The sequence below is a fragment of the Psychrobacillus sp. FSL H8-0510 genome (genome assembly GCF_038008345.1).
Classification (GTDB): Bacteria; Bacillota; Bacilli; order Bacillales_A; family Planococcaceae; genus Psychrobacillus; species Psychrobacillus psychrotolerans.
The window spans coordinates 221,861-337,203 of record NZ_JBBOYZ010000002.1 but is presented as its reverse complement, the minus strand read 5'-3'; the positions used below and the strand labels follow the sequence as shown (position 1 = coordinate 337,203).

Genomic DNA, 115,343 nt, shown 5'->3' with positions numbered 1-115,343 from the left:
AGAACAATAACCATCCAAAGGCTCATGGCTCCTTCTTTATTTCTTATTTTCCTCATTGGGTTTCCTCCTTACCATGAGTCGTAACGATATCTAAACTCAGAAACCGTTGAGCGATTATTTGTTAAATAGAAGTCGAATTCACCGGGCAACATCATCGAGAGCATCTCCCACTTGTAATTCACTCTCATCGTTACGTCGATGTCGTCCATATAGTCATATGCAACACCCGAAGTAATCGGTGAACCACCTACTTTAATGGAGTAATCGCCTTCTTTAATGCCTGCTTTGGATAACATATTGGTTACTTGGTTGTCTACCTGACTGCCAGTGTTATACGAAGTTGCTCCTCCTGGATAACCGGTTGGGGCACTGGAGAGCATTCCTCCTTGAACTCCCACAATCCTTGTTACATGTTGAACTGCCTGTGTTGAAGCACCAAATTTCACGCCAATTACGACGATATCAATAAAAGCTGCGAATAAAAGCATGAAAATCAAAATGCTGATTACAAACTCTAAACTCGATAAGCCCTTTTTCTTTTTAGCAATATTTCCTGCCTTTTTTCTTGCGAATAGCCACATCGCATATTCCTCCCTTATCATTCGTTTTTGTATGATATGGGGACGGATTACTTTCTAATCGAAAAATGAGTCCGACGGATTTCAATAAAAAAAAACCACCCCAGAAGGAGTGGTTCATGTCTTGTTTAGTTCATAACTGGAAATAATCTCACTAGGAGCTTGTTATATTCGTTTTCGTCAGACAACATGCTAATTGCGATTTGTGCTATTTGTTGATTGGTGCCTGCCAGAAGCATATCCAATCTCTTTTGAAGTGCTAATCTTTCTTCACTAGATGGAAGTTTATCTATTGCCTCTTGTGCACGTGTGAAGTACGGTTCTCGTTTGTAGCGTTCTGCGAAAGTAACTTGTTGCTCTGCAGCTTTTAGAAGTGCCGGATCCACTTTTACTGGCGGCCCTTCTGTTGGTGGGATTACTGCTGAGATAGCTTCCAATCTATCCTCAAGAGTGGATTTATCAGGGCCATCTTTTAATTTCTCCACAGCTAACTTTGCATTTTCTAGAAACGGTTCGCGTTTTTCTAGTTCCGCGATATATACCTTCTCCATCGCGTCTTTTAGCAATGCTGCCTGTTCTTCTTCTAAAATTACATCGAGAATAGCTTGAATACGCTTATTCAGTGCTGTTTTCACTAAACCTTCTTTTAGTTTATTTACGCTGTCGATTGCATCGGCCAAGTCCAATTCACTTCTAGAAATCTCGGCAGTCTTCACTTTGCTTTCCGCAAGGATTGAACGTTTAAGTTCTTCAATTCGCTCCGTGAGGTTAGCTTTGAGTTGCTCATCGGTTAACTGCTGAATGGCTCTTTCTGCTAGCAAGATGTTGTAATTTGTCTGCATTTTTTCTGCATGAAGAACTGCTTTGGTAGCGTTTTGTCTCAATTCAATATCTTGTATACGTTCTGATAAGGCGGTTTTGTCTTGTCCATCCGGCAATTTCGACACTAGACCTTTTGCTTCGGCTAACTTCTCGCTTGTTGGGTTTTCTCCTAGATTATCCACAGCACCTTTTGCATCTTTTAATAGCCCTTCAATGCTGATTGCTAACTCAAGAGCATCTAATCGGTCCGAAAGATTCATTTTTTCTGTACTTTCATGCAGACCATTCACTAGTTTTCGAGCTTCTTCGATATCAGCATTCGATTTAGAACCTTCCGCTTTCACTACTGCATCTATTGCTTTTGAAATAGCCATTTCCTTCTCCGTTACCTTTGCTTCTTCCACTTCTTGTTCTGTATTTTCTTTGAGTTGGGACTCTGGTAATTGTGTAACTAACTCGTCTAAACCAGCAAGTTCACCACCTTCAATTTTACCCCAAATATTTTCCAATAATTTAATAATGTCGAGGACATCTTGAACGTGGAGTACAACATCTGTTCTGTGAGATTCACTTAATAAAGCTCTAGAACTTTCCAATATCTCGTTCAAAGCATCTTTCATTGCGAGCACATCTGCACGTGTTCCTTCTCCTGTTATCAGATAATTCTTCATATCTAAAATCTCCGTTAACATTTCTTGATACTTGGTATTGGATGAGTCGATTGCACTTTGAATTTTATCCAAACGTGCAGTTAAGATTGTTCTTTCTTCACTTTTTGGTAATGCGTTGACAAGCTTGCGAGACGAGTCGACATCTGTTTGATATTTAGACGCTTCTGCCACAATTACAGAGGTTGTTGCTTTGACTATTTGTTCTGCTAATGCTTTCTCCTCGTCGATTGCTTCTTGGACCTTATCTAAACGAGTAGTTAAACTTATTTTTTCTGTTCCGTCTAGCAGTTGGTTCACTAGTGAACGAGATGAATCTACGTCAATTTGGAGTTTAGAACCCTCTGCTTTCACAACCGATGTTGTTGCAGTTGCAATCTGTTCTGCAAGTGCTTTGGCATCTTCAATTGCTTTTTGTACGACATTCAATCGATTCGTTAAGTTTGTTTTCTCCGTTCCAGTTGGAAGTGCTTCAACTAACGTGCGAGCTACTGTTACGTCGCCTTGTAACTTAGATCCTTCGGATTTGACAACAGAAGCTGTTGCTGTTTCAATTTGAGTCGCTAAATCAATTGCTGTTTGTACCTTTTCTAAGCGATTATTTAAGTTAGTCTTTTCAGTTCCATTTGGTAGTGCCGTAACCAATGACCGAGCTGCCGTTACATCCCCTTGGAGCTTAGAACCCTCCGCTTTTAAGACTGCTGTTGTTGCGGTCGCAATCTGTTCTGCAAGTGCTTTGGCATCATCAATTTCTTTCTGTACGACATTTAATCGATTCGTTAAGCTTGTTTTCTCTGTGCCAGATGGAAGATTATTCACAAGTAGACGAGATGCATCCACATCAGCTTGTTGTCTAGAACCTTCAGCTTTTACGACGGACGTTGTAGATGTCGCTATCTGTGCAGCTAAATTGATAGCAGTTTGAACCGTATCTAAGCGAGATGTCAAGTTCGTTTTTTCTGTTCCCGTTGGTAAAGCATTAACTAGCGTTCTTGCTTCTGTCACGTCGGCTTGCAACTTGGATTGTTCAGCTATTATGACTGCTGCTGTCGCACCTAGTATTCCCTCCGTGGGACTTTCATTTACTTTGAACCCTGAAAGTAATGCAGGGATAATTTTATAGGTATTTATGGTTCCTCCCCATTCGTATACACTGCCGTCCGATGTTATAGCGGCAGCTCCATTAGACCCAGAAGAAATTTCAACTATATCGGAAAGGTATGTTGATTTTACCGGTGTACGACTTTCCTTTTGTGTTCCAAGTCCTAACTGTCCCATATTATTTACTCCCCAACCAGAAAGGGTTTTGTCGGAATTTATAGCAATACTAAAGCCAGCTCCGCCTTCTGTTTCAATTGAATTGCTAATTTTAGGTAGTAAAACGGGTAGCAATCTATCTGTTGTCGAACTGTCTCCAATCTGATTCTTGTTGTTTGCACCCCATCCATAAACTTTACCATCTTCTGCGATAGCAAAAGAAGTGGCATTAGAAGACTTAATCTTTTTTATATTAGACAAACCAGCAATTTTCTTAGGGAATCCATTGGAAATTGTTGAATTGTTACCAACTCGTCCGTTTGAACCATGCCCCCACGCCCAAACACTTCCATCACTTGTTAACGCAACGCCAAAATCGCCTCCTGCAGTCGCTTCAACTACATTTGAAACATTTATTTTTACGGGCATTAGGTAGTTCTTTACCCTACTATTAAGACCTAGTTGGTCATAGGTGTTTAGGCCCCAGCCATACAAACTTCCATTCTCTGCAACAGCTAACGAGAAGTAATCTCCTGCACTTACACTTACTATTTTGGGCAAACCTTCTATTTTAGAAGGGGTATATATTATCTGTGTACTCGTGTTGAGACCCAATTGTCCTTGATTATTATACCCCCAACTATATACTTCCCCTTCAGAGGTTAATGCTAAAGAATGATAAGATCCAGTTGTTACTTCAACAATTCCCTCCAGACCATTAATTTTCCAGGGAGTGTGATTTGCGGGATTAGCAACGTCACCTAATTGCCCATAGGTATTCCCCCCCCACGCATAGACATATCCATCGTCCCTTATTGCTAAAGTGTGATTATTCCCAATTGAAATACGCTCAGTGTCTCTGTGAGAAACACTAGCCTCAGCAATTTGTAAAATACTCTTTATGTCTCCATTCCCTGCGTTTACGAGGGTGTATCCCCCCGAAAATAAAATAGCACTAGTCATGATTAGTTTAATAGCTTTTTTACTTAATACTTTTTTTACATTGTATTCTTTAAGATTTTTATTTTTCATCTTCATTACTCTCCTCTTTCTTTTTTGTGTGTAACTCTTCATCATATGTGGGTATTTATTATTGATTCAACATTTGATTTTTTTATAAAAATTCACACATAAAAAAAGACCCCGAAGGGCCTCTCGTTTCTTACTTGTCGCTTCCTGTACCACCATCAGTCCAGTTGGCAACACGACTAGTTGCTTTCTCGATGAATCCTGTGATTGCGTCACGGAACAAGAATAAAATTGTCGCGATTACAAGAACCACAGAGAACCATACGATAATCTCTAGGTTCGATGCTCCGTCTTCACCAGACACAGCGTACTTCGCACGATTGATTAGGTTCGTCATTGTCCACTTCTCCTCCTTTTCGTTTGCTCTATCATATTCGGATGCTTCCTTATTCATTCCGAGTATTTTAGGGAGGATTATAGAAATTCGTCGAACCCTTACAAGTTCATGTTCATCATGGCATCAATTGTTGGTAAACCGATTACCATAATTAGACATATCAACATTGGAGCTTGAATCATAATGCCCATCGTTGTTCGTTTTTGGATTTTCATTTCGATATTGAGTTGGCTTAACTCTTTAATACGTTCCGCTTGTGATTCGAATCCTTCTCTTGGATCTCCACCTTGTTCCAGTGTTAATTTTAAGAGAGATACAAACTCGCGAACCTCAAACAGGTCTACTTCGAACTTGAAGGCTTCTAACGCATCGTCTACCCCCATTAGTTCAATATCTACCGCTAATTTTTGAAGAATTGGCTTCCATTCGTCCCCTACATAGCGAATACTCTCTTGCACTGAGGTCGAGAACGTAAGACCTGCTGTTAGATACCCTTCCATAATACGAATGAACTCTGGAAACTCGGAAATCAAACGTTGGACTCGGTTCGATGTGGAGTTGTAGAACAAATAAGCCGGCAATAAGATTAGAGCCCCTCCCCACATACTGGCGAAAAACGGGGAAGCAGACCAGAGTATTACGGCAAAGAACACCCCTACTACACGGAGTAACCAAAGAAAAACTATAAAGGAAAGTGGTGATTTGAATACTTTATCCCACTTTGCCAATTTGATTTTTCTCCAAGTTACTTCCAGACGATCTACCGAATATCTTTGCGAGAAGAATTGCTCAAAAGGATTTGTTACCTTGCCAATAATCTCACTTATATCGGCATCGTCTTTTCGTTGGAAATTTAATTGTTTCAGTCGTTTTTTATGGATCTTATAGTTCTCTAATGAAAATACAAGAACGAGAATATTTCGAGCAAACATCCACAAAAATACCACCATGAATAGTAATACAAGCCACTTCATTTCCATTTCTTATCCTCCTTAATCGAGTGGTGCCCCGATTTTATTATTGATGAACCACAGAAGAATAACGAACACTCCTGCGATAGATGCTGTTCCTATTTGACCCATCGTTGTTTCTGTCATGAAACGGATGTAATCATCATTAGTAAATACTTGATAGATGGCAAAAATCGGAATGAACGCAAGCATGATGTAGTTCTCTCTCTTCACATTTGCAATTTCACGTTTCAACAAAGCTTTTCCTTTACGGTTTTCTTCATATTGTTCATATGCTTGACCGAGTAACTTTAATCGACTAGCTGTATTCCCTGCATCTCCTGCCATCTCATAGTAATCCGCAAGGCGTTCTACGTATCTATTCCCCATGCTTCTAGCCATGTCTCGGAGTGCTTCGTGAATCGGACGACCAAGGGTAACGGCATAAGACAAACGTTTAAGCTCGCTATACACCGGCTCTTCCCCTTTAAATTCTTCTGTTGATAAATGAATAGCTTTACCAAAATCTTGGGTTGTTTCATATCGTTTCAAAATCATGTGAATAAACGAACCCACTTGTTTCTCCATTTTCGTTACACGTACATTTCTAATCATGGCCAAAACTTGCTTCGGCATTAAAAACCCTATGACCAAGAATAAAAAGCCTAACAACGGGTTATTTGTCCCAAGATACATAATCAGTCCCAAAACAATTCCCATCACTACGGAAATAATAAATAATTCCGAATAAGAAATAGGAAAACCTGCTTGTAAGCAAAGTGTTTCGGTGTTATAGCGTCTCGAGTACTTGATTTTATCCTCAATAATCCCGTCTATTTTTCGTTTGATTACATTTTCACGCAATCCGCTTACGGCTTGTTTCTTTCGTTTGTTTAGCTTGTCCTCTTTACTAGACAGAACCGTCATGCTAAGAAGGGCGACCAGTAAGGCAACGCCAATTAATATCCAGTGCATACTCTTTCATCCTTTCTTTTCCTTTGTTTGTGTATGATAGTCATATCGCCCTTCATTCATGACGGAAATCCGTCGAATCATGCAGCAGCTACTTTTTCTACCCATTTCTCGACATCTTCCCATTGCACGCCTCGTCTCATCATGGTGTTTGCTTTTTCCATGGAGATTTTGTTATCCATTACGAAATCTTTCAATGCGAAATCATAATGACAAATCATTTTCAGTTCCATGCGTCGTGTTGAGAAATTGTAGCTAACTTCATGCATCATAGTCATTTTGCGTCCGACTCCTGGAATGTTATCTTGGATGCAAATATAATCCAGTGAGCTTCCGATTATACGCTCTACTACATCGATACCTAGGGCAGGCATGGCCATCAGATATTTCGTCACAAGTCGATTCACGATATTCCAAGGATTCCCACCGTGCATCGTAAAGATGGTTGAGTGCCCGGTTTCCATGCCTTCTACAGCTGCCTGGGCCTCTAATCCCCGAACCTCTCCAACCACAATATATTTTGGTTTCAGACGAAGAGCTGTAATGATTAATTGATCTAGCGGTACTGCTTGTTCAGGGTCCGAACTCTTCACTGATACCAGCTGAAGCGTATGCTCATTTTCTGGGAAAAGCTCTTGAGTATCTTCACATAGGAGCATACGTTTATTTGCTCTTGTTACGTAATAATCGAGGATGGCACGGATCGTTGTCGTTTTACCAGAACCCGTTATACCTGCATAAATGAGGTTAGATTCTCCAACAACCACTAACCCAAGCAAGTCAGCGATTTCTTCTGAGACTACTTTGTAATTAATAAGGTCATCTCGTTTAATGTGGTCTTCGGAATGCTTACGCAATGTTAACGAATAACCACTTGGTGAAACTCGAGGACTAGTCGCACATCCACGGTCTCCATACAATTCAAAATCGACAATCTTCTTATCTCCGTTATTGATTTCCTTCCCTGCTTCTTGTAGAAAGCGAAAGAGCGTTTCGTTGTAATGTTTTTCATTCTTGAAGATATGTTCATAACGGGCATTCTCTCCGTTTCTCTCAACGAAAATAGTGTCCCATTTTATGCAATAAATATCTGAAACTCCAGGATCTTCAAAAGCCTCTGCTAATACAGAGTACCCTTTGATTTCATGCGTACACTTATGGATAAATCTATGGATCTCATTCTGTTCATAACCTCGTATGCGGAGATCTTCTTTAAATACGATATCCGAAACCAAATTTTTATAACGGTCAAATTGTTTTCGGAAGAAAGGTTTATCTTTTTCTTTTTTTTCATTTCCAATTCCTTGCTCCGACAATTCTTTCAATCGTTCTCCTAAATGTGTGCGGACGATTTCTATTGCTTCTTCTTCGTCTAGGACTCTCTTTCCAGTATTCTTGCCGCTTCTCATTCCTGCTAGTGACTTGCGAATATTATTTAGATTTTGTTCCATCTATGCTTCCCCCTTGTTTTTCGTTTGAATGAAAAAAGCCCCCGAAGGAGCCTTTATTATCCTTTGTAGAAAAGGCCTCTCTTTTTCTTCTTTTTATACTGAAGTGCTTCTGTCTCTATCTTGTCAAAATCTTTAATAGGCCAAATTTGATTCGCCACTTTCAAAATTTCATAGCGAGTTTTGAGTGTTGCGTCATCTTCATCAAGCACTACGGGCGTTCCCTCGTATAATCGATTTAAGAAGACTGGTTTTGGCAATTGCGGTATACGTGACTCTAGTTTAAAGTCAGAGTCATCAATATGTTCCGCCGTGAAGATTAAATCCTCAACCTCTGTGTTATCTTCTGGAACATAGTCTTCGTTCAGAACATAACGGACTTTGTCCAGCACACCGATTTCTCGAAGCACCTCTTTATAACGATTATTGTTTCGAATGTTATTGAAATCTAGATTTAAGATGTAATAACAAGACTTCGCCATTTGGAGCAGCGGGTACGTCGTTACATGCGACAAACTAGAATTGGTGTCCACGATTACGATGTCAAATTTCTTTGCCACCGATTCAATTAGGTAAGCATAGTGATAAGGTTTAACCTTCTCCAACTGACCGAATGACAGCTGACTGCCGACCAAAGCTTCTAGATTTTTCACTTTCGGGTATGGATGAAAACAGCTACGAATGTATTCGTCTACTTTCTCGACATCTTCTAAATCCCCAGTCAACGTTCCATTTTCATTAACGATCGTAGAGATTTTATCGATTGCTGATTTTAGATGTTTTTTTTCATCTTCTATTTGAAGCAGTGTTCCAATAGATAAATTCTGCAAATCGGCTTCAATAATGGCAACGCGTGGTTTGCGGCCATTAACTTCTATCCCGCTACTCGCAATAGCCGTAGCTATGTTAGAGGAAAGGAAGCTTTTTCCTGTCCCTGGTTTAATGGAACTAATAACAAATACGTTCTTGTAAGTGTTTTCGTCCTCGTCCTCTATCTCTTCAGGAATAACAAACTCTACTAATTTCGCAGGTTTTGTTTTTACCTGTTTGACCAAGTACTGCATCTGTTCTAGGGTTCTAGGTTCTTTAAACAAGTTGTACAAACTATTAAATGAAAGTTTATCGTCATGTACGATGTCGTATATCCCGCTCATCACTAATATCCCAAGGGATTGAATACGAGATTCATCTTTTTTTTCAACAAATCCAGACAAATAAATGATTCGTAGTTGAGGAAACTCTTTTGATAGGTCTAGAATTAATTGCGTAGTCGATTCTTGCCCCGACAATCCTTCCCCTAGAAGTACTATGTCTGGTTCATGCTTCTGGATTTGTTCTTTCACTTCACTTTTATAATCCGCTCCGCCGACGACTTTAAAGCCATCAAACTTGTGTACGGAAGCATCTATTTCTTGTTGACCACTTGCTGTAATTACTCGTTTTTCCATGAAATCGGGCACGCCTTTCTAAAAAGACATGCCCGCACCTCCCTTTCTTATTCGCCTTGCGGACGATTAGTTTCAACTTCAACCGGTGCTACGAATTGTTTCTCATAATCGCCTAGGACAAATCCTAAAGTTTCATATGTTTCTGCTTCAGAGAATCTAGCAACCATGGAAATACTGCCTTTTGCTTGACGTGCTGAGATTTCTTCCGCTTGATCTAGTGTCACAGCTACTGTTAATACAGCAAGCTCTCCACCTACTCCATCTTCATCTTCTGATGTGTATCCCGATTCAGAACGGTCAACATATGGAATTCCTTCTTTTGTAACAACATTGTAGACAATTACATCTTGAAGGAATGCTTTAGAATAGATAAAATCAGACTCTTCCATCGCTAAGTCACCCTCTACCTTAGCCTTGCCGCCATCTTGATAGATTAGGTCTATCTTGTCTCCACGCTCCAAGTTTCCACCAATACCTGATTCAAGACTTACAGGAATACTCATTTTTCTATATCGTTCAAGGTCCATTGAGTCAAATGGATCTTGTTCTCCTTCTTTGATCACGTTATCTTTATATACATACTGTCCTTTAAATACAGGAGAGCCGATAAACATACCTTTGAGGTCTTTTTTATCTGTAACAAAGTTATCCTGAACCCCTTTTGCTGGTATTTCGATTTGTGTGATGTCTGCTTCCTTGATTTCTTGATTAGCTTCCATGTCGGCTGTATACACATACACCTTCGTCGGTTCAATTTCCTTTTGTGTGTAATTCATAAAGAAAAATATTGCCCCGCCAATTAGTGCAACTTGTATGAACAAAATGGCCATACGTTTCATTTTCATCTGTTTTCCTCCTTAGTTTTATAGGTGCGTCAGCAGCGACTTAATCGGTGCCCGCATAAATGATCTGGATTGCAATATGGATGGCATGCCGTTGTAGTTATCTACAAGACACTCTTTGTTCGCGTTTGGAAAGGAGACCACTGAATTAATCTCTAGCCACTCTTTCACACGCTTTTCATCTAATTCGAACTTTTCATATTTATTGAGTATAAAAACACCCTTCAAGCCAAGATCAATACCCACTTTTGTGAGCCCGCTAATTGCTTTGATCGTTTGACCAAGTACAGCTACGTCTTGCGTAGTAACAAAGAACACCTTGTGAGCGTAAGTCATAGCTTGAATAGTCGGCTCATACTTCGTATCAGATGGGACATCTAGCACTACATAGTCGTAACTTCCCTGGAATAACAAGTAGAGATATAAATCTTTGGCTAGATTGATAGGAGCAATAGATTCACGAGAAGTTTTTCCCTTTATCATGAAGCTCCCTGAGAAATACAGGCAGTCCAGTTGATCAGGAAACTTCTTGTGCACTTTTTGCATATCGCTTGGTTGTTTTTTCTCCTCTTTCAAACGTGTCACGGCATTCATTACTTCCGGCAATTCTTCTTCTAAAATCGCCATGAGTGCTGAGTCTATACCTTTGTCTAGGTGACCTAGCTCGTACCAATATCCCGTAGAAGCCAAAATCTCGTTCCATTCGACATACAGGACACGATGTTTTTTTGCTAATTCCACTGCTGTATTGAAAGCGATGGTCGTTGTACCAACACCTTCTTTAGCCCCTACGAAGGTTAGTATTTTTTGTTTGTTACCCAATATCATCGTTTTATCGTCTTCGAGTGTTCCTCTCAGACTCCAAATCTTATTGAGGAGTGGGTTCGTCTTTTCCCCTTCATGCTCTTTCTTTGGGGTTTCTTCTTTTACTTCCGGTATGGGTTCAGGAGATTTTTTTGCTATTTTCTCCTTTTCTTTTTTCTTCCGTATCGGAAGAGAAGCATTTTCTTCTTTTTTCGGTATTTCTTCTGGCACTTCTTCCGGTACTTCTTCTATTAATTTTTCTACCGGTTCCTCCTGTTTTTTTGTTTCATGTGCTGGGAATACAGCTGTAGCTTCTTTTTCAACTCTCTTAGGCTCCGGTCGTTCATCGGCTTGCACATAGACAGTCGTCGTGTGCTCAATGGTCTCTCCTGGTAATGCATCTGGAGCTTCATAGAGAATCTTGTTCAGCTCTTCGTCAAAAATAGGTTTCGGTTGTAAATGTCTAACCCGAGCATAATCATTCGGATAACGCATTACCCCTATCACATCTTTAGCGTTGATCTTTTCACCGTACAACACGTCATAGATTCCATAACTAACTAAGTTAGCTAGAAGCGAATCACCCGCAGCACGATCTCCTGCAAGAAATACAATACGCACTTCAGGGAATTGTGCTCGAACCGTATGAACGATTGTTAAAATATTCTCTTTACCATCTAAATTTTCTCGGATGATTAGTATATCTGGTTTTTTTTGTGATATTCCTCGAAGTATACCTTCTCGATGAACAGTAGCTCCTACGAATTGGAATTCGGGCGTGTGCGTCTTTTCAAGAAATTCTTCTAATGGACGGTACCCAATTGCCATAAATACTTTGTTTGCATTTTTCAAGGATTTGGTTCCTCCTTCTCTTTTTCTGTATTCTATGGAAGACTCATGTCTTTCATATCTGAAAACGGACGAACAAAAGCGAAAGCCCTCTGCTAAGGAGGGCTTCTTGCTTAGATAAGGTCATCGTCGTGTGAATACGGCGAATCATTTTGATGCATGTGGCGGTAGTCTTGGTCTTGCATGTCATCAAACTTGCGGTGAGAAGATTGTTTGGAAATGTCCTCCATCGTATCTTCCTCGTCAATCACGATCTCCTCGAAAACGCCATCTTCTATTCCTGGGAGTGTATTATCGCCATTGAATTCATTCATTTCCTTCTCATCCATCAGTATTACTGGTTCTACATTCAATACGTCTTCCATTACAACTTCTTTTGGAGCCTCTTCTTTGGACATGAATGTTTCATTGAACTCTTCCACCATGGCGTCGAGCTTTTTGTTCAGCTCTTTTGGAATAAATTCTATTTCTCCCACCGCTGGTGATTTCACGGAGTTGTTTTCTATTAACACATAGGTGATTTCTCCAAAGTCCTTATAAATAAGATCACTTGGTGAGAACCTAGCTTTAAGCTCCTCGACTTCTCGGATAGATTCCGAATCGTAGTTCATCGGCTTGATTCCTTTAAGTGGATTGAACTTTTGCCTAGTTGTACCAATCTGTGTCGTTTTCTCTAATATCTCGCCAAATTGCATTGAATAGTAACGGGCATCCTCTATATTTCCACCCGGATAAAGAACAATATTACGAGCATTTGTCGATACCAATTCGATAAAGCTTTTTCCGTCACGACCGGAACCCATACCGATTAAGGCTCTATTCTGTGTCGCTAAATGAGAAGCCACGCGGTAAGAACGTCCTTGTGTTAACATGTCTGCAAATCCTGGATTCGAGTAAGTTTGAAACTCATCTATATAAAGGAAATGTGCACGTCGAGTGTTCTCATTTCCGGGTCTTCTGAATACAGAGGCTTGAAACTGTAAGATAATAAAGTACCCAAGGAATTTACCAAGGTCACGAAGGGCACCCTGAGCAGTCGAGATAGTAATAACGCCACCCTCAGCCAAGTGTTTCTCGAAATCAAGGTCGTTTTCACCGTTTTCTGGGTTTAAGACTCTTCTTAAGTACTTGTTGGAAGTGATTTTAGAAACCTGTGAACGAACTCCAGAGGTGTTGTCGTATGTTTTCGATTTTTCATTGAAGTAGTCGTTTAAGAACCAAGCAGCAATATCTGCGTTCTCTTTCGCAATTTCTGCGGTTTCTGCATTCAAACGACTAAATTCTGTTACCATTTTTCGTCCCATACCTCCTGAGTTATGGATAAGGCGAGACAATTCAATGAGTGTTGCTTTGTTTCCCATTAAGCGTTTCAGTACTTTAAGAGCATTACGAATTAAGTTTTCATTTTGATCTAAGAAGAACTGAGAGGAATCAGGACTTAGCATTTTGAATGTCGTTGCAATACTCTCAATTACCTCATCTTCTTTTCCATGTAAAGGGTTGAAGATAGGACAATTCGGCAAAATAGGATTGAAATATACTGCTTTCCTACCATAATGTTCAGCCATTGCGTAGACTTTTTCAGCCAAATCACCTTTTGGCTCAATCACCGTAATTCCGGCTGATAAATTCTGCATGTCCTGATTGATTAGCGGAATTATCGTTTGACTGGTCTTACCGGAACCTGTTGGACCAAGTACGAGCATGTGAAGGAATCGATCCTTAAATTTCCAGATGACTGGCTTCTTCGTTTCTTTATTGTTGCAAAGAACAACATCTCCCAATTCTGTCTCGGTATTGTTCTCGATTAATCCAAGTCGCTCGATGAGAGATGTATCTCTTAACATACGGAATGTCTCTTGACGCTTATCATTTTTCATGACAGCAAACGATATCATCACAATCAATACATCTACTAATATATTTAAAGAGAAAATTGCCATTCCTTTACCTGGAGTTTTCTCGTCTATCCAATTGGCAAATGTTACGCCAAAATGCGTGGTAAAGGACATAGCAAGCAATCCAATACTTGCTTGGAATAAATACATACCGAAATTCTTTTCTTTATCCTCCGCTTCGTCTTTCGTCAGTAAAAATACTGCTGTCGTGACAACAAACAAGAGCACGGTCATAACCAGTGATGAAAATCGGAATAAGTGTTGGCAAAACAAGAACACGAACTGCATGCCTACTGCTGCCACCATTAAATGTAGGCAATATGGACCTACTCTCTTTTGAAACGCTGGAACATCTATTTTTTTCATAAGTTTCTCCTTTTCTTATTGATTGATTCTTCCTAGCACATCAAACCAAAATCCAACTGTTTCATATGGTGCAGATTCATCCTTTATGATGTGATAAACCTGATAACTTCCATATTCATCATTTTTCAAGATCGCCGTGTGGTTGTAGCCGTCCATTACAAATGGAATTTCGTAAACTTCCGCCTCTCCGTAGCTTCCTCGAATGTCTTTCAATATAAGTTGCTTGTCAGAGAACGAATCGTCGTTCACTTCCAAACGAGTTACTTTTCCGATTTCGATACGTTTTTCTTCCTCTTCAAAAATTGGTAAGGCACTATCTGCATTTAAGATAGCAAGCGTTTTAGCTTCCTCGTCGACGACCATTGTTGCTGCTAACGTCAACTCTGGGATAGACAATCCTTTTGCAATGTTGGACGCCCCACCTGCAGACAATGGATGATCATGTGTCCCTTCAGTTAATTCACTCATCACACTCAGTGCATAATGCCACTTTTGTCCTTCTTCACTAAGCTCAAAGGATTCTGCATGCCCTTCGATTAATGCGTAGCCATCGTGAAACTGAAAGTTTTGTACTAAATTAAACAGTTCTGTTCTGGTTACACTCCATTTTGCTTCGTCGAAAGAAGCGACCTCTCGTTTCACCTCTACGGTTTGATGCGTTCCCGTTTCCCACTTTTCTTCTTGCACTACTTCTTTTTCTTTTACCACGACTTTATCGTGTTCGGTTTCCGAATGTTCAATTACACTAACATCCGACTTTTTCTCCGTATCGTTCCCTATGGAATCTTGATTGGTAAACGTCACAACTAGGAAAACGATCAATAGCAAAAAGCCAATTGCGACAGCCCCGATAACGAATTTCTCGTCCTTGCTTCTTTTCTTTTTCACCTATCACACCTCTTATTCGTTTTTGCATTATATTCACCAAAAGACTTTTAATCACAGAAAAAGAAGTGCATAAAAAAAACACGCTACGATCCGCGTGTTTACAACTCCTATTTTATTGAGCATCTCCTATTTCTACCTCACCCAAGATAGGAATAGTCCTTACTCCGTCTCGGAACCACATAGAGATTTCACCAGGTGTTTTCGTCAAATAATATCCGTCCGCTACCAGTTCTACCACTTCCCCTTTTGGTATCTGAAGAAGTTTTTTCATTGCGTTTCGATTAGTATCCACTTGCATCACTTCCGTTGGTGATATGATATGAATGTTTTCCCCATTCTTTTTCATTTCATAAGCGGCACTTCCAATTTCCAGAAAGTCGATAATGGCACTAGAAGTCAAGTCAATAATAACTAGTAATGATTTTTCCTTAGATGCCTCCGTTAAAATAAATAATTGATCTCCTTCAATCACCATGGATTGCACTTCACGACTCAAGAGAATGCTTTTTTCCTCATTGATTTTTGAAATAACCAGCTGCTCCCCGTACGCTATAGCCGTAACATTATTCGCAAATGCATAGGCTGAAGCTGTTGGAAAAGCGGTAATTTTTCCAGCTCTGCTGACCAAATGATTAGTTCCATCCGTGTGAGTGACCATTAATCCCGCCATGGTCTTTTTAACACCGGAAACGTCATTTGTATCATAAGCGAAGCTTTGCTCTTGAATTTCACCGTCCTTGCTCATCTGGATATGCCCGACCTTACCTTCTGTTGCAAAAGCAAAGCTTCCGTCCACTTCCGAACTAGACACGATGAATGCAGTTTTTGTTTCGATTACCTCTTTTTCTACTATTTCTTCGACAACTTCTTCCTGCACTTCTTCTTTTGTTTGTGAGACAGTTAAGACTTCTTTCAGAAATTTGTAAGTCTTCCCTGGATAAATTGGGTGCATCTCCTGACCGCCATTTACTGCTTTGACTTCACGTAACATCGTCGCGACGTCCTTATTCGGCGTAAGGGATTCTTGTATTCTCCAAGAATTATCTCCTGGAAATATAGAAATCTCTACGACTTGGTATCCTTTATGAGTAGCTTTAGCAGGGTCCACTTTCACTTCATTTTTAGGGTTCGTCTCCGTTTTCACTACTACTTTTTCCATTTTCTTTCCTACTACTTCTTGCCGTACAAGAGGTTCAATCTTTTCTTCACTCAATTTCTCTCCGTTTACAGCAGAAACGACACTAAAAACTCCAGAACCGTTATGTAGGAGTAGATAATTAGGCAAGCCTTCTTCTTGAAAAAATGAACTCATGATGGTCGGCGTCTGTAAACCATTGCTCATGCCTAAAAAGGCAGTTGGTAGGGTGCCGGTTATTAATAAAACGGCAATAATCAATTCTGGTGATTTTTTCATCAATTCTCCCCCTTTTCCTGATAGCGAACTGGCCATTTTCGGTAAGGAGTTACGTACAGATTCTCTATTTCTTGTTCATTTGCATCTATTGGCACTTCATATCGTTCGATTTTTTCATCTACTTCCGCCAAAAACATTTTTTCTTGATGAAGTCCTGTCAATTCTTGTAACTGATTGAGTTGATAGGCTTTGCGTTCGTCTCTCAACCTCCCCATCTCCCGATAAGAAAGAAAAGAGACGAATAAGAAATAAGCTCCTAGATAGTAGTAATCGAACATAAATCCAATGACAGTAATCGTCATACCAACGGAGGCAAATAACAACATTCCTTGTAACCAGAGAGCTTTTAGTATCTTTTTCTCAAATTCTTCATTTGTAATGATGAGTTGTTTTTTTCTCATTGTCTTTTTCCTCCTTCTTATTAGAATCCAAATAAGGAACTTGAACTAAAGCTGTTAATACCAGAAATAATGATTGGCACAATACCTAAGAGTAGCAATGCCGCAAATGGAGGCCCCATTGAGAACTGGGAGAAAACCATTTGTTTAATATCATTTTTTCGTTTTACATCATTTGTTTCATCTGTCAGGCTACGCATATTTCCTTCAAGAATTGTGACTGTCTCATTTTTCGCATACTCCCCGATATCTTCGAGCAGATCAAACAACTCCGAAAATCGACCGGTAGTGAACTCTCCCTTCAAATAACGCATCCCTTCAATGGGATTGCGTGCATATATCCGGTAGCCTTGTTCAAAGGTCTCGCGGTGATAGGTGTTGAGTTTCGACAAAGCGAATAATACTTCACGTACCGTTTTGTTCGATTTCAACATGAGAATGACGAACATTTGAATCATCGGTAATTCTTTATTAAAACCAACCAACTCTTTCTTTGCTTTGTTCTTCAAATGAAACTTTGGATACATTGCTAACACTAAAAACAAGAGGAATACCAGCAACGATTTTCCTGTAGATACGTCTCCAGGTCCATTTGCATTTGTTTCAATATTAAAAACAACGGAGAAAATGGTGCTTGTATATGGTATCAAGTAAATCACCACAATAGACAAAAGAATAGCTCCTATTAGTAAGGAAAAATGAAACGCCATAAAGCTTCTTACAGTAAAGCGTTTGTTAAATCGACTCATATGAAGCAACATTTTCATATGTTCTCCTTTTTTCGTCAAGTCGAGATCATCTTCCACAAACCATTTGAACGGGGCTAGAAAAGATAGTTGGTACATTATGTTAAAGAATCCACTAGGAAACCGTCTAATTGTGTGAAGCTCTTTACGATGAATAAGGTGTGCATACAGGATGATGGTAGCAATGACCAGCCATACTGCAGCAAATAAAACATAGTACATAGTGTTTTCCTCCTCTATTATATTGCTCGCTTGGATAGCACGAGATTGATAATGACTGTAAATCCGACCATAGTAATTCCTGCGATCAACATTATCATGCCCTGCACCGTTTCGAAGAAGAACTCAATAGTCCCACTCGTAAAATACAAATTGGCAAAGAACGCGATAATTGCCATACCCATCAAGATATTGTTTAAAGCCACCGTACCTTTTTTCTCGGTGATGCCTTGAGACTTCACAAGAGCCTCTTTTTCAATCATGGAAGCCATGTCTGCAAGATTTTGTACGATATCTCGCTTTTTACTTGCATCTCGATAAGAAGTTAACAAGAAGGAGAATGCATATACCCATGTATTATCAATTTCTTCTGCGAAGTCCATGATTGCTTCATCTGGATTTTCGGTCACCAACTTCCTCGATAATTCGATAAATCTGGAACGAAGTGGTTCGCGGATACTCTTGCCGGCTTCATAGATAACCGTCTTTAAATCGCCTGTCTTTGTAAGTGCTTTGATGACGTGCCTAATAGCATTTGGCAATTCCTGTTCGACATACAAATCTATCGAATCTGTTGCTAGCTCAATCGATTTCTGGGCAAACTTATGAAAAATGTACGGTACAGCTAAAGCCAATATCACTTTTCCAATGATTAAGAAGAACAAAAAGATCACTGCTTCTGCCACCAGAATTAAATGGTAGAGACGTTCTTCTTTTTTCGGATTTTGTTTAAAGAAATATAGCAACTTAATCTGTTTCCGTAGCGATTTGAAATAGGTGAATTCCTGCGTTTTACTACGCTTCTTGTTTTTCTTTCCTTTTGCTTTTGTTTCTTCGAATCGAGCCATTTCGCGTTTTTTTCGCATATCTTTCGCATTTCTTGAATACAGTAAAAGCCCAATCATTACAGAAACGAACAGGAGGAACCCAAAAAACTCGGGTCCCAGTTCGGAAGTAATCTGGAAGAAACGTTCACTTATGTTTGTCATGTTTTCCCCTCCTATAGGCCTTCCATCTCTGAATATGGAATATACTCATTAAGACGTTCCTTTAATCGTTCGCTTAATCGATGATCTGTTTGTTCGTATTGACCTTTTGTAGGGTCTTCTTTGTCTTGAACCCAATGTAAAAGTGTATTCAAGCGAGTGAACTCCCGATTGTCGTCCAGGATCATCTCACTAATTGACTTAATACGAATTTCTTTTCCAACCAAACGCATTATGACAACAATATTGATCGAATTGGCTAATTTGTTTCGGATCACCATCGGATTGCCCGCACTGTCGCCCATATACATATCCACACACATGTCTAAAAATGCATAATCATCTAATGCATGGGCTGTAAACATATTCCCCTTGGTTTTCAGATTGGCTTCATGTACTTGTTTGAATTCATCCCCACGAGATTCGGGGATAATGATTCGAGAAGCTGTCGTACGTAACGCAGCTCTGACTAGTTTTTGAAAGGTAAAGCCCTTCTCCTCATCCACGTTCAAGTTGATAATGTCATGCCCTTTCAAAACACGGTCTATGTCTGTCTCTGAAACAGATGCAACAACCACTTTACGCTCGGATTTAGGAGTATTAGTTAAAAGATAGTTTATTAGGGTCGTCTTACCAGTACCCATCTCTCCACCAATTCCAATGTTCGCTTTACCGACAACCAACACTTTCAACAATCGGTCAATAAAGTCATTTACTGTCCCGCTGGCTTTCATATTTTCTAAGTCAGGTACGAAATTTCCAAATTTACGAATGTTCATAACATATGACTCGGAAGCATCAGGAATAATGATATTTACACGATCTCGATTGGAACGAGTTGCTTCTACGAGTGCATGTTCGACACTATTAAGTTCTTTATTTGAGAAAGCGATGGAGCGAGAGAACACATTGGACATTTCTTCAATAGAAGAGAATTCTTTGTTGTATCGAATTTTCTCTCCTTTTTTAATGTAATAAATATCCGTATGAAAGGTAGGGTAAATAAACCCATTAACCATTATTTCTCCAACTTCTGGATTATCATCAATCTCTTGCAAAATCCCCATTCCATACAGGTGCGAATAGATATAAGTAGTGTAAGATTCGACTTGATGCTCAGACACGCCATTTTCTTTGGAAAGAATTCCGCGTATTTTGGACTCTACATAATGACGAGCGTCGGAATCAATCGTACATCTATTTAATCGGTCGGTATGTTCCTCTACTTCTAGAGAAGTACCTGCAGGATTGTCCATTTCTTCCTTGATAATCTCAATTAATCGCTCTATTTGTGTTTTTTCTTGTCGTTCTGAGCGTTTTTCTTCTGTCGTTCTTGGATCAAGACCGAATCTTGAAGCTACATCCACTTCTTCTGTCTTAATAATTTCTTCTTTTGAATCTCTGTACACCAGTCTTACATCTCCATCAATGGAATCTAAAGATTGGAAGTTGTCTTCGCTCAGCAAATATTCAAATAGTTCTCGTTTGTCTTTCGTAAACGCCGTTACTGTAACCGGTGGATAATGTGTCTCACAAGTAACATGATGGACACCACTCACTTTACCGTTATGTTTAATGGAAATAGGATTCCCTTTTATTTTCATCATTGATACCTCCGAATCATTTTAGCGTGAACATCCGCCCAGACTTGCTTGTTCTTTGATTTCTTTTTCCACTTCGAGTTGTCTAACATATCCAAATGATCGACTGTCTTTTCGTCGTATACGATAAATCCAAGTGCTTCTACTGGGACATCCGATTTACCAATACTTTCACTAACGCCACCCTTTGTAGTTGCTTGATAACGGTTGTAAACGATGCCTATTGGCTCTTCTGATGCATAGTACTGAGAGATTCGACGAAGTGCTCTGGAAACTGTTTTCGCATTGGTAAAATTGTCTTCAGTTACAAGAACTGCTCGGTCGCACATAATGAGTGTTTGAACCATTGCAGGACATGTAGGAAGCGTACGAATTGCCAAAATAACGGTGTCATAATTTTCTTTTGCACATTCTATGATTTTCTCAATATGAACTGAATCCACATGACCAGTTATGCCTGGTTGATTTGTTCCTCTCAAAACATCTATCCCGATTTGCGTTTCGGTAACTTGGGACATTAAAACCTCTCGAGCCAGCGGTTCTAGTGGGGGTATCATGCTAAATAGACCATCAAATCCATGATCTTCATCTTCTTTGACAAAAGCTTCTGCTAGATAAGGATAATCAAAGTCAAAATCAATTAACAAAACGTCCCCGTACCCTTTCTTGCTTGCTTTCTTAGATTCACACGCTAGATGTAGAGCTGTATATTTAGCTCCTCCACCCGGAACAGCTGATGCTACTGCGTAAACTTTTCCTTCCATAAACGAATGGGTACAAGAGGTTGTCTCCTGTACCCGTCACCTCCCTCTTATTTTCCAGTCTCTTCAACTGGTAGATTTGTTATAAATTCGTTAAATGACTGCATGCCAGATTTCTCTGCATCTGCCAAGGTATTGTATTCCATGACGATAATCTCACCGGACTTCGATGCTTTATAGAAAACCGCAGCTTCCTCTTCGCTCATGAGTAAATTCACTGAATCAATCACGCCCGTTTCTTTCCCTGAACTGTTAACTTTAATCGAGTTTGAAGCGACTGCCTTCTTATCCAACACCATGAACAAATCGGTGTTGTCATACTCTGTCGGAATGACAGCAATGCGAACAGTATCTCCTTTATCGATTCCACGCATATCGCTTACCGATTGAACATTGATCATAAATTGCTTTTTGTCTCGGTCTTTTTCAGTAATACGCTCTTTCACAATAACTTCGTGTTCAAAAATAGTACTAGATGCAATGTTTCCTTCAATGTTTTTCGTATAGTCCAGTTTATAACTAGACAACATCGCGGTAACTGGTATTTGAATGGCCGCAATATTCTCTTTTCCAAGTTTTGTGCCTTCTGGTATATCTGTTCTGGCCACATAGACTATCCGCATATCCTCTTCTTTCATAGAGTCTTTATAAAAGTTTTGGTAGTAAAACATAGCCGCGGCCAATATGAATGTCACCGCGAGTACCGAGAAAAGTAATTTATTCGTTTTCATTCGTCATTCTCCTTTTTCTGTTAGTATCGTTCTGAATAGAACGAAGATTTGAATGTATAGCTTTCGATAGAACCTTCTAAACCTAAAACTTTTATCAATGGTTTAAGCATCTTATTGTTAGCAGGAGTTTCTACTCTCATCACCATTAGCTCCCCTGAATCTCTCGACACATATACCTCACCAGTTCCAATAGGATCGATGTCCATTGTTGGTAAGCCACTTTCGGTTACAAGAGATATTTCTATTTCATTGGAATGGTCAATAAATGAATAATTCTTGAGTGTATTTTCGAATATCTCAATGTCTCTATCCGTTAATCCTCCTTGCCTTTCAGCCATTACACTTAATGACCGTACATCTTGTTGTACATGTCCGTAAGAGATTAAAACCAAAAAGAAAGCTATAACTAGATAAGCCATAATCATCATAATGGATGCTATAAAAACCGCCTCGACAGACACATAACCTTCTTCTTCTCTCTTCCACTGTTTCAATAGAAACAAGAGAGCACCTCCCTTTTATGTTGCCTGTAGTATACATTATAAATAATTTATATACAGAGGTCAACGTTAATCTGAATCATTCGACACGATTCGCTTGGTCTATGATATGCAGGTCTTTTTGGTTCACTACCGAAATCAAACACTACTCTTTTGAAGGAACAAAAAAGCAGCCCTATGAAAGGACTGCCAGATAACAAGAGAGTCAACTATTAAATAGTGATTAGTATCTCGTTCAATTCATAACTGCATCGTGTCGTGCTTGAAGGTCAGCTTTTGCTTTCCCCTCAGACAATACATCGATAGCAACTTGAGCTTTTGCGAAGTACGGGGCACGTTTGTATTTCTCCGCAAGAGCGACTGCATTATTAGCAGCGACAATGAGCTTTTGCATTTCGAGTTCTTTCTGCATGTCTGTGAAGAATGTAGAAAGTTTCTCGATGACTTCGCTTTGAGTCGCCGTATATTTGCTTAGGGCTTCGATACTTTTAGAAGCCTTTGTCATATACGTTGAGGTTTGGCGTTCTTTCGCCACTCCAACTGCTGTGTAAGCTTCTTGAAGTGCTTGCTTGATTGTTACATCGGTGATGGCGTCGATTTCTGCTTTCAAGTCATAGGCAAACCGCATCGCTTCTGTCATTTCAATTGCATCAAGGCGTTCAACAAGTGCTTGTTTGGAATCGCCGTCTATTAATTCGTTCACAAGTGAACGAGTATCTTCGATAACGAATAAATCACTAGCTATTTCTGCCTTATCAACCGAATCGGTCGCTGTTTTCAGCTTAGCTGCTTCGATTTGTTCACTCGCTCCATTGGAGAGAATATCCAATCTTTCTTGCAGAGCTGTTTTTACTTCACTATTAGGAAGTTTGTCCACAGCCTCCTGTGCACGCGTGAGGTACGGGTCACGTTTATAGCGTTCTGCGTAAGAAACTTGTGTCTCTGCTGCTTTCAGAAGAGCTGGATCTACTACAGGAGCCTCTGGTTTTACTGGAGCAGCATCTTGGATTGCTTTTAGTCGATTTTCCAAAGCTGTTTTATCGGTTCCTTCTTTTAGCTTCGATACAAGATCTTTCGCACTTGTTAGATACGGATCCCTTTTATGTTGCTCTGCTAACACCACATGGGCTATTGCTTCTTCTAGAAGTGCAACTTCCACTTCAGCTGCAAGTGCATCTCGAATAACTTTCATACGATTGGCAAGTTCGGTTTTCTTTGGAGAATCTTTTAGCTTGGCTATGCTATCCATAGCCTCCGTGATGTACGGTTCACGTTTCGTCAGTTCTGCCGATTTTACTTTACTTTCAGCATCTAGAGTCAGTTTGAGTTGTTGAATTCGTTCACTCAGTTCTGTTTTGAGCGGGCCGTCTGATAGCTGATTAATGGCTTTTTCTGCTAAAGTGATGTTGTAGTTCGTCTGCATTTTTTCCGCTTGAGCTACTGCGTTTTTAGCTTTTTGATTCAACTCAATGCTAATGATTCGGTCATTTAGCTCAGTTTTAGTGGAGCTATTTGGTAATTTAACAACGAGCTCTTTCGCTATGGCAATTTGCTCTTTTGTTGACTCGTCATTCAACTTGTCGACAGCATCTTGTGCTTCTTTTACTAGTTCCGACGCTCCAGGCGTGACAACAATAGAGTCTAATCTAACTTTTAGTGCATTTTTCTCGGAAATAGATGGCAATGCTTCTACTAAGCTTCGAGCAGCTTCTATATCTGCTTGCATTTTAGACGTTTCTGCTTTATTCACGGACAAAGTAGCTTGAGCAATTTGTTCTGCTAGTAATTGACCTTCATCAATGATTGTTTGCACAAGCTCTAAACGTTCTAACAATATCGTTTTATCTGTCGAATCAGGAAGGTGGTTCACAAGAGAACGAGATGCGTCCACATCTACTTGAAGTTTGGATTGCTCTGCTTTTTCAACAGACGCTACAGCTTCTACTAGAGTATTGTCGATTTCTGGTGACTTCGCATCTTCTACTTCTTGCTGTGTATTGTCTTTTAGTTCCGATTCTGGTAGTTGTGACACCAATTCATCTAGACCTGCTAGTTCACCGCTTGCGATCTTGTCCCAGATGATTTCGAGTAATCCAATGATGTCCAACACATCCTGCACATAATGAGCGACATCTGTTCGGTGAGCTTCATTTAACAATGACGCAGAATCATCATGAATGACATTCAATGCATCTTTCATAGCAAGCACATCTTCACGAGTACCATCCCCCGTTAGCAGGTAAGTCTTCATATCGACAAGCTCCGCCATCGCCTCTTCATAGGAAACAGCAGAAGCATCAATTGCATCCTGTAGGATACTTAAGCGATTTTCTAAGTTGGTTTTCTCTGTTCCATTTGGCAGTGCATTTACTAACGCTTTCGCCGAAGTCACATCTGCTTGCAGCTTAGAACCTTCTGCTTTGACTACAGATGTAGTTGCAGTCGCAATTTGTGTTACTAAAGCAATGGCATCATCGATTGCTTTTTGGACTGCATCCAAACGAGTCGTTAAGTTCGTTTTCTCTGTGCTATCTGGAAGAGCATTTACTAACGCTTTCGCTGGAGTCACGTCTGCTTGTAGTTTAGAACCTTCTGCTTTTGCAACCGAAGTTGTTGCAGTAGTTATTTGATTCTCTAGTGCTATCGCTTCATCGATTGCTTTTTGTACTACATTTAATCGATTCGTTAAGTTTGCTTTCTCTGTTCCCGTTGGTAATGTATTTACTAGCGTTCTTGCTGCTGTTACGTCAGCTTGGAGTTTAGAACCCTCTGCTTTTACAACCGATGTTGTAGTTGTGGCAATCTGTTCTGCAAGTGCTATGGCATCGTCAATTGCTTTTTGTACGATATTCAATCGATTCGTTAAGTTTGTTTTCTCCGTTCCAGTTGGAAGTGCTTCAACTAACGTGCGAGCTACTGTTACGTCCCCTTGTAACTTAGATTCTTCGGATTTGAAAACAGAAGCTGTTGCTGTTTCAATTTGAGTCGCTAAATTAATTGCTGTTTGTACCGAATCTAAACGATTAGTTAAGTTAGTCTTTTCAGTTCCAGCAGGTAAAACAGTAACCAATGTGCGAGCTGCTGTCACGTCGACCTGGATCTTAGAGCCCTCCGCTTTTACAACTGCTGTTGTTGCTGTGGCAATCTGTTCTGCAAGTTCTTTTGCATCATCAATTGCTTTTTGTACGATATTCAAGCGATTCGTTAAGCTTGTTTTCTCCGTACCAGTAGGCAATGCATTGACGAGCGTTAATGCGGCTGTCACATCAACCTGTAGCTTAGAACCTTCGGCTTTCATTACAGATGTAGTAGCTGCCGCTATCTGAGTAGCTAAATTAATAGCAGTTTGTACCAAATCTAAGCGATTAGTTAAGTTAGTCTTTTCAGTTCCTGCAGGTAAAGCAGTAACCAATGTGCGAGCTGCTGTCACGTCGACCTGGAGTTTAGAGCCCTCCGCTTTTACCACTGCTGTTGTTACTGTGGCAATCTGTTCTACAAGTGCTATAGCATCGTCAATTGCTTTCTGTGCAATATTTAATCGATTGGTTAAGCTTGTTTTCTCTGTCCCTGTTGGCAACGCATTGACGAGCGTTAATGCAGAAGTCACATCTTCTTGTAGCTTAGATTCCTCCGCTTTCACTACAAATGTTGTCACTGTTGCTATCTGATTAGCCAAATTAATAGCAGTTTGAACCATATCTAAGCGGTTCGTCAAGTTTGTTTTATCTACTCCAGATGGCAATTCATTAACATGTGTACGTGCCGTTGTTACGTCGACTTGGAGTTTAGAACCCTCCGCTTTTACAACTGCTGTTGTTGCTGTTGCGATTTGAGTAGCCAATGCTTTTGCATCATCAATTGCTTTTTGTACGGCATTCAAGCGATTCGTTAAGCTTGTTTTCTCCGTACCAGTAGGCAATGCATTGACGAGCGTTAATGCGGCTGTCACATCAACCTGTAGCTTAGAACCTTCGGCTTTCACAACAGATGTAGTTGCTGTTGCAATCTGTGTCGCTAAATTAATAGCAGTTTGAACTGTGTCTAAGCGGGAAGTTAAGTTTGTTTTCTCTGTTCCCGTTGGTAATGCATTTACTAGCGTTCTTGCTGCTATTACGTCAGCTTGTAATGTAGAACCTTCTGCTTTCATTACAGATGTAGTAGCTGTCGCTATCTGAGTAGCTAAGTTGATAGCAGTTTGCACTGTATCTAAGCGACTTGTTAAGTTTGTCTTATCGGTTCCATTTGGAAGTGCCGTAACTAATGTGCGTGCAGCTGTCACATCAACTTGGAGTTTAGAACCCTCTGCTTTCACAACCGATGTTGTAGCTGTTGCAATTTGAGTAACCAATGCTTTTGCATCATCAATTGCTTTCTGCACGACATTTAAGCGATTCGTTAAATTCGTCTTCTCGGTTCCAATTGGAAGATTGTTCACAAGTAAACGAGATGTATCTACATCAACTTGTAGTCCTGAACCTTCGGCTTTTACTACGGATGTGGTAGCTGTCGCTATCTGAGTAGCTAAGTTGATAGCAGTTTGCACTGTATCTAAGCGACTTGTTAAATTTGTCTTATCGGTTCCATTTGGAAGTGCCGTAACTAATGTGCGAGCGGCTGTCACATCAACTTGGAGTTTAGAACCCTCTGCTTTTACAACCGATGTTGTAGTTGTGGCAATCTGTTCTGCAAGTGCTATAGCATCGTCAATTGCTTTCTGTACAATATTTAATCGATTCGTTAAGCTTGTTTTCTCTGTCCCTGTTGGCAACGCATTGACGAGCATTAATGCAGAAGTCACATCTGCTTGCAGCTTAGATCCTTCGGCCTTGACTACAGATGTAGTTGCAGTCGCAATTTGTGTTACTAAAGCAATGGCATCATCGATTGCTTTTTGGACTGTATCCAAACGAGTCGTTAAGTTCGTTTTCTCTGTGCTATCTGGAAGAGCATTTACTAACGCTTTCGCTGTAGTCACGTCTGCTTGTAGTTTAGAACCTTCTGCTTTTGCAACCGAAGCGGTTGCTGTGGCTATTTGCTCTTCAAGTGCAGGGTCACCAGCGATACCCGCTTTGATATCAACCAATAAGGTTGGCGTGTTTTTTTGTGTTGTCGTTCCATTCCCCAGTTGTCCATTTCCATTTTGTCCCCACGAATAGATGCTACCATCTGAAGTAATGGCAAGTGATTGTAAACCTCCCCCTTCTACCTCCACCACATTCGACAGACTATTTATTTTCGTTGGCTTCGTCTTGTCCTTAGTCGTCCCATCGCCTAGCTGTCCATATGAATTATATCCCCACGCATAGAGACTGCCATCCGAGGTGATTGCTAGGGAGTGATAAAACCCAGCCTCTATAGATACCACATTCGACAGGCCACTTATTTTAACTGGCGTCTTTTTAGCCGAAATCGTTCCATCACCTATCTGTCCATAAATATTATTTCCCCACGCATAGACACTGCCATCTGAGGTGAGAGCTAGGGAGTGTTCATATCCACCATCCACTGCCACTACGTCCGACAAACCGTTTATTTTTGTTGGTGTTAGCTTTTGTGTAGTCGTTCCATCACCTAGCTGTCCTTGATAATTATATCCCCACGCATAGACACTGCCATCCGAGGTGATTGCAAAGGAGAATGTAGCTCCAACCTCCACTGTAGCAACATTCGACAAGCTACTTAATCTCAATGGAGTAGACTGATTCGTTCTCGAACCATCTCCTAGCTGTCCATTTCCATTATTTCCCCACGCATAGACGCTGCCATCTGAGGTAATTGCTAAAGATTGTTGTTCTCCAGCCACCACCTTCACCACATTCGACAAACCATTTACTTTAGAAGGAGTGTTTTTGTTTTCAGTCGACCCGATACCCAGCTGTCCATATTTATTATCTCCCCACGCATAAACACTGCCATCTGAGGTGATGGCGAGAGAGTGATTTGAACCAGCTTCGACCGCCACCGCGTTCGACATTCCGTTTATTTTCGTGGGCATGGTTCTGCTTGTAGTAGTTCCATCGCCCAGTTGTCCCTTATCATTTAGTCCCCACGCATAGACGCTGCCATCTGAGGTGATTGCTAGGGCGTGTTTCATCCCCCCCCCTATAACATTTGAAAGCTGTTGATTACTCGCAGCCTCCGCAATCTGCATAACCGAGAAGTTCGAAATCGACCCAGTCGCACCCAATGCTCCTGCAAATCCGGATAATAATAAAGATGCAGCTAATGTAGATTTCAATATAGAATTAGATAATACATTTCTTGCTTTATACTGCTTGTTTGCATCATTTTTCATTTTATTTCTCCTTATCATTTTATTTGTGGTTTTTCTATACTTGCATAGTTAATAGTTCACTATGAATTAATAGTAATTGAAATAAAAAAAGACCCAATTAAGGGTCTTCTTCAATTAGATTCCTGGAGTGATCAGTAACGCATCTGTAACTGCATCAACTGCAGCATTTGAAGCATCAGTACCAACTGTTACGAATTGACCGATAGCGAATACGCCTAAGCCGATAAGCAATGCTGCTACAATTACTGTTTCAACTGAGATGAACCCAGCTTTTTCACGTAATTTTGACATCATGTTTTTCATGTGTGTTTTCCTCCTATTTTTATTTTTTTTGGAACTTGCTGTTAGCGTGCCGTCACAATGACACCTGCTAGATTAGCATTAGATTCCTGGAGTGATCAGTAACGCATCTGTAACTGCATCAACTGCAGCATTTGAAGCATCTGTACCAACTGTTACGAATTGACCGATAGCGAATACGCCTAAGCCGATAAGCAATGCTGCTACGATAACCGTTTCAACTGAGATGAACCCAGCTTTTTCGCGTAGTTTAGACATCATGTTTTTCATGTGTGTTTTCCTCCTGATTTTATTTTTTTGCGAACTAGCAGTTGGTGTGTCGCCAAAAAAGGCGACTGCCAAACTAGTATTAGATTCCTGGAGTGATTAGCAACGCATCTGTAACTGCATCAACTGCAGCATTTGAAGCGTCTGTACCAACTGTTACGAATTGACCGATAGCGAATACGCCTAAACCGATCAGTAACGCTGCCACGATTACTGTTTCCACTGAGATAAACCCAGCCTTTTCACGCATTTTCTTCATGATTTGTTTCATTCGTTTGTTTCCTCCGATTTCTATTATTTTTGTTTTATTTGTGTCAAGGTGTTGACTGGAATACTCGTAAGCAACCAGTCTAGTGGAATAATTAAATTCCTGGAGTGATCAATAACGCGTCAGTTACGGCATCTACTGCTGCATTAGAAGCATCTGTACCAACTGTTACGAACTGGCTGATAGCGAATACGCCTAAACCAATTAGTAATGCTGCCACGATTACTGTTTCCACCGAAATGAAACCAGCTTTCGCTTTGAGCGATTGGATGATTTTCTTCACGTTTTTTCCCCCTTTAAATTGATAAGCCTTGCGATTCTAGCTTTCGCTGTCTCCGCCAACGCTTTTACGTAACTATCATATGCGGGTCCAAAAAATGTATTCCATTGTATCTAGTTCGCGACTCCAAAAATATGCCGAACTCCCTAGAACATCCATAAAATAAGGAATCCTACTACCATGAATGGGCCAAATGCAATCTTGTCTTTTCTGTTTTTTAATTTACAAGCGATTAAAATAAGCGATAGGAATGCTGCACAAATCATGGTAAACATCATGAATTCCCCAACACTCGAAAGCCCAATCATCAAACCGATAGATGGTGACAGTTTGACATCTCCCATTCCAAAGGCCCCTTTGGCAAAGACATATAATAGTACAAAGATGCCTAATAAGACTATCCCACCAAGGATTAACTCTTTTCCGAAAGCTGACCACAAAGATAAACAGTAGATTCCAGAAAGAACAAATGCGAAAGCTGACAATCTATTCGGGATTAGTTGGTGTTTCCAGTCGATAATGCCAATCATCAATAAATTCGCAACGAAGGGAATAAAAACTAAAACTGCCGGTCGTTGAAATAGCATGTCATAATTTACTTTTAATAGAGGGAACAGCAAAACAGTAAAAATCATAACTCCCACTAGCCACTTCCATGACACCGGATATTCCTTTCTGGTGTTCAGCCATATTCCGAACTCCAGCAGTAAGGTGATTACAATTGCAATTATTAAATACATTGTTTCCATATAGACGGGGACATGCCCCTTCCCTCCTTTTATTTTGGATGTATGCGTTCCGTGATTAGTAATTTTTTCAGTTCGTGTGTAACCTGTCCGATAACTGCAGACTCTTCACGGGTCGAGCCGTCTTCTAATGAAGTGAAAATAGCTTCTACAACAAGCATAGAACCGATTGGTGCGTCCTCTGGGACTGTGAAACTTGCAGAGTTACCAAAGCTCAACGAATGATCCCCTCCGACAAATAGCATTTTTACTTCTGCTGTTTCTTTCTCAGGATTGCTTGGTGAAACGGAAACAGAAACAGAGACATTTCCTCCACTTGCCATATGCAAGTCTGGAGAAGTAACTGGCCAGTCTTGTCTATCATAAATTGCGGGATTCACGACTTTGGATGCAGATAAACTTCCAAATGATAACGAACCAGTATATGTTTTATCCACTTTATCTCTCCACCTAAGACCGAGTCCCTGAGCTGCTCGAACCTCTATGACAGGCGGTAAAAAAATTGGCTTTGTATATGCATGTAGTCCAATAAACACCGATGGGCCTGAAGTTTGGAACTGAACACCTTCTGTTCGCACGGTTCGGCTTGTCTCGGTGGCTCTCTCATTAATAGCAACATCCTGAATAGGCATGCTGTCTAGTTGACCGGTACCCTCACCAAACTCGCTAGCAAGCAAGTTGTTTACTGAAGCTTGAGATTTATTTATATCAAGGACAATTTCTCCGTCTTTCAATTCTTCTTCATCAATTTGCCAGACCCCAGCTTTCGCCATGTTGTCCGCAACCATTTCGATCTTCGACTTAGCTGAATATGATTGTGTTATTTCAATTACTAGAAAAAGAATAATAGGCGTTAATATTGCTGCAAACAACAAAAACGGGACAGTGACATAGCCACCCTCGTTCCGTACTTTCTTAAATTTCATCATTCCACCCCTTTTTTCGTATTTCTCTGGCTATTATAGTGACAAGGCCATTAATCTATGAAAGAAAGTATGTTTAATCAATTGGAATAAAAAAAAGCCGCTCCCATTGTAGGAGCGACCGTTTATCTTATTATTTATTTTTGTTCGTTTTTTTGTTGTTCTCTCTTAAATTTTTCTGCCATTTCCATTAATTCAATCATTTCCGCATATTTTTTTTCACCAAAGTCACAATTTAATAGGTGAATTACAGTTTTTATAAATAAAGACTTCTCTTCCTCATCAATATCACGACCTTTGATGGCTAATGGAGTATTAAATAAAAGAGTTTCTACATTTATCGCAGAGTTTCCTGTTGAACCAGTTTGCTTAATGGATGAATTCCCTTCTGCTAAAGTAACAAAAGCAACTGGATCCTGGTCAAGTGCCATCGCAATCTTCTCCAACATCTCTTTTGAAGGAGTTTTTCGGTCTCCTTTTTCAATTCGATGTATGTATGAAGAGCTAATACCAGATACTTCTTGCATTTGGCGAAGGGAAAGCCCCTTACTTAATCTTAAGTTCTTAATAAGTTCTCCAATTTCTGAGTACTTTGGTTTTTCAATTCGCTTTCGTAACATTCTTGTGATTCTGTAGAATTTAGCTACGTCTTCTTCTGTTAATCCTGTTTTTTTAGAACTACGAGCTTTTTCTATCTCTTCTTCGATCATTTCAATCTTCTCTACAGTTTCAAATCCCATAGTCTCTCGTATTAAATTATCGATTCGAGAAATAGCTACGCGATTGTCTCTTTTAGACGATTCTTCTATAAATTCTAAGTACCAATCTCCAAGTCTTTTTCTTTCTTCTAATAAAATATCCATATATGCCGCAGCCTAAGCTGCTTCACCCCTTTTCTCTAATATTATTTGTTGTTTCTAAAGTTGTGTAACTATTATTTAACTATTATTTAACTCTTATCCTTACTATACCACAAAGATAGTACAAAAGAAACATTTTTGTTCAATATAGTATATATTTTTTATTTTCGTTGACTGTGGTGTACAATGGTGATATACTTAAGTTATAAATATAAGCAGAACGAAAGGGGAAAAATAATATGATTAACAAAGCTGATTCTTACCACTTAACAAGAGGAACTAAATTAATGATTGAGGAAATTGTAAAAGCAGAAACAAGAATAAATCGCTATGAAATTTGCGATCGTCTTGTTCAGAGCGTGATGGAGAAGTATCCCGGTTCAGCTTTAGACTACCAAGTTAAACGCATGAATATCGAAACTACTGGTAAAGTATTACAAGCTATCGATACTTACTTCTTCAAACACCACCGTATCGCATCTTAATCCAATTAAAAATCGGAACACTGTATAGTGTTCCTTACATATTACGATAACAAATATACTATAGTCAACAAATAAATATATAGGTATACATCATGCGACCGTTTATGAGCGTACCTTCCTTCCATTCCGCATATAATACAGCGGAATTTTTTTATGGAGGGAAAGCTATGGCAAAACCATTGAATGAATTACTGCAAACACTAAAACAACAAGATGTGGATATTCTGTATATGATTTATCAATACCGGTGTCTATCACTCTTGCAAATAAAAGAACTGAAACAACAAAGACAAACATTAGATGATGCCAAAGCAACAAGGATTACAAAAACATCTTTACGATTGTTGAAAAAAGAAGAGCTTTTAAAAGAAGAAGAGTACCTTGGAGACCGCATTTGTTATTTCCTCACTCCACTCGGAATTGAAATCATACGACACTTTTTCGAGTTGCCCACGAATATCTACGACTCTAAAAGAAAAGTGGTCCGTCGTGGCTACTACTTGGCATCTGAACTCAGCATGTATCCCAAACTCATCAACCATCAAATACATCTGAATCAGTTTGTTATTGAGTATATGGCTACACAACCATCTATTCCATGGAGATATTATGACGAAAAGTATGTCTCGCAATACACAAGTATTCGACCAGATGGAATGATTTCCTTTGCCGACATTGATCTCTTTTTAGAGATGGATATGGGAACGGAATCCCGAAAACAACTGTGCGATAAGTGGGAAAACTATCGTAACTTCTTAAATTCGCAAGAATATGCATTTAGAGAAAAGCGAATCGTGGTATTTTTCATCTGCGAAAATGTGGTTCGTACAAAAGAACGTGTTGCTCTGGTTAAGCACACGATTTATGAACGGCTTTTAGATAAGATGGAAGCGGATTTTGACATAATGGTTGGTTCCAAAGAAGACTTATTGGCATACTTAACCAATGTTCTCATTCCATCCTTCACTAGAAACGACCTGAACGCTCGAAAAATAGAGCATTTCCTTTCCGTAAAACACAAATTTGTAACCTCGGATGGAGACAGATTGTCCAGACTCTTTCCCGATGCGGATTATAGATGGTATATCCGTAAATTAGATGAAGAGCAGAAAATTTTAGTTAAAGAAGGTAGAATACAAGAGTTCTTAGTAGACGATTATGAGGGTGCTCCTGTCAGTATAGTGGCAAAAGTCTCCTATTGGGAAAAGAATACTCTTTACTTCCAGAACCGATTCAAACGGAAGATAGGCTATATTATAGTTGCTGAATCTGAACAGCAAATTAGAGACGATCTACGCATGATTGATATGCACACGCAAGAAAACATATTCTTCACCACAATTCACAGAATGGAACATCTCTCTTTCCACAGAGCTCTTTTTCAGTTTGACTTACTCGGAAATTTGTACTCTTTCGAAAATGCTGGATTAGAACGACGGGTGTTTGAGCCACACACCTTTGAATAACCGAGCCCATTTTGGGCTCTTTTTTGTATTGCATCTAAAAAACAACTTCGACAATGACGAGCACCTTGCTACCTTAAGGACTACTATCCGTAATAATTTATTCATTGCTTTTCATAAAAGGTGTCTTTTCAGTACCTTTATTTTTTTAGGAAGATTATTTTACTTTCGTGCTGTTGGAGGAAATACTATGTAACATTACGGTATATAGGTTATTGGCTCACTATGTCGGAATATTCCGTTTTTATATTATGTTGTTTAGTTATATATAAATTCTAAGTTTTTTTTAATTTTCTATTGTTCAGCAAGACTCTTTGCGATTGCGGGAATAAACTGTGACGTGATTGTATATAGGTTATTGGTTCATTATGTCGGAATATTCAGTCAACAAGTACTCCGTTCGGGATACTTTGTGTTTTTTCTTAAGTATCCCGAATATATATAATGTCATCGTTCTGGTTGCGAGGTATCCAGAGAAGCTAACGTCTAAAATACGAGAGGATATAAAAAGCACTCCGCTATACAGCAGAATGCTCATTACCAGGATTACCTATTCTTTTTTCTCTAATTCCAATAGGAGTGTGCCGTTTTTCCGAAGGGTAATCTGGTAATCTACTAATAGGTTTACTTCGATTCCTTCCTCCATGTACTGCTCAATATATTCCGTCACTTCAAACCAACTGCGAATTTCCTTTTTATTGTTAAGTAAACTTGCCCCTTGACCTTCCTTATTGAAACCTATTACTAATTTGGTCTGTCCTTTATCCGTATCGTAACCAAATCGAATTCCTGTGACCTTTTCTTCTTGAATGTATTCTTTCAAGCTCTTGGAAAGTATTACGGTATAGGCAATTCCTTCGGTTTTCTTGCGTCTGCTCTTAAATCTTATTGTCATATTACTCGTATCTGCTTTGTCTACTAACCATTTCATCTACTAATCACCTCTCCATGATAGATATTTTAGCATAAATATATCCAAAATCGAGAATATTCCTCTATATTTCGACAATTTAGCAATAGATATAAAAAAAAAGAGGCTTTTGGCCTCTCTCATGCTGATTCTTTTTCTTCGTATTCCATTTCATATATCTCTAGCAACTCTTCATACGTAAGCGAGCTATTAGTAGTCGAAATTTTCGTTCCGATAGATAGTTCCTCTGCATATCCAATGATTTGCGATGCAATCGACTCTGCTCTTTCTGCAATTTCATCTTGGTCTGATATTCTGGATGTCTTATCCATCTGAGCAGCAATGCCATTTACTCGGTCATTCGATAGAATATTCTTTTGCTTGATCCGTTTAGCCGCATCCTGAAGAGCTGTTTTCGATTTTTGTGTAACCGAATTTCCTCTTTCAATAGTCGACAACACAGCAGATACCTGTTGGAAACCATCATTCAAACAAGAAGCAATAATTTCGTACATCGTGGTAACCGATTCTCCTTGCATGCCTTGGGCAATTGTTTCTTTGATATCATCCTCAAACATATCCAAATTCTCCATTACTGGAAAAGGTTTAACTTCTAAGTCCATGTAGAAGGATTCTTTGTATTCTTCTCGTGATGGGATTTTCGCAAGAATAGATGTGACGACTATCTCTTGGTCAACCGCGTTCAAGTCGTCTAAACTGGCACGAAGCGACTTTTCAAATTGCTTCATTAAGCTTTCCCATTGAACAACTATTCTGTCTCTCGTTTCAAAATACCGCTTTTTATGTTCCTCAAATTTTCTCAAGAAGGTTTTGTACGTTTCAATCGGCATATATTTATCATCAAATCCAATACATGCACGACGTCTAGCTGTACGAACACTGGATTCTGCATTTCCAAGCTCTTTATCTAGCGTGTCTGGAATAAAATTGATCTTCCCTAGCTTTACATGGTCTGCAAAGAATTTTTGTGTTTCCTCATTTTTATCTGTTAGATTAACCCCGTAAACTTTAGGATTTACTTCGATATGTGAGCGACGGCGTCCCACCGTTTCACTCACTACTAGTCCCGTTTTTTGTATGAATTTAGAAAGGTCTTCCATGCTGCTGATGTGACCTTTCCCCTTCAATTCATCAATCAATTCTTTTGTTTTATCTTTTGAATAGTGCATGCTCATATGGCATCCTCCTTTTTATAGGCGTGTTTCCACGCCTCGAACCCTTTAATTATCAAATGTTTTTAGATAGACTTTCTTTTGGAAGAGTTTCGCAAACTCTTGCCCTTCAGAAGACTTACTGCTCAAATGTTCGAAATGCCCCAGTTGCAAATTGAGGTTCCAGATGATGCCAAACATCACAGCTTCTTTAGATCTTGCTGTATGGAGGTCTCCCCAGTCACTTCTTCCATGAGCAGAACCAATACAATGCTCAAGCAACAACTTTTTCTCAGGTGGCATATCAACTTTTATAAGTTCTTCCAAGACCACTTTCATCGTAAGATAAAGTTCTTCGAAAAATTCGCCTGTTTTAGTCCGTGAAACACGACTGTTTTTAATCTCATACGCAAATGCTTTGCCCACAGGCTCTAGGATGGCAACAGTCTTTAGCAAGTCTCTACTAACTCCATGACCATCTTCGTTTATCACTTCGGATACACTATCGATTAAGCGAAGCAACCGTACAACAGATACAATAATTCCCCCTGTGTACGAAAATCCGCTCATGAGAGTTGCTGGTGAACTGAAATAAAGATTGTTCACATCCGAACGAGATAGCACATTTAACACCAACTGTTTCAGCGAATCATCGGTGATTGCTTGTACATGTTCATTAAGTTGATGTTTCAACTTAATTAATGTATCTTTCTCCAGACCCACCTCTGGCAATTTCTCTATGCGAAACTTTACAATGTCAATATTCTGATGTTCTACTCCAAGAGAAATTTTCCCTTCTATAGATACAAACATACCTTCCTCTAACTGCTCCACATCTTTATAAACTGGATGGTTGTTCCATACAAAAGAAGCAAGCGTTCCGGTAGAATCAGTAAACTGTAAAAACCAGTATTTTTCACTCTTCCGGTTCTCTTTTTCTTCCTTCTTAGTTACATAAGCCTGAATAACACCCAGTTCGTTGTCCGTAGATTCATTAATCTTTTTAACAGCGTTCATAAAAACTCCTCCTTTTTAATTCGGTTACCTTCCTAACTAGACGCAAAGATTGACGTCCCTCCTTTTGATTTAAACTGTTCTATTCTAGTTGTTTTCTTCCTAATTCATTCCGTTTAAATATCGTTCCCCCATTTATTATGATTCGTTCGACCAAAACGAGTAATAATACATAGCCCAAGTGTGTAAAATAAAATTGACAACAGTCAACCAGAATAAAATAAAGTGAGGAAAGAGGTGAAGTAATGCGGATACTGGTAATTGACGATGCTTATGCGATGCGTAACCTCATACAAAGGTGTGTAAAGCAGGCAGGTTACAATATACCGCTAGAGGCCAAGTCTTCGCACGAAGGAATTCAAATTCTGGAAGCAAAGAAACCGGACCTCGTTCTCCTTGATCTGAAGCTAGAAGGAAATGACAGTTTTGAATTTCTAGAGTACATCAGGACACTGAGTAACCCACCGGTTATCTTCGGATTAAATGGTTCTAATCAACCAGAAATATCCGAGCGTGCCATGGAACATGGCGTGAAGTTAGTCGTCCGCAAACCGTTTCAACCTAGATTCTTGACCGATCGGATCGATGAGCTTGCTGAAGAGCTTGCAGAGAAGCAAACAGAGATAGTCTCAACAGAAACAATTGACTCAACTGAAAAAATAAAGGAGCCACAGCTATTCGCTGCGGAGGTACCCCTTGTACAAGATGATGCTGAAGATGACTTTTTTAATCAGAAAGTAACAGTTATGGCTTCTCCAAAAGAAGAGCCCGACAGTATCATTCGAGTGAAATCTGACCGGGATCAATTAGTTTTTGAAAGAGACTACGAACAAATGCCTATTTCGAAAGAACTTGAGCTTCTGCCAGTAAATGAATTGGTACCTGAATCAGAAGTCGATGTTGCACAAGTAGTAAATTTTTTTCATGAAGAGGCAGTAGAAATACTGGAGGATCCTGTTCTAAAGCCAGAAGTCTGGAGACCGCGTATACGCCCTCCCAACAACTCTAGTTTGGAAGAGTCTCCAACATTAACACCATCATCACTAAACCCGGAGTACACAGAGGAAGTGTATTTCATCAATAAAGAGGAAGATGCACAAGAGACCAAAGAGTCCTTCTTCTCCCTCATCAAAAAATTTTTCAATAGAAAACAGGAGGAAATAAAATGAAAAACCAAAAAGCATTCGAAAAAGCGATGGAAGAAAAGAAAGTTATGAAAGGAACTATCAAGTTAGTTCAGTTCGACAAAGAGTTAAACACAGATATCCTAGGTATGGATTTAGACGGTGTGAAAGCTGTTATCGTTCGTGAAGAAGTAGATGTGGATCTTAATTGGCGTTCGCTTGTTAACTTCCTTGGTCGCGAAGTTCACTACACAATTAAGAGCATCGACCTAGAAAACGGTATCGTTTATTGCTCTCGTAAAGAAGCACAACAATTGACGAAAGACGGTGTTGTAAAACGCTTAGAAGAAGGCGAAGTAGCAAACGGTCAAATCATTAATATTCTGAAATACGGAGCGTATGTGGAAATTGATGGCGTAACTGGATTACTGAAAAACCAAGATTTCGCAGATGACTACACAGCTATTGGGGATGTGAAGAAAATTGGTGAAAAAATCAACATTCGCCTTCGCAAAGTTTCTGAAAGCGGACGTTTACTGTTCGAAGCAGTGGAAAAGCATAGCAGCCCGACGATCATGGGTATCGATATGTTCGAACGTGACCAAATCGTATTTGGAATGATTCGAAACGTGAAGCCTTGGGGAGTATTCGTGCGTATTGCACCAAATTTAGATGCTCTTTGCTCCATTCCTCCAACTGGTGAAATCGAAGAAGGTATGAAAGTATCTTTCCGAATCACTCAAGTAGATGAAGAACAAGGTCGCGTACGCGGAAAAATCTTACGTGTCTTGTCTTAATCCTAAAGAGGGGAGCTTTGCTCTCCTTTTTCTTATACCTAAAATCAGAGAGGAGTCAAACAAGTGAGTTTCTTATTAAAAACAGACAAACACGAAACTATACCAGCAGATCTGCGACAAACATTTGAAAACAAATTTACCTTAAGTGTGGGTCGTAACGAAATTGTCAAAATGAAAAACACAGATGTCATTAAAGACCGTGATCTAGATGTTGCCAAGTTCTTATTTCAAATGACTTTCGCAACGGCTCGACAAATTCATATGGCTTTAGCTGACAAATCATCGAGTGGAAACATTCAAGCTCGTTTAGAAAAACTGGTGAGGTATCGCATTCTAAACAAATTCATGCTTTCTTCTTTTGAAGAGGAAAAGGTTCATCCAGAAGCACAGGAGTTTTATTGCCTTGACTTAGGCGGACGATATCTACTTGCTCATTATTCCAATCAAGATACAACAGATTGGGTATCTACGGTCAATATGAAATCCTCTGAGCTAATTTCCAAGACCTTAGCCGTTACAGAGTTTTACGTCCAGCTAAAACGAAGCATTCCAGAAAAAATCATATCTTTTAAAGCTGAACCCGAATTGCGTATGGGGAAAAAGAATATCGTCCCTTCCTTTGAATTAACACTTGATGTGGGCGGATTACCTAAATGCTTTTTAGGAGAAGTCGTAAGAGAATATGATTTCCCTTCCCAGTTTAGAGATAAAGCTGCGAAACTAGAATCAATATTGGTAACCCGAGCGTGGAAAAAGTATTATTACCAATCGGATACTCCACCAGTATTGTTTGTACTATGTGATGGAGACAGAACCGCATTCGATGCAGGGAAATTGATACAAGAGACAACAGAGATGCGTTCGTATCGACTTACGACAGATGAACGCATGTCTACCATTCCTCTGTATGAATTGGGAGCATTCCTTCGCTATGAGGCTGAAGAACCTGATGAAAAAAAATTGAGAGAAATCAAAGCAGTTACCTTCCGACCATGAAGAATGATTCGTTTGGTGAAATGTTGCGAACGACTCGTGTGGCAGAGCAGATGACTTTAAAAGAGTTGTCTGTAGCCACAGGACTATCCTCTTCTTACATCTCTCGCATGGAAAGGGACCAACGCACCCCTTCTGTCGAAAGTCTAAGACTAATAGCAGGCTCCCTGCCATTGTCCTTATCTCAACTTTTACAAGCAACGGGCCATGAAATCCCTGATGTACCATTTATAGAGCTTTCGGACATGTTAAAAAAAGAGATGGTGCTTCATGGGAAAAAGGCACCTAAAGATTTAACGGATGCCTTAAAAAAACAATTGAATCGCTATACAAAAAAGGACCTGACATAATGCCGGGTCCTTTTGCTATTGGTAGAAGTTTAGGATCACTAGCGTTACAAACAATCCGAAACCTCCGAGTATTGCCGTAGTGACAAAGAGCACCAGAATATCTTTTAAAACAGCTTGTCTTTCATAAGGATTATCTCCAGTGTTAGACAGCTTCATCATTAACATGATGAATATCAATATGGAAGTTAATAGACCAAAAGCAAGGACGAATGCCAAGAACTTTTGCCAATCCTCATACAAATTAAACCAAGCTTCATCTACATTCTTCGGATCATCATACTGAATCCTGTCTGCTCCTCCTCCTAGACCTATGTCTTCTTGTTGGGCATGAGTCACAGTTGGAGAGACAAACAACAACAACAAACACATGAAAAGGAAAACGCCAACCGCATTCCATTTATTTTTCATTTTTTTACTCCTTTCTACTTATTCGCTGCTCTATCATATGTATTTTGTATGGCTTCGATTCTTCAATATTCGACGCATTGTTTTATTTCTACTGCATAAGATGGTGTAGACGTAAAAAATAGGAAAGTCAAAACTTTGATAAAAAAGGAGCGTTTCATATGAAAGGGAAATTAATCGTTTTAGAATCTGGTGTAGATGGTGCAGGAAAAGAGACGCAAGCGAAATTACTGGAGAAATCACTCATAAATGCGGGCGTTAAAACAAGGAGAATCAGCTTTCCAGCATACGAATCCCCTTCTTCAGCATTAGTACGCATGTATTTGAATGGTTCGTTCGGTCTTGATCCAGAAGCTATCAACCCTTATGCTGCTTCTACGTTTTATTCGGTAGACAGATTGGGAAGCTACTTGTCAGATTGGAAAAAGGATTTGGAAGATGGTGTAGTCATTATTCTTGATCGTTATACATCGAGCAATATGATTTACCAAGGTGCTAAGTTGTCGGGAGAGGAACGTCGTACCTATTTATCTTGGTTGGACCACCATGAACATGAGATATGTGGGCTACCAAGACCCGACCTTATGTTGTTTCTTGATGTAGAACCTGAGGTGTCTAAAAAACTTAGAGAAGGACGTACATTAAAAGTTGGAGGAGAACGAGATATTCATGAAGAAAACGATAGTTACATGCGGACTACCTGTTTAGCAGGACGAGAAGCAGCGTCAACGTTCGATTGGAAAGTAATCGCATGCGATAACGGAAGCACTATGTACGATATAGATGTTATTCATCAAAAGATTTATCAAGAAGCGTTGACTTTGTTGCATACCTAACAGAAGGACCTTGCCTAACGGCCGGGTCCTTTGTCAATTTTATTTGACAATATAGGGTCTACCAGTTATGATAAGAACAATAGATAAGATTTATGGGAGGTTTTTGGATGACTAATGAAAAGTCCCCGTTAGTGGAAGGTCAAATATTAGAAGGCATTTGGGAAATAGAAAAACTGGGTTTAGTTTTAGATAAAGAAGAAGATGTAATCGATAATAAAATCATGGATATCCTCGACGACAAACGAATGATATTGTCAACTTTGGCCAAGAAAACAGGGTTGTCCCGACAACTAGTAAATACAATTGTAACTGGCAAGTCGAAACCTGGTATAGACGCTGCACTCAAGATATCGTATGTTTTAGGTGAGCCAGTGGAGAAACTCTTTTCCTTGACTGATTCAGCATGGCTAACTCCTTTGAAATCAGACTCAGACACATCCTTATACTTATCAATGGTCGATAATGAAGTGCTTCCATATCATGAAAGAACTTTACGAATCAAAGCGGACAAAATGGAGTATTTCAATCCAGGGACTAGAAAAAAGTTTACAAAAAAAGAAATAGAACGCTCCATGAAATCTTATGTGGAAGAGCGAATAGAATCACGACATGAGCAAATTCTTAAAGAACATCCCGGTATGGGGTGGAATCAAGCGAAAAGCGTAGCTGGTAAGCAGCTGAAGCAAGAATTCATGGAAGACTACGAGTTATTATTTAGACAAATTATGATACCAGTAGAAAAGGATTGACGAGGAGTTGAGAAGAAATGGAGAGATTATTGACAGCTATCAAAGATACTCGCTGTATAAAACGAATTCAGAAAAGGACGAAATCTTCTAAAAGTTTTTTTTCTGTATTAGTTCATAATCTCTTGTTCTCTCCTTTAGCATCTAACCGATTAATCCGTCGAATTATCGCCTGGCAACTTGCTTTTTTATTGCTAATCCCCTTCGCTTTCCTAGTTCGGAAGGGAATTGAATGCATCATTCGCCTACTTTTTTAATAGAGTAGGCTTTAATTTTGCCTCTAATTGCGTATGATAGAACGATTTCATACAAAAGGAGGCTGCAATAATGAGATACAACACACATTTAATGGGTGGAGTGGCTACGGCTGCCGCTTTATATGCCATTGCTCCAGAAGCTACAGTGGAAGTGGGACTTGCAATGACTGCAGGTACTTTAATTGGTTCCCTGTTTCCTGATATTGATCATAAAGGAAGCTTTATTGGGAAAAGACTCAAACTTCTGAGCTTTCTTGTTCGGATGACAACTGGACATCGCGGAGCAACCCATGCACCTATTCTACTAGCTGCATTGTCCATTGCCCTACTCTTTGTTGGCAATTTATTTGGATTTGGACAAATGTGGCTATTCGGTATCATCGGGTTCTTCTGTGGAGCGATCAGTCATGTGCTCCTAGATGCCCTCACACCTGCTGGAGTTCCACTGATGTATCCATTTTCAAAAGAATCGACGAATTTTGCGAAAATTAAGACTGGTAGTTTCGGAGAGACATTGTTCGGATTCGCTCTCATGCTCTGTATCGTGGTCGCACTCGGTTCTTATTGGTTGCCAATTTAAAAGGTTCGGAGTCCTTCGGGGCTCTTTTTTTTATGAAAACCCTTGTCCTGCATAGGATAGAACAAGAAAAAAATAATTGGAGAGCTTTTTGGCTCAATATTAGAAAAGGAGTGTTCACATGACTGCTATTTGGAAAAGAAAAAGGACCGAGGATTTATCGAAATTAAAAGCGGATAAAGAATTGGCTCGATTGTCGGACAATGTACTACAGGTGCTTGCATCCCGAGGATTCAGAGATGCACAATCAGCTAAAGCTGTTCTGTACGGAGAATTGTCGGATCTGCACGACCCATCATTATTAAAAGATGCGGATAAAGCTGTGAAGTATTTAATGCAATGGATCAAGGAAGGTCGTGTATTTTTAGTTTATGGTGATTATGACGCTGATGGTGTTACTTCAGCAACTATCATGACTTCTCTATTACGTGGGGCAGGAGCTCGAGTTGATTATTGGGCAAACGATCGTTTTGCTCATGGATACACGATAACCCCTGACAGTATTGATGCGATGCTACTAAAACATCCAGAGACGGAAGTTATAGTGACTGTTGATAATGGAATATCTGGCCATGCAGGAATTGCTCACGCGATGAAACTTGGATTAGAGGTAATTATTACGGATCACCATGATGTAGGAGAGACGATTCCAGAATGTGTTGCGGTCGTAAACCCACATCAAAAAGATTGTCCATACCCATTCAAAGGATTGTGTGGGGCATCCGTAGCTTTTAAGCTCATGCATTTATTGTACTTCCGTATGGGGCTTCCTATTGAGCACGTGTACGACACCTTGGACTTAGTTGCTTTAGGAACTGTGGCGGATGTTATGCCGCAGCTCGATGAGAACCGTATTATGATTCGAAAAGGATTTGAAAAGGCGATGAGAGGAGACCGAAAAGCATTCTCCATACTTCGTGAAGTCTTAGCTCCAAAAACTATTGATGCTCGTAGTGTGTTTGGATTTAGTTATGGGCCGGCCATTAACTCCATTGGTCGTTTGGACGGTGATCCATCCATTGCTATCGAACTGTTTCTAACCGATGACGAGACTCGTATGAAAGAGATTGCCACGTACTTGAAGACGCGTAACGAAGACCGCTCCGCACTCACTCGAGAGCTATGTGAAGTAGCTATCGAAATGGTCGAAAAAGTTGGCGTAAAACATATGAATGTGGTGTATTCACCAGATTTTCACGAAGGTCTTACCGGCCTTATTGCTAGTCGTTTAAAAGAACGATATAATCGACCATTCTTTGTTTTTACGGATGCAAAAGGTAATACATTAAAAGGTTCAGGACGAGGAATTGAAGGATTTCATCTGAAGAGAGCGATGGATAAATGCCCAGAAACACTAGTCGGATACGGCGGACATGCAAAAGCTGCTGGTGCATCCACCACGCTTGCTCTCATAGATTCATTCGCGGAGAAAATGAACAAATTCGCTGAAGAGGAATTGACTGAAGAAGATTTTCAGAAAGTCATTACAGTAGAAATACCGTTAACTCCTGAAGGTTTGACGCTAGACTTTATCGAGGATTTACGTGTTTTAGAGCCATTTGGCGAAGCGTTTCCCCCACCCGTCATCGGACTTATGGCTTTTCAAGTAAGAAGTGAATTCCGAATGGGTAGCGAGAAGCAACATGCGAAGCTAAAAGGAGACAGTCTGGACGTAATCATTTGGAATGATGGCAACTTGTATGATGAACTGGGAAGACCTGCCGTCATAAAAGCAATCGGAAATCCGGATATCAATGATTACATGGGAAAACGATCAGTACAATTTAAAGCAGATGCCGAAAATGTACGGTCTGCAGGTTGATAACAGGAGCAGAAATGCTCCTTTTTTATTTGCTTAATAATTGCGATAAAAAAAATAGACCATTCATAAATGATGGTCTGTCAAACTCTATTCCTCTATTTATTCAATTGCCGAAATATTAATGGTTTTGCCAGATTCTAACATAATTTGGAATGTTTTTTGAGTCAACCATCCATAAGATTCGTTTGTCGTGTTTCTCGTGAATTTCATAGGAACTTCATTGAGCAGATAAATTACGTCTAATCCTAATTCTAAGTAATTGTTTTGTTCTTTTTCATCAAAATGGAGCTCAATGCCATTACCAATCATTAGCTCTACTACTACAGTTCCTTTGTATAAAGTTTTCATATGGTCCATCACAGTTAAATCCGCTTTAAAACCAGCAGTGTTGACTTCATTAAACATTTTTATTAGTTCCTCATTGTTGTCCTTCTCAAATTGATTTAGTTTTCTTTGTTTTTTCATTTCCTACACTCCTTTTTCTTTTGTTTGTCATCTAAATCAATTATAAATAGTTTCCTTCTGTTAAACGAGTTGCGTTTTGGAATTTCGTGTAATAGTAAACACCTTTTATTAAATATTCTTTGTTAACGTCAAATCGCATTTCTTAACTATGTTAAATGCAACATGTTGATTCTTTGGTTCAGAACCTTGGAAGCCCGGCCAATATGCAACATAACCATTACGGTAAAGCCATTCAATCACTTCAGTTGCTTCTTGATTTGTTGACTTTATGATTCCTATAACTTGATGAAAGCCTAACTGTTTAGCAATGCCTTCTAATTCCCCCAAAATGAAAGAACCTGCCCCATTGCCTTGATGTTCTTTGTCGACAGCCACGGATATTTCGAAGTCATCTTCTTCTTTGTGTACCCAGCCAAAACCTATGATTCTTTTATGTTCATCTATAAGTTTCCACCATTCCTGAAAAAGAGTTTCACCGTACTTCAAATCGCCCATATCAAATGTTCCTTCCTTTGCCTCCCCTACTATCCTTTCCTTTTCATGGTCCCATAGGGCGTTTTTTTCATTTATCAATTCCATAAAACCTCTCCGTTCTGTATGGGGTAATTTTATTCACTATTCGCTATCCATATTCATGGCAAACCATAAAAACGACCCACCCTTTTAGGCAGATCGTTTGTTGTTTAATTGTAATACATGTTTGTATCGTCTGTTACGTAGTTAGGTGTTTTGCTGTCGTTTACATACACCTTCACATAAACGTGTTTAAGCGATGGGTTCATATCGGATACTGTTTTCTTTAAAGATTGTACGAATTCATGATAATTTTCCACGGAAATATTCTTTCCATCGGTGTAAGCTTTCACGCTAAGTGTTATGCCTCCATCTTTCGCAGAGTTTTCGTATACATCGTAACGGAAGCGATCTAACTCAAAACCGTGAAGCCCAAGAGCTTTCTTGTTTTTGAAGCCGCTGACCCCGTCTTCCGCTGGTGTAGATGGCTTAACCGGAACAACTGCTCCTGGTTTGCCTCCCTGTGCACGATGCATGAATACAGCGAAATGCTGACGTTCTAGTTTTTCTTGTGGGAGGTACTTTCCACCGTTTCCAGTGGTAATTCCGTTAGTGTACATAGCCAATACATACTCCTCAGACCAATGGCCCTCAACATCCGAAAGATTCTTTGTTCCTTTTGCTTCTAATTCATAAGCGTTTGTAAGTACTTTAGCCATCTGTCCACGAGTTAATGAATCAGATACTCCGAAAGTGCCATCTCCTTTACCATCTACAATTCCTGCTTGATAAACAGCTTGTATTTCATCATGATATTGGTGATTTGTTGGAACATCTTTAAATGCAACAGCTGCTCTTTCTAACTCAAAGTTTTCTGAACGAGAAAGCATTGCCGCCATTTGGCCACGCGTGATCGAGTCGTTTGGTTTAAATGTGCCATCTGGATATCCGTTAATTACACCTGCGTCTGCCATTTCAACAACAATATCATGCGTCCAAAGTGTACTTGGTACATCTTTAAAGCTTTTTGCTTGTGCACTTGCTGCATTAGGTACGGCTAATGCTAATATGGTTAAGATTCCTACACCTATTTTAGTAGTTCTGTTCTTCATATCTCCAACCTCCAATGTTTGAATTAAATATTTTACACGTTATCTTACTTCTTATTATACACATAGATTCCCATTTTGTCAATTATATTTTACTTATTTCAACTGACTATTTGCTTCTTGATGACATGTTTCGATATAATCATAAATAACTAGTTAGTTTTGGAGGTGTTTGATATGCAAGAAGTTCCAATGATTGTTCGAAAAGATATAGAAGATTATCTGCATGCTAATGTTCCAGCCATGAAGCGTCGTATATATACCCAAGTCATGCGAAACGAATTTCCTGATGAACAAGTGTTGATAGACTTTTTATTAGAAGAACGAATAGGTATACACGATGGCAATGGTTTGGATATGGTTGGGATGAGAAAAACTCATTTTAATAAGCGTCAAATAATGAAACGCGACTGGTATAAGAAATTATTAGCAGAAATAGAGAAGGGTAATAACCCCGTTGCTATGGAGTTTAATACAATGGATGCATTAATTACAGCAAACGATCTAGACTCAGGTTACGTAGGCGTAGAAGATGAAGATGAGTACATAGCAAAGCGAATGGATGCTGTCGAAAAATGGATCGCGGATAAAACGCAACATATTACGGATTATCCATTTTTATTCTATAAGCCTACTCGTTCAGTTAAAAATGCTTTTCTTAATGATTTATCTTTTCTTATTAGCAAATACATATTGGATAAATACGGGCCAACGGGAAACATATATCAGGAAATTGAGCACAATCCAAGTCTTGTAAGTACACCTGCATTCAGTGAGCGTAGCTCCAGTGAAGTTATGATACCTTCAGAAAATCCCGGTCTATTAACAGGCGAATACACCTCATGGAATAAAAATGTTACGATACGCACGCTTGTGGATTTAAAAGATGGCGATGAATTAATGGTGCCTTCTTGGAATCCAGATACGGTTGACATGAAAATTATCCGCCACATTTTAAGACAAAAAACGTCTTCATTCTATTTAGATAGAAAAATTTCCTTCCCAATAGGACCGCTAGTTAAAGACGTTTACGGATCTAGGGCCGGAAGGCATTATGAAGAAGCCCAAAAACGTCTATTTAAAATTAAAATGATGAGTTTTATGATGAAAGTTAGAAGACGTGAGCCAGGTTCTAAAGGGACCGACTTATCTTGGTCGTTCCTCGATTCCGTTTCTATTGATAAAGATGCTCTCATCGCTCAAGTGGTAGTGAATGAAGCAGCATTTGAACAATTGATAAATGAGGATACTATTCGTATTTACCATCGAGAGATTGATAGCTTACGAATTGAGTTTTCGCAATTGTTGGTGCATTTGATGCAAAAAGAAAGACTTCGTATTTATGTAGAAGGAGATAACTCAGAGGGCTATTATGGATTAGTCGATTTCTTCTCCACTCAAATTAGGATTGATGAAAAATCACCCAAAGATGCAATGAACAAAATAGAAGACAGCTTAAAAGAATTTTGTAAGCTAGAAATAATTATTAGTAGTTACACTAGACAAAAAGATGGCTTCTTGGTGAAATTTAAAGAATTCTCCGATGCTGAAGTCGTCGATTATAAGCTCTCTACCTCCAATTCTACTGGAATAGATAATACAGGGACAAAGAATCTTGAGCAGGCATAACATAATTTGACAATATACAACAATAAAACAAACACTTTTGTTCTCTTCCGAACCTAGGTGTTTGTTTTTTTAACTCTTAATGGATTAAAGAAAGAATACAAAGAAACTTTCTTTACCTTTTTGCGTCACCTAAGCTCTTACTTTAACATTTATTATTATACAAGATAATTTCTTTACTTTTTTGCGTCATTTACTCTGTTTTCTTTGCCTTTTTGCGTCACACAAGACTATTTCTTTGTTTTATTGCGTCACTCCACCTCTTATCTTCACCTTTTTTGCTTCATCCAAGACAGTTTCTTTACTTTTTTGCGTCACTCACTCTGTTTTCTTTACCTTTTTGCGTCACACAAGATATTTTCTTTACTTTTTTGCGTCATTCTAACTGTTTTCTTTACCTTTCTGCGTCAGTCAAAGCGGTTTCTTTACTTTTTTGCGTCACTTTCTTAATTTTCTTTACCTTTCTGCGTCACACAAGATAATTTCTTTACTTTTTTGCGTCACTTCCGGTGTTTTCTTTACCTTTCTGCGTCAGTCAAAGCAGTTTCTTTACTTTTTTGCGTCTCCAAGCTAGTTATCTTTACTTTTTTGCGTCTTAAAATGATTTTTCTTTACCTTTTTGCGTCTCAAAGTTAGTTATCTTTACTTTTCTTCGTCACTAAATCCATTTTCTTTACCTTTTTGCGTCACACCTTCTACTTTCTTTACTTTTTTGCGTCAGAGAATAAAAAATATAATTGTTTGAATTCGACAAAAATTGCTAACAAAACTTCTATTTCTTTACTTTTTTGCGTCAGTAAAGACCGTTTCTTTACTTATCTGCGTATAAATGAACTATTTCTTTACCTTTTTGCGTCGGAAATAACTTTTTCTTTACTTTTCTGCGTCAAAAAAAAACTAAAAAAAATTTTCGCACTATGTTATTGTTGACTTTCTATCATTTCTTTACTTTTTTGCGTCACCATAGAAACGTTGATTTATTAAGGTTCCTATGAAAATCTTTACTTTTTTGCGTACGAAATTAAAGCTTTTCTGTATACAAAATTTGTGATATGATGACATCAATCGACAAAAACACAAAAAAAAACCAACCGTGTATCGAGCACGATTGGTCGTCTGGTTGGGAATCTAATCTGAATGTGTTATCGAAAAGAAAAACGGAAGTATCGATAGTTGTTGTGTTGACTTGGACATCAACGCAAACACGCTTCACAAAAAGAAAGATTTACCTATCAAATTCTTCTTTTATTATACCGTTTATCCTTTCCTGACGCAATAGAGAGATTCCCTTCCAAAGCTAGAATTGGAAAGGGGTTTTTAGTCATGAAAATCGTTGAAGTTTCATTACCTACTAATCACATTAAAGCAAAAGAGTTTGCAAGAATCGATCGTTCCTTCTTGCAACGTATCATACATGGTTTTGAAAGACGTGTCCTTTCGGGCGTATCAAAAGAGTGCCGATTTAGCGAAGACAATATACCTGGGATGTCCTTAGAACAACGGACATCTTTTTGCCGTGCTTATAATTGCTCTGAAAATGATCAACATGCATTTTATCGTACGGAAAAAGTATCCTTGACACAGTCCCAAATATTAATGATGGTTGGTTTTCACTTCTTAGATGTGAAGCCAGTACAATTAAGCAGATTTGTTGATCCCGAAATAACGACAAAACCTGCAGCTATTGCAAAAATGAAAGAAGCTAATCCCAACATGTCTGAATCCGAAGCACAAGCTAAAGCTACCTACCTAGAACATTTTTCCGTAGGTTTGATTCGTAATATTCGTACAGTAGAGCTTGCGGACTTTTTCAGCATGGATGTAAGAACGATTACGCGTAATCTGTTAAGATTACAAGATATTGGCTTTATCGAACTTACAAAAGTAGATCGTGGAGTGTGGCAAATTGTTTTGACTACATACTATAGCAAGGAGCAAGGTTATTTAAAAATGAGCAGCGAACATCTAAGCAAATTAAGTTCAATGAAAGATGTTAACGCTCTTCGTTTGTCTTTACGCTTATATGAAACATATGACCGCTATGAACTTGTGAGAAAAAGCAGAAATGAATCACATATCAATGTGCCTTTAGCCGATCTTGTAGCAGATTTGCCAAAATATATACGTAAAAGTAATCGTCTGGTAAACAAGTTGTTTGATAAATCGGATGAGATTTTTACTTTAAGCCGTATATCAAATCATATAGAAGTAGATATCAATGAACGTTTCCATGCAAAAGCTCAAGAGGCTATTGTCTATCAAGAAAACGATTTAGCGATTCAAGCAGTGGTAGAAGAATTATCTTTGCCAGTCTACAAGCAAAGAGACTTCAGCAGCTTGGCTTCTTTATCTATGGAATTTGGTCTAGACTTAACAGAGGGTGCACTTCGTATGTGGTCTTATCGCATGAGAAGAGAAGCTGAGCTAAATGAAGATGAAATTGCTAAACCTATCTCTAATATTGGTGGGTATATCCGTTCGATTATTGTCACCATGTCTATTCATTCCAACTCAGAGCGAGTTGCTTAAGTAATTATTTTTTTTAAAAAATGAATATTTATCCCTGCCTGCATCAACCCTATCGGTGACGGGCTATTTGTCATGGAATTTTTTTTTGGTTTGATTGAATGTACCATTCTTCCTCCCCTATTCATTCTTGTATCACTAAATGAATAACTGAGTATGACCTCCATATACCTATTCCATCTCCTGCTCCAGTTATCTTTATAACCATAGTTATCCACATTCCTAATGTATTCCTTACTCTTAAATGTTATCAAACTCAGTAATTTCAAACAAAAAACCTCATTTTTATATTAATTTCCCACCACTTATCCACATGTGGACAAGTTTCCATGTTTTAGGTGCATAAAACTTTCTTTTTCTTCCCTTTAATTTACCACTTAATACCGGAATCTTACCTCAACCGCCATTAATTTATCCGATAGCTACTCCTCTTTATCCAAAGTGTTGCTGTTTTTTTACCAAGTGAGCAGTCTGTTTTACCAAAATACATACTATCGACAATCAAATTTTGTCAATCCCTTTCGTATCAAGGCTTTCAATTGTATTTCAGTCTCTCTAATATCTGTTTTAATTTTTAATTTAATCTTTAAATTAATACTTGAATAATATATGTCTTTAAATGCTCTCGAGAAAAAGACAATAATATTATTATTTTCATTAGTAGTGTCAATCTAAGCGAATAGATTCTCTCAACTGCAATATAATACAAAAACGCAAAAAAGGGAGAGGTCGCATTTGAACAAGAAGATATTCGTATTAGACACAAGTATTCCTGTTTATGATTTCGAGTGTTTAAGCCAATTTGGAGAGAACACGGTCATCCTACCTGCTATTCTTATTGAAGAAATTAATAAACTCAAAGATGAACATTCTGACCGGGGTTACGCAGCGTCTCAATTTACGAAAATTCTAGAAAATCTTTCGAAATCTGGCTCATTAGAAGAAGGTGTTCAATATGGGAAAACCCTCGTAAAAGTGAGTAATCACCAAAACATAGAACGTCTAAAAAGCTGGTTCTCTTACAATGAAAATGACTATAAAATCATTTCCTGTGCGATGCATCATGAAGGAACACTCGTAAGTCGAGACAGAATGCTTCGTGTCATGGCGAGTATGTTCGTAACCGCAGAGGACTACCATGCCGACATTATTAAAACGAAAGAGTTGTACAAAGGCTACCGATACATTGCGGTCCCTGAGCCTATGATTGGGCATCTTTTCACAAGTGGTCTAGCGAATGCCTATGAATTGTATCCAAATGAGTTTGCTATTTTAGTAAACGAATCAAATCCTGCACATACAGCTATTGGAGTGATGAAAGGAAACAGAATCCTTCCTTTAGATAGAATGCTACAAGCACTCTTAAAAGAGTCTGGACTTAAACTCCGAATTGAACCACTGAATTTGGAACAGAAAATGTATCTTTATTTACTTCTGGATCCTGACATATTGGCAGTAAGTGCCATGGGCCCAAGCGGCAAAGGGAAAACACTACAAGCGGTAGATGTCGGTTTAGCGAGTGTAGAAGGTGGTAAAAAACATCAATTACTTTACACTAAGTCCATTATTCCTACTGACAAAAAAGAAGATTTAGGCTTCTTCCCAGGTGATATGAATGAGAAAATTGCTAACCATATCAAACCTCTTTATAACTCAATTGAGCATCTCTATAAAAAAGAGTTGCGTAGCAAAGGGTTGATGCTTGCCGATAAAATATTATCTATGCGAGAAAAAGAAATTATAGATGCACTTCCTCTCGCTTTATTGAGAGGCACGAGTATAGATGAAAGGATCATTATATTAGATGAGGGTCAAAACACTTCTAATCGAATGATGAAAACTTTCTTAACAAGACCCACGGATGCCTCAAAGTCTATTGTAATGGGTGATATTGAACAAATTGACGACCCACATTTAACCAAGCACAATAATGGGTTATCCAATATGATTGAACGAGGAAAAACCGAAGATTACATCGGGCATATTACGATGGATATTTCTCCGGACTCACGTAGAGGAAAAGTGGCAACCTTTGGTTCGACGAAGATGTAACAATCTACAAGATTACTAACAGAAAGGAGGAAAACAAATGCGACACAAAGATTTAAAAAGCCTATGGAGAAGATGGATGATTGCTGGGTTCGCAGTAATGATGGTTATTTCCCCCGTCACGGCATCTGCAAATACAGGAGATGCAGTTTCTTCAGAAAAAACTTCCCTATCGGCTGAGAACAACCTAGAGGGCATTGAGGACATCTTAGATAAACTTGAAGAAGCTACCGATACGTTCGAAGGGGAAATCCCGAAAAAAGACGATTCATCAAATGTCCTAGTTCCTGAAGAAGAAGAAGAAGAAGAGTTACCGTCTCCAGAAATCATAGCTCCTATTGTAGATGACGAAAACAATGACAAAGAGAATGTAGAGGAGGAAGAAATAGAACCAAAACCAGATCCTTCTGCAGATTTTGTACCCATCGTTTTCTCAAAGTATGATGAGTACATTAAACACATTCAATTAATGAAGGAAGCATTTCTTGCAAACCCTAATCAAGAAACAGGTCTAGCATATGTGGAAGCTGTACATTCCCTTCCGACTGTAAAAGGAAATGATCCAAAAGTTATCAATCAAATAGACTTACCGAAAGACATGATGGTTCAGTTTAAACAATTGAGTGGAGAAGCATATGATGTTGTAATCGAAAGATACGCTATGTTAATCCTTGCTCGCTTCGAGAATAAAGAGGATTTAAATGATGCAACTCTCGTCAAAGAAGCCATCTCAATGATTAAAGACAAAGCTGTTCAGGCAGCACTAATGAAACGATATACAAACTTAATCGGAGAATTCGAAATCATTGGTCCTGGTCATGGTAATCATGGAGACAAGCCTGTAGATGCTGTACCAGACGACTACGATGTCATTGACAACGGAAAGGACCCAAATGTTGGAGAAACGATTGGAGGCGGTTCAGGAGGCTCTAATGGGGGTAAATTGCCACCTGGTGCTATTAAGAATCCAGATGGTACTGTAACCTTCCCTTCTCTTGGAGGCGGAAGCACGCGTGTGGAAAGTAAGTACAAAATGGAAGGTAACCGTTGTGTGAAGATTGATAAGCATTACAAAGGTAAGAAGTTGATTAAGACAATCACTTCTAAACCGAAAGACGGCGAGAAAGGCTTATGTTGGAGCGGTGAAGGAACTGAGAGATTCTCTGGTTCTAAATCCAAACCTGCAAATGTGTATAACCCTTACGATGCAAAAGAGCGTTTGGAACAGTACAAAAAAGAACGTGCGTTGATTGAGAAAGAAAGAGAAAAGCTCGCTCTCGAAAACAACGAAATTTTATATACGTTCAACCGCTTTGCAGAAATCCCTTATTATAACGCAACCGGCGTGAAGGTGAAGGATCTCAATGCAATTACGTATGATGAAGCACATGACATATTTAAAGCAATGAGCGTAGATGGAAACGGTCAGTTTGTGGAAGAAGAAGCAAGAGGACTAGCCTTAGTACAAGGTCAAGTCATCTCCATTGAACAAGCTAAATTCCCAATGAGTTTTGTGCAGTTAGAAGAACAGTTCTTGAACACGACATTTGACCTTCGAACAGGAATAGAGGAAAAAGAAAGTGGTCATGGAATGCTTGTTATACATGCTAGTGAGGTAGAAACGGATAGCATCAATATCAAAGGTAAACTCGTCCAGTTCGACCAGCCAATTGTAGTGAAGCGTGAAATTGCCCTAATGCCAGCTGAGCAAGTTGCAACATCTCTAGGTGGAACATTTGTGGAAGTAGACAATGGTTTCTATGTCGATATTGATGGCATGAGAATTGAGTATCAAGACGGTCAAGCGTTTGCATTATATAGAGGACAAAAGATCGAGTTGTACTCTGGGCCATATCAAGATGAAAATGGCGTGTGGATGGCACCAATCAACGCTTTAATAAAAGCCGGTGATCACCTGATGAGATTTGAAAATGGAAAGGCAACAATCGAACGCAGATAAATAGTAACCGGAAGAGCAAGCAATTGTATATGGTGATCTATCTAACCTTTACTTGCTTATCTTGTTACATTATGAAAATGTACACTACTAATTAATTTAGTAACGTACATTTTTTTATTTTGTTGGCTGTGTTATAGATTTTTTTGATTAATATCGTTTTTTTAAATTTGGAAATTTATTATTGTAAATTTTGTTCCAAATTTTCAAGGCACTTGGGTAACAATTATTAATCGAAGGTACTCTACAACTCGAAAACATTTCGCCAAAGACTTCATGTATCACTACCGCTAATTTTTCAACAGATATAGTTGGTAAAAGTGATACAATGCGACGTATTTCTGGTTCATATTCATCCTCAGATGTGTAAGGTAAAAGGTACATAGGGTCCCAATCATTAATTACTTCTTTTACAATTTGGTAGTAGTTCATATTATCACTCTTTCAAAATGTATTTTTAGTGATTTATGTTACGCCCTTTATTAACTAAACCTGTCTCTAACTCAGCATAATAGACACCAATTAGTACCTCTATTTTTTTTCCAGAAAACAGCAACTTATAGTTCAAACAGAAAAAGGCTCAACTCCTTCTTGAAGTAAAGCACCAGTTTGTATATAAGGAATCTAATGTAGAATGTTACTTTCGTTTTATGTTAGTTGGAACAAGAACAGATACCGCTTATTAAGCAAGTCCGTCCGTTTGTTGAACTCATTAAAATAGCTTTTACAATAACTGCATAAGATTAGAAATCACAAAATAAGTTAAGAGACCTGCTATAAAGTACAAAATATTTTTCTTCATAAGTTCGATTCTCCTTTCTCAACTTAGCTCACTTGTTGAACACAAGTTAAGCAAACCCATAAACTAAGCACCCGATAGTACAAGAAGACTTTTTGATAAATCCACTACTCAAGTTTAAAATTCATTATGCTTCTTCCCTCAACCAATTTTCCATCTTTCCATATGAATTCGAAAGCATATTGATTTCCAATCATTTCTTCATCAACTGCAATTGTTAAAGGTGTATTTTCAGGAGACTTTTGTTTTCTACTCACTTCTTTTGAATCATATTCATCGCTATTATCTACGTGTATTAAATGAATTTCTGTTGGTTGCGGTTTTAATGTACTCCAATCAATTTGAATTTTATCACCAACTTCAACATCTCCGCTATGGATGCTAGGGTAGTTGTAATGAATGAATTCATCACAGTTATTCCAACATACTTCTCCATACGAGAAATCAAACAGATATTTCATTTTCCCCTCAGAAGACAAAAGGGAAATTTCAGGTGTAACAAGATCCTTAAAAGCTGGAAGGAATTTTTCTTCATTTCCAACAGTACTTTTTTCAGTCTGTATTCTTTTAGTATTCTCTTTAGATACTCGAGTTGGATCTTCCTTCTTTTGAGACTCTTGGATATCATTGTTACACGCGATTAAAACTACTGATAATAACAGAAAAATTAATAGTAATGCTAGTTTTTTCATTTCGCACCCCTTCATGAAGTAAAGCACCCGTTAGTTGAAGAAGAAACTCAGTACTGGCGGTAAGAATAACAGACTAATTGCAGTGAAAATAAGTATTTTAGAAATCAATTTCGGTAGTTTTTCTCTATCTTTTCCTTTATTCATTCCGCTAAATTGCAATTTGTTTTTATATAGCACCAAAAACAGAATAAGAATAGAGACATAAGGCATTCCACCATATCTTTCATCAATATCAATGCCAATCTCTAAATATATACTTCCCCAAAGAATTACCCATATGATACTAACAAATACGAATATAACTAAAATTAGTGTTGACTCTAGAAAGATTTTCATTGTACTCTCCTAATTTATATCTAATTAGTTTTACCCTTTATTTCACTAACCTACCCTTTTAGTTCAATAAGAAAAAAGGCTTACCCGTAAAGCCCCGTTAGCTGAATATGAAAAACTATATATTTATTTTAGCTATGCACTTTATTTTGATTTCTATCAATCAATCGTTGTATCACTAAAAAGACTAGCGTAATGTAAAGGGGAATCGAAATAAGATAAATCATCACATTCAATATAGTCAAATCCCTAATCATTGAATACTCTCCCCATTCTAAAAGAACACGCCATAACAGACCAATGGAGTTAAATAAAAATGCATAGAAAATCATCACTAGAGGACGTTTTTCATATAGACCAAATAACATGTAAGCAATATAAAAATAGACAACGAGCATTCCTATATATATTGGGATAAATTGGACAAATTTTATTGGAAATAATAGCCCGCCAAGCAATACCATCCAAATTAAAGTAAACGTAAATATCTTTTTTCTATTTCTATTTATCCGTTCAAAATCTATTGTATTCACTTTCTCCACCCCATTTTAAGTATGAATATTTCATTTATTGAACTAAACTGTTACGTTTGGGCAAGAAAAAAGTGCCACCCCCAGACTTGAAGTAAAGCACCCCTATTGTTCTATAATTTACATATATTAACTTATTCAACACAATCTCAAAAAAACCTTCTTCTTCAACTAAACTGCTACTTTAGTTTAATAAGAATAAAGTTTCTATACCAATTACTACTGAATGAATAAATAAGATAGCCATAACAACCCATAAAGTATATTTAGAAAAATACTTAAGTCTATTATTTTCAAATGTTTTATTTAGCAAGTAAAAAAAGCCGATTACCCAAATACCATTTTGAAAAAAAGTAGAAATTATGATTTCTGACGTCGTAAAGAACCTTAAAATATAAAATGAGTCCAATGAAATCCCTCCCATATCTGATAATATATTACCACAATTAACCAATGTGTTTCTTAAACTAACTTGCTTCGTTAGTTCAATAAAAAAATGGCTTTACTCCTTCTTGAAGTAAAGCACCCGTTAGTTCAATACGTACCACAAAGGAAAAGCTATTAAAACCAGTATAATCACACTTTTGATTTTATTCTTATTCCACAGATTTATTGCTGATAAGAATCCTCCTAAAGCAAAAAAACCAATCCCAATTAACTCCATGATCCTAATGGCGAATAAAGACCCTAAATGTGCAAAGAAAGTACCCATTACAATAAACCCAATTGTTAAAATAAAACGGCATGACCTAAAATCATTGATTGCTGATTTTTTATCATCAGTATTCATTTTAAAATAACGTCTAACAACCATAAAAGCTGGTAATCCCCAAATAATTATAAACGGAATCAGAGAATCAGTATCCATATTAAATATCCATGCCTCCTTTCCACAGTTAGGTAAATTACTCTTCAACGAAACTGCGGCATTAGGTTCAATAAGAAAAAAGGCTTTACTCCTTCTTGAAGTAAAGCACCCGTTAGTTTAGTAAGAAAACAGATAGATATAAGCAATTAGTACGGAAATCCCTATTAATATCATAGTAAAACACTTAAAGGTATTTTCCTCTCCTTTTATCAGACCTACTACCCAAATTACAAACCAACCAAATAGTGCCAAAGCGATTCCCAAATCACGTAAGACTTTTATGTCAGATGCTGCAACAGAGCCTGTAAGATATACAAGCACACCAATAAAACTAGGTGTAATACCTAAAATAGATAAAGGATTTCTCCACTCTTTTATAAGCTCTATCTGTTTCTCTTTCTCCATTTTTCTGAAGGAATTCCAAGAACCCAGACTAGGTATTGTCCATATAAGCACTATATATATAACTTGAATTAGACTCAATCCATCACCTTTCCTGTCGCCTCGAATTTCATACACAAAATGCCAGATTGTTGAACACGTGTTAAACAACACTTTTCAACTAATCTACTCCTTTACTTTAATACGTTTGAAGTAAATAGAAGTTCCAATATTAAACAAATTTAACATTATGATTTTTCGAAAATGCATTTTGCTTATTCATCTAAACTGCGACTTTAGTTTAAGTGAATACTTTCACAAACTATGAAATTCAAACATCCTCTATATCCTCCCATAAATAGATTTCGATTACCTCGATTGCTTTGTCTGATTGGCATTCTTTATTGAGTTAGAGTATACCTCTTTATCTCTATCTGCTTTTCTTCTGTTGCGTACATGTACCGATGCTGTTTGGGAATTAACCTTTCGGAGTTCCATATGTTCTTTGACTTCGTAATAATAATCACCTATCTTCATAAATCGGTCTTGATAATATTGGAAGAAAAGATAGGTTATATAAAGGAAGAGAGCTATTAGGAATCCTAAGGGGTTATTCAGTTTTTCTGCCCAAATCATGTCTATTTCTTTAGGAGTAGCAGGAGTAGCTGATTCGATTGATAAAAGTAAAAAGGCGTATCCTCCTATTCGAAGAAAAGCACCTAGTACTAATATGTCTCGAAAAAGATAGATATTCTTTAAGAAATTAAGATTGTAACTTTCCCTGAAAAAGGCTGTTGTGATAGAAAACTTTGCCAATGGAATAAATAGGACTCGATGGACGATAGCGAAAATCATGAATCCTATGTCCAAGCTGACAAAAATCGGCAAGTATTCAAAACCTAATACTCCGAAGGCAAACCAAAATATATGTGTAACAAGAATAAGCATTACTATTGAAAAACTAGTTTTTGTCTGTTTCCACGTTGGATAATTATTTCTCAACGTACTTTTCATTGTATTTCGTGTCATTTTTTATCGCGGGAGAAACGTATATGCTTCACTCGCTTTCCACCTCACTATATTATGTTTTTGTATAAACAAAACAGGCGACAGAATACTCTGACGCCCTCTTCTACTAATTATACTATTTGATTTGCTTCCAGTTTGCATCGTACTTCACGCCTGCTTTACCAATCATTACAGTGGTTTGTCCACCTGTATCCCAAACTTCTACGGACCGATTTCCTATTTTAAATGGTTTGTCCCATTTGGTTTTGTCGCCTTTAATTTTCCCCGCTTCCACCACATTGTATAGTTCAGGCACACCATAGAATGTTAAAGTTTCTTTTAAAATGTACGGAATCTTATTTTCGTTAGATGCTTTTGTGTTGTATTTAAATGATGGAATCGTAATTGAAACTTCAAAATCTTGAGATGATTTCTTTGTTAGGAAAATTCCGAAATTATAATTACCATCTATATCAAACGATGCAGAAGAAGAAGATACTTCTGAATAACCAAGTTTCTTTTCAAGAGTTAGAGCATCTTTTTCTATGTTTTTACTTGTACGAGTATCTCCGATGCTTGGGGCTACCCAATTGCTAGGGTATGGGAATCGACTGTCTTGCTTAACTCCTGCTAATGCGGGCTTAGGAGCTTCTGTCTTTGGAGGAGTCACATTGGTTGCTTGTCCTGTTTTCACTGGCTTAGACCCTACATAGACATCCCAACCTCCGTCAGATCGTTTAGTAGCCTCTACTGCAATATCTAATACATCTGTAAAAGACTTATGAGGAACTAAGAAATGATTATTGGATAAGTAAGGTCCTTTTTGAACCGGTACTTTGATACTAGAAATAACTTTTGTCTCATAAGGAAGAATCGTATTCATCGAAGAACCCTTTAAGATAACTGAACTTCCAATACGGTACAGATATTGTTCATTGGCTTTGTCAAAAACCATTACATTGTTTGAGTCTATTTTTTCCACTTTCAATCCAAGAGCTTTTGCTGTACTCACAAGTGGAATGTAAACCGATTTGTATTCTGCATTGTAATTCATTAAAGAGACATCTGCTCCACTAAGCTGCTTGCCGTTTACGAATAAGCGATTAGCTTCGCTAGCTTTATCCTCCGGTGTTATTTGTGCAATTGTTACGATCAATAATAGAGCCATTATTCCTATAAGCCATTTCTTCATGTTCATATTCCCCTCTCTTATCTTTATCTGTTACTAATAGTATAGCATAAAAATGGTTATTTGTCAAATATTATTTACAGAAAACAAAAAGCCTCCGGAGAGGCTCTTGTTATTAATGCGTGATATGTGTGTTCATATCGTCAACATTATCTGCTGTCACTTCAATGGTTACTGTCGCGTAATCACACAGCATTAAGGACGTTGCAGGTTTCTGTGTCGACCCATACCATTCAGGTGTATCGAAACGCATCTGATAAGTGCCAGTCTTCACATTTTTATCTATCAACATCTCATGAACATTCACACCCGCCGTTTTCACAAGCGGCATATAGAATGTTTTAGTATTGTTATCCAGTCCACCAGTAGATTCTGAAACACCTAGTATTACGGTTGCTTTTCCTCCTGCCACTTTACTAAACGGATGCTCCATGAACATCTGAGAAGGACTAGCTTGAAGGCCATGATCCGGATTAACAGTTCTCAAGTCATACACGTAGCTATGGCTTACACCATTTGATAACGTGAAGCTTGTAGAATAAGACCATGATTCTGGTCTGTTTGATAACAAATTGGAGCGATACTCAGCAAACACTTTCATTTCAAAGCCATATCCTGCTTGTACTTTCGCAGTCCCGTTTTTAACATCTTTCCAACCACCAGCAGTTTCTTTGCTTCTGATTAGAATCTTCGAGAGATTATAGCTTTCAAAGTGATCACGAATGTCCAAAAATGTGTTTGTGTAGGTAGTTTTTATGCCCATGTCTGGGTAGTACTCATAAACTGGACGTTCACAATCGTAAGGAGAAGGGATGTAGGTCCCGCTTTTTGAATCGTATTCGTACTCGTAGCAAGTAGCTGCTTCGTATCCGACGATTCGGCTATTCTGGAATTCGTATGCTTCACCTTTCCAGTCATAGATTGTATATTTAGTCGTCCATTCATTTAACGTGTGTCTCATATCGCAACGCTTGATAGCGTCGTTCTTAGTGACTTTCAGATATCCTTCAGCAATGTTGTCATTGTATGGATTTGTTAATCCTGGAACATACTCAACCGGATTTCTCGGTGCCGGGTTCGCTTCTACACTAAAGGTATGTGTACCTTGCGTATATGTTCTGGAAGGAACGCTGAAACTCAACTGCACTTTTTGATTTGGTGGTAAAGTTGCATTGAATTGACCAATCACACTATTACCAAGCTTCACTGTATACAAGACATTGTACGATTTAGTGGAGTTTGTTTCTAATTGTGATTTGAACGAAAGCTGAACAGATTCGCTTGCAGAAGTATTTCCATCTACAGGCATCCGAATCGCATTTGGACTGACTTCTAGGTCGTAAGCGGAGATGTTGAGTAATCCTCTCCATTCCTTCGAATATGGTCCATCGTTCGTATAGTCTGTCGATTGTTTGAGTACTCTGTGTTTATTAGCAATCTGCCATGTTACCTTCATGTATGGCTGAGTTGGTGTGTAATCCATCTCGACAATGGCTATATCCCCTTGTTTTTTCAATACAGTCTTGGTAGCAATTTGCTCGAGGTTTAACGTGCGTACCCCGTCTGTTAAGCTGAGGTCTAGAGATGCAAATGGATTTAGTGGGTTGTTCGAGCCAACCTCTTTTTCTCCGAATGCTTTGTTTATATAGAAGCGTAACTTATACGTTTCTCCAGCTACTACATCGTCCACTTTCTTCCCGCCTTGTAGCAAGTCTACATTGACGCTGACCCCAATATCGTCTGTTTGAACAGGCATGATAAATTCTACTTCATCATCACTTGTATCAAAGTTGTCTCCGATAATATAGTGAGCAAGTGGAATCGTCGCCCGAAACTTCATAAACTCTCCAGCTGTTTCTGGGACTTTGACAATCCAAGAAGAAGCCTCTCCTCCGTCTGATACCATTTTGTCATACTTCGCTGCATGACCATAACCGATCTTATCGCTATCCGATCTCGCTGCACCCTTTTGAGCCATTGCAGAGTTCGCTTGCATGTCGAACACGTTAGGAATCGCAACCTTGTTATCATAAGAATAATAGGTGTTTAGTCCAAGTGGTGTGAACATAGTAGACTTGCCTACTAGTCCTGTTTCCGTCATGTTCTTCACGGATGCTTCAATACGGTATTCACTTCCTGCTTTCACTGCTTTTTTATGCTTCGTAAATTTACTTGTAAGATTTTTGTTGTCTGTTGCGTTTCTAGTGAATGAAGCAACTAGTTCTCCAGTTTCATTATCAAACACCTTATAGCTTGTCAGACGTAAGTTTGCCATTTTAGGGCTTGAAAACTCTAAATTGATGTAATAAATCTTTTTACCATACTGATGGAAACCAACTACAATTCCTGTAGACCAGTCTGGATTATTTTGTAGGTTGAAAATTTCAGACCAGTATTTCGCATCTTCATCTAATGTTTTTCCAGTTCTACGGAAATTAGGGTTGTTCGTGAAGAAATACTTTTTAAACCATGCAATTTTTTGGCTTTCATTCGAATCGTAATGAGAAGCTTTAGCCATTTCATGACTCTTCGTTGCGTCATTGGTGCTTGGATCTACAATCCAATTTCTATCACTATAATCGCTATCAGCCGGGGGTGGATAATCGGCAGGGAAATAAGGATTATGAACAGAATTTCCTTCTGCCGAATACCCAAGATATCTCCATTCATAGTTCTTTCCTACATAGTTGTAGGTTGTTCCACCTTTGTTGTAAGCAACCCCTATTTGTGTTGTACCAGTGTTATCTCCTTGATACACTCCTGGTTTTCCAAGTTTGGGTTCTTGTCTTCCTTTTTTCAAATTCCAACTGAAATTCTTATTTACGAAATAGGCATTGGAATCATCGCCATATTCATTTGTTCGGTTTTCTACTATTTGCCATCTATCTTTATCCTGATTGCTAGGGCTCATTGCCTCTGGTGGCACAGGTGAATACCAACTAAATATACTACGATGTATTTCCAGATAGAATAGTTTGCTACTTGGATAGGATGAATGCCCATTAAAGGAAATTGCAAAAGGTGGCAAATTCGATGGCCTTGTAACAGTGACTGTGCCGTCTTTTCCTGTCCAGTGTTTGGTGGTTCCCGCTGCTGCTGCTGGTGTTACTTGGAAAAACGCTGTAATGACCATTAGTGCCATGAATAACCATAGAACTCTACCCGCGAGCTTTTTCATATACATTTTAATCTTCCTCCTTTACTTATAACTGTTTACTTCTGTTATATGCAGAGGAGGAGTGTTTAATAGAAAAAACTGCGTCGAATGGAAAAAAGACCTTGGATAGTAAAACTAGTCCAGGTCTTCAGGTAAATTATTATCGATAATATCGAATGCGGCTCGTATAGCGTAATTGATAAAGTCACTGCGTTGCCTAGATAATCCAAGCCAATCATCTAGTCGATGCTTGAGGTCCGCATCTAATTTTAAGCTTGTAGAAATACGCCTTTTAGGTACTTTCGGTTCGAAATTCCTAAGTTTATCAAAGGTGTGTATACCCTCTTGGGTTATAGTAGCAAAATTTTCAGGGTTGAAGAAAGATTCTGATGCAAATTGCGTTGCTCTACCTTTTGTTGATTCTTTTGCTTCTATTTCATTAATAACCTTATGTTTTTCCATGGTTATGCTCAAACCCCCACCGTCTCCTTCTGTACGACCCGTGTTTTTAATTCTTCATAGAAGTCTTCAAAAGGCTTCACCGCTTCATTAAGTTCTTTATTCTCCATAAAACCATAGATCGGGATACGACCAACTTTTGCTTTACGGGTAATAATGGTTTTGAATACAGCGTTGGGATATTCTTCTCTGATTTTCTCATTGAAGTATTTAGAGTCCCCGCGTCTTACGTCATTCAGTGTCCGCAGAATTCCCACCATTTCTACATTCCAAGGACTTGTCTGTCTCGCCATGTCTATCGTTAGAAAGAAATTCTCAATAGCGGAGTGACAAAATTTGGAGCTCTCGTACATCGTGATAACGTAATCGCTTGCATAGAGTGCATTCGTTGTCTGCTCAGACAGTGCTGGGGGTGTATCTATCAATATATAGTCGTAGTGATCACGCACCTTGGATAATACCGTGTCTAAGTGTGCAAAGGGAGAACCTGTTGGTCTTTTTGTTTGAACCACGCGTTTTTCATGGGAGAAGTCGGTGTATTTCCCTGTGTATAACCATCTCGATAATAAAGAAAGGAAGTTGTTCGCTGGTAACAAATGCAATTTCTCATCTATAATCCGTATTTTGTTTCCTAGATCCTTATGGACAATAGCTTCGTATACGGAGCTGCCAATAAACTCATTAGCTTCAACTCCACTTAACATCTCACTGACATTTCCCTGCATATCCATATCTACAACCAGTACCTTTTTTCCTTCTCTAGCCATCAAGTATGCCAAAATACCAGTGGTGGTAGTTTTGGATACTCCGCCTTTTTGAAGACCAAGCGTAATAACAATACCCATTGCGAAATTCACTCCTTCTTTCGAATTTCACCAAATATATCACGCCTAATTACTGTAATTCAATATAATTCCTTCCTCAAATACCGACAGACCATGTCGCACCATGCCACTAGTTGACTGGTTGTGACAGATGCCAACGAAAATAGACCGGAATCTATTAAGATGCCGGTCGGGTTATACAATATTTCCCAAATACTCGGAAAGGATATGGTTGATTGTGCAGAATGATTAGGGATACTCTCTATCAGACACTTCTATATTTATTTTGAGATGCTGAGATATTATCTAGTATCCCCTGCTTGGTGACTGAAAAATCCGCTTTGCTCGTATCTATGAGCGGCCCGATTAAGTATATGTTCTATATATAATCTTAAAAGATGTTATTAGGCATCACTGGATGATTATTCCATACTCGGAGATCATTCTAATCTAGACTCGAAAGTATAGAGATATAGGTGCGTATGGCATCTCCTATAGAAATTATAAGGTTAAACAATATTTACTAAATGGTATTTCAAAATACGATTAGATTTCTGCAGGAGACTGTTCTATACTCTTTAGTCGTTCACTTCTGAACTTAAGGATATAGTTAGAACGCTTCACAGCATCTTCTACGCGTTTCCCGAATAATCCGACCTTGGTTGTTTTCTCTGACTCATCTAGTGCATTCCATGACTCAATTGCTTCTATCTCAATTTCATGAATACGGCTCATTGCTTCGTTGACGGCATTTTCTTTTGTTTGGAGTTCTTGTTCTTTTTTTGCCTTTTCATCCTCAACAGAGGTGTCTGGTTTTTTGTTTTCTAGAAGGAGCTGTTCTGCTGTTTCCAATTTCTCTTTGTAGGCATCTTCAATAACACCGACATGATTTCGAATCTGTTCCTCAATATATTCAGGCTTTACTTCGGGATAATAGTAACCAGCCTCTTCATCAAGGACCATATTTATTGAATCACTATTAAAGAATCCCTTTAAGATTTTATCGAATATTTCATTTTGATTATTGGTTTGTAAGCCAGATTTACTTGATGAACCTTGTTCATCCTTGACTGGAATAGCTTCTAGGCCAAGTTGTCTTTTTAGGCCTCGTACACCGTATTTATCTTTCAATAAGAGAATCATCCACAATTTAAAAACAGCAAGTAAATCAAAACGATAAGCAACTGCAGAGGCAACATCATTGTCTTTAAATATGTAATCTTGTAAAGGTTTCACATAATATCGTAAAGAGCTTTCATTCTTGTCAAATACTTTACAAACTTGCGATGTAGTATAAAAGATCTTGTCTTCAATAGTGGCAAAACCATCTTCTATGAGTGTTGAACCAAATAGATCATCTTCTAAGCTAGTATTTTTTATAATGTGGTATAACGGATCAGCAGCCAGTAGTTCTTTTATTTCTTCTACGCTAACCTTTAACTTAATATCTTGGTCTGCTCCATGTAAATTTTCGAATGAATAGTTATTGCTCATTTATAGTCCTCCTGTCCTTCTGAATATTGATTCCTTGTTGTTTACAAGGTTCAACAACCATCGACTCTATTCTTAATTATATCCTATTATACTTGAGAATTCATCATGTTTCAATCTAATCATACTTCATGTTGTATTCTGCTCAGTCCTATTCTGTCGTGCTTTTGACAGTAATTGCTTTAGTTTTGTTTCAATCCTATCCAATTAAGGGGTGAACTATAACATCTCTAAATTCCAATAAGAAAAATACACTAGTATTGACAAGGAACGACCGTCTTAATGTTAATTTAGATTCATAATAACTTCTATGCCGTTCTGTTATGAACCAAACAGAAGTATAAACAAATCAGTTTGTGACTGGTTGTGTTATATATAGCATAATTATAAATTAATCTCGGTCCAGTTATATTCAGTCATCATTCGATTCTATCAACTTTAGTTTATTTATAATGCAATTCAATCCCGATATATTTGTAATATTAAGTAGAATAGAATCTAATTTAAATCATTTATCGCTAAACCTGTCTTATAATAAACCATATTTGTTTCTATTCAATCCCATGTTAACCTCAAATGAATTCAATTAGCATCAAAATAAGTCCAATCCTGTTTAATGCTGTTTTAATATAAATTGTTTTAAATCCTTTTCAATTCAGTTGGATCACAAAATGGTTTACTTATAATGCAATCCCGTCCGGTTTTGTAATACTTTGGTTTAATAATGCTTCATTCCTGTCCTATTTTGTAGAATCATGATTCAATCCTATTTCAATCCATTCCGGTTTTATGAAAATGAGGTTTAAAATTATTAAATAGGCTGTTTTAAGCATTTTTAAATATTACTAAGTTGACATCCGAGAGGTTGGGAAGGCGTCAATTTGGGCGTTTATTTGTTAACGCTTTTTTTAGATGACTTATGACATTTACTTTAACGGTGGATAAATGAGTTTGCAGAACAGGAAGGTTTATTAGAAAACTGGTTTAAATAAGGAAGGAAAGGAAGGAGAGGTAAATTAAAGCTATCAAGTTGATTTTCACCCAGATGTGTATTGGGGAGTTCACGTTACACGGATTGTATTTAGAAAGAAGAGTATGAATTGTCGTCATTATAGTTAAGAAAAACAAGTGTTATGCTTTTCTGCAATGCAACAAAGGGGAGAAACCGTGGTGTTTTTAACAAGGGCATCATAGATACCATTTGTGAATTTTATATAAAAGAGACTACTAACTCTAGCGAATTAGTAGTCTCTTAACACTTAAATTCTTCCGCAACAACCAGAACTAGGTTATCACGGAAACTCGATAGTGTCGGTTCAGGAATATTTATTTGTCAAACAAGTTTTTTATTAAGCCTTTACCAGTTGATTTTTCAGTGTTTTCTTCGGTTTTTCGTTTTCTACCAAACAAGTCTTGACCAGGTTGCGGTATTTTCTTTTGGCGAGTAATAGATTCGCTGCTTCCAAACAGATTTGGTTTGTTTGCTCTACGTTCTTCTTCGAGCTTTATCTTTTCAGCTACTAACTGATCTTTCAATAAGGCAATTTCTTGAATACGAGTAGGGAGGTCAAGCCCAGCGTACATTGCATAAAGATAAACAGGTGATTTAGATTGTGTTTCATTCGGCTTTACGGAATTTTTGTAACCGTATTGGGCGATTGGTTTTTCAGAGGCAGTAGCAGAAACCTTTTGAATTACTGCTTCGATTCGTTCGATGAAGCTTAGCTTGAACACTCGATTAGCCATACTGTTCTCAGCAAAGATGCTTACTGCAAGCTTATCTGCGTATTTCAGCTCGTAGCCCCCTGACAGGACACCTTCGACGAGCATGTTCTCTACATGCTGTTCATAATTATAAGACTTTGCATCGACGATTTCAGTGGCATCCATCGTAGCTTTTGCAATATGCAATACGCCTGGCGTGCTTATGAGATTTATAAATTCAGAAGAGTCGAAATTAAACTCAGCAACTGGCTTATAGCTTGCTGTAACTACATTCATTTCATGTAGCGTTTCGGCTATAAATCTATTAGCGTGTCGAATATAGTCACCAACAGGTGCATTCTTGTGTGATTTCTCAAATTCTTGATATAGTTTCTGATTGTCGACAAATATAATAGAGCCAAAGCTATCCATGAATTCTTCAATTGTTTTCAATCTCTTCATTGCATTTTCGAATACGTTCAGACCCTCTGAGTCACGTGGAAGAGTTAGTATTAAACCGAATCTCCCGCCGTAACCTTTTTCAATGACCATTTCCAAAGCATTAATAACAGTCCCAGTGCCTGTTCCTCCGCCTAGTCCAGCGACTACCCAGATGAAATCATGACCATTAAATATCTTGTCGAATTCCTCGCCGATCACTTCAGTAGAAGCATCAAACATCTCTTCACCGATTTCTATATCTCTTCCTGCTCCTTGGCCATTGCCGATTAATAATTTTTTGGTTTTAGGATTTGTCGTCTTGATAGTCGCCATGTCAATTCGGCTCGTATTTACAAAAAGACCGGAATATGGATAGATAGGGTGACCATCTCCAAGTTTAATGTTGGCACAGGCTGCAGCTATTGAACCGCCAGCCATTCCCAATCCAAAAAATCCAAATCTTGAGCTCACAGAAAGTGCCTCACCTTTAGTTAGTCTGCTTTTTTCCATTTGCATGTTTATCTCTCCTTTAGTCTTTGTTAATAAAGTCGGCGAGGCGATGCCCCAGTTCCGATACCGAATAGATTCTTACACGGCCTACTTCTTTCACATGTACCAAGCCTGCTCCCTCTAATCGTGCTGTATTCATATCAAGTGAATGACGAGAATGAATTAATGGCCCAGTTTCCATAAATCTCTCAGGGAAATTAAGCTCATATAGTTCATTTGCTGCTTTTTTTAGTTCTTCTTTCGACATTGTTTCTTCTCTGTCAACAAGTGAGGCCAATAAGATTCGACTCTCTTTCGACAAATTACTCGCGAGTATATGGAGCAAGTCCTCTTCCTCTAGTTTCGACACGATTCACCAACTTCCTTCTTTTTTCATTGCGAAATACACTTCGCAATGAATGCGGATTTACTAATATTATTAATCATATCGAATAATGCATATTGTTGTCAACCCTTCGTGTGTCTTACGATTTTCTATTGCAACAATACTCCACGCAATAACAGACGCAATGATTGCGAAATAAAGATTTGCAAAAAAACCTAAATATATGTATACTATAGTATATAATATGACAAAGTGTTTACAGGAGGCGAAAAAATGGCGACATTTACAATAAAAAGGATTATGAAGCGAGATCCATTATCATTATTCACCGTTGCTAGCATTGAGTTTATCGAACAACCCGATGGGTCAGCACCAACGAAGGACCATAAGGTAGTTGGGGAGTTTATGTCGATTTTTGAAGGTGATGACTTTTCAGCGGATGGCGAATGGGTTGATTCTGGCAAGTATGGACACCGCTTTCAAGTAAAACAGCCGAAAAAGCTAATGCCACAGACGAACAAAGGAATGAAGAAGTTTTTGAAAAAGCATGTGCAAGGGCTAGGTGTCACGATAGCAAGTCGAATTGTGGACCAATTTGGCATCAATTGTATGGAGGTCATTGAGAAACAACCGGAAAAGCTGTTGGAAATTCAAGGCATGACTAAAGCAAAGGCAGAACAAATTCACACAGATATGGTCAAGCATAAAAATTTTGAAGAAGTTGCTCTATATATGTTGTCAGTTCGCGGAAACTTAGAGATTGCGAACCATTTATATACAAAATTCGGGGATGAAGCTGTTCGAAAGGTCCGTTCGAATCCGTATATTCTTGTTGGTTCGTGTGATGTCGATTTTCATAAGGCAGATGCAATTGCTGATGCAATGGGAATCGACACGCAGAATGCCAATAGAATTAGAGCAGGTATTCTTTCTATGCTTGAATCCTACGCGAAACGTAGGGGAGACTTGTTCCTGCATAGTCGAGAATTGGAGCACTCGCTAGCAAAATGGATCAATTCAACATCGTTTCGACACAAGCTTTCGGAAACAGAGTCACTTCGACTAGCAAAAGTCGGTGTCGAGTTTTTATTGAACACAGGTGAGATCCTTAGAGATTTTGATGAAGAAGAAAACGAATGTATTTATTTGAAAATATATCATCGGATGGAGTCAGGTATTGTCAGCCGAATGAAACATTTGGTCTCTCAAGAGAGAGGGTGGTTAGTTTCTCCGCAAGATGTGACAGCATGGGTAGAGAAACAAACGAAGAAAACTGGTGTCGGTTTCGCAGAGGGTCAAAAGAATGCTGTCGTTATGGCGTTGACGAAAGGTGTCAGCGTTCTGACGGGGGGACCAGGAACAGGGAAGACGCATACTGTTCGAGCCGTTATTGACTGCTTAAAACAGTACAGACCTAGTGCAGTTGTTCATTTGCTGGCACCGACAGGTAAAGCGTCCAAAAGAATGGAAGAAATGGCTAAGCGTCCAGCATCTACAATACACCGTGCCTTAAAGTATGGCAGTGAACAAGAAGGAAACGTGTTAATCGAGGGAGATTTAGTAGTTGTAGACGAAACATCAATGATGGATGTCTTTATTTGTCATTCACTGTTAACCGCTATTGACGAAGGGGTGTCAATTTTATTTGTTGGCGACGTAGATCAGCTTCCTTCTGTTGGTCCAGGGCTAGTATTAAAAGATTTCATCGAATCGGGTCGTATTCCCACCACTGAATTAACAGAGGTGTTCCGTCAGGCACTCGATAGTCAAATAATCACAAATGCGTACGCCATGAAACGTGGCTTGACGACAGAAGATGTTGGTGGTATTTCATGGAACAACGAGAAAGGTGATTTTTTCTTTATAGAAACAGACAATAATCACAAGAAAATTCAGGACTTTCTAATTAAATCCATACAAAAGCTTTTAAAACAAGGGAAGCGTTTAGACGACATTCAAGTATTAACTCCAATGAAGCGAGGAGAGTTAGGGGTATGGTACTTGAATCAAACACTGCAAAAGGTATTTAATCCAGATGGAAAAGGTGTTGAAAACCCATTCGACAAAGGCTCTTACTTTAGAGAGGGCGATAAAGTAATTCATATGGCCAATAATACTGATCTTGATGTAATGAATGGTGAAGTAGGTAAAATACTTGAGATAATCCGACATAGAGATCATGGGACATTGGTTGCGGTCGAATATGATGATGAAAAGGTAGTCGAATATACATTAGAAGATTTGGAAGAGTTAGAGCTTGCTTATGCTATGACTGTTCACAAGAGTCAAGGCAGTGAGTACCCAGTAGTCATTATGCCATTTCATGAGATGGGCGAGAATATGCTGAACCGAAATCTGGTGTATACGGGATGGACACGAGCAAAAGAGTTGATTATTAATATAGGATCCGTGGAGATTATGAACAAAGCTGCATTAAAAGTAGAACAAACCAATCGAAATTCGCTAATTGGTCGCAAGTTGCGTCTGGCGATTAATAATTTCGATAGATTCAGCAAGTCTAGTTAGGAAGTAAACCGACCAACTTCTCCTTCATTAGGAGAGGAGGTTGTTCTAAGGAGGGAATTCGTATGAAAAAAAGACAAACCAAGAAAAATGAAAAGAAATACCTTCCTTTTATGGTGGACGAAGCAGCGTTCTTTTGGATGACGCAGGATGAGATTGCAAAGGTTATCGCAGATGCAGATGTATTCCGAAAAAAATATTTCTTTAGGAAAAAATATAGTGATTTAAAAGAAAAACGAAAAATGATTATCTATTGTCCAAGGCCTGTAAAGTCAGAGATGAAACATATCGAAAACATTGCTAAAAGAGTTAGGAAAACAGAAAAGGTAACGAGAGGAAACAGTAACACAGGTGGTATATTATGGTGACTATTGAGACTATTATCATATTAGCAATAATATTTACTGGATTTTTTGCTGTAGCCTTATCATACTTTAGCCTAAGTACTATTCTCATTACAATTTTCGGTATTACGGTGTCTATACTTTTGTCTTATTTGGCCTACAAACTATATTCAATAAATAGAGGAAATATCGAGGATCAAACTCAGCAGACAGAAAAACATGAGGTTTTACCGTTACTTGTTAAAGTCTGGGATAAATTAGATGATGGAAAACTATATGTTTCCAGAGAAGATATTGAGCATTTAGAAATTAGAAAGAAAACACGAGAGTTTGTATTTGGATACCAGAAAGAAAAAAAACTATCAGAGGAAAAATCAACTCTTTTCATGCTCGGTGGTCATCCGTATAAAGCAACAGAAAAGTCAAAGGAAGAATTAGAAGGAGACAATTTCGAAATGACTGCAAAGTTGCTTTCAATCAGTCATCAATCCTCTATAGAATGGTTATTAACTAAAGAAAAGATTGATTTGTCTGTTTCATTAGTATTATTTAAGTTCCAACCCGCTCTAATGAAAATTCACATTATTTTAGAGGACAGTGAAGAAAATGAGATAACACTTGGGTTAGATGCTAGGAAGAAGATAGAGGATCTATTGAGCCCTCTTTTAGATGAACTCTATAAAATGAAAGTAAAAGAAGAAAAAACAGCAGCCGAACTACTGAAATCTTTTCAAAATAAAGTAAATGAGAGTTATTCGAATGATTTAGAGGTCGAGTTGGTATTGTCAGGTCTAAAAGACGTAAAGATGCCAACGAAGTAGTTTTGGTGAAATGTGAAAAGGGGCAGATATGATGAAAACATTGGAACAGGAAGCCATCAGTAAACAAGCAGATGAAAACTTTAAAAATTGGAAAGTCGCATACGATTCGCTGAAGAAAATGATCCTAGAAGCATCGGAGGAACAGCTGGAAGAGTATATTCAGATTTCATTAGAGATGTCTTCCGATTCTAATGAGACAGAGTTGCGGAAATTCTATCAAGATATACGAGATGGGAAAAGATGAAATCATAAGAGGAGGGGGAAATATGAAAAAGCTTAAGATGTGGGGCATCCTTGTAGCTTCAATTGCTTTTGTAATAGGGACTTTGTTCTTAGTATTGGTTTCACTAAATCATCTAGGAACGACTACGAAAAATATAACAGCGGACAGAATAGAGGCGTTTGAGGCTTCTATTGTTGAAAATTTTGAATACAACCATGAAGAGAAATATGAAATTACAGATAAGTATACAGGAAGAGTCAATGCAGGCATGCTAGCTACCTCAAGTGCATACTATTTGGTTGGTTTGAAAGGTGAGGAAGTCTTTAAATTAAGAGTTCCCTCCGAATTGTACTATCGGACGATAGTTGGAGAGGAATTGACTATTCAAGAAGGAGATATTGAAGTTGAAAAAACTATAGGTCATTTCGTAGACCTGGATCATTACGAAGCTGCATTAACATCAGATGGAACAGGCGTAATTTACAGTTCCTTAATAGAAGAATAGGTAATAAAAGCAAAACGTCAAATGTGCTGAAAATAGCCAAGCAAAACACCTGAAATAGTCATATAGGAGAGAGCAACGATGGAAAAGTATGGACTATCGGGTTACTTAGCCCAAGATGGAGTGTGGTACCCATGTGGATATCAAGAGCATTGTGACAAAGCAGTCGAGTTAGTGAAAATCTATCAGCTAAATGACCATGATTATAACAACATTGCCATGTCTGTTGAGTTTATTAAGTTTGGCACTGCTCCCTGGGCAGATAAAGAAGGTTCAAGCATATGTCATGTATTTATTGATTGTTCTAGGAACCCGACAGAAGCACAAATAGAGTGGTTGCGTAAAAATATTGTTCGTGCGACAGATAAGCAAAGAAGAGAGGTAGAACTGACTTTTTCGGCCTTTTATCAGTTATCACTTTAAGGAGGAACCCTATGTATTACGACGATGAAAAGTTTAATACACTTATTGAAGCCTATCCAGACGATCCTGTCGTGATGCCGAGAAAATTAGATGGAACTATTGATTATGAAGCAGTACAGAGTCTACCAAAGACCACAAGGGAGGAAAAGATTGTTTACTGTGCTTTATGTAATAAGATATTCGGGACCCATATCTTCGCGACCTATGCGAAATATTCCGATGACAAGCTTCAAAACGAAGTAGAAATATTTGAGATGTTATGGCCATAACTATTAGGAAAGGTTGAGTGTGAATAAGATGCAAAACCAAATAGCAATGAAATTAGACGGCGTGCTCCTTAAGTCTGATGGCACAGATATAACTTGGCAGGAATTCGTCACTGTATTGGAATCAAATGGGCTCGAATATACAGGGCAAAGCCTATTAATAGATGAGAGTGGGAACATTAGTGTGGAGAAACCGCGGAGATAATATATGAGAGGGAGCTTTGCATGCTGACTTGGGGAGTAATTTACTTGTTGGTCTCAATAGTGATATTAATTAATTTGTTAATAGAATATAAGATAGGATATCTTAGCTATGAGGCAATGGATATAGCTATGTTTTCTTCAATGACAGTATGTCTTATAGTAGGTACAAGTATATTGTTGACATAACTTTAAGATTAAGGAGCAGATATTGCTCCTCTTTTTCATGCTTAGAAGAACATCTCATTAGATATTAAATTTCGCCCCCACAATAAAGACGAAAATGGTCACCTTCCAGTTTTAGGCTCGCTTTTCCGTATGAGAAGTCACATCCAAACTTAAAGAATTCGTCAAGTTGCCAAATTGCTTGAGAGAGCGAAAGTTCGATTGGTTCACCCATATGTCTATCGCTGTTTGGAACTACTAATGAATGAACAACACCATTTTTATAGATCATGAACCCCTCTAAACCACTTCCATCTTCGTGTTCTTTACAATGAGGGTCATCAAACCACACAATGTTTCCTTCTAATAAATGTTTCTTGATTTTATAGTGTTTGTCTAAAGGTTTGGTTCTGCATCCACATGGTTGATTGGTAATCATTATACCTGCTCCTTTTTGTTTAACTTTTACAAAGTATTTCTAAAATGAAAGGATTCTATTCAATGAGAAAACGTAGTGGAAGAACAACACTTTATCGAGTTGATTAGGACTAACCTATTGCGTAGTTGCTTTTGTTTTATTGTTCGGAATAGAACTGCATATACTAGGGAGTATTCATTCAAAAGGAGCAGTGCGAGGCTGCTAAATAAAAGGGAGGCAATAAGATGGTAAACAAAGCAATTGTTTCGGCACATATTTGGAAAGGTGAAGATGGGGAGAACGAGGTAGAGATACTTGATATAATACATGATGATCATAATCATACAGGGATATTTGATGATATCGACCACGCTTTATTAGAGCAAATCACACCTAATTATGTTCCAGAAGTAAAATATGACCTAGAGTCGGAATTAAGCATAGTAATAAAAGACAATCTACAAGCATCAGATTACTACTTTATGGCGATAGTAGAAGCAGAATTTGTTACTAGTGGTGGGTTTGAATATGTCGAGCACGACATCGAATATGAGGTTACAGAAATTAAATCAATAGAGGATGTTAGTTCGAACTTTACTAAATGAAGAGAAAAGAGAAGAGTTGTCAAGGGAAGCAAAACATTGCTTCTTTTTTTGTGCATTAAATATCTTCCTATTAGTGGAGCTTCATTATTAATTAAGAACAGGAGTCCTTTAAGGCATCTTTTTCTTATGGTCTGGAAGGTACCTGCATAGAATACAAGGATTATAAAAACATGGTGCAGCTATATGGTTGCTTCACAAAAGGAGTGGTCTAGGATAATCTACTTGATTATGCCATTAAGAGAATTACTGGTCAATGTACCTGGCCAATTAGAGCCATCAGATGTAAAGGGGAGAAATTAGCGATGGATGTACGAATTTTCGAAACAGTAAACGGTGGAAATTTGGTTGTCATCAGTAGGAAGTCAGCGGTTATTTTTGAAGCTGAAGAAACGATCGGTAATCAAGGCTTGAAATTCATCTTTGAATTTGGAGAAGAAACATTCTTAGAGTTGGTTGATTATCTCCAGACAGTGTCAAACAAGTCGTGGAGCAACTTCGTCCCTACCGAATGCAATAGCTGCGGTTCGGATTACTCGGAGTATTATGATAGAGCACTGGATAACAATGGATATTTAGATTTCCGTGAAAACACCTTACGTATAGAAAGACCAACGCTCGAGAGTACGAAATTATATCAGTTTAATAAAAAGAAAATGGAATCATTTGTGTACGATTTGAAGAAGGTTTTAGGGAATGGAGTGTAAACGATGAAAAGCGAATATTTCTCCACGTTGAAAAAGGGAAAAAGCATAAAAGTGAAGATACCTAAACGGAATCTGACACCGCCAAAGAAGAAACGTTTACGAAAAAAGAAGTTTTGGCTATATTGTGGAGATTGCAAAAGGTGGTTCACAAAATATGAACATAATGGATTTGCTTATTTTTCAGTAGGAAAGGTAATAACTAAATACCTTTGTCACAGCTGCGATGTTCAAAGATTTAGAAGTGATAAAAGAAAAAAGCAGTAGGAGAGAAGTATAAAAGTCAAAACTCTCAATAAAGACTGCTAGGAAAAGAAAGAAAAGGAAAGGAATTGATTATTAGATGGCTCATATAGAGGGATTAATAAGTGTTAGTCAGTCTAAATGCAGATTTTAATACGGGGGGAATTGTTCAATTGAAAAGGAAAAAAGGTATTTTGATGTTTATATGCTTGCTGCAGATAGGATGCTTGTTTATATATCTTGGAGTTAGAACCGAATTGTCTAAAGATGCACAATTGCTAAGCAAGGAAAATCAAGAACAACTAAAGAGTGTAAACGAACAAATAAATGTGTTATTCCCTTAAGAAGTGAAAACTCACATTCCAGAAATAGAAAGGGGTATGAAAATGCCGGTGCCATTTACGAATATGGAGGATATTGTTTATTGTCACAATGAGGAGATAGCGAAGGAAATCTTTGAGTTTTTATTAAGTAAAGGCTATCCATTAGGCATGTCCGGCTCTCAGATTGAAACAGGGACACATGGAATGCAAGTTGTGAAACGTATTGATGTGTATAAAAGTAAGAAAAAGGAAAATTCTCTAAAATAGAATTACACATTTTACAGAGGCGTCCTTATGGGCGTCTTTTCTTATGGTTAGGAAAGTAACTGCATAGAATAGAGGGCATCAAATTAAACAGGAGCAGCTTATCTGCAGATTCGGAGGTAATTGAATTATAAGTGCAATTATGCAGAAATAAGAAATGGAGGAATAAATACGTATGGTTACTATAAATACAAATTTAAAAGATATAACAGGAACAACAATTAAATTAAATGACATATTAGAAGACAATGTACCCTCTAAAGGGATTGTAATGTTTCATGAAGGTGAATTACTCCTTACTACCAATTTTGAAGGAAGAGACATACAATCAACGGACACCGCCGACAAGCTGGACCAGGCATTAGTAGACGATAATCACATGAGAATCATTGGGAATGTTGTCGACAATCTATTAAACGTATTTAATTGAGGTGAGGAGGAATAGATTATGGCTTCATCGAGAGAAGAAATTAAAGGATGGCTAGAAAGAGGTCTGGAGCAGAGGTCTACGCATGTAATCATTGCTGTGGATACGTGGGATCATGAAGATTATCCTGTCTATGTTCATGCTTCTGAAAGTGTTCGTGAAAAAGCGGATAGTTATGATGGCAGCGAAGTTCAAATTATGGAAGTTTATGATTTATCCAAGGATATTAATGAACAATTAAACGAAACAAGATCGTGGAATTTTGGCATTTAATCGTAATGGTAAGGAGTTTCTGGCTATGTATGACGGAATAAATTGACCAAAAGGAGGGAAGCAGAACGTTGCTTCTCTTTTTTTGCAGGAAATATCTCTCTATTAGCGGAATCTCAATATTAATTTGAAGGAGTCCTTTGAGGGATTTTTTAATTATAGTTCGGAAGGCAACTGCATAGAATGCAAGGATTATAAAAACATGGTGCAGCTATATTGCTGTTTCGCAAAAAGGAGAAGTTTATATATGAATTTTGTATTGGTAAAAGAATTAGAAAAGAATGAATTTATTACGGTTATCGTAGAAGACCAAATGAGTAAGGATCAATTATTTGATGACGCGGAGAAAAATGGCTGGATATTAGTAAAAGAAGCTGAGCAAATCGTTGTCTATGACCTAGTTAGAAGGTTTTCGATGAATGGAGAAGAATTTGATGAACCTGCTTATCTTCCCGATGAACAGAAAACGGTTGAATCTATTCTAGAAGCATTGCTTACCGAAGCATCTTTCACATCGCAACAAGAAGAAGTAGAAGCGTTTCTTAAAGGAGATTCATCACTAGAAAAAGTGTTGCTAGAAAGAAAGGTTAAAGACTTGGAATCAAAAGTAGCAGTTTTGCAGGATTACAAAGATCAAACGGTATGGAGGCTTACGACTGAGGACTTTATTAGCATAGCGGTCGATGATAAAGGACTAGACCTAGATGAAGCAGAAGTTTTAGTTCTAGATCATTTCAATATTGAAAATTGGGCTGATTATGTTTCCTTATTTCTCGATGGAAAAATTGAAGAAACAAAAATGAAAAAAGAAAATGTGGATAATGAACCAGGTTTTAATTGCCCCAAATGTTCTAGCGAGGATACAGAAACATGGCTTTTCGAACGAAAGCAAAACTGTCTTGATTGCAAACATGAGTTTACATTAAGTGAGAAATTGGCACAAGAACTTAAAAAAACTCGTGGTGTTGAAACGTATATAATGGTGTGGCAAGGGGAAGAGGAAAAGTGGTATTACTTTATTGATGAATTTGACAAGGATCAGTTTACAGATGGATACGTTGATTACTACGTAGAGGTGGAAGAAGGATTAATTATTGTGGATACTTATTCGCCAGCAAACGAGGGTAAAGTATTCACACTGGCTTATGATTCAGCTTTATGGGAGCTTAGTTCGAAATGAATATTCCAAAAAAAGGAACAGGGGAAATAACCATATAAGATGAGTTGCACGAACACTAAGACGTCCTTCAAGGCGTCTTTTTCTTATGGTTAGGTATGCATCTGCATACTATATAACGTATTAATTAAACAGGAGCAGTAATGCTGCAAGGAGGAGGAATTAGTAATGAAGAAAATGGCGAATAGAATTTGCAATAATAAGGATTGTAAGGATGTGAAATTGTCAGTTTTAAATGAAAATGAAGACCCAATGTCTCTTGTTTGTGAAAACTGCGGGAGAAAACACAAGGCATTAACAAGGTACGTATTATGTGCTTGATTATACGACACAACAAACCCTAACTACCTTTGTCGAATGTGGTGGGTATTCAACAGTACCCCTCATAGATAATACTGACGGGTGCTTTTGATAGACATGGAAGTAAAAGCAGAGCATTTATATTTGAAATTTAGGATAACGAAAATTTAGCTCGTTTTAATAAAGCTATATGTGAACTAATTCATAAATTATCTTCATGAATGCAGAGGAATTAGCTTCAATAAAAGTTCCAAGTATAAGAATTGGAGGCATTATTTTGAAAGTAGAGAGAAATAAAGATGATATGAGTGTTTGTAATGACTGTTTAGACAGGCATGTATGGGCAGAAACAATAATTGTAATCGGAGGTATGAGCCTGAAGCTTTGCCAACGTTGCAGAAAAGAGTTAATGACACAGCTAATTGATAAATTGTAGCACGTTGCTGTAGACACAAAAAGTGAGATAAGGAGTTGAAAATAAAATGGCATTAGAAATAGCTAAAATATGTGAACTTTGTGATAAACACTACTTTGCGAGCGAATCTTCGGCAGAGCATGACAAAAACACATACTGCTCTAAAGAATGTGAAGAAGATTATTCTAACGCAAGAGACTAAAGCACAATTCGGTTATGCGTAGTGGCAGTGTACACCTAATGTGCAGCAACTAATAGGAGGAAATAGTATGAATGCATTACAAGGTATGATGAAATTAGAAAAGTTGCGAGATGAAGTATCGGCTTTGGAAGAAGCAATCCGTGTAATGGAGTCTAACAAGTCAGACTCTCACTTTATCCGAATTGTTTCTGAAATTAAAACATACAAATCTGGTTATCAAAAAGAATTAGAAGATACACTCAAGAAAATAGAATTACCAAAACAATTCTACTAAACAGTTCGACCATACGTAGTAACAGTAGACACATTATGCGAAGGAGGAGAAAGCGTGGATAAAGAAAAAATCATTGCTCTTTTAGAAAAAGAGATTGAATTTGCAAAAAGTATTAACGCTCACTATCAGCTAATTTTCGGGTTACAACAGGCAATAATAGTTATTAAAAGAGAAGAAGCTAACTAAACCGTTCGACCATACGTAAACGTAGACACATAAAGAGAAGTAGGAGGAATCCACATGAAGCTAATAGACCACTTAAATATATATTTTGGAACTGAATATAAGAATGTAGCGGAGTTCATAAAAGACATTAAAAAAGGGGATTTAAGTGACGATTATGAGAATGCAGAAGAAAAACTAAATCACGTGCTAATATTTCTAAATTCAGTTAGCAAAAATATCTGATACGCAGTTCGACCATACGATGTGGCAGACACGCATACAGTAAAGGAGTGATTTTGAATGGACATTAGAGAAGAAATAAGAAAACAACTGGAAGGATTAAGCCAAGATGAGATAATCAAGGTCTTCCGTGAAGCGGGGTTTAATGTATCAAAAGGAACAGGTGAAGTAAACATACAAGATGACTTGCACGAATACTAAGACGTCCTTCCGGGCGTCTTTTTCTTATGATTCGGAAAGCAAATGCATAGAATGTCATGTATTAAATAAACAGGAGCAGTTTACCTGCATGTTAAGCAATTGAGTAGTTTTTGCTGAACAAGAAAAGGGTGAAGACACATTGAAAATGTATAGTTGGATAGCGATTTTATGTTTTGCATTGGTCATATTTGGCGGCATAGTTAAAGTAAGCATTTTAGCTGTAATCGGTATGGGCTTGGTAATGTTCTATGTACCTTTCAACATGAACGACAAATTAAAAAGAGAATGAAAACTACTATCATTGTAAAAAGTTGGAAGTTTAATGAACTAAAAAGGGAAAGAAAGGTGGATTCGTATGTTGGAATTAGAAGTCTATCACGGTTGTAAAAATCACGAAGATAAAAATGACAATGTTGTATTCTTCTCTTCGGAAAAATCGTTTTCCGAAGACTATGGAGAAGTCGAGGTGTATGTATTAACGCTAAGTCTACCGTTTGATACTTCTTCCAGAGTCCATATTAATGAGCTATTGGAATCCGTTCCAGTACTAGAAGATTTTTATACTGGCGAAACCTTTTACAATTTTGAAGAATTACAGACAACGGGGGTGTTATATCAAGATACTTGGGAGATTTTCGAACACCTTATACCTCAGGTCCAGTTTTTAGGCTATGACGGGATGATTATTTATGAAGGTGGCGTGGAAAACTTTATTAGTTTTTATTCTAGACAATACAAGAGACTTATAGCCTCGTAAGCTTAGAATGCTAGGCCGCGGTTCACACATAAAGCGAGGTAAAGGAGCAATAAAAATGGGACTATCGATTGCGATGTCAGAACTTAGAACAACACGATTAACATTGGTAAATGACGTTAAATGGTGCATTGAAATGGTACAGGAGTTAGAAAGCGGTAAAATGGAGACTTTCCATACGAAAGAACAATTGATAAGTGAGTTAAAAAGTGTGTTAGAAAGTGTATATGGCAATATTAATTAACTTTCGTAACACACAGTTCGACCATACGAAGTAGCAGTAATCACAAACTATGAATTAGAGAGGAAGATTTATTATGAAGCAAATAGACGATTTAATGGCTAAGTTACGTGGGGAGTTTTCTACGAGAATGGATGATGACGACATTGTTACTATCTTAGAGACCCTTCAAGAAGTAGATGAAAAGGTCTCAAAATTAAGATATGTATTAGAGTCTTGTAAATACCATGCAGAAAACATAATTGGAAAAGAGTACGGTGAATCAATGGATGCAGATGATATTGTTGAGGAAGTAAATGAAGTCTTGGAAGAAAGTTGACTATCGCACAGTTCGACCATACGAAGTAGCAGTAGACAACAAAATGCGAAGTAAGGAGTGTTAGAAATTGAATTTTAAATTTAAAGTTAAAGGTAACAAAATGAAAGAACCTGTTGTTATTGAAACTACTGGTAATACTAGTTTACAAGCCATATTCAAAGCAAAAGAAGAAGCAAATAAACTGAATTTAGAATGGGATGAAATCGAATATATTTAAGTCGTCTTTCGACCATAAAGCGTCGCACTAGACACATTGACTAAGAGGTTACTGGAAAATTGAGTAACCTTGCATAGTTACTGGCAAATCGAGTAACAAACGAGAAATAGAAAAGAAGAGAGAGTTGCAGCTATTAGCCGACTCTCTTTTTTTTGTCCAGAAATCTCTTTTTGTAAGTTCAGCCGAACTGCATAGAATGTATAGAACCATCAAAATTGGAGCAGTTCAACTGCATATTAAAAGGAGAGATGACTTAATGTTCATCAAATCGAGAAAAGCTAAGAATTCAAAACGTGGTATCTACCTACAGGACAAACAATTGAGAAATACTTCCTTCCAACCTGGAACTTCTTATAAATATATCATCGACGTGCAAGCGAAAAAGGTGGTTATTGTTCCATCAGAAGATGGTAAGAATGTTGTATCTAAAAGGATTATGAATGATGGAGTTAAACCAGTCATTGATATTCGCAGTAAAGAAGCACTAGCGGTATTTGACGGTGCAGAGTTCTTACAAGTAGAGATCAATGATGACGAAATCGTGGTTAGTGGCTATGTGCAAGATGATTCGATTAATGACTCGCTAGTTTCGACGGTTAAGAAGAAAGCGAAGAAGTTATTCTCTTCTGCCTCGAAGATTATCGATATTCAAGATATCCTTCGCGTTAAAAAATTAGTCGAAGTCAGAATGTCCAAGCAAGAACTAGACCAAGTAGTCGGAGCTGTAGGTTCATTTGAACAGCTATCCATCTTTGACTATGCAGATGGTGGTGCATTTTCTAGCTCTTCCGTTCAGAATACAAGGCAGTCCCTAAAAGATTTAAAAATACCACTACAACTGATAAGTTTGTTCAGTGGAGCAGGGATATTGGATGTAGGGTTTCAAGAGGCAGGTTTTGATGTAGCGTTCGCATTAGAATTGAACGAATCAGCCGCTGAAACTTATCGTCAGAACATTGGTGATCATATTCATACAGGAGACATTACAGAGTTTGACAAAAGTCGCTTTAATCAAATAGGTTCTCCAGTTGTTATTGGCGGTAGTCCTTGCCAAGGATTTTCTGCTGCAAATAGGAAAACGAATTTTTTAGACAATCCTAACAATATGCTGGTTCGCCATTATATTGATTCCATCAAAGCCAACAAAAATTGTCAGGTGTTTGTCTTAGAGAATGTTCCTCGTATCCTCACAGCAGGAGATGGGAGATTTAAAGAAGAGATCTATGAAGCTTTGTCAGAGTTCGAAATCACTTCTGGTGTTCTTTCAGCCGCTGAATTTGGAGCAGCTCAGGATAGAAAAAGAGCATTCTTTATCGGTTCTAAAATTGGCAAGATAGACTTGCCGAAACCTTTGTACACAAAGGACAACTATATTACAGTTCGAGAAGCATTTGAAGGGATCACAACCGACCTTCTGAATCAAGGAGATTATAGTAAAGGAAAAGCAGATACCATCGCTCGTATGAAGCATGTACCTCAAGGCGGAAATTGGAGGGATATTCCAGACGAATTAAAGACAGGGAAGATGAAGTCAGACAAGACACATAGTTCTGTTTATCGACGTCTAGCATGGGATGAGCCTGCTATTACTATTGCAAATCCAAGGAAGTCCAATATTACGCACCCAGAAGAAAATAGAATTTTATCCGTTCGGGAATGTGCAAGACTCTTTGGACTATCAGATAGCTTTGAATTTAAAGGAACCTTAGCCTCAATGCAGCAGCAGATTGCAAATTCTGTTCCTGTGCAATTAGGAAAGGCTATTGCAATGGAAGTGAAGAAAGCTATACAGCAATTTAACATACGGAACAAAACTGAAAGTTTCAGTCTGATCTAAAAGAGGAGGGGATTTCCCCTCTTTTTTTGTTGGAAAAGATTTGATTGAGTACGAAGAGAAGTTAATTATTTTGGCGATTATATTCGAGTTTTGAATCAGTTTTGAATCAGTTCTGTAAATTATATTTGACAAAATAATGCCGAAGTGCTATAATTATAGTAACGAAAAGGGGTGAAGTGTATGAAGGGTAAAGAAAAAAGTCGATTTCACTGGAGTAAACATTATAGTGGGTGGATTTGGATACCAAGGATAATTGTTGTCTTCTTGATCCTTCATCTCTTCATTGGCATGGGAAGAGTTCCGTCTGCTTCGATGGAACCTACTTTAAATGTGGGAGATTTAGTACTATATCAGAAAAAAACGGATTCCTACGAGATTGGAGAGGTTATTCGTTTCCAAGTAAACGGTGAACAAATGGTCAAACGCATAGCTGCTGCTCCTGGAGATGTCATAGAGACAGATGGTATTAGTATCTGGATAAATGGGATTGATTATACAGGGGTTTCCATACAGGAAGACTTGTCAAACCCATTAAGCGAAATAAAACTACAGAAAAATGAATACTATGTGATAGGCGATAATCACGGTAACTCGATTGACTCAAGAATTTATGGGCCAGTAAAAGTGGAAAACATAATGGGAAAAGCTTTCTGGAAGCTCATGCCTTTTGGCAATATCGAAGATAGAGAGATACCGCAAGAGTGAACCTTTCACGAAACATATGGACGGAACCAATTGGGAACCGTTCTTTTTTTGTGGGAGACTGACTACTAGTTACAAAAGTCGCAAAAAAACAGAGGGGTGGATATATATGGGTAAGGTAGCAATTTTAGCTGAAAAGCCAAGCCAAGCAAAAGCGTACGCTGAGGCCTTTACTTTGAAGCATCGAGATACAGTCATGATAGAGTTGGAAAAATGTTCAACATTCCCTGATGGGGCTATTATTACATGGGGAATTGGACATTTAGTTGAGCTTCAACAACCGGAGGAATATGACCCAAAATGGAAAACATGGAGAATGGACACATTGCCTATATTGCCTGCAAAATACAAGCATAAAGTGGCAAAAGGAAAAGTAGCTCAGTTTGAGTATATTAAACGTTTATTTAATGATCCGTCTATTGAGACACTTATAAATGCGGCAGATATTGATAGAGAAGGGTCGAATATTTTCTACAGTATCTTACAGATGACAGGCGTAAAGAATAAGACGGTTAAGCGTTTATGGATAAACTCACTCGAAGCTGATGAAGTTCGTAAAGGATTTAATAATCTTCATGACAACAAGAAGGATTTGATGCTATACGATGAAGCAAAAGCTCGTCAAATTAGTGATTGGTTAGTCGGCATGAATTTCTCGCGTCTTTACACCATTCTAATGAAACAGAAAGGTTTTGACGGCGTCTTACCAATCGGACGTGTCCAAAGTCCGACTATTTATCTGATATATGAGAGACAAAAAGAGATTGCTAATTTTGTAGCAAAACCATTCTATGAACTTGAAGGACAGTTCAAAGCAAAGAATGGCGAATACAAAGGGAAAGCGAAGATTAAAAGCGAGGATAAGAAAGAAGTAGAATCGCTGATGAATAAGCATGGTATTACAGGAGAAGAAGATGGTTCTGTTCACTCTGTTACTAAAAAAGAAAAACGAGTAAAATCGCCAAAGCTCCATGCCTTATCTACTTTGCAAGCGGTGGCCAACAAGCGATGGAAGTATAGTCCTGCGAGTGTATTATTAACAGTGCAGAATTTATATGAGAAAAAGTTGCTATCATATCCGCGAACAGACACGCAGTTCATCACAGAAAATGAATTTGCGTATCTTGTGAAAAATCTTAAGGGATATATGGACATTGCTGACGCTAGATTCACGCCTGTTTCTACTAAGCCTAATAAACGGTATGTAGACGGAGCAAAAGTATCGGAGCATTATGCTATTATTCCGACGAAGATGTTGCCTAAAGCAAACGAGCTTGCCAAATTAAGTACAGAAGAAAATAATATCTATTTTGAAGTGCTGAACACTACACTCGCTATGTTCCATGAAGATTATGTATATGAGGAAACAAAGATAATCACAGAGGTGAAAGGATTACAGTTCGACACGACCGGTAACACTGAAGTTAGTAAAGGGTGGAAGGCTTTGTTCCCTGTAGAGAAGAAAGGAAACGGAGACCAAGCTCTGCCGATATTAGTCAAAGGAGAGTCAGTTGATGCTAAAGTAGGTATTCGTAAAGGCATGACCTCTCCTCCTAAGCCCTATACCGAAGGGGAACTGATTAACATGATGAAAACATGTGGTAAAAACCTCGAAGATAGTGAAGAGGGCGAAATAATGAAAGAGGTTGAAGGATTAGGGACAGAAGCTACGAGGTCGAATATTATTGAGACGATCAAGAAGCATGAGTATATCGCTGTGCAAAAAAACATAGTTTCCGTAACAGATAAGGGAATTGTCCTTTGCGAAGCAATAGAAGGAACGTTACTTTCTAGTCCATCCATGACAGCTAAATGGGAAACCTATCTGAAAAAGATTGGAAATGGCAATGGCTCCAAAGACTTGTTCTTGGGTAACATCGGCAAGTTTATTCAAACAATGATTGAAGAGGTTCCAACGAAGATACAAGGGGCTACTTTCACTAATACAAGCACTGGCAAAACATCTGCTGGAAAATCAGGTGGAGCAGAGGGAATCGCCTTATGCCCGGCATGTAAAAAAGGAAAGCTGTTTTCCCATAAGACATTTTATGGTTGTACGGAATATAAGGGTGGCTGTAAATTTACCCTACCGACAGTCATGTTAGGAAAGAAGCTAACTCAAAAGAATATTAAGGACTTATGCGAAAAGGGGAAAACGGGACTTGTTAAAGGAATGACATCAAAAGCCAAAAAACCGTTCGATGCCATACTCAAATTAGAAGCTGGTTCTATTAAGTTTGAGTTTCCTGAAAAGAAAATTAGTTAATGAGAGACGTCCGAAAGGGCGTCTTTTTGTGTGTGCTGAATCGAAGAAGGATTCTCTGCATAGAATGGACTGGTTAATTAAATGGAGTGACGAGGTCACAGGTAAAAAGGAAAGTAGCTCAAAACATCCTTAATTGCATAGAATGTATGGAAAGGGAGGTTATCAGGAATGACAGAAATAATCCTAACACTGATCGTGGTATTTGTTATACTATCGATAATGGTATTTTTGCTCAAATTGTCCATTAAGTTGGCACTTGGCATTGCAGTAGCAGTTATTCTCTTCAATGTGGCATTCATTTGGGGTCCACAGGAAACGATGGAAAAACTCCATTTGTCTGAAATCTTAAATGACGAAGCTAGTCACAAGGTAGAGGGAGCCTTGGCATCGTTTACTTCCAAACGAGATAGTACGGGAGTGATAGATTCTGAGAGCTTGAGAAGAGTGATGGAGACAAGCAAAGAGAAAGCTGTCGAAAAAAGCGGTGATTTGTGGAAAAAACAGTTGAAAAAAGACTGGTCCACCTATTTTGAAGGCTTAACAAAAGAAGAAATTGATATAGCCATCGAAGACACACGCGATATTTGGTCAAATGTGTTCACTCAGAAAGAAATGGAAGAGATTGCAAATGGTGCAATCCAGTAATCAAAAAGGATAAAAATTAAACAGGAGGGATTTACATGAAAAGAAAAAGAGAAAATCATTCAACTTATTTCCCTCCTCCACACGATGCTATGGAGGGGGATGTATCAAAACTAGTTGGTCAAGTAAACTTGATCGGACTCTTTGCAGTCGGACTTGGAGGGGTGTCATACACAGGCATCATCATGAGTTTCGACATTGCCTTTATTGTGTTATATATGGCGTACCAATCCATCTTTATGAAGATGGGAAATTTGGGCCGTTGGAATGCTCATCATCGGAAGCTTTATAAACCAGTCGAAAAGCTCATTAAAACTAAACAGTTCTTATACGTAGGGGCTAAGTTTCGCCTTGGACTATATGTAGCAGTATCACTAGCCATTTTCTTGTTCTTAGGACCGGAAAGATTGAAAGAAGTATTGTTGGATGTCAATATTGTTTATGGTTACTTTAACCCAGGAGGAATTTTTATTGCTGCAGTCTTCATGGGGGTCTACGTGCATACAATGCACTATAGAGATCGTATGATTACGATGCGGGAGTTCTATGACACCGTGCAATATGTCAAAGCTCGCCACGGAATGAAAACAGAGGAAGCCAAGAACTTTTCGTATGAACAATGGTATGACATTCAAGCAGAAAGAAGAGGACAGACTCAGAACGTTCAGGCTCAACCTTTACAAGAGAGAGAACTTGTTACTCCGCAAACAACTAAGCAGCGTGGAGACGGGCGTAAACCAGCTCCACCCCCTGCACAACCAGGATCAGTAGAGATAATGAGTAGGAGACAAAACAGGGTATGACCTTTCCACTGAGGAGAGGTCATTTTTTATTCTCATTTTATCATGTTCGCAAATGCAAAGGTAAGCCTTTGTTAGGATCAAATTTGTCTAAAGGTTTAAAGTTCATTTCTACCTCTAAATCTCCAGTTTTAAAGGGGTCCGAAGTTGGTTTTCCTTTGGAGCCTTTTCCCCAACTGGCAAACTTAGTGTCTAAATCAACGTTAATACCACTTCTAATTTCAAATTGAATGTATTTGAAACTCTTCTCCATGTCATAAGTGGAATAGCCTTTGGCAACATTATCGCTAGGGTTAAAAATATCACAGAACATAATGATAGACAGCGTAAATTGTTTCGTTTCAATTATTAACTCGTTGCTATAAGTCCCTTCTTTGTATTTAATGCTGTTTACTGGCATATTTAATTCACCGTATTTTATATTTCCGTATTTTATTATAATTACCTTCCTTCTGTTGGTAGAAAGCTACCATTTTTTTAATTGTGTACGTAAAAGTGAAATGTTGATAATATTAATCGTAGCACAGATAGGTATAAAAGACCTTAACAAAAATGGATTTGCTAGTCTAAATTACATTAATTTGTTCCATTAAAAATTCACGACATATTAGACAACGAAATGTAAATAGTGTATACTATAAAGAACGAGAAATTAAGGGGGAATGAAAATGAATGTCATTCAATATCTATTGAAATGCAGAGGATTAATGAACCTGAAACGGTATCAAAACTTATTCTTATTTAAGCAACGCAGTGTAGCAGAGCATTCATGGTCGGTAGCCAAAATTGCTCAAGGACTAGCACTAATAGAGCGAGAAAAATACGGCAAGGAAATTGATATGGGAAAACTGCTTGAAAAAGCAATTTCTCATGATGAGATAGAAATATTGACAGGTGATATACTCTCTTTAACCAAAAAACGTACAAAAGCTATGACGCGTGCTGTAGAAGGTCTTGAACGACAAGTCTTTGAGGAAGAATACGCTCAGCAGTTTTTGCCGAGTGGATGGAAAGAGCATTTTCGTTCCTTAACGCTAACGGCCAAAGACGATTCTATTGAAGGGGAAATACTTGCCGTTGCTGACGTAATAGATACAATGTTTGAGGCTATTGAAGAAATCCAGCTAGGCAACACTGAATATTTCAGTGGAGTCGTGACGAGTTCGTACGACAAGATTGCAGACTCCCAGTTAGGAAGCGTACAAGATATACTGGATGAGTTTAGGACTCAATACGAAAGCTTGATTCAGAAGGCATGCTAACGCATGTCTTTTTGTTATTGCTCGACATGATACGACGATTAAAAAGCGGCTATTAACATATTATACAAAAACAATAGAAAGAGAGGAATTACATGCTGTTTTCAGAGGTAAAACCGAATAACAGATTACAAATAAAGTGCGAACATCCCGACCCTTCAAAACGGTTAGTGCGAGGGATTGTTCTTGCGGTAGGCGACGAATCGTTAATCATGGTGACTGAAGGTGGAGATATTCAGGAAATAGAAAAAGACCAAATGCTCCATATCCTGATTATTTCGTTACCTAAAGTACTTTCCGATGCACTACAAGTGTTAAAAAACCAGCATGAACGTATTTATCAAAATGAAGAAGCTCGGATCAAACTGCGTGCAGATTTAGAAAAGTTGAAAAATGGAGTTCATGACGCATCCTTCTTGTCCGATTTTAACGGAGTCGGGGCCACCACGAGACTCACAGCTTCAATTGAACCCGACGAATTGAAATTCATTTCGAAGGGACTAACTTACATCTTCGGTTTTACGCCTTATTCCAACGATGAAATTATACTGGAAATTGATGTAAGAGATACCTTAGAGTATCCACAATTTGTTCAAGAGAGAGACGTAGATCGCATTCTGGATACACACGCACCAGATGTCATACAAATTATCAAAAAGCAATTCTCTTATTCCACCAATACTAAGCTGATAGAATCAAAGGTGATGCATGAGAATGGAGACTTCTATATTGTCCAGTCCTCTTATCAAGTACGTATTCCTATCTCCGCAGAGCTGTTCGTTGAGATGAGAGAAAAAATACGACAATCAATCAGGAGGATGAAGTGATGGAACAAAGAGTGCCCAAAAGAAAGAACTTACGATTTATTCTGCTGATGATCATTGCCTTTGTTTTAGGTGCAGCATTCAACGTTTCAATGAAGCCCACTGTCGTATCAGGGACATCCATGTATCCCACGCTGGATGATGGTGATTACATGTTGCTAAACCGATTGACGGAAATTCAGAAGGGGGATATTGTTGTTTTTCGTTCTGGAATTGAAACTGCTCCTATCATGGTAAAACGAGTAATAGCAACAAGTGGAGATGTTATAACAATTTCAGATTCAAAAGTAACTATTAATGGCCAAGATTTGGTCGAGCCTTATATACAAGACAAGGATTTTATGGGTGCTGTGTCATTGACAGTGCCAGATGGTGAAATGTTTGTGATGGGAGACAATAGAAATAACAGCTTGGACAGTCGCAACCTTGGTACAGTAAAAGTGGAAAACGTTATCGGAAAGACGCTTGTTCGCTTGTGGCCACTAGAGACCATTCAAAATGATACTAATTATAACAATAAAAGATTAGGGGAGGAATGAACGGATGAATAGATTGAATAAAACCGGGATGACGCTCATAGATTATAAAACAGAGCTAATGAAAGAATACCCGCAGATAGTTCGAGATGCACTTATCACAACGATTGCACAAATGAAGGAACAGAAGATCGTTACAATAGATGCCTTCACCTACATGCAAGATAAAACCATTCCAATGGAAGACTTTAATCGGTATCTTCTGACGCAAACAACCTATGCGAAGAGTGACGAAGAGATGTTCGAAGAATTTGAGGTAATACGCAAGGACTTGATGCGAAGCTTGGCAAATACACTTGGGTTAACATCTAAATCCATGCTGACAAAAGAGCAGATCGTGGTCCATAAGAAGTTTTATATGGATGCAACATTTGCCAAAAACTACTTCCAAGTAGAGGAAAAAGATATAATGAATCTCATGAAAAGAAAAGGTATTGTCGAGAAATTTGCGGTATTAAGGTTACCCAAAATAATAGGGGACTACTGCAACAAACACAAGATGGAAAATAGGATGATTCGTATGGATTACTCGATGGTGTACTATGAGTCTGAAGGAGATCGTTATGCAATTGATTTAACCTTTGAAATAGGAATCGAGAAGCTTGAACATATGGTGGATTACTCAGAGGTTAGCGATAGTATCACGCAATCTGTTGAAGAAGCAAATCTTTTCTATGCAACAAAAATGCAAGCATAAGACATCCTTCGGGGTGTCTTTTTATTTGGACGTATCATATTTGCATATAATGAAATATATTTATTTGAGACAGATAAGCATCAGGGAGGAACATGAAATGGAAAATGAATACCAAATTGAAGTTTCTTATCAGGTAAAAAAGGTTGTAACAGTAATGGGTGAAGATGTAAGAAAAGCTCGAATAAAGGCAGCAGAGCTTGTTTATTTTTCAGAAGAGAATGTCGTTCCGCAGAGCGTCAACGTGAATGAAGACATTACTCGTCATTCAGAGTTGAACAAAGTGAGAACACTGGTTGTTACAAAAGATATGATAGTGAAAAATGGCATGCTTCGTTCCGGAGAAATCAATGAGGTGATAAGTCAAACAAATACTTCTTATATCATAGTGGCGAATAATGAGGAAATTCAAATTCCTTTTGAATATGCTTACCCTGTGAGATGACTAGAAATACAGTACTGCTTTGCAGTGCTTTTTTTTATGACATATTCTGATTTCTGATTAAAAAAAAGAATATCGACTTATAAATTATAATCTACAAGAATCTTAATAAGATTAATATAAAGTACACAAAAAGAGCCCAAATTAGAACTGAGCTCTTTTTGTATTAACCATTTAAACTGTAGTGTTTTTTGGCTGAATGCTCCAAGGTGATGGTGGAATATCCATTGCCACTTGATCACTGCTTGGTTTAATGCTCCAAGGTGATGGCGGAATATCCATTGCCACTTGATCACTGCTTGGTTTAATGCTCCAAGGTGCTGGTGGGATGTGCTTAGCTACTTGTTCACCGCTTGGTTTAATGCTCCAAGGTGCTGGTGGGATGTGCTTAGCTACTTGTTCACCGCTTGGTTTAATGCTCCAAGGTGCTGGTGGGATGTGCTTAGCTACTTGTTCACCACTTGGTTTAATGCTCCAAGGTGCAGGTGGTATGGCTTTTGATGTTGCCTCACCGATAGTTTTAACGTTCCATGGTTGAGGTGTTATTGGTCCTGCTACAGTACTTGATTGTTCTCCAGACTGGGCTAAACCAGTTCCTGTAGAAGAAGTAAAGCCAACAACTCCTATACTTAGAGCCATTGCTGCACACAGCAACTTTTTCTTCATGTTTCTCATTTTTTTTCCTCCTGTTATTGTCATGATACTCCGAAAGAATCATGTCGCTACATTAGAATCACTTCGCAAGAGCAATTCGTTCACCTTGAGTAGAATACTCATGATGCCCTCGATATCATTTCTCTCGATAAAAAATTCATTTAGCTGTTTATAATAATACCGTATATCGTAGTCATTTCCTATCTTTTCTATTCTTGGTAAGAACTCGGCTTTCATAAACTTCACATATTCTTCGGTGTAACCTAGTATATGGAGTTTCGCCACTTTATATTCCATCAAGAAATCTTCAAAATGCAACATCGGTTTCTCATGTTCTTCCATGGATTCTAATACATAGCCAGCTTTTAATATTGTTTCATTTGCGGCACTCAGATTTTTTTGATCCCTAAAAGCTTTTGCTTGCATAAGAAAAAGTACGAATCGCTCAAACTTCATGGATTCTGGCATCGCTTGAATGCCGATTTCGCAATTTTGGATACATTTATCGTAATTTTTAAACTTCATACATGCTAAAGCGTAGTTGTATAAAGCTGGGAAACGAACTTTCCAACAATTTGTAGAACGGGCATAGTACAAAGCTTTCTCTAGACATTTAAGAGAACGTTGAAAATTCATTAATTTAGATTCTACAATCGACATGTTTGTATAGAGTTCAGACACTCTTTTCAAATTATCATTGTTTTCATAGATTTCCAGTGCGATAGGGCTGTGCTCTTCCACTAAATCTAAATGTGAAGTCCATTGAGCAGCTAGACAGATAGAATAATGCAAATCTGCAATTTCTAATCCTTGCAAGGAGTTTCTTGTAGTTTCAGGAATAACTTCATAAGCTTGAAGGTACAACAGGAGAGAAAGCTCGAAATGCTTTCTAGCGTAAGCTATGTTTCCGTTGTATTTGTGATAAAAGTAAATTATCTCAACAGTCATTTCATGTGTTCTTTCACGTAATTCAGCAGAAATCACTTCTGCTTCATCGATTTCCCAAAGTAAGATATGTGCCCGCATTAATCGAACCTTATTTAACAATCTATCTTCGTTCGTAAGTTTGCTGTGATTATTTTCAACACCTAAAATGTGCTGCTTTAAACCAATTATTTCTTCTTTCGTTTTCGAATGAAGCAGTAGCTCATTTATATTTTCCAAGCTTTATTCCCCCTCCTAAAGTTCTTTAATCACGAAGACCACTTATTAACATTGTTGGTTCTTCGAATATGTATATCTCTATCTAAAATTTATAGTCATTTAATTGTATTTTGAAAAATCAAGCAACCCTCAGAAGAAGGTGAGTAAATATTATTTTCCAATGGCAAAAGCAGGATAATTAAATAATAAATATGAGAACAACAGAGGGATATAGCTTTGCAAAGAAATTGTTGCTATGTTTATACAGCTTCTTATATGTCTCTAATTATACGTCAAATTACACTGTTTGTCAACAATTGCTTATTTCTGTTGTCTGTAGGAAACAAGGAGGGGAGACATTATTTGTGGTTTGGGTCTATTGGTAATACTGTTCTTATGTCGAATATACTATGTATTTGTCTAAATGTCATTAGCATATGCATAAAAGGATATTTTTCTGGTGTATTTATGAGAATATTTCATTAATTAATACGGTAATTGTACCCAAGAGGATTTATGTTTCTACATTATTCGACATGATTCTCTATTTTTTATCTCTTTCTCTTGTCATTATCAAAATATTTCTTCCGCATACAATAAACAGAACTTAAAAACATGGAGAGGAATTGTCCTCATTTAAAAAGGAGATGTTTGTTGTATGAAGAATGGTGTGTATAAAAGATTTTATCGCAATATTAGAAATGAAAAAGGAATGTCAAGAAGAGAGTTAGCTTATTTCTTTGCTTGTCCATGTGGGCACACTGATTCCAGTAATGAGGAGCCTTCTCATTACGTTTGTGTTTGTGATAATAAAGGCTTTTACGACGGAGAAAGGTTTCATGTTTTTTCAGTCACAGTCTTGGAGGATGACAAACGAATCAAGCTATCCATAAGCGGACAAAACTATAGAATGCTCTTCGAAAATGATTATGGGGAGGATGATATAAGAACGTTTAAAAATGTTAAGCTTCAGGCATACAGAAACTCCTTTACGCTCAGTTTGTCCAAAGAAACCGGACGGACCTATAAAATTAAGTTTCCGCAGCGAACAGTCCAGGATGTTTCACGTTATGGTGTTACTGGAAGAGATGTAAGAGAGGCTTTTTATGCAGCTCTCAAAACTCCTGCTTATGCAAAAAAGGTGGATGAATTTATTGAAAGATTATCCAGTAGAATTCCAGATAAGATATTAGCTGAGTGGAATGTAGACTCGCAAGGAAAGAATAGCGAAGAAAAGATTGGAATGCTTACGCTACTAAATGCTTATCCCCACCTTCATCATATGGGAAAAGCAATTCCGTTGTTTAGTAAAGAACCAAAGAAAAACAAATTAGTACGCCAAGCAGCGGGGGGTACAGAGGCGTTCAAAGCAATTTGTCCAGCTCTGACCAAACGTTCCATTAAGATGCTTAGAAAGCTCCCGAATTATACAATTGGAGAAGTTCTGTCTATTGTTCAAGTCATGAAAAATAAAGACCATATTCATACGCTAATTGAAAGAAAAGTGAATAAAACTAATTCGAATTATCAACTTCATGATGAAGACCCTAGGGCTATAATAGAAGTCTCGTATATTAGAAAAAGGCTACTTAAGAAGTTCATAAGGCATTTTTATGGAGATGTTGAACGATTTGAAAGAGCGATGGTCCAAGATATGCATGTAGATTTCCATTTCCAAGATTCTATAAGGATGTATGCAGACTTACTGAAAGAGATGGATTCTCTTGAACCATCTGATTTAACCCGATTTAAAAAAGAATTTTTTGATGTCATAACAGGCAATCTAAAGAGTGTACATGACGGATTATCGCAAGCAAGAAACATGATAAACAGAGCAAACAAAATCATTCCTTATCGCAAAGAGGAAATCAATCAGTTGTCTTACAGTGGTCAAACGATTCAATTCCGCCCAGCCATAGACACTCATGAATTACTTCACGTGGGAAAAGCAATGCACATTTGTGTAGGAAGCTATGACCGAATGGCTTTAGAAAAGTCTCTAGCTATCGTTATTGGCTTTAAGGATGAAGAACCAGTACTTTGCATAGAGCTACAAGGAAACGAACTCAGACAGGTCAAGAAGTCGAGAAATCAACGATTATTCAAGAATGATATTGCTACAGAGGATTTTCAAGCTTGGATGAAACAAGTAAGTCCTAAGGTATTCACTAATGATTTATGCGAAATAGATGTGGAAAAAGAATTAGTAACAGTGGAATCGGAATTGATCGAGGAGAATCCATTTGCACATAGGGTTTACCATAATGCTCCAATAATAGAGGTAGGAGAATTTGAATTGCCTTTCTAGAACCCTATTACGGGTTCTTTTTTTTGGCATAGAGTCACTGATAATCCCATAGGATAGTTTGTTAAAACAATAAAGGAGCAGAATTATCCTGCTTTGAAAAGGAGCGTCTATTATGAGGTTTTATCATATTTCCACGGAACTGTTGCATACCGGTTTGTTTCAACCCGCTATACCAAAAAATCGACACAAAGATGCAGAAAACGATAAGATTCCTCGTATATGTGTATCTAATTCGGTAGAAGGGTGTCTATCCGCAATTCCAAACGGTGGTTCTAGACTAGACGAAATGAATTACAGCAGGCGTGGGTACTACTTGTTATTTACGATCGACACGGAAAAGTTAGGAATATCTTCAGAGAATATCATGACAAACGAACAAATCTATGAACTAGACTATGTTAGGGATGCTGACTTTACTGGAGAACATTGGATACTTCAAGAATTCCAAGTAGATGCTTCTGACATACAGTTGATTTGCTTACATGATTGGGCAGAAGAACCAGTGGATGTACTTCCCTTTAGTATTTTCGCAATTGCAGAAGAGAAGTATGAAGGCGATTACCTGACCGCATACATGGAAATGTACGATGATTTAGTGCCATGTAGCGTGCGTATTTCTGAGGCTAATTATCATTCATCGGTTATTGAATCTGGGCAAATAATTTCCCTACAAACCGATAGCATGGAGGAGGCAGAAGAAGTTGCCATTTTACTTGCTGCTTGTCAAAATGTAGAAGTCATTAAAGTAGACACATATGATGTCGCCTTTCAAACGACAGGAGAAGCACATCTGGGTATTGTCTTTGAACAACATTTTGAGTTAGCATCGCAATTCAACTAGGAAATTGAAATTAAATAGGAAAGAGGATGAATAATATGAGATTAGTAATTGCAGGAGGAAGAGAGTTTTCAGATTATGAGTTTTTAAAACGTGAAGTGGATCAATTTGTGCTTGGAGCGGAAGAAGTGATTGTTATTTCTGGTAAAGCGAGGGGAGCAGATTCCCTTGGAGAGAAATACGCGAAAGAACGAGGGTATGGTTTAGAAGATTACCCTGCTAATTGGAAGCTGTTTGGAAAGCGAGCGGGATTTGTACGCAATCGACAAATGGGCGAGTCTGCGGATGCAGTTATCTGTTTTTGGGATGGATATTCAAAAGGGACAAAGCATATGATCGATTTGGCGAAGGAGCTAGATCGTAAATTACTTGTCGTTCGGTACTAAACAAGAAGGGCGGAATAATTTATGGTAAAGAAATTAATGGGTATGGTTATTTTACTAGTATTGTTCACAGCATTCCTGATAGCTAATGGTACAGGTATAGCAAGTGGTGCAGAAAATTTAAACGGCGAGTCACTTTCTATTGGGGACAAGTTGGCAGAATGGGCTGGCAATCTTACAAAAAAAGTCATCGATAAAGTCTTCGAAAACTTTATCGGGTAAGGCTTTGCTTAATCATACGACTCTCCTCTCGGAGAGTTTTTTTATATTTATAGGCCATGGTGCATAAGATGAGTGAAAACACTATAAGCATGTCGATTGGTTGGTTGCCAACAAATAACTATTGACGATTTTAGAGGTTGAGTTTGGAAAACATACAATCAACAAAAAAGGAGAGAACTTAAATGTTAGTTTTGTCGAGAAAAAAGGGCCAGTCCCTTTGGTTTAATGGAAAAGAAATGATGATTGAGGGGATAAAAGAGGGCGGACGGCATGATGGAAAACTAAAAGTGAATTTTACAGGAGAGAATGATCCGACGCGACATTTGACGGAAGAGGTAAAAGAAGTAATCCCTGGTCTGTGCATTGGTTTTGTCAAAGGGAAGGGAAAGCAATATCGTCTCCTTATTGAAGCAGGGGACATGCGTGTTGCTAGAACATACGAATACGTCAGAATGTCAGCATAAGAACAGGAGGAATTATGAGCACTGTTGAAGTCGAATTCAGAATTGATTCGCTGTTAGTTATTGAAGAACAGGGGGGTAAGCTAACACAGATTCAAGAGTGTGAACTGCACAGCCTGTTCTGCATGCTTCTCCATAAAATGGCTAACATTGCCTAACAAAGCGAGGTTCAATGTCTCGTTTTTTTGTTGTTCAAATTTAATGAAGTAAACAAGTGTCAATTGCATATGCTAAGAAAAAGGAGTGAAGCCTATGGGGGAAACACACTTGATCCTCACGGGACTACTAATCCTCAGCCTGATCTCCACTTTTCTCCTAACGAGCACAAGAAAAACGTCGTATATTGCTCGAGGAGGAATAATCGTTGCGTTATTGGTTGTATGTATTCATGCCAATCACCTGACCTCCATTAACAAGCAAATCGTGGAAGAAAAGGCTAAAGTTCTGTATGAGGAGAAAGGGCCCGACATTCGTGTGGTTCAAGAAAGTCGTCATCGCTTTAGAGTCCGGGCAGAAGATAATAAATATATTCTGCTGGTCACATACGACGGATTTTATATAGATGAGATAAAAGAGAAAGAGAACAAATAAGGGCCCAGTTGGGTTCTTTTTTCTGTGTAGTAAAAAAAGATATTCCAAATGAGGGTGCCGTTCACTTCTGAACATTATTCTGCTTAAACGAATATCTTCATTTATTGTAAATTTAAATTGACTAAGTAGTCGTTTGAGTATATTTCTTGTATGAATAAATCGATATTATGAAATGACAAGTAATTGCGTATGATAGGGTGAAACAAGATAATAGGAGCGGACAAGTCGTCTGCATTTAAGGAGGAAATTATTCATGGAAAAACTAGAAATCTCAAGTATGTTAACCATTTCAACAGCACATATCTCAGAGGAGACCGCTAAACTCATTGAAAGTAATGCTATTCAAGGGCTGATACATTATCAAAAGAATGAATACGGTTGGTTTATCTATACGGGTGTTGAAGAAGATGAGGTTGAACTGAAAGAAGATTTACCAGAAGACTTGAAAAGTGTCATGGATGTAGCAATTAGACACAATTGTATATGGTTATGTTTAGATCGAGACGCAGAATTAGCGAAGGATTTGCCTATTTATCACTGGTGAACTAACTCCTGAAAAATAAAATAATGAAAATGCAAAATAGTTCGTAACAGGGGATTCTATCCCTTGTTTTTTTATTTCCAAAGAAAAAGAGCCTAAAAGCTAGGCTCTATATTTTATAGTTTGCGAATCATTAAGGTAGCGATTACTTCATTCCGCGGAATAAGCACATCAAACCCTTGGGTAGTTAACCACTCTTCCAGTTCTTCAGCGGAAATAGGCTCGTTGCTTAGTGAACTTGGTGCAGCGTAGATCATTAAATACTTTACTTTACGCTCTTCACAAGCTTCTGCGAACAATTGAAGCATTTCAGCTCCGTATCCGCCCGACATTATTGATTTATCCGATGACATATCCTCGATATAACCGTAAAGTTGCCTGTCAGTCTCTGTTTCAAGCAGTGCATTAAAGACTTTCATGTCTTCTTGAATGTCATCTTCTACCATTCCTTTGGCAATCAACGACATCATCATGAGGTTTTCTGGTTGTAATTCCATTACAGAGCCGACTATTGCTGCATCTATATTTGGGTTTGACGGGGCGAGTATAATCGTTTCCCCATTTTTCAAGTAGCTTTGTACCATATCTAGATTTTGTTGTTTCATTTCCATATCAAACATCTCCTCTTTCTTTGATAATCTATCATACGAAAAGGAAGGAGGAATTAGTCATGTTTTTCTTCTCTTTCTTTTCAAAGACATATAGAAAGCCAATAGCATCAACGATTTTTATTCGGCATCATTAAGCATTTTCTTTTCAGTCGAAAATGAGTTTCTCAGAGTAATACATGTAGTTCCTGCACCATCAAACATTATCAAATTATGAAAAGGATAAGGTAAGAATATAATACACAAGAATTATAAAAATGGAGATCCTATAGGATCAATGAAATGGAGACGAATAATGAGAAAACCGATTATTTTATTAGATATGGATGATGTAATGGCAAACTTTTCAGCAGAATGGATACGGCTATACAATGAGGAATACTCCGATAGTCTGACTCAAAACGATTTGACAGAGTGGGACGCCTCTTTATTTACAAAGCCTGAGTGCGGGATGAAAATTTATGATTATCTTCGTAATCCGGGGCTATTTCGCAACCTGATAGTTGCGGATGGGTGTAAGGATGTCCTGAAAGATTTAACTGAATTAGGAGCAGAGCTAATTATAGTGACGGATTCACCTCAAGGATGCAGCTTTGGACAAAGTGACTGGAGGGGAAGTAATCCAACTGATGATAAAAGAGCATGGTTGCAGGAACATTTCCCCTTCATTCCAAAAGAAAATTTTATAGTTACTTCTAAAAAATGGCTCGTTCAAGGTGACATACTAATAGACGATAAGCCATCTACTATTTTGAAGTTTCAAGAGCTTGGGAGAAAGGTTGTAGCAATGAGCAGACCTTGTAACCAAAAGATAGATGCTCAACTTCGTGCGGACAACTGGTTTGTACTCCATGATATTTTGATTCGAGAATGTTTTGGAGGTATTGTTCGGAACTAAACATAGTCCAATAAATTTAGTTAAGAGATGAACAGGAGGAATAACACTTGCAAAATCATTGGTTAATGCAAATTGAAAAAAATAAAGCTAAGAATATGAAGTTCTATACGGAAATCATTCGTGAAAAATACGGTAAGGAACTTTCGTGGATAGAAGTTCAGGCACTTGATAGACAAGAGCATTTAGCTATCTTATGTAAGCTTGAGGAAGCCATTAAACTGGACCGATCTCAGTACGACATCGAAAAGCTTTCAAGAGCTATTCAATATTCAAGAAGTGGAATGGGTGGTTCTGCAATGACGCCCTATACATGTCACTTTTGTGGAAAGCAAGATATATGGACGAACACTGCGATTCCTAATATCTGCAAGGATTGCACGGATGAAATGGCAAAGGCAATAATATTGTCAGGTTTCGATCTTTCGAAATCACAAAAGGGGATAACTAATGAAACCACATTTACTTCATAAAGGCGACATGATAAAAAGCAGGATAACTTCTCGACTTTGGATAGATGAAGGGGAAATATTTGAAACGTTAGGAATAACGACCTCTGTATATACCGATAGTCAAGGTGTACTTTTTATTGATCGCAACGGAGGCATTCGGGCATTCTGGTCTCTATCAGATTATGAAGTAATCCACCAAATTATAGACAAGGAGAATGGAGATGAGTGACGAACTAATAATTCAAATAGAACATTTATTGGAGTCCATAGAAAAAGTGCAAGTCAAAACCTATCAACTCTGTCAAAAGATGAACCTTCCCAAAGAGAAGTACGATACTCGAGTGTTCTGCAAAGGCTCACTGGTACAGAAAGCTCAACAGGAAGACATAGCTCAAATTAGAGAGGTTTATTCGTTATTGGTGAACGAAGAGATAGTACCACTTCTTCTGCAAAATCGTTTGGTATTGGTGCAAACATTAGACAAAAGAGTTGCTCCAGAATTTATTGGGACAACCTTGAACATTCTTAGGGAAATCTATCATGATCTACTTATTGATTTACAACGAAATCGAATCATAGGCATATAGAAAGAGCAGTATCCTATCTAGGGATGCTGTTTTTTTTGATAGCTCAGTAGCTCACGACAGGGATACCATAAAGTGTTATTAACAAACTAGTATTTTTTTGTACTATTCGACTTTATTAACGGAAAGGAAAAGGTAAAACATTTATTCCTTATAAATAACAGATACAATTCTTGCATAACATCCTATATATTATAAATATAAATTGATATATATTGGAATAGAAGTCAGGATATAGGGAGGAATTCATGAAAATAATAGGGGGAATTGTCGGACAGAACAATTAGTATAATGTTGCACAAGAGCTATCTGAATTAATTTATCTTATTAAGTGCTATTGTTCTAGTAGTATTGAAACAACAAGGAAGAATACGAAAAACATTATTAATTAAATTAGAAAAGAGGGAAAAGTAATGAACATTAAAAAAATAATACCAGTTATTGCTTTATCTATTTTTGCCGCTAGTGCTGTGCCAGCATCAGCTGACGTTCTTGGTGGTTGGAGTGAAGAAGGTGGCTATTTCACAAATCCTGCAACAGAATTAAATAACAGTTTTGTTGTTGGTGAAAAAGGAACAGTTTCAGCACTAGCTGCTGCAGCTTCACACTCTTCTTTTTATGATTATAAAAAACCTGGATCACAAATTTATGAACGTATTAATGGGGAAACTACTTGGAAAGGTATAGAACATTATTCGAGAGCTAGATATGAGACTTGGGTTACTGGTACTGCAGAAGCCGATAGTGGCCGAGTATGGGGAGTAGGTTATACACTGGCAACTAGTGGTTGGCATCCTGGAGATTTCGCAACTGCTAAAACTTATTATGGAAATTAATATGACAAGAAGAGGTAATCCTAGGATTATCTCTTTGCTTTTAAAATTATGAGAAGCATTCTGCATAAACAAGACATAGCGTTTTCTCTCTATCTTCTTGTTATTAATATACTCTTCATTCTTGTTTTTTGGACAATTTCATACTTAGACTACATCAATATGATCAACAATGGATTTGTGGATAAGAGTGCAATCAGCTTCACGATGGAAGAAGCAAATTCACCATTTTCAAAAGTTAATGATGAATTTATTCTATTTCAATACGACGTTAATTTTCCTGAAGTTAAATATGTTTGGTTAAATGGGGATGTAGTTCTTCCTCCGTACAACGAAGCAGAAGATATTATTGATATTGATAAATATCAAGGGAATGTCGCTATAATGGGAAATCAAGCTAATAGTAGTGTGCCTGTCGATTACACGCTAATAGGACAATTCAACACGCCTAACTCATACATATTGAACTCTGAAACATGGCTTATATCAAATGAAGTAGAACTAGTGCTAAAAAATGGTACATATTTTAAAATCGTCGCTCCAAACGATGCAGAAGAATCTATATTAAACAAACTTATAAATGATAATACAATAAGCATCATTGATAATGAGGTGTTTGGTTCCTATGCTTTAAACTCTAATACTTATGTAAATAAGGTAGGTTTAGTAAGTCTAGTTTTCCTGACTCTTATATTCATCTTGATATGTTATATTCTAATAAGCAGAGAGAAAGCACTAATGGGCATACTCTATTTATCCGGATATCCTTTTCATTCCGTATTCAATATGGTATTCAAATACAAAATAATCCCTTATTTATTACAATCCACATTGTTAATAACTACCTGCCTAGTAATTGAAAAAGGATTCCCACTTTGGTCTAATAGTTGGATCTTCAACTCACTTTATATGTTTGTTGGATTTAGTTTATTTTTGCTTATGTTTTTTTATAAAGAAGTCTTTTCTTATACAGTGAAAAGAGGAGGTAAGAAATTTTGAAAATTATATTGACTCTATTTAAACAAAACAAATACTTTAATCTCCTTAATATCTTAATCGCAACAGTATTTTCATGTCTGTTAATGGTGTTGGTTATTAATATGGATTATACGGTGATCGAAAGTAATACCGTGGAGAATTTTAAAGATAAAAACTTATACCAAATATCAGATGAATTGTACGATGAGAAAGAAACCTCCTTCTTTTCAGTTCCGTCTAATTATGACAAATTATACAATTTTTCAAAAGAGCTAGAAGAGAAACTGAAATATATATATTACAATCCTGTTTGGCAACCGATAGGCGTGGCAGATTTCAAAGGTGATATAAAATATGATGCTTATTATGAATCTGGCAACAATCAACCGCCTTTTAATATTGGTGATACCTCTTATCGAACGGTCAAGTCTATGAGGTTTAATAAAACGGTGTTTGATTTGAATAATCTTCAATTAAAAACCGGAAAAATGTTTAAAGAAGAAGATTATGTACTACATGATAATATCATTCCAATTATTTTAGGCTCTGATTTATCAAATATATATAAATTAGGAGATACAATTAATATCTTGTTTTACCAAAAGGAGTTTAAGGCTGAAGTTATCGGGTTTTTGAATGCAAATCAAAAAGTATTGGCAGCTAATGAACCCGAGGTATTATTAGATAGATACATAGTGCTTCCAGCAATAAATTTTAGTGAAGCTCCTTCTGCTATAAAGAGTTTCAACTCACAAAATGAACTCTTCTTTAAAGCTATACTGCTTAGCAATTCAAATGGGAAAATCGTAACTGATTCTTCTCCATTAGAAATAAAGAAAACTATTAACGAAATCTCAACAAAAACTGGTTTCTCTGACTTCACTATTATTGGTGCTAATACTATTTCAACCGATATATTAGTAAAAATGACAGAGCAACACACGGGCGTATTGATTTCTGTTTTAGTAGTTTTATTCTTAATCATTTTGATTATCTCTGTTTTTGTTATGTATCTTAAAGTTAAACGAAGCATTTCCACTTACCTAGCACTATTAATAAGCGGAGCAAGTTTAAAAGACATCTATAAAATAGTAATAGGGGAATTTATATTTGCAAATGTGATTGGATGTTTCATCCCTGTTTTGTTCTTATTATTTATAACTAAGGGATCCATACTATTACTTACAAATTACTTGTTTTTGGTCATTGTTTTCTTATTAGTTTCCACACTACTAATAAACATAATGGTTAAAAAAACTTTCCATACTATAGATATAGTTCAAAGTTTGAAAGGATGATACTATGACCAGACTTTTATTAGAGAATATAAAAAAAGAGTTTAAGGGCGTCCCGGTCTTTGAAAATGTAAATTTACATGCTGAGGGAGGTAGACTTATAGCAATTAAAGGTAAAAGTGGAGTTGGAAAAAGTACACTATTAAATATAATTGCTGGGTTAGAGCGTCCAACATCAGGTGAATTATTCTTGAATAACGTAGATATGAATGAGTGTAGTTTTAGTGAGTTGACCAAACTCAGAGGTAGTTCAGTTGGATATATCTCACAGCATAGTCCAATGATACCTAAATTAACGGCCTTAGAAAATATTTGTGTTCCGTTATGGTTCAAGAATGAAAAAGAAGAAAATTTCGATATGGATAGAATCAATCAATTAGGTGAATTACTTGAAATCAAACACTTATTTCCGAAAAAGATTCAATTGTTATCTGGAGGCGAAGTTCAAAGAGTGGGGATTATTCGTTCTCTTATCAATAACCCCGAACTAATTGTTGCTGATGAACCGACAGGATCGCTTGATGATGAAACGACTTTAAAAATTTTAAGCTACTTTGACAAACTAAAAGAGCAAGGCCTCACAATCATTATCGCCACTCATAGTAGTCTAGTCGCAGACCGTTGTGATCTAGTATATGAATTAAGAAACGATGGATTATTATTAATATAGGATTTCTACCTATTCTTTGTACATAAAGAGAGTGCACTAGTCCTTCTGGGACTAATGCACTCTCTAACTTTTTGTTTACTTAATTTTTCTTTCATAGACATGGAAGTAATAATCATATGGGTTTTGGTGATTTCGAATGCCTTTTTCCACTGATATCTCGGTCCATTCGTTCAAATCTATTTCTGGAAAGAATGTATCACCTTCGAACACATGGTGAATCTTTGTCATATATATTTTCTCTACATCCATCATGAACATGTCGTATATTTGTTCTCCCCCAAAGATAAAAATCTCTTTTTCATCCTTACATAATTCAAGTACTTCTTCTCGTGAGTGTGCTATTTCACATCCAGGAAAGGAAAACATGCAATTCTTCGTTAAAATAATATTCCTTCTATCTGGCAAAACTCGGCCAATCGATTCGAAGTTTTTTCTACCTAAAATGATGGGGTGTCTCTTTGTGGTTCGTTTTACGAATTCCCAATCTTTTGGAATTCTCCAAGGGATGTCGTTGTTTTTACCAATCACTCGATTTTGATCCATTGCAACAATAATGGACACCTTCACATATAACACTCCTATTCGTGGTTTATCTATATTTTTTTAGGTAGGTATTTGTTTCGTTTTTCGTATTAAAAAAATGCCCCTGAGGGCACTTTCTTATATATCACATTTAAGTTGCGAGCCACAGTTAGAGCAAGTAGAACATCCCCCGGAATCGATTACTTTTCCTTCACGGCACATTGGACAAGTATTACCAACCTGTGTTCCATACACTACTGTTTCAGCTGTTTCAGCTATCTCTGCGATATCATCTTCAATCAAGGACAGAACTTGCATCGAACGACTGCCATCGACATAGACCGTACCGCCTTTTGCTCCGCCTTTATGAAGCATTTCGTATACTTTTTGTACTTGTTCTACGGTATATCCTTTTGGAGCATTTACCGTTTTCGACAGAGAAGAATCAATCCATCTTTGTATTGCACACTGTGTGTTTACATGCTCTTCAGGAGATAACTCCATCGCTGACACAAAGTAATCCGGAAGTTCCCCTTCGTGTTCTGGGTTATACTTCAGGTAGTCTTCTACGATTTTCGCATCGACTTTGATATTTGCTCCTAAACGTCCAGAACGATAATAACTGAATGAGTAGTACGGCTCTAGACCCGTAGAGCACCCAATCATTGTTCCAGTTGAGCCTGTTGGTGCAACAGTCAGTAAATGTGAGTTCCGAATACCAAACTCCAGGACATCCATACGAATATCTTCTGGCATTTCTTTCATAAATCCTGTATTGATAAATTTATGACGCAACTCCATCGTTTTTTCTTCTGTCTCCCCAATCAAGAAGGAGAAAGAACCTTTTTCTTTAGCTAGTTCGATAGACTCTCTGTAGGCTGCTGTAGCGATTGTTTCAAAGACCTCATTTGTCAAAGTTAAGCCATCTTCTGATCCGTACCTAGCTGCAAGTTTGATTAGTAAATCTGATAGACCCATAACTCCAAGTCCAATCCGACGTTCTCCAAGAGCTTGAACCTCATTTTCTTTCAAGAAATATGGACTTTTGTCTATTACGTTGTCCTGCAATCTGACCGATTCAGCAACTGTCTTAATCAAACCTTCTTTATCAAATGTTTTATCTCCAAAGTTAGCGAAGACACTTAAGTTAATTGCGGCTAAATTACAAACAGAATAAGGTGCCAGTGGCTGCTCCCCACAAGGGTTTGTAGCGACTACTTTTTGCCCGTATGCTGCTGCGTTTGTTTTATCGTTTGCATTATCAATGAAGAACACACCAGGTTCTGCTGCATATGTTGCACAGATATTGATTAAATTCCAAACATCTTTTGCTCGAACTTCACGGTAGACTTTCACCGCATAGCCCCTTTTCTCCCATTCTCTAACGTCTCCAACATTATGCCAATTTTCGTTGTAGAATTTCATTTCGCGTTTCGTGTAATTTTCTACATCGGGGAAACGAAGGCTATACATCTCATCGTTTTCCACCGCAGCCATAAATTCTTTTGTGAGAGCGATAGAGATATTTGCACCTGATAAGAATTCTGGGTCATTCACACTGTAAGTTCCGCCATCTTTAAGTGATTTCTCAGCAGTATTACGAGATTCATCAGATACATTATGACGAATAGTCAATTCATAGATTTCTTTTTCAGAATCAGTTAAAGGCGTGAAGCTTAATTTTTCTTTCGCCATTTCCTGAATGAAAGGATTGTCAATCTCTTTCATGATGTAGCGTAGAATATCTGGATTTTGCATCTTAGACAGAATGAATTCGATGACGTCTGGGTGCCAATCTGATAATAAAATCATTTGTGCCCCTCTTCGCGAACCGCCCTGTGAAACAAGGTGTGTTAATTTCGCAATGTCATCTAGCCAAGAAACAGAACCGCTAGATTTTCCGTTTACTCCTCTTGCAAGTGTATTGCGAGGTCTAAGAGTCGAACCATTTGTTCCAACGCCACCACCACGACTCATGATTTCCATTGCTTTTTTGCGATGATTATTAATTCCACCACGGGAATCCTTGACCATTGGTAGTACATAACAATTGAAGTAAGTTACATCTGTACCAGAACCAGCACCGTAAAGAACACGACCTGCAGGTACTAGCTTTTCCATTGCAATCAAATTAGTGAACTTTTTAAACCATACTTCTTGTTCAACCTCATCTTCTGATAGTTCACGTGCATTTCGAAGTGCGATTTGCTCATAGTATAACTCCAAAGGTTTTTCGATTTTGTTAATCGGACGAATAATCGTAGATTCTTTACCTTCTTCTACATATTCGCTTTCTAATTCAATAACTGCCTCTTTATTTTTTTTGTCGAGGGAACGAACATACCCAAATCCACGCCCTGGAAATTTCGGGTCTTCCTTTACGGTTAATACAACTAAGTCTCCGGACTTCAGCGTTTTTAAAGCTGTATCCTTTTGACTGTAACGATCTAACATGACCATACGATTCACACCAGAACGGTGTAATTTCATGTCAGGTGTAATCGGATGAATCATATCGAATTTCTCGATATCCTTGTTTAGTTGTTCGATGTGTTGTTGTGTGTACATAATGTTTTTCCTCCTCGTGTGTTGAGTAGACGATTTTGCGTCTAGGTTCTGTTCTATTCAAAAACAGACCTACTTATGACACTAAATCCACTAACTCAATCTCCTTTTTAATTTAATGCTACCCGTGTCTAGTTTTACAGCCAGTCGAATGATTGCCTATTGGGCAATTCTCCTTTCTTTTCATGCTCGCACTATTCTATGCAGGGGAGTAAGGTTTGATTTCCCGACATTAATGACTCTTTCAAAAAAAAAGAGATAATATTGGTGTCAGTTATGTATGAACAAACAAAAAAGACCTGCAACAGCTATGCTGTATACAAGTCTTTGGAGGTTATCGTGCTGCTTCTGTACCTCTTGCTTTTTCCATTTCGCGAGCTGCTTCCATGTGTGTCACCTCCATATCTAATGATTAATACATTGTATTCTTATACAACATAAAATATTCTGTTAACATGAGTGGTTCGACATGTTTTTGACTCTTATAATGAAAATCCTATATATTGACGTCTTTTTTAAGTCGTACATCTTCCATCATTTTGCCTAACTTTTGCATGAATAAATAGGTGAGCAATGCAATCACAACGAAGAAGAAAGTCATGGTTGATTTTGAGAAATAATCCATGAGCACAATACAGAAAGAGGCAAGAATAAGACCGATATCTGCTGTAGTGTTATAAGCAGCCAAGTATGAACTTTTCAGATTTTCATCTGCAATATCTCCTACATATGAATCGAGTAAAGGCCATGTTAATACTTCTCCTATTGTCAATATCATCATGCTTAGAATAAGAGGTAGTAACGAGTCAAAATGAACAATTCCAATAACCCCAATTAAAAATATCCCTAGACCATATCGCAGGATCTGTTTTTCTGTAGCATGCTTTAATACATAGGTGGAGACTCCAATTAAACACAATACAAGTAGAGTGTTAACTAATAACAGTAGCCCTGAGACATTTCCTCCCGTAATCTCATAAGAATGAAAGTTGATGCTTGGGAAGGTTTCTACTAGTCGAACATTGACATAATTTGTCGTTTGGCTTTCCATGAAAATGAAAAAAATCATTCCAATCATATAAAAACGGAACAACTTGTCTTTCATAATAATCTTATAGCCTGTTCCTAGCTCCTTAAAAGATTCTAAGGCAGTTTGTGGCTTCTCTTCTGATGAAAGACGCGTCTCTGGGATGAAAAAGAAAACAATCAGAATAGACACAATCGACATAGAGAGTAAAGTCAACGAAACGATAGCGAAATGGTCCTTGTAAAGACTAGCTCCTAGTAAACTTCCAATACCGACTGCAAGATTGCTAACCCAATAAAGGTACATTAAAGCAAACTTTCGAGAATGTTGATCGGTGAGGTCTAGTATCATTCCGGATGCAGCAGGTCGATAAGCGGCAATGGCAACCATGTTTAAGGCCATCATTAAACTGGTAACCCCAGGTGAGAACCAAATCACGGAATTGGCCAGAACAATCACAAGAAATGAACTTATTTGAACAGATTCAACAATCAGCATGACTCGTTTCCTTCCGAACTTGTCTGCTGCGTATCCACTATAGATACTAGCGAGAAATCCTAATGCAATCCCAATCATTGGGATAAACCCAGCCGCCTTTAATCCGAAGTGAAGATTAATATAGAGAGGCGTCATCATAATCATTGCATAGGTAAGGAACTGTGTAAAAAAACTTTGAACAATACGTAAACGGACCCCTTTGTGTAATTCCTTGAACTTCATATCTTTTACCCTCCATAAGAAAGAATTGAGAGCATAGAACTCTCAAACTTTTCAGTTTTTCCTATCTTATGTATAGGTAGAATGTGATATGCCATTTGTCAAACATCGTTCAACATACTACTAAAACAGTTTTAACAATGGGGTTGCCCTCTTATTATTTCTATAATATTCCAAACAACTTTTCTAAAAGCTTTATAAAACGACGAGAGATGCATAAGATACACTAATCAAAAAACAAATGGAGGTGACCTTATGGTTGCAAATGTGAATAAGGTAGATAAAAAGGAAGTAATGCTGGGAATAATGTTGAGTATGGAGGATTTTATCATTGCTGATTTTGAAACGACGGGCTTGTCACCAGATAAAGGGGCTAGAATAATAGAGATTGGTGCCGTGAAAATTAAAAAAGGGAAAATAGTAGATAGATATCAACAATTCATCTATCCAGAGCAGAAGATTTATGCAAAGATTATCGAACTTACGGGGATTACAAATGAAATGTTGGTAGGCAAACCGTTAGAATCTGAAGTATTGCCAGGGTTTTATGAATGGATGGAAGGCCTTCCGTTCGTTGCACACAATGCTATGTTCGACTGGGATCGCTTTTTGAAGCCAAGTCTTCAAAAATTAGGGATTGCTTCAAGTCAATTAGTTGTTTGCACAAAAGTAGTGGCTAATGCTTATTTAGAATTGGCAAACGGCAAGTTGTCCACTCTTTGTGGATATTACGACGTAGAAATCGAAAATCATCACAGAGCAATTGACGATGCCGTAGCATTAGCGAAAGCATTTCTTCTTATGAAAGAAGAGTTGTCGAGCGAAAAAGAAGAATTACATTCGGTTTATAGCCAAATGGACTTGTTTGGAAACGAACCTAGTAAAGAAATGCAATCCTTTAAAGTGAGTCGCGTTTCCTATTGGGAGAAAAAGGTTGGAAAGAATACGATGAATCGTATTTACGTACAGTTAGATATTGGAACTGTGTTCTTAGATTTACAGAAAGATCATTGGTTTTCAAAAGATGTCGAAGGTAATATTGATTTTCAAGAGGTAGAAACTCGCACCATTGATTTCATACGAAAAAAATCTCGAGACGAATTGTTAACTTTCCGAGGTCAGCGATCTGTGGCAAGTTAATATATTTCCAGAAGGACGCCATTAGTGGCGTTCTTTTTTTGTCATGAATCGAGGACGTGCTCTCTTTAACTGGGATTAAAGTAACTACTTCTTACGTAGAATACCTTATCAAATGAAAGGAGAAGAAAATGCAAACACCAACCATGAAAGCATTTGAAAGGTTGGAGAAGAAATTCTTCGATCAAATTCAATACAAACAAACATCAATAAGACCTGAGTTTCCAGGAGAAATTGTATACCAAAGAATACTAGACTCAGAGGAGTTTGTCCAAAAGTTTCATGATTGTTTAATTGAAATGGTCATTGAAAAAAACCCAGCAACTATTCAGAAGTTGAACGATTTCTTCCATAACCTGCAAATCAAAACCTCACCGTATAATTGGGAACAAGAACATTACAACTTCTTGTTAAGAGAGTTGTTTTTGCATGCTGCAGCTATTCTGCTCCGAGCAAGGCAGTATCATTTATTGGATGGAATCTTATCTGAGAAAAGGAGTTATAACAAAGGCTCGAGAAAAAGGATAGACGTCAGTTTTGTCCATTTTGGACTTCCTTGCTATAGCTTGGAAAATAAACAGGAAGAATCGAGAAGAGTCACAGCGGCTCAACTGATTTTGGAACGATCCTTGAATGTTTGGAAATCGCAGATTGTTGAAACAGACCTCGTGTTGTTTTATTTGTCTTGCTTGCGTGGAGAAAGAAGGCACCCTTGGACACCAACGTTGGCTGGATATCATGAAGAGGGAGAACTGTGTTTCCTAAGCCTGTTAAAGCTGAAGGATGTATACCTTAACGCTCAAACGCTCTTAGGAGGATATTCACCCGAAGATCTATCGTTAAAAGCGAAGGAGTTTGTCTTGCCAACTGGCCATCATCCTTTTGCCAAGGGTGACTATGCACCAAAACTCTGGGAAGTGATGAATATTGAAAACATAGCCACCCTTTAATTGGGTGGTTTTTCTTGTTCTTTATAGCCGCAAGAAGATTCGACCAAGAGGATACATCTGGATTCTGCAAAATAGTCCAATTCTATCTGTTTTTTATGTTTTAAAGAGGGTCTTTAACGGTAAGCCAAATAAAGCACGTCGTCGTTAAGGCATTTAGTAGTTAACCGGGAATAATCTACAGCGTGTCGGGATATAGGTTATTGGTTCACTATGTCAGAATATTCGGTTTGTTATATGTCTAACTACTTATTGATTTCTGTTTGTGTGAAGACTTTTACAAATGCAGTTGATAAGACAATAAATGTCGCAATAGTATATGTTCCCATGATATAACTATTTACTCCACAGTAATAAAGTACTAGTAGACATAGCTGAGATAAGCTGTAAAAACTAAAGAACAAAATGATTTTTTTTCTGTTGTTTTTCATCTCAAGACCTCCTTTTTTGTCATATTGCACTATTCTACTATACATATATATGTACATTTTTTTATGTTACAAAAAAACAATTCGCATTTCTGTAAATACTCGTTATTTTATTGCAGAAAACCCTTACCTATAAAAAAAGAGGACGCATTTTTAGCATCCTCTCTTTTTTAACTTATTTTGCAGCGTTTTGCATTTCCATCATGAGTTTAGCTGTAATATAACCTTCAATGTACTTTTCCGTAATTAAGAATAACTGTTTGAAATGTTCATCGGATAAAGGAATACGAATAATCTTCTCCGGTCTTCCATTTACATATTTTGGTGCAATCAAACCTTTGTCAGTTTCTTCCCCAGGTCCAATCTCTGCAGATAACATCCAAGGTGATTTGCTACCTGGAGTAATTTTAAACTGGCGAGAGAGAGCTTTTCCATCTGGACGCGTTTTACCTTGCTGTGCGAGTTTCTTCACACCAACCCCCCCTAAAAGTGTAAAGATAGGTTTAGCATAAGAATACCCACCCTTTTCCATATCGGCAAGTGCTGTTTTTGCTAAGTGAGAAAGACGGCCAGACTTCATATCTTGTGCTAACTGCAAGAATTCTGGAAGAGAAATGAACACAGTGATTTCATCTTTCTTTTTATTGCCGGCAGCTGCTTTGTTGTCATATGTGACAAAACCTAGTGCTACTTTATCAATACTAAATGTCCCTTTTAAAATTTCTACGAATGAGTCTTTACCGTCAAATCTGATGATTTGATGATCTACATAATTTTTTTCTGCTACTTGATTCGCCATGGAATCTCCTCCTTATATTTGAAATCGCTTATTATATGCAGTTGCCTTGCTTTTGAATCATTCGATGTAGTTCAACAAATAGATACAATTATTTCTCCTTTGAACTGCATACAACAGGCATAAAGAAGGGGGATATTAAGATGAGTCTAGAGTCTTTTTAT

General features: G+C 37.9%; 129 protein-coding genes (2 of these 129 running past the window's edge). 69 read left to right on the top strand and 60 right to left on the bottom strand.

Features of this window, described 5'->3' with window-relative positions:
- The 28 genes from MHI40_RS21600 to MHI40_RS21465 form a co-directional block, all read right to left on the bottom strand.
- On the bottom strand, positions 1-56 hold the beginning of the coding sequence (locus MHI40_RS21600; protein ID WP_340765430.1) for a hypothetical protein. Its footprint begins 553 nt before the window's first position; the window shows 56 of its 609 coding nt (coding positions 1-56); it begins with the start codon at positions 54-56; its stop codon lies off the left edge, out of view.
- Between the two features lie 12 nt (positions 57-68).
- On the bottom strand, positions 69-581 hold the full coding sequence (locus tag MHI40_RS21595) for a hypothetical protein (RefSeq protein WP_340765428.1): 513 nt from the start codon (positions 579-581) through the stop codon (positions 69-71).
- Between the two features lie 125 nt (positions 582-706).
- Positions 707-4,357, bottom strand: coding sequence for an RCC1 domain-containing protein (locus MHI40_RS21590; protein ID WP_340765425.1), 3,651 nt, complete (start codon positions 4,355-4,357; stop codon positions 707-709).
- Between the two features lie 130 nt (positions 4,358-4,487).
- Positions 4,488-4,691: a hypothetical protein gene (locus tag MHI40_RS21585; RefSeq protein WP_340765423.1), complete on the bottom strand. Its 204-nt coding sequence runs from the start codon at positions 4,689-4,691 to the stop codon at positions 4,488-4,490.
- A gap of 98 nt (positions 4,692-4,789) precedes the next feature.
- Entirely contained in the window at positions 4,790-5,671 is an 882-nt protein-coding gene (locus tag MHI40_RS21580; RefSeq protein ID WP_340765421.1) for a type II secretion system F family protein, read from the bottom strand.
- A 12-nt stretch (positions 5,672-5,683) separates the two neighbouring features.
- Complete coding sequence (locus tag MHI40_RS21575; RefSeq protein WP_340765419.1) at positions 5,684-6,616, bottom strand: type II secretion system F family protein; 933 nt, start codon at positions 6,614-6,616, stop codon at positions 5,684-5,686.
- 77 nt (positions 6,617-6,693) lie between these two features.
- Positions 6,694-8,064, bottom strand: coding sequence for an ATPase, T2SS/T4P/T4SS family (locus MHI40_RS21570; protein ID WP_340765416.1), 1,371 nt, complete (start codon positions 8,062-8,064; stop codon positions 6,694-6,696).
- A gap of 56 nt (positions 8,065-8,120) precedes the next feature.
- Positions 8,121-9,509, bottom strand: a complete 1,389-nt coding sequence (locus MHI40_RS21565; RefSeq protein WP_340765414.1) for an ATPase — start codon at positions 9,507-9,509, stop codon at positions 8,121-8,123.
- Between the two features lie 47 nt (positions 9,510-9,556).
- Positions 9,557-10,354: a Flp pilus assembly protein CpaB gene (gene cpaB, locus MHI40_RS21560; protein ID WP_340765411.1), complete on the bottom strand. Its 798-nt coding sequence runs from the start codon at positions 10,352-10,354 to the stop codon at positions 9,557-9,559.
- Between the two features lie 18 nt (positions 10,355-10,372).
- On the bottom strand, positions 10,373-12,007 hold the full coding sequence (locus MHI40_RS21555; RefSeq protein WP_340765409.1) for a hypothetical protein: 1,635 nt from the start codon (positions 12,005-12,007) through the stop codon (positions 10,373-10,375).
- Positions 12,008-12,117: 110 nt separating this feature from the next.
- Complete coding sequence (locus MHI40_RS21550; protein ID WP_340765408.1) at positions 12,118-14,268, bottom strand: type IV secretory system conjugative DNA transfer family protein; 2,151 nt, start codon at positions 14,266-14,268, stop codon at positions 12,118-12,120.
- A 15-nt stretch (positions 14,269-14,283) separates the two neighbouring features.
- The gene (locus MHI40_RS21545; protein ID WP_340765406.1) at positions 14,284-15,156 is read right to left on the bottom strand and encodes a hypothetical protein; all 873 of its coding nucleotides are present in this window, start codon (positions 15,154-15,156) and stop codon (positions 14,284-14,286) included.
- Positions 15,157-15,268: 112 nt separating this feature from the next.
- Positions 15,269-16,570 (bottom strand): hypothetical protein, encoded by a 1,302-nt coding sequence (locus MHI40_RS21540; RefSeq protein WP_340765404.1) that lies wholly within the window; start codon positions 16,568-16,570, stop codon positions 15,269-15,271.
- Positions 16,570-16,971, bottom strand: coding sequence for a hypothetical protein (locus MHI40_RS21535; RefSeq protein ID WP_340765402.1), 402 nt, complete (start codon positions 16,969-16,971; stop codon positions 16,570-16,572). Before MHI40_RS21535 ends, MHI40_RS21540 begins: the two co-directional genes overlap by 1 nt.
- A gap of 20 nt (positions 16,972-16,991) precedes the next feature.
- Positions 16,992-17,936 (bottom strand): hypothetical protein, encoded by a 945-nt coding sequence (locus MHI40_RS21530; RefSeq protein WP_340765400.1) that lies wholly within the window; start codon positions 17,934-17,936, stop codon positions 16,992-16,994.
- A gap of 17 nt (positions 17,937-17,953) precedes the next feature.
- Entirely contained in the window at positions 17,954-18,922 is a 969-nt protein-coding gene (locus tag MHI40_RS21525) for a type II secretion system F family protein (protein WP_340765398.1), read from the bottom strand.
- Between the two features lie 11 nt (positions 18,923-18,933).
- Positions 18,934-20,526, bottom strand: coding sequence for an ATPase, T2SS/T4P/T4SS family (locus tag MHI40_RS21520; RefSeq protein WP_340765396.1), 1,593 nt, complete (start codon positions 20,524-20,526; stop codon positions 18,934-18,936).
- Positions 20,523-21,284: a hypothetical protein gene (locus MHI40_RS21515; protein ID WP_340765394.1), complete on the bottom strand. Its 762-nt coding sequence runs from the start codon at positions 21,282-21,284 to the stop codon at positions 20,523-20,525. The genes MHI40_RS21520 and MHI40_RS21515 overlap by 4 nt, the downstream gene beginning before the upstream one ends.
- A 47-nt stretch (positions 21,285-21,331) precedes the next feature.
- Positions 21,332-22,012, bottom strand: a complete 681-nt coding sequence (locus MHI40_RS21510) for an SAF domain-containing protein (protein WP_340765392.1) — start codon at positions 22,010-22,012, stop codon at positions 21,332-21,334.
- 20 nt (positions 22,013-22,032) lie between these two features.
- Complete coding sequence (locus tag MHI40_RS21505; protein ID WP_340765390.1) at positions 22,033-22,515, bottom strand: hypothetical protein; 483 nt, start codon at positions 22,513-22,515, stop codon at positions 22,033-22,035.
- A 232-nt stretch (positions 22,516-22,747) separates the two neighbouring features.
- Positions 22,748-28,807, bottom strand: a complete 6,060-nt coding sequence (locus MHI40_RS21500; RefSeq protein WP_340765388.1) for an RCC1 domain-containing protein — start codon at positions 28,805-28,807, stop codon at positions 22,748-22,750.
- A gap of 114 nt (positions 28,808-28,921) precedes the next feature.
- Positions 28,922-29,110: a hypothetical protein gene (locus MHI40_RS21495; RefSeq protein WP_340765387.1), complete on the bottom strand. Its 189-nt coding sequence runs from the start codon at positions 29,108-29,110 to the stop codon at positions 28,922-28,924.
- Positions 29,111-29,188: 78 nt separating this feature from the next.
- Entirely contained in the window at positions 29,189-29,377 is a 189-nt protein-coding gene (locus MHI40_RS21490) for a hypothetical protein (RefSeq protein WP_340765387.1), read from the bottom strand.
- 79 nt (positions 29,378-29,456) lie between these two features.
- The gene (locus MHI40_RS21485) at positions 29,457-29,645 is read right to left on the bottom strand and encodes a hypothetical protein (protein ID WP_340765384.1); all 189 of its coding nucleotides are present in this window, start codon (positions 29,643-29,645) and stop codon (positions 29,457-29,459) included.
- Positions 29,646-29,736: 91 nt separating this feature from the next.
- The gene (locus tag MHI40_RS21480; protein WP_340765382.1) at positions 29,737-29,925 is read right to left on the bottom strand and encodes a hypothetical protein; all 189 of its coding nucleotides are present in this window, start codon (positions 29,923-29,925) and stop codon (positions 29,737-29,739) included.
- A 143-nt stretch (positions 29,926-30,068) separates the two neighbouring features.
- Positions 30,069-30,671: an A24 family peptidase gene (locus tag MHI40_RS21475; RefSeq protein ID WP_340765379.1), complete on the bottom strand. Its 603-nt coding sequence runs from the start codon at positions 30,669-30,671 to the stop codon at positions 30,069-30,071.
- A 29-nt stretch (positions 30,672-30,700) separates the two neighbouring features.
- Complete coding sequence (locus MHI40_RS21470) at positions 30,701-31,597, bottom strand: hypothetical protein (RefSeq protein WP_340765377.1); 897 nt, start codon at positions 31,595-31,597, stop codon at positions 30,701-30,703.
- A gap of 131 nt (positions 31,598-31,728) precedes the next feature.
- Positions 31,729-32,454, bottom strand: a complete 726-nt coding sequence (locus tag MHI40_RS21465) for a helix-turn-helix domain-containing protein (RefSeq protein ID WP_340765376.1) — start codon at positions 32,452-32,454, stop codon at positions 31,729-31,731.
- Between the two features lie 236 nt (positions 32,455-32,690).
- Between MHI40_RS21465 and MHI40_RS21460 the strand changes: the two genes are divergently transcribed.
- Entirely contained in the window at positions 32,691-32,936 is a 246-nt protein-coding gene (locus MHI40_RS21460) for a hypothetical protein (protein ID WP_340765374.1), read from the top strand.
- Positions 32,937-33,103: 167 nt separating this feature from the next.
- The gene (locus MHI40_RS21455; protein ID WP_340765371.1) at positions 33,104-34,402 is read left to right on the top strand and encodes a replication-relaxation family protein; all 1,299 of its coding nucleotides are present in this window, start codon (positions 33,104-33,106) and stop codon (positions 34,400-34,402) included.
- A gap of 547 nt (positions 34,403-34,949) precedes the next feature.
- On the opposite strand, the gene MHI40_RS21450 is transcribed toward MHI40_RS21455, so the two are convergent.
- From MHI40_RS21450 to MHI40_RS21440, 3 genes are all read right to left on the bottom strand, one after another.
- Complete coding sequence (locus tag MHI40_RS21450) at positions 34,950-35,330, bottom strand: hypothetical protein (protein ID WP_340765369.1); 381 nt, start codon at positions 35,328-35,330, stop codon at positions 34,950-34,952.
- Positions 35,331-35,449: 119 nt separating this feature from the next.
- Positions 35,450-36,505, bottom strand: a complete 1,056-nt coding sequence (locus tag MHI40_RS21445) for a hypothetical protein (protein WP_340765367.1) — start codon at positions 36,503-36,505, stop codon at positions 35,450-35,452.
- A gap of 45 nt (positions 36,506-36,550) precedes the next feature.
- Positions 36,551-37,498, bottom strand: coding sequence for an OB-fold nucleic acid binding domain-containing protein (locus MHI40_RS21440; protein ID WP_340765366.1), 948 nt, complete (start codon positions 37,496-37,498; stop codon positions 36,551-36,553).
- A gap of 242 nt (positions 37,499-37,740) precedes the next feature.
- Here MHI40_RS21440 and MHI40_RS21435 point away from each other — a divergent pair, with 242 nt between their 5' ends.
- The 4 genes from MHI40_RS21435 to MHI40_RS21420 all read left to right on the top strand — a co-directional run bounded on the left by MHI40_RS21435 (position 37,741) and on the right by MHI40_RS21420 (position 40,759).
- Positions 37,741-38,664, top strand: coding sequence for a response regulator (locus MHI40_RS21435; RefSeq protein ID WP_340765365.1), 924 nt, complete (start codon positions 37,741-37,743; stop codon positions 38,662-38,664).
- A complete protein-coding gene (locus MHI40_RS21430) occupies positions 38,661-39,416 on the top strand; it encodes a S1 RNA-binding domain-containing protein (RefSeq protein ID WP_340765363.1) in 756 nt (251 codons plus the stop codon). Before MHI40_RS21435 ends, MHI40_RS21430 begins: the two co-directional genes overlap by 4 nt.
- A gap of 63 nt (positions 39,417-39,479) precedes the next feature.
- A complete protein-coding gene (locus tag MHI40_RS21425) occupies positions 39,480-40,412 on the top strand; it encodes a replication-relaxation family protein (RefSeq protein WP_340765361.1) in 933 nt (310 codons plus the stop codon).
- Entirely contained in the window at positions 40,409-40,759 is a 351-nt protein-coding gene (locus MHI40_RS21420) for a helix-turn-helix domain-containing protein (RefSeq protein ID WP_340765359.1), read from the top strand. The genes MHI40_RS21425 and MHI40_RS21420 overlap by 4 nt, the downstream gene beginning before the upstream one ends.
- A 15-nt stretch (positions 40,760-40,774) precedes the next feature.
- On the opposite strand, the gene MHI40_RS21415 is transcribed toward MHI40_RS21420, so the two are convergent.
- Positions 40,775-41,167, bottom strand: coding sequence for a hypothetical protein (locus MHI40_RS21415; protein WP_340765357.1), 393 nt, complete (start codon positions 41,165-41,167; stop codon positions 40,775-40,777).
- Positions 41,168-41,325: 158 nt separating this feature from the next.
- Between MHI40_RS21415 and MHI40_RS21410 the strand changes: the two genes are divergently transcribed.
- From MHI40_RS21410 to recJ, 4 genes are all read left to right on the top strand, one after another.
- A complete protein-coding gene (locus MHI40_RS21410) occupies positions 41,326-42,000 on the top strand; it encodes a dTMP kinase (RefSeq protein ID WP_340765355.1) in 675 nt (224 codons plus the stop codon).
- Between the two features lie 107 nt (positions 42,001-42,107).
- A complete protein-coding gene (locus MHI40_RS21405) occupies positions 42,108-42,749 on the top strand; it encodes a helix-turn-helix transcriptional regulator (RefSeq protein ID WP_340765354.1) in 642 nt (213 codons plus the stop codon).
- Between the two features lie 324 nt (positions 42,750-43,073).
- The gene (locus MHI40_RS21400; RefSeq protein ID WP_340765353.1) at positions 43,074-43,583 is read left to right on the top strand and encodes a metal-dependent hydrolase; all 510 of its coding nucleotides are present in this window, start codon (positions 43,074-43,076) and stop codon (positions 43,581-43,583) included.
- A gap of 118 nt (positions 43,584-43,701) precedes the next feature.
- Positions 43,702-45,402, top strand: coding sequence for a single-stranded-DNA-specific exonuclease RecJ (gene recJ / locus MHI40_RS21395; RefSeq protein ID WP_340765350.1), 1,701 nt, complete (start codon positions 43,702-43,704; stop codon positions 45,400-45,402).
- Between the two features lie 99 nt (positions 45,403-45,501).
- Here recJ and MHI40_RS21390 read toward each other — a convergent pair whose 3' ends face one another.
- The 3 genes from MHI40_RS21390 to MHI40_RS21380 form a co-directional block, all read right to left on the bottom strand.
- Positions 45,502-45,867 carry a hypothetical protein gene (locus tag MHI40_RS21390; protein WP_340765347.1) on the bottom strand — a complete coding sequence of 122 codons (366 nt, stop codon included), beginning with the start codon at positions 45,865-45,867 and terminating at the stop codon, positions 45,502-45,504.
- A gap of 108 nt (positions 45,868-45,975) precedes the next feature.
- Positions 45,976-46,446, bottom strand: a complete 471-nt coding sequence (locus MHI40_RS21385) for a GNAT family N-acetyltransferase (RefSeq protein ID WP_340765346.1) — start codon at positions 46,444-46,446, stop codon at positions 45,976-45,978.
- Positions 46,447-46,550: 104 nt separating this feature from the next.
- Positions 46,551-47,492: an S-layer homology domain-containing protein gene (locus MHI40_RS21380; protein WP_340765344.1), complete on the bottom strand. Its 942-nt coding sequence runs from the start codon at positions 47,490-47,492 to the stop codon at positions 46,551-46,553.
- A gap of 174 nt (positions 47,493-47,666) precedes the next feature.
- On the opposite strand from MHI40_RS21380, the gene MHI40_RS21375 reads away from it, so the two are divergent.
- The 4 genes from MHI40_RS21375 (at position 47,667) to MHI40_RS21360 (ending at position 55,650) form a co-directional block, all read left to right on the top strand.
- Positions 47,667-49,118, top strand: coding sequence for a hypothetical protein (locus MHI40_RS21375; RefSeq protein WP_340765342.1), 1,452 nt, complete (start codon positions 47,667-47,669; stop codon positions 49,116-49,118).
- A 1,320-nt stretch (positions 49,119-50,438) separates the two neighbouring features.
- The gene (locus tag MHI40_RS21370; protein WP_340765340.1) at positions 50,439-51,644 is read left to right on the top strand and encodes a hypothetical protein; all 1,206 of its coding nucleotides are present in this window, start codon (positions 50,439-50,441) and stop codon (positions 51,642-51,644) included.
- A gap of 732 nt (positions 51,645-52,376) precedes the next feature.
- Entirely contained in the window at positions 52,377-53,693 is a 1,317-nt protein-coding gene (locus MHI40_RS21365) for a PhoH family protein (RefSeq protein WP_340765338.1), read from the top strand.
- 37 nt (positions 53,694-53,730) lie between these two features.
- Positions 53,731-55,650, top strand: a complete 1,920-nt coding sequence (locus tag MHI40_RS21360; RefSeq protein ID WP_340765337.1) for a hypothetical protein — start codon at positions 53,731-53,733, stop codon at positions 55,648-55,650.
- 147 nt (positions 55,651-55,797) lie between these two features.
- On the opposite strand, the gene MHI40_RS21355 is transcribed toward MHI40_RS21360, so the two are convergent.
- The 15 genes from MHI40_RS21355 to MHI40_RS21285 all read right to left on the bottom strand — a co-directional run bounded on the left by MHI40_RS21355 (position 55,798) and on the right by MHI40_RS21285 (position 70,382).
- Entirely contained in the window at positions 55,798-56,079 is a 282-nt protein-coding gene (locus MHI40_RS21355) for a hypothetical protein (protein WP_340765335.1), read from the bottom strand.
- A gap of 474 nt (positions 56,080-56,553) precedes the next feature.
- On the bottom strand, positions 56,554-57,138 hold the full coding sequence (locus MHI40_RS21350; RefSeq protein ID WP_340765333.1) for a hypothetical protein: 585 nt from the start codon (positions 57,136-57,138) through the stop codon (positions 56,554-56,556).
- 30 nt (positions 57,139-57,168) lie between these two features.
- On the bottom strand, positions 57,169-57,474 hold the full coding sequence (locus MHI40_RS21345) for a hypothetical protein (protein ID WP_340765331.1): 306 nt from the start codon (positions 57,472-57,474) through the stop codon (positions 57,169-57,171).
- 128 nt (positions 57,475-57,602) lie between these two features.
- Positions 57,603-58,004, bottom strand: a complete 402-nt coding sequence (locus tag MHI40_RS21340) for a hypothetical protein (protein WP_340765329.1) — start codon at positions 58,002-58,004, stop codon at positions 57,603-57,605.
- Positions 58,005-58,185: 181 nt separating this feature from the next.
- Entirely contained in the window at positions 58,186-58,410 is a 225-nt protein-coding gene (locus MHI40_RS21335) for a hypothetical protein (protein ID WP_340765327.1), read from the bottom strand.
- A gap of 120 nt (positions 58,411-58,530) precedes the next feature.
- A complete protein-coding gene (locus tag MHI40_RS21330) occupies positions 58,531-58,869 on the bottom strand; it encodes a hypothetical protein (protein WP_340765325.1) in 339 nt (112 codons plus the stop codon).
- A 117-nt stretch (positions 58,870-58,986) separates the two neighbouring features.
- Positions 58,987-59,274: a hypothetical protein gene (locus tag MHI40_RS21325; RefSeq protein WP_340765323.1), complete on the bottom strand. Its 288-nt coding sequence runs from the start codon at positions 59,272-59,274 to the stop codon at positions 58,987-58,989.
- 345 nt (positions 59,275-59,619) lie between these two features.
- Positions 59,620-60,279, bottom strand: a complete 660-nt coding sequence (locus tag MHI40_RS21320) for a hypothetical protein (RefSeq protein WP_340765322.1) — start codon at positions 60,277-60,279, stop codon at positions 59,620-59,622.
- Positions 60,280-60,394: 115 nt separating this feature from the next.
- Positions 60,395-61,450: a hypothetical protein gene (locus MHI40_RS21315; protein ID WP_340765320.1), complete on the bottom strand. Its 1,056-nt coding sequence runs from the start codon at positions 61,448-61,450 to the stop codon at positions 60,395-60,397.
- A 112-nt stretch (positions 61,451-61,562) separates the two neighbouring features.
- Entirely contained in the window at positions 61,563-64,631 is a 3,069-nt protein-coding gene (locus tag MHI40_RS21310) for an Athe_2463 domain-containing protein (RefSeq protein ID WP_340765318.1), read from the bottom strand.
- Between the two features lie 108 nt (positions 64,632-64,739).
- Positions 64,740-65,078 (bottom strand): hypothetical protein, encoded by a 339-nt coding sequence (locus MHI40_RS21305; RefSeq protein ID WP_340765316.1) that lies wholly within the window; start codon positions 65,076-65,078, stop codon positions 64,740-64,742.
- The gene (locus MHI40_RS21300; protein WP_340765314.1) at positions 65,075-65,908 is read right to left on the bottom strand and encodes a ParA family protein; all 834 of its coding nucleotides are present in this window, start codon (positions 65,906-65,908) and stop codon (positions 65,075-65,077) included. The genes MHI40_RS21305 and MHI40_RS21300 overlap by 4 nt, the downstream gene beginning before the upstream one ends.
- A 525-nt stretch (positions 65,909-66,433) precedes the next feature.
- Positions 66,434-67,381: a hypothetical protein gene (locus MHI40_RS21295; protein ID WP_340765312.1), complete on the bottom strand. Its 948-nt coding sequence runs from the start codon at positions 67,379-67,381 to the stop codon at positions 66,434-66,436.
- Between the two features lie 1,323 nt (positions 67,382-68,704).
- Complete coding sequence (locus tag MHI40_RS21290; protein WP_340765311.1) at positions 68,705-70,039, bottom strand: plasmid replication protein; 1,335 nt, start codon at positions 70,037-70,039, stop codon at positions 68,705-68,707.
- A gap of 13 nt (positions 70,040-70,052) precedes the next feature.
- Positions 70,053-70,382 carry a hypothetical protein gene (locus MHI40_RS21285; RefSeq protein ID WP_340765309.1) on the bottom strand — a complete coding sequence of 110 codons (330 nt, stop codon included), beginning with the start codon at positions 70,380-70,382 and terminating at the stop codon, positions 70,053-70,055.
- A gap of 249 nt (positions 70,383-70,631) precedes the next feature.
- Here MHI40_RS21285 and recD2 point away from each other — a divergent pair, with 249 nt between their 5' ends.
- The 8 genes from recD2 to MHI40_RS21245 all read left to right on the top strand — a co-directional run bounded on the left by recD2 (position 70,632) and on the right by MHI40_RS21245 (position 75,665).
- On the top strand, positions 70,632-72,884 hold the full coding sequence (gene recD2, locus MHI40_RS21280; RefSeq protein ID WP_340765307.1) for an SF1B family DNA helicase RecD2: 2,253 nt from the start codon (positions 70,632-70,634) through the stop codon (positions 72,882-72,884).
- A 62-nt stretch (positions 72,885-72,946) separates the two neighbouring features.
- Entirely contained in the window at positions 72,947-73,249 is a 303-nt protein-coding gene (locus MHI40_RS21275) for a hypothetical protein (protein ID WP_340765305.1), read from the top strand.
- Positions 73,243-74,046, top strand: coding sequence for a hypothetical protein (locus tag MHI40_RS21270; protein WP_340765303.1), 804 nt, complete (start codon positions 73,243-73,245; stop codon positions 74,044-74,046). Before MHI40_RS21275 ends, MHI40_RS21270 begins: the two co-directional genes overlap by 7 nt.
- A 28-nt stretch (positions 74,047-74,074) precedes the next feature.
- Entirely contained in the window at positions 74,075-74,290 is a 216-nt protein-coding gene (locus MHI40_RS21265) for a hypothetical protein (protein WP_340765301.1), read from the top strand.
- A 22-nt stretch (positions 74,291-74,312) separates the two neighbouring features.
- The gene (locus MHI40_RS21260; protein WP_340765299.1) at positions 74,313-74,774 is read left to right on the top strand and encodes a hypothetical protein; all 462 of its coding nucleotides are present in this window, start codon (positions 74,313-74,315) and stop codon (positions 74,772-74,774) included.
- Positions 74,775-74,852: 78 nt separating this feature from the next.
- Positions 74,853-75,194 (top strand): hypothetical protein, encoded by a 342-nt coding sequence (locus MHI40_RS21255; RefSeq protein ID WP_340765298.1) that lies wholly within the window; start codon positions 74,853-74,855, stop codon positions 75,192-75,194.
- Positions 75,195-75,205: 11 nt separating this feature from the next.
- Positions 75,206-75,463 carry a hypothetical protein gene (locus MHI40_RS21250; RefSeq protein ID WP_340765296.1) on the top strand — a complete coding sequence of 86 codons (258 nt, stop codon included), beginning with the start codon at positions 75,206-75,208 and terminating at the stop codon, positions 75,461-75,463.
- Positions 75,464-75,482: 19 nt separating this feature from the next.
- The gene (locus MHI40_RS21245) at positions 75,483-75,665 is read left to right on the top strand and encodes a hypothetical protein (RefSeq protein WP_340765295.1); all 183 of its coding nucleotides are present in this window, start codon (positions 75,483-75,485) and stop codon (positions 75,663-75,665) included.
- 249 nt (positions 75,666-75,914) lie between these two features.
- Here the strand turns inward: MHI40_RS21245 and MHI40_RS21240 are convergent, their stop codons facing one another.
- Entirely contained in the window at positions 75,915-76,265 is a 351-nt protein-coding gene (locus MHI40_RS21240) for a hypothetical protein (protein ID WP_340765293.1), read from the bottom strand.
- Positions 76,266-76,489: 224 nt separating this feature from the next.
- On the opposite strand from MHI40_RS21240, the gene MHI40_RS21235 reads away from it, so the two are divergent.
- The 23 genes from MHI40_RS21235 to MHI40_RS21125 all read left to right on the top strand — a co-directional run bounded on the left by MHI40_RS21235 (position 76,490) and on the right by MHI40_RS21125 (position 89,832).
- Positions 76,490-76,849, top strand: coding sequence for a hypothetical protein (locus MHI40_RS21235; protein WP_340765291.1), 360 nt, complete (start codon positions 76,490-76,492; stop codon positions 76,847-76,849).
- A 302-nt stretch (positions 76,850-77,151) separates the two neighbouring features.
- Entirely contained in the window at positions 77,152-77,553 is a 402-nt protein-coding gene (locus tag MHI40_RS21230; protein WP_340765289.1) for a hypothetical protein, read from the top strand.
- A 365-nt stretch (positions 77,554-77,918) separates the two neighbouring features.
- On the top strand, positions 77,919-78,137 hold the full coding sequence (locus MHI40_RS21225; protein ID WP_340765287.1) for a hypothetical protein: 219 nt from the start codon (positions 77,919-77,921) through the stop codon (positions 78,135-78,137).
- A 42-nt stretch (positions 78,138-78,179) separates the two neighbouring features.
- Complete coding sequence (locus tag MHI40_RS21220) at positions 78,180-78,383, top strand: hypothetical protein (RefSeq protein ID WP_340765285.1); 204 nt, start codon at positions 78,180-78,182, stop codon at positions 78,381-78,383.
- A gap of 172 nt (positions 78,384-78,555) precedes the next feature.
- Entirely contained in the window at positions 78,556-78,810 is a 255-nt protein-coding gene (locus MHI40_RS21215; RefSeq protein WP_340765283.1) for a hypothetical protein, read from the top strand.
- Between the two features lie 18 nt (positions 78,811-78,828).
- Entirely contained in the window at positions 78,829-79,080 is a 252-nt protein-coding gene (locus MHI40_RS21210; RefSeq protein ID WP_340765281.1) for a hypothetical protein, read from the top strand.
- A 244-nt stretch (positions 79,081-79,324) separates the two neighbouring features.
- Positions 79,325-80,257: a hypothetical protein gene (locus MHI40_RS21205; protein ID WP_340765279.1), complete on the top strand. Its 933-nt coding sequence runs from the start codon at positions 79,325-79,327 to the stop codon at positions 80,255-80,257.
- A gap of 574 nt (positions 80,258-80,831) precedes the next feature.
- The gene (locus MHI40_RS21200) at positions 80,832-80,990 is read left to right on the top strand and encodes a hypothetical protein (protein WP_340765277.1); all 159 of its coding nucleotides are present in this window, start codon (positions 80,832-80,834) and stop codon (positions 80,988-80,990) included.
- A gap of 46 nt (positions 80,991-81,036) precedes the next feature.
- Positions 81,037-81,171, top strand: a complete 135-nt coding sequence (locus tag MHI40_RS21195) for a hypothetical protein (RefSeq protein ID WP_340765275.1) — start codon at positions 81,037-81,039, stop codon at positions 81,169-81,171.
- Between the two features lie 67 nt (positions 81,172-81,238).
- Entirely contained in the window at positions 81,239-81,445 is a 207-nt protein-coding gene (locus tag MHI40_RS21190) for a hypothetical protein (RefSeq protein ID WP_340765273.1), read from the top strand.
- Positions 81,446-81,499: 54 nt separating this feature from the next.
- Positions 81,500-81,631 (top strand): hypothetical protein, encoded by a 132-nt coding sequence (locus MHI40_RS21185; protein WP_340765271.1) that lies wholly within the window; start codon positions 81,500-81,502, stop codon positions 81,629-81,631.
- Positions 81,632-81,685: 54 nt separating this feature from the next.
- Entirely contained in the window at positions 81,686-81,853 is a 168-nt protein-coding gene (locus MHI40_RS21180; protein WP_340765268.1) for a hypothetical protein, read from the top strand.
- 57 nt (positions 81,854-81,910) lie between these two features.
- Complete coding sequence (locus MHI40_RS21175; protein WP_340765267.1) at positions 81,911-82,051, top strand: hypothetical protein; 141 nt, start codon at positions 81,911-81,913, stop codon at positions 82,049-82,051.
- A 145-nt stretch (positions 82,052-82,196) separates the two neighbouring features.
- Complete coding sequence (locus MHI40_RS21170; protein WP_340765265.1) at positions 82,197-82,340, top strand: hypothetical protein; 144 nt, start codon at positions 82,197-82,199, stop codon at positions 82,338-82,340.
- A 66-nt stretch (positions 82,341-82,406) separates the two neighbouring features.
- Positions 82,407-82,808 carry a hypothetical protein gene (locus MHI40_RS21165; protein WP_340765263.1) on the top strand — a complete coding sequence of 134 codons (402 nt, stop codon included), beginning with the start codon at positions 82,407-82,409 and terminating at the stop codon, positions 82,806-82,808.
- Between the two features lie 55 nt (positions 82,809-82,863).
- The gene (locus tag MHI40_RS21160; RefSeq protein WP_340765261.1) at positions 82,864-83,049 is read left to right on the top strand and encodes a hypothetical protein; all 186 of its coding nucleotides are present in this window, start codon (positions 82,864-82,866) and stop codon (positions 83,047-83,049) included.
- A gap of 73 nt (positions 83,050-83,122) precedes the next feature.
- Positions 83,123-83,365, top strand: a complete 243-nt coding sequence (locus MHI40_RS21155; protein ID WP_340765259.1) for a hypothetical protein — start codon at positions 83,123-83,125, stop codon at positions 83,363-83,365.
- 67 nt (positions 83,366-83,432) lie between these two features.
- Positions 83,433-83,582, top strand: a complete 150-nt coding sequence (locus MHI40_RS21150) for a hypothetical protein (RefSeq protein WP_340765257.1) — start codon at positions 83,433-83,435, stop codon at positions 83,580-83,582.
- A gap of 196 nt (positions 83,583-83,778) precedes the next feature.
- Complete coding sequence (locus MHI40_RS21145) at positions 83,779-85,419, top strand: DNA cytosine methyltransferase (RefSeq protein WP_340765255.1); 1,641 nt, start codon at positions 83,779-83,781, stop codon at positions 85,417-85,419.
- Positions 85,420-85,599: 180 nt separating this feature from the next.
- Positions 85,600-86,124, top strand: coding sequence for a signal peptidase I (gene lepB / locus MHI40_RS21140; protein ID WP_340765253.1), 525 nt, complete (start codon positions 85,600-85,602; stop codon positions 86,122-86,124).
- Positions 86,125-86,230: 106 nt separating this feature from the next.
- Entirely contained in the window at positions 86,231-88,387 is a 2,157-nt protein-coding gene (topB, locus tag MHI40_RS21135) for a type IA DNA topoisomerase (RefSeq protein ID WP_340765251.1), read from the top strand.
- Between the two features lie 168 nt (positions 88,388-88,555).
- Positions 88,556-89,032, top strand: coding sequence for a hypothetical protein (locus tag MHI40_RS21130; RefSeq protein ID WP_340765249.1), 477 nt, complete (start codon positions 88,556-88,558; stop codon positions 89,030-89,032).
- 35 nt (positions 89,033-89,067) lie between these two features.
- Positions 89,068-89,832 carry a hypothetical protein gene (locus tag MHI40_RS21125; RefSeq protein WP_340765248.1) on the top strand — a complete coding sequence of 255 codons (765 nt, stop codon included), beginning with the start codon at positions 89,068-89,070 and terminating at the stop codon, positions 89,830-89,832.
- A gap of 40 nt (positions 89,833-89,872) precedes the next feature.
- Here the strand turns inward: MHI40_RS21125 and MHI40_RS21120 are convergent, their stop codons facing one another.
- Positions 89,873-90,229 (bottom strand): hypothetical protein, encoded by a 357-nt coding sequence (locus MHI40_RS21120; RefSeq protein WP_340765246.1) that lies wholly within the window; start codon positions 90,227-90,229, stop codon positions 89,873-89,875.
- Positions 90,230-90,497: 268 nt separating this feature from the next.
- On the opposite strand from MHI40_RS21120, the gene MHI40_RS21115 reads away from it, so the two are divergent.
- The 5 genes from MHI40_RS21115 to MHI40_RS21095 all read left to right on the top strand — a co-directional run bounded on the left by MHI40_RS21115 (position 90,498) and on the right by MHI40_RS21095 (position 93,587).
- Entirely contained in the window at positions 90,498-91,091 is a 594-nt protein-coding gene (locus tag MHI40_RS21115; RefSeq protein ID WP_340765243.1) for a YfbR-like 5'-deoxynucleotidase, read from the top strand.
- Positions 91,092-91,183: 92 nt separating this feature from the next.
- On the top strand, positions 91,184-91,915 hold the full coding sequence (locus MHI40_RS21110; protein ID WP_340765242.1) for a hypothetical protein: 732 nt from the start codon (positions 91,184-91,186) through the stop codon (positions 91,913-91,915).
- Positions 91,915-92,451, top strand: coding sequence for a signal peptidase I (gene lepB, locus MHI40_RS21105; protein ID WP_340765240.1), 537 nt, complete (start codon positions 91,915-91,917; stop codon positions 92,449-92,451). The genes MHI40_RS21110 and lepB (MHI40_RS21105) overlap by 1 nt, the downstream gene beginning before the upstream one ends.
- Positions 92,452-92,455: 4 nt before the next feature.
- Entirely contained in the window at positions 92,456-93,145 is a 690-nt protein-coding gene (locus tag MHI40_RS21100) for a hypothetical protein (protein WP_340765238.1), read from the top strand.
- A 97-nt stretch (positions 93,146-93,242) separates the two neighbouring features.
- On the top strand, positions 93,243-93,587 hold the full coding sequence (locus MHI40_RS21095; RefSeq protein ID WP_340765237.1) for a hypothetical protein: 345 nt from the start codon (positions 93,243-93,245) through the stop codon (positions 93,585-93,587).
- Positions 93,588-93,758: 171 nt separating this feature from the next.
- On the opposite strand, the gene MHI40_RS21090 is transcribed toward MHI40_RS21095, so the two are convergent.
- Together MHI40_RS21090 and MHI40_RS21085 are read right to left on the bottom strand one after the other, a co-directional pair.
- On the bottom strand, positions 93,759-94,259 hold the full coding sequence (locus MHI40_RS21090) for a hypothetical protein (protein ID WP_340765236.1): 501 nt from the start codon (positions 94,257-94,259) through the stop codon (positions 93,759-93,761).
- Between the two features lie 39 nt (positions 94,260-94,298).
- Positions 94,299-95,402, bottom strand: a complete 1,104-nt coding sequence (locus MHI40_RS21085) for a hypothetical protein (protein WP_340765234.1) — start codon at positions 95,400-95,402, stop codon at positions 94,299-94,301.
- Positions 95,403-96,039: 637 nt separating this feature from the next.
- Here MHI40_RS21085 and MHI40_RS21080 point away from each other — a divergent pair.
- The 8 genes from MHI40_RS21080 (at position 96,040) to MHI40_RS21045 (ending at position 100,728) form a co-directional block, all read left to right on the top strand.
- Positions 96,040-97,689, top strand: coding sequence for a PcfJ domain-containing protein (locus tag MHI40_RS21080; protein WP_340765233.1), 1,650 nt, complete (start codon positions 96,040-96,042; stop codon positions 97,687-97,689).
- 112 nt (positions 97,690-97,801) lie between these two features.
- A complete protein-coding gene (locus MHI40_RS21075) occupies positions 97,802-98,530 on the top strand; it encodes a hypothetical protein (RefSeq protein ID WP_340765231.1) in 729 nt (242 codons plus the stop codon).
- A 35-nt stretch (positions 98,531-98,565) separates the two neighbouring features.
- Complete coding sequence (locus MHI40_RS21070; protein WP_340765229.1) at positions 98,566-98,913, top strand: DUF2493 domain-containing protein; 348 nt, start codon at positions 98,566-98,568, stop codon at positions 98,911-98,913.
- Between the two features lie 21 nt (positions 98,914-98,934).
- Positions 98,935-99,132: a hypothetical protein gene (locus MHI40_RS21065; protein ID WP_340765227.1), complete on the top strand. Its 198-nt coding sequence runs from the start codon at positions 98,935-98,937 to the stop codon at positions 99,130-99,132.
- Positions 99,133-99,314: 182 nt separating this feature from the next.
- The gene (locus MHI40_RS21060) at positions 99,315-99,596 is read left to right on the top strand and encodes a hypothetical protein (RefSeq protein WP_340765226.1); all 282 of its coding nucleotides are present in this window, start codon (positions 99,315-99,317) and stop codon (positions 99,594-99,596) included.
- A 14-nt stretch (positions 99,597-99,610) separates the two neighbouring features.
- The gene (locus MHI40_RS21055; protein WP_340765221.1) at positions 99,611-99,751 is read left to right on the top strand and encodes a hypothetical protein; all 141 of its coding nucleotides are present in this window, start codon (positions 99,611-99,613) and stop codon (positions 99,749-99,751) included.
- Positions 99,752-99,845: 94 nt separating this feature from the next.
- Positions 99,846-100,184: a hypothetical protein gene (locus tag MHI40_RS21050; RefSeq protein WP_340765219.1), complete on the top strand. Its 339-nt coding sequence runs from the start codon at positions 99,846-99,848 to the stop codon at positions 100,182-100,184.
- 253 nt (positions 100,185-100,437) lie between these two features.
- Positions 100,438-100,728, top strand: a complete 291-nt coding sequence (locus MHI40_RS21045; RefSeq protein ID WP_340765218.1) for a DUF5983 family protein — start codon at positions 100,438-100,440, stop codon at positions 100,726-100,728.
- Positions 100,729-100,841: 113 nt separating this feature from the next.
- Here MHI40_RS21045 and MHI40_RS21040 read toward each other — a convergent pair whose 3' ends face one another.
- A complete protein-coding gene (locus MHI40_RS21040) occupies positions 100,842-101,336 on the bottom strand; it encodes a hypothetical protein (protein ID WP_340765217.1) in 495 nt (164 codons plus the stop codon).
- A 292-nt stretch (positions 101,337-101,628) separates the two neighbouring features.
- Here MHI40_RS21040 and MHI40_RS21035 point away from each other — a divergent pair, with 292 nt between their 5' ends.
- The 8 genes from MHI40_RS21035 to MHI40_RS21000 all read left to right on the top strand — a co-directional run bounded on the left by MHI40_RS21035 (position 101,629) and on the right by MHI40_RS21000 (position 107,040).
- A complete protein-coding gene (locus MHI40_RS21035; RefSeq protein ID WP_340765215.1) occupies positions 101,629-102,231 on the top strand; it encodes a 5' nucleotidase, NT5C type in 603 nt (200 codons plus the stop codon).
- Positions 102,232-102,278: 47 nt separating this feature from the next.
- Positions 102,279-102,701, top strand: coding sequence for a hypothetical protein (locus MHI40_RS21030; RefSeq protein WP_340765213.1), 423 nt, complete (start codon positions 102,279-102,281; stop codon positions 102,699-102,701).
- Positions 102,679-102,909 (top strand): hypothetical protein, encoded by a 231-nt coding sequence (locus MHI40_RS21025; RefSeq protein WP_340765211.1) that lies wholly within the window; start codon positions 102,679-102,681, stop codon positions 102,907-102,909. Before MHI40_RS21030 ends, MHI40_RS21025 begins: the two co-directional genes overlap by 23 nt.
- Positions 102,902-103,267 (top strand): hypothetical protein, encoded by a 366-nt coding sequence (locus MHI40_RS21020; RefSeq protein WP_340765209.1) that lies wholly within the window; start codon positions 102,902-102,904, stop codon positions 103,265-103,267. Before MHI40_RS21025 ends, MHI40_RS21020 begins: the two co-directional genes overlap by 8 nt.
- 410 nt (positions 103,268-103,677) lie before the next feature.
- Positions 103,678-104,100: a hypothetical protein gene (locus MHI40_RS21015; protein WP_340765207.1), complete on the top strand. Its 423-nt coding sequence runs from the start codon at positions 103,678-103,680 to the stop codon at positions 104,098-104,100.
- A 159-nt stretch (positions 104,101-104,259) separates the two neighbouring features.
- Complete coding sequence (locus tag MHI40_RS21010) at positions 104,260-105,096, top strand: hypothetical protein (protein WP_340765206.1); 837 nt, start codon at positions 104,260-104,262, stop codon at positions 105,094-105,096.
- The gene (locus MHI40_RS21005; protein ID WP_340765204.1) at positions 105,093-106,373 is read left to right on the top strand and encodes an ABC transporter ATP-binding protein; all 1,281 of its coding nucleotides are present in this window, start codon (positions 105,093-105,095) and stop codon (positions 106,371-106,373) included. The genes MHI40_RS21010 and MHI40_RS21005 overlap by 4 nt, the downstream gene beginning before the upstream one ends.
- Before the next feature lie 4 nt (positions 106,374-106,377).
- On the top strand, positions 106,378-107,040 hold the full coding sequence (locus MHI40_RS21000; RefSeq protein ID WP_340765202.1) for an ABC transporter ATP-binding protein: 663 nt from the start codon (positions 106,378-106,380) through the stop codon (positions 107,038-107,040).
- Positions 107,041-107,115: 75 nt separating this feature from the next.
- Here the strand turns inward: MHI40_RS21000 and MHI40_RS20995 are convergent, their stop codons facing one another.
- From MHI40_RS20995 to MHI40_RS20985, 3 genes are all read right to left on the bottom strand, one after another.
- Positions 107,116-107,607, bottom strand: coding sequence for a dihydrofolate reductase (locus MHI40_RS20995; protein WP_340765200.1), 492 nt, complete (start codon positions 107,605-107,607; stop codon positions 107,116-107,118).
- A gap of 93 nt (positions 107,608-107,700) precedes the next feature.
- Complete coding sequence (locus MHI40_RS20990; protein WP_340765199.1) at positions 107,701-110,130, bottom strand: vitamin B12-dependent ribonucleotide reductase; 2,430 nt, start codon at positions 110,128-110,130, stop codon at positions 107,701-107,703.
- 493 nt (positions 110,131-110,623) lie between these two features.
- Positions 110,624-111,874, bottom strand: a complete 1,251-nt coding sequence (locus MHI40_RS20985) for an MFS transporter (RefSeq protein ID WP_340765197.1) — start codon at positions 111,872-111,874, stop codon at positions 110,624-110,626.
- A gap of 252 nt (positions 111,875-112,126) precedes the next feature.
- On the opposite strand from MHI40_RS20985, the gene MHI40_RS20980 reads away from it, so the two are divergent.
- Together MHI40_RS20980 and MHI40_RS20975 are read left to right on the top strand one after the other, a co-directional pair.
- Complete coding sequence (locus tag MHI40_RS20980; RefSeq protein WP_340765196.1) at positions 112,127-113,011, top strand: 3'-5' exonuclease; 885 nt, start codon at positions 112,127-112,129, stop codon at positions 113,009-113,011.
- Positions 113,012-113,154: 143 nt separating this feature from the next.
- Complete coding sequence (locus MHI40_RS20975; RefSeq protein WP_340765195.1) at positions 113,155-113,958, top strand: hypothetical protein; 804 nt, start codon at positions 113,155-113,157, stop codon at positions 113,956-113,958.
- 242 nt (positions 113,959-114,200) lie between these two features.
- Here MHI40_RS20975 and MHI40_RS20970 read toward each other — a convergent pair whose 3' ends face one another.
- Positions 114,201-114,386 carry a hypothetical protein gene (locus MHI40_RS20970; RefSeq protein WP_340765193.1) on the bottom strand — a complete coding sequence of 62 codons (186 nt, stop codon included), beginning with the start codon at positions 114,384-114,386 and terminating at the stop codon, positions 114,201-114,203.
- Between the two features lie 172 nt (positions 114,387-114,558).
- Entirely contained in the window at positions 114,559-115,182 is a 624-nt protein-coding gene (locus tag MHI40_RS20965; protein WP_340765191.1) for a hypothetical protein, read from the bottom strand.
- Between the two features lie 140 nt (positions 115,183-115,322).
- Between MHI40_RS20965 and MHI40_RS20960 the strand changes: the two genes are divergently transcribed.
- A protein-coding gene (locus tag MHI40_RS20960; RefSeq protein ID WP_340765189.1) for an endonuclease NucS domain-containing protein crosses the window boundary here: on the top strand, positions 115,323-115,343 show its 5' portion. Its footprint extends 813 nt past the window's final position; 21 of the gene's 834 nt are visible here — the first part of the coding sequence; its start codon is at positions 115,323-115,325; its stop codon lies off the right edge, out of view.

Bases quoted from the DNA above. Each gene is read 5' to 3' on its own strand.
- MHI40_RS21595 (WP_340765428.1), bottom strand. From the start codon at position 581: ATGTGGCTATTCGCAAGAAAAAAGGCAGGAAATATTGCTAAAAAGAAA.
- MHI40_RS21590 (WP_340765425.1), bottom strand. From the start codon at position 4,357: ATGAAAAATAAAAATCTTAAAGAATACAATGTAAAAAAAGTATTAAGT.
- MHI40_RS21585 (WP_340765423.1), bottom strand. From the start codon at position 4,691: ATGACGAACCTAATCAATCGTGCGAAGTACGCTGTGTCTGGTGAAGAC.
- MHI40_RS21580 (WP_340765421.1), bottom strand. From the start codon at position 5,671: ATGGAAATGAAGTGGCTTGTATTACTATTCATGGTGGTATTTTTGTGG.
- MHI40_RS21575 (WP_340765419.1), bottom strand. From the start codon at position 6,616: ATGCACTGGATATTAATTGGCGTTGCCTTACTGGTCGCCCTTCTTAGC.
- MHI40_RS21570 (WP_340765416.1), bottom strand. From the start codon at position 8,064: ATGGAACAAAATCTAAATAATATTCGCAAGTCACTAGCAGGAATGAGA.
- MHI40_RS21565 (WP_340765414.1), bottom strand. From the start codon at position 9,509: ATGGAAAAACGAGTAATTACAGCAAGTGGTCAACAAGAAATAGATGCT.
- cpaB (WP_340765411.1), bottom strand. From the start codon at position 10,354: ATGAAAATGAAACGTATGGCCATTTTGTTCATACAAGTTGCACTAATT.
- MHI40_RS21550 (WP_340765408.1), bottom strand. From the start codon at position 14,268: ATGAAAAAAATAGATGTTCCAGCGTTTCAAAAGAGAGTAGGTCCATAT.
- MHI40_RS21540 (WP_340765404.1), bottom strand. From the start codon at position 16,570: ATGAAAAAATCACCAGAATTGATTATTGCCGTTTTATTAATAACCGGC.
- MHI40_RS21535 (WP_340765402.1), bottom strand. From the start codon at position 16,971: ATGAGAAAAAAACAACTCATCATTACAAATGAAGAATTTGAGAAAAAG.
- MHI40_RS21530 (WP_340765400.1), bottom strand. From the start codon at position 17,936: ATGTACTATGTTTTATTTGCTGCAGTATGGCTGGTCATTGCTACCATC.
- MHI40_RS21525 (WP_340765398.1), bottom strand. From the start codon at position 18,922: ATGACAAACATAAGTGAACGTTTCTTCCAGATTACTTCCGAACTGGGA.
- MHI40_RS21520 (WP_340765396.1), bottom strand. From the start codon at position 20,526: ATGATGAAAATAAAAGGGAATCCTATTTCCATTAAACATAACGGTAAA.
- MHI40_RS21515 (WP_340765394.1), bottom strand. From the start codon at position 21,284: ATGGAAGGAAAAGTTTACGCAGTAGCATCAGCTGTTCCGGGTGGAGGA.
- MHI40_RS21510 (WP_340765392.1), bottom strand. From the start codon at position 22,012: ATGAAAACGAATAAATTACTTTTCTCGGTACTCGCGGTGACATTCATA.
- MHI40_RS21500 (WP_340765388.1), bottom strand. From the start codon at position 28,807: ATGAAAAATGATGCAAACAAGCAGTATAAAGCAAGAAATGTATTATCT.
- MHI40_RS21495 (WP_340765387.1), bottom strand. From the start codon at position 29,110: ATGAAAAACATGATGTCAAAATTACGTGAAAAAGCTGGGTTCATCTCA.
- MHI40_RS21490 (WP_340765387.1), bottom strand. From the start codon at position 29,377: ATGAAAAACATGATGTCTAAACTACGCGAAAAAGCTGGGTTCATCTCA.
- MHI40_RS21485 (WP_340765384.1), bottom strand. From the start codon at position 29,645: ATGAAACAAATCATGAAGAAAATGCGTGAAAAGGCTGGGTTTATCTCA.
- MHI40_RS21475 (WP_340765379.1), bottom strand. From the start codon at position 30,671: ATGGAAACAATGTATTTAATAATTGCAATTGTAATCACCTTACTGCTG.
- MHI40_RS21470 (WP_340765377.1), bottom strand. From the start codon at position 31,597: ATGATGAAATTTAAGAAAGTACGGAACGAGGGTGGCTATGTCACTGTC.
- MHI40_RS21465 (WP_340765376.1), bottom strand. From the start codon at position 32,454: ATGGATATTTTATTAGAAGAAAGAAAAAGACTTGGAGATTGGTACTTA.
- MHI40_RS21460 (WP_340765374.1), top strand. From the start codon at position 32,691: ATGATTAACAAAGCTGATTCTTACCACTTAACAAGAGGAACTAAATTA.
- MHI40_RS21455 (WP_340765371.1), top strand. From the start codon at position 33,104: ATGGCAAAACCATTGAATGAATTACTGCAAACACTAAAACAACAAGAT.
- MHI40_RS21450 (WP_340765369.1), bottom strand. From the start codon at position 35,330: ATGAAATGGTTAGTAGACAAAGCAGATACGAGTAATATGACAATAAGA.
- MHI40_RS21445 (WP_340765367.1), bottom strand. From the start codon at position 36,505: ATGAGCATGCACTATTCAAAAGATAAAACAAAAGAATTGATTGATGAA.
- MHI40_RS21440 (WP_340765366.1), bottom strand. From the start codon at position 37,498: ATGAACGCTGTTAAAAAGATTAATGAATCTACGGACAACGAACTGGGT.
- MHI40_RS21435 (WP_340765365.1), top strand. From the start codon at position 37,741: ATGCGGATACTGGTAATTGACGATGCTTATGCGATGCGTAACCTCATA.
- MHI40_RS21430 (WP_340765363.1), top strand. From the start codon at position 38,661: ATGAAAAACCAAAAAGCATTCGAAAAAGCGATGGAAGAAAAGAAAGTT.
- MHI40_RS21420 (WP_340765359.1), top strand. From the start codon at position 40,409: ATGAAGAATGATTCGTTTGGTGAAATGTTGCGAACGACTCGTGTGGCA.
- MHI40_RS21415 (WP_340765357.1), bottom strand. From the start codon at position 41,167: ATGAAAAATAAATGGAATGCGGTTGGCGTTTTCCTTTTCATGTGTTTG.
- MHI40_RS21410 (WP_340765355.1), top strand. From the start codon at position 41,326: ATGAAAGGGAAATTAATCGTTTTAGAATCTGGTGTAGATGGTGCAGGA.
- MHI40_RS21405 (WP_340765354.1), top strand. From the start codon at position 42,108: ATGACTAATGAAAAGTCCCCGTTAGTGGAAGGTCAAATATTAGAAGGC.
- MHI40_RS21400 (WP_340765353.1), top strand. From the start codon at position 43,074: ATGAGATACAACACACATTTAATGGGTGGAGTGGCTACGGCTGCCGCT.
- recJ (WP_340765350.1), top strand. From the start codon at position 43,702: ATGACTGCTATTTGGAAAAGAAAAAGGACCGAGGATTTATCGAAATTA.
- MHI40_RS21390 (WP_340765347.1), bottom strand. From the start codon at position 45,867: ATGAAAAAACAAAGAAAACTAAATCAATTTGAGAAGGACAACAATGAG.
- MHI40_RS21385 (WP_340765346.1), bottom strand. From the start codon at position 46,446: ATGGAATTGATAAATGAAAAAAACGCCCTATGGGACCATGAAAAGGAA.
- MHI40_RS21380 (WP_340765344.1), bottom strand. From the start codon at position 47,492: ATGAAGAACAGAACTACTAAAATAGGTGTAGGAATCTTAACCATATTA.
- MHI40_RS21375 (WP_340765342.1), top strand. From the start codon at position 47,667: ATGCAAGAAGTTCCAATGATTGTTCGAAAAGATATAGAAGATTATCTG.
- MHI40_RS21370 (WP_340765340.1), top strand. From the start codon at position 50,439: ATGAAAATCGTTGAAGTTTCATTACCTACTAATCACATTAAAGCAAAA.
- MHI40_RS21360 (WP_340765337.1), top strand. From the start codon at position 53,731: ATGCGACACAAAGATTTAAAAAGCCTATGGAGAAGATGGATGATTGCT.
- MHI40_RS21355 (WP_340765335.1), bottom strand. From the start codon at position 56,079: ATGAACTACTACCAAATTGTAAAAGAAGTAATTAATGATTGGGACCCT.
- MHI40_RS21350 (WP_340765333.1), bottom strand. From the start codon at position 57,138: ATGAAAAAACTAGCATTACTATTAATTTTTCTGTTATTATCAGTAGTT.
- MHI40_RS21345 (WP_340765331.1), bottom strand. From the start codon at position 57,474: ATGAAAATCTTTCTAGAGTCAACACTAATTTTAGTTATATTCGTATTT.
- MHI40_RS21330 (WP_340765325.1), bottom strand. From the start codon at position 58,869: ATGGATACTGATTCTCTGATTCCGTTTATAATTATTTGGGGATTACCA.
- MHI40_RS21325 (WP_340765323.1), bottom strand. From the start codon at position 59,274: ATGGAGAAAGAGAAACAGATAGAGCTTATAAAAGAGTGGAGAAATCCT.
- MHI40_RS21320 (WP_340765322.1), bottom strand. From the start codon at position 60,279: ATGACACGAAATACAATGAAAAGTACGTTGAGAAATAATTATCCAACG.
- MHI40_RS21315 (WP_340765320.1), bottom strand. From the start codon at position 61,450: ATGAAGAAATGGCTTATAGGAATAATGGCTCTATTATTGATCGTAACA.
- MHI40_RS21310 (WP_340765318.1), bottom strand. From the start codon at position 64,631: ATGTATATGAAAAAGCTCGCGGGTAGAGTTCTATGGTTATTCATGGCA.
- MHI40_RS21300 (WP_340765314.1), bottom strand. From the start codon at position 65,908: ATGGGTATTGTTATTACGCTTGGTCTTCAAAAAGGCGGAGTATCCAAA.
- MHI40_RS21295 (WP_340765312.1), bottom strand. From the start codon at position 67,381: ATGAGCAATAACTATTCATTCGAAAATTTACATGGAGCAGACCAAGAT.
- MHI40_RS21290 (WP_340765311.1), bottom strand. From the start codon at position 70,039: ATGCAAATGGAAAAAAGCAGACTAACTAAAGGTGAGGCACTTTCTGTG.
- recD2 (WP_340765307.1), top strand. From the start codon at position 70,632: ATGGCGACATTTACAATAAAAAGGATTATGAAGCGAGATCCATTATCA.
- MHI40_RS21275 (WP_340765305.1), top strand. From the start codon at position 72,947: ATGAAAAAAAGACAAACCAAGAAAAATGAAAAGAAATACCTTCCTTTT.
- MHI40_RS21270 (WP_340765303.1), top strand. From the start codon at position 73,243: ATGGTGACTATTGAGACTATTATCATATTAGCAATAATATTTACTGGA.
- MHI40_RS21265 (WP_340765301.1), top strand. From the start codon at position 74,075: ATGATGAAAACATTGGAACAGGAAGCCATCAGTAAACAAGCAGATGAA.
- MHI40_RS21260 (WP_340765299.1), top strand. From the start codon at position 74,313: ATGAAAAAGCTTAAGATGTGGGGCATCCTTGTAGCTTCAATTGCTTTT.
- MHI40_RS21255 (WP_340765298.1), top strand. From the start codon at position 74,853: ATGGAAAAGTATGGACTATCGGGTTACTTAGCCCAAGATGGAGTGTGG.
- MHI40_RS21250 (WP_340765296.1), top strand. From the start codon at position 75,206: ATGTATTACGACGATGAAAAGTTTAATACACTTATTGAAGCCTATCCA.
- MHI40_RS21240 (WP_340765293.1), bottom strand. From the start codon at position 76,265: ATGATTACCAATCAACCATGTGGATGCAGAACCAAACCTTTAGACAAA.
- MHI40_RS21235 (WP_340765291.1), top strand. From the start codon at position 76,490: ATGGTAAACAAAGCAATTGTTTCGGCACATATTTGGAAAGGTGAAGAT.
- MHI40_RS21230 (WP_340765289.1), top strand. From the start codon at position 77,152: ATGGATGTACGAATTTTCGAAACAGTAAACGGTGGAAATTTGGTTGTC.
- MHI40_RS21220 (WP_340765285.1), top strand. From the start codon at position 78,180: ATGCCGGTGCCATTTACGAATATGGAGGATATTGTTTATTGTCACAAT.
- MHI40_RS21215 (WP_340765283.1), top strand. From the start codon at position 78,556: ATGGTTACTATAAATACAAATTTAAAAGATATAACAGGAACAACAATT.
- MHI40_RS21210 (WP_340765281.1), top strand. From the start codon at position 78,829: ATGGCTTCATCGAGAGAAGAAATTAAAGGATGGCTAGAAAGAGGTCTG.
- MHI40_RS21205 (WP_340765279.1), top strand. From the start codon at position 79,325: ATGAATTTTGTATTGGTAAAAGAATTAGAAAAGAATGAATTTATTACG.
- MHI40_RS21195 (WP_340765275.1), top strand. From the start codon at position 81,037: ATGGCATTAGAAATAGCTAAAATATGTGAACTTTGTGATAAACACTAC.
- MHI40_RS21190 (WP_340765273.1), top strand. From the start codon at position 81,239: ATGAATGCATTACAAGGTATGATGAAATTAGAAAAGTTGCGAGATGAA.
- MHI40_RS21180 (WP_340765268.1), top strand. From the start codon at position 81,686: ATGAAGCTAATAGACCACTTAAATATATATTTTGGAACTGAATATAAG.
- MHI40_RS21175 (WP_340765267.1), top strand. From the start codon at position 81,911: ATGGACATTAGAGAAGAAATAAGAAAACAACTGGAAGGATTAAGCCAA.
- MHI40_RS21170 (WP_340765265.1), top strand. From the start codon at position 82,197: ATGTATAGTTGGATAGCGATTTTATGTTTTGCATTGGTCATATTTGGC.
- MHI40_RS21165 (WP_340765263.1), top strand. From the start codon at position 82,407: ATGTTGGAATTAGAAGTCTATCACGGTTGTAAAAATCACGAAGATAAA.
- MHI40_RS21160 (WP_340765261.1), top strand. From the start codon at position 82,864: ATGGGACTATCGATTGCGATGTCAGAACTTAGAACAACACGATTAACA.
- MHI40_RS21155 (WP_340765259.1), top strand. From the start codon at position 83,123: ATGAAGCAAATAGACGATTTAATGGCTAAGTTACGTGGGGAGTTTTCT.
- MHI40_RS21145 (WP_340765255.1), top strand. From the start codon at position 83,779: ATGTATAGAACCATCAAAATTGGAGCAGTTCAACTGCATATTAAAAGG.
- lepB (WP_340765253.1), top strand. From the start codon at position 85,600: ATGAAGGGTAAAGAAAAAAGTCGATTTCACTGGAGTAAACATTATAGT.
- topB (WP_340765251.1), top strand. From the start codon at position 86,231: ATGGGTAAGGTAGCAATTTTAGCTGAAAAGCCAAGCCAAGCAAAAGCG.
- MHI40_RS21130 (WP_340765249.1), top strand. From the start codon at position 88,556: ATGACAGAAATAATCCTAACACTGATCGTGGTATTTGTTATACTATCG.
- MHI40_RS21125 (WP_340765248.1), top strand. From the start codon at position 89,068: ATGAAAAGAAAAAGAGAAAATCATTCAACTTATTTCCCTCCTCCACAC.
- MHI40_RS21120 (WP_340765246.1), bottom strand. From the start codon at position 90,229: ATGCCAGTAAACAGCATTAAATACAAAGAAGGGACTTATAGCAACGAG.
- MHI40_RS21115 (WP_340765243.1), top strand. From the start codon at position 90,498: ATGAATGTCATTCAATATCTATTGAAATGCAGAGGATTAATGAACCTG.
- MHI40_RS21110 (WP_340765242.1), top strand. From the start codon at position 91,184: ATGCTGTTTTCAGAGGTAAAACCGAATAACAGATTACAAATAAAGTGC.
- lepB (WP_340765240.1), top strand. From the start codon at position 91,915: ATGGAACAAAGAGTGCCCAAAAGAAAGAACTTACGATTTATTCTGCTG.
- MHI40_RS21100 (WP_340765238.1), top strand. From the start codon at position 92,456: ATGAATAGATTGAATAAAACCGGGATGACGCTCATAGATTATAAAACA.
- MHI40_RS21095 (WP_340765237.1), top strand. From the start codon at position 93,243: ATGGAAAATGAATACCAAATTGAAGTTTCTTATCAGGTAAAAAAGGTT.
- MHI40_RS21090 (WP_340765236.1), bottom strand. From the start codon at position 94,259: ATGAGAAACATGAAGAAAAAGTTGCTGTGTGCAGCAATGGCTCTAAGT.
- MHI40_RS21080 (WP_340765233.1), top strand. From the start codon at position 96,040: ATGAAGAATGGTGTGTATAAAAGATTTTATCGCAATATTAGAAATGAA.
- MHI40_RS21075 (WP_340765231.1), top strand. From the start codon at position 97,802: ATGAGGTTTTATCATATTTCCACGGAACTGTTGCATACCGGTTTGTTT.
- MHI40_RS21070 (WP_340765229.1), top strand. From the start codon at position 98,566: ATGAGATTAGTAATTGCAGGAGGAAGAGAGTTTTCAGATTATGAGTTT.
- MHI40_RS21065 (WP_340765227.1), top strand. From the start codon at position 98,935: ATGGTAAAGAAATTAATGGGTATGGTTATTTTACTAGTATTGTTCACA.
- MHI40_RS21060 (WP_340765226.1), top strand. From the start codon at position 99,315: ATGTTAGTTTTGTCGAGAAAAAAGGGCCAGTCCCTTTGGTTTAATGGA.
- MHI40_RS21055 (WP_340765221.1), top strand. From the start codon at position 99,611: ATGAGCACTGTTGAAGTCGAATTCAGAATTGATTCGCTGTTAGTTATT.
- MHI40_RS21050 (WP_340765219.1), top strand. From the start codon at position 99,846: ATGGGGGAAACACACTTGATCCTCACGGGACTACTAATCCTCAGCCTG.
- MHI40_RS21045 (WP_340765218.1), top strand. From the start codon at position 100,438: ATGGAAAAACTAGAAATCTCAAGTATGTTAACCATTTCAACAGCACAT.
- MHI40_RS21040 (WP_340765217.1), bottom strand. From the start codon at position 101,336: ATGGAAATGAAACAACAAAATCTAGATATGGTACAAAGCTACTTGAAA.
- MHI40_RS21035 (WP_340765215.1), top strand. From the start codon at position 101,629: ATGAGAAAACCGATTATTTTATTAGATATGGATGATGTAATGGCAAAC.
- MHI40_RS21025 (WP_340765211.1), top strand. From the start codon at position 102,679: ATGAAACCACATTTACTTCATAAAGGCGACATGATAAAAAGCAGGATA.
- MHI40_RS21020 (WP_340765209.1), top strand. From the start codon at position 102,902: ATGAGTGACGAACTAATAATTCAAATAGAACATTTATTGGAGTCCATA.
- MHI40_RS21015 (WP_340765207.1), top strand. From the start codon at position 103,678: ATGAACATTAAAAAAATAATACCAGTTATTGCTTTATCTATTTTTGCC.
- MHI40_RS21010 (WP_340765206.1), top strand. From the start codon at position 104,260: ATGATCAACAATGGATTTGTGGATAAGAGTGCAATCAGCTTCACGATG.
- MHI40_RS21000 (WP_340765202.1), top strand. From the start codon at position 106,378: ATGACCAGACTTTTATTAGAGAATATAAAAAAAGAGTTTAAGGGCGTC.
- MHI40_RS20990 (WP_340765199.1), bottom strand. From the start codon at position 110,130: ATGTACACACAACAACACATCGAACAACTAAACAAGGATATCGAGAAA.
- MHI40_RS20985 (WP_340765197.1), bottom strand. From the start codon at position 111,874: ATGAAGTTCAAGGAATTACACAAAGGGGTCCGTTTACGTATTGTTCAA.
- MHI40_RS20980 (WP_340765196.1), top strand. From the start codon at position 112,127: ATGGTTGCAAATGTGAATAAGGTAGATAAAAAGGAAGTAATGCTGGGA.
- MHI40_RS20975 (WP_340765195.1), top strand. From the start codon at position 113,155: ATGAAAGCATTTGAAAGGTTGGAGAAGAAATTCTTCGATCAAATTCAA.
- MHI40_RS20970 (WP_340765193.1), bottom strand. From the start codon at position 114,386: ATGAAAAACAACAGAAAAAAAATCATTTTGTTCTTTAGTTTTTACAGC.
- MHI40_RS20965 (WP_340765191.1), bottom strand. From the start codon at position 115,182: ATGGCGAATCAAGTAGCAGAAAAAAATTATGTAGATCATCAAATCATC.